General features: G+C 50.8%; 110 protein-coding genes and 2 pseudogenes (1 of these 112 cut by a window edge). 64 read left to right on the top strand and 48 right to left on the bottom strand.

What is annotated here, in order from left to right:
• Together P2G88_RS13540 and P2G88_RS13535 are read right to left on the bottom strand one after the other, a co-directional pair.
• Window positions 1-684: the beginning of a capsule assembly Wzi family protein gene (locus tag P2G88_RS13540; RefSeq protein WP_275796878.1), read on the bottom strand. It extends 717 nt beyond the left edge of the window; 684 of the gene's 1401 nt are visible here — the first part of the coding sequence; its start codon is at window positions 682-684; its stop codon lies off the left edge, out of view.
• Window positions 685-716: 32 nt separating this feature from the next.
• Window positions 717-1628, bottom strand: coding sequence for a DUF6492 family protein (locus P2G88_RS13535; RefSeq protein WP_275796815.1), 912 nt, complete (start codon window positions 1626-1628; stop codon window positions 717-719).
• 184 nt (window positions 1629-1812) lie between these two features.
• Between P2G88_RS13535 and P2G88_RS13530 the strand changes: the two genes are divergently transcribed.
• A complete protein-coding gene (locus P2G88_RS13530) occupies window positions 1813-2598 on the top strand; it encodes a glycosyltransferase family 2 protein (RefSeq protein WP_275796814.1) in 786 nt (261 codons plus the stop codon).
• Window positions 2591-3358 carry a glycosyltransferase family 2 protein gene (locus tag P2G88_RS13525; protein ID WP_275796813.1) on the top strand — a complete coding sequence of 256 codons (768 nt, stop codon included), beginning with the start codon at window positions 2591-2593 and terminating at the stop codon, window positions 3356-3358. The genes P2G88_RS13530 and P2G88_RS13525 overlap by 8 nt, the downstream gene beginning before the upstream one ends.
• Here P2G88_RS13525 and P2G88_RS13520 read toward each other — a convergent pair.
• Window positions 3355-4080 (bottom strand): 3-deoxy-D-manno-octulosonic acid kinase, encoded by a 726-nt coding sequence (locus tag P2G88_RS13520; protein ID WP_275796812.1) that lies wholly within the window; start codon window positions 4078-4080, stop codon window positions 3355-3357. The genes P2G88_RS13525 and P2G88_RS13520 overlap by 4 nt on opposite strands.
• A 69-nt stretch (window positions 4081-4149) precedes the next feature.
• Here P2G88_RS13520 and P2G88_RS13515 point away from each other — a divergent pair, with 69 nt between their 5' ends.
• Window positions 4150-5184, top strand: a complete 1035-nt coding sequence (locus P2G88_RS13515) for a glycosyltransferase family 9 protein (RefSeq protein ID WP_275796811.1) — start codon at window positions 4150-4152, stop codon at window positions 5182-5184.
• 15 nt (window positions 5185-5199) lie between these two features.
• On the opposite strand, the gene P2G88_RS13510 is transcribed toward P2G88_RS13515, so the two are convergent.
• Window positions 5200-6495 (bottom strand): 3-deoxy-D-manno-octulosonic acid transferase, encoded by a 1296-nt coding sequence (locus P2G88_RS13510; RefSeq protein WP_275796810.1) that lies wholly within the window; start codon window positions 6493-6495, stop codon window positions 5200-5202.
• A 160-nt stretch (window positions 6496-6655) separates the two neighbouring features.
• Between P2G88_RS13510 and P2G88_RS13505 the strand changes: the two genes are divergently transcribed.
• The 6 genes from P2G88_RS13505 to glpG all read left to right on the top strand — a co-directional run bounded on the left by P2G88_RS13505 (window position 6656) and on the right by glpG (window position 11880).
• On the top strand, window positions 6656-7162 hold the full coding sequence (locus tag P2G88_RS13505) for a hypothetical protein (protein WP_275796809.1): 507 nt from the start codon (window positions 6656-6658) through the stop codon (window positions 7160-7162).
• The gene (locus P2G88_RS13500) at window positions 7159-8340 is read left to right on the top strand and encodes a TonB-dependent receptor (protein WP_275796808.1); all 1182 of its coding nucleotides are present in this window, start codon (window positions 7159-7161) and stop codon (window positions 8338-8340) included. Before P2G88_RS13505 ends, P2G88_RS13500 begins: the two co-directional genes overlap by 4 nt.
• A gap of 154 nt (window positions 8341-8494) precedes the next feature.
• Window positions 8495-9691 carry a glycine C-acetyltransferase gene (locus P2G88_RS13495; RefSeq protein ID WP_275796807.1) on the top strand — a complete coding sequence of 399 codons (1197 nt, stop codon included), beginning with the start codon at window positions 8495-8497 and terminating at the stop codon, window positions 9689-9691.
• Complete coding sequence (gene tdh, locus P2G88_RS13490) at window positions 9688-10713, top strand: L-threonine 3-dehydrogenase (protein ID WP_275796806.1); 1026 nt, start codon at window positions 9688-9690, stop codon at window positions 10711-10713. Before P2G88_RS13495 ends, tdh begins: the two co-directional genes overlap by 4 nt.
• Window positions 10714-10721: 8 nt before the next feature.
• Window positions 10722-11045: a thiosulfate sulfurtransferase GlpE gene (gene glpE / locus P2G88_RS13485; protein ID WP_275796805.1), complete on the top strand. Its 324-nt coding sequence runs from the start codon at window positions 10722-10724 to the stop codon at window positions 11043-11045.
• Window positions 11038-11880, top strand: a complete 843-nt coding sequence (gene glpG, locus P2G88_RS13480; RefSeq protein WP_275796804.1) for a rhomboid family intramembrane serine protease GlpG — start codon at window positions 11038-11040, stop codon at window positions 11878-11880. Before glpE ends, glpG begins: the two co-directional genes overlap by 8 nt.
• A 282-nt stretch (window positions 11881-12162) precedes the next feature.
• On the opposite strand, the gene P2G88_RS13475 is transcribed toward glpG, so the two are convergent.
• The gene (locus P2G88_RS13475) at window positions 12163-12552 is read right to left on the bottom strand and encodes a flagellar basal body-associated protein FliL (protein WP_275796803.1); all 390 of its coding nucleotides are present in this window, start codon (window positions 12550-12552) and stop codon (window positions 12163-12165) included.
• Between the two features lie 103 nt (window positions 12553-12655).
• Here P2G88_RS13475 and P2G88_RS13470 point away from each other — a divergent pair, with 103 nt between their 5' ends.
• Together P2G88_RS13470 and ubiA are read left to right on the top strand one after the other, a co-directional pair.
• On the top strand, window positions 12656-13270 hold the full coding sequence (locus P2G88_RS13470; RefSeq protein WP_275796802.1) for a chorismate lyase: 615 nt from the start codon (window positions 12656-12658) through the stop codon (window positions 13268-13270).
• Window positions 13254-14111 carry a 4-hydroxybenzoate octaprenyltransferase gene (gene ubiA, locus P2G88_RS13465; protein WP_275796801.1) on the top strand — a complete coding sequence of 286 codons (858 nt, stop codon included), beginning with the start codon at window positions 13254-13256 and terminating at the stop codon, window positions 14109-14111. The genes P2G88_RS13470 and ubiA overlap by 17 nt, the downstream gene beginning before the upstream one ends.
• A gap of 12 nt (window positions 14112-14123) precedes the next feature.
• Here ubiA and plsB read toward each other — a convergent pair whose 3' ends face one another.
• Window positions 14124-16565 (bottom strand): glycerol-3-phosphate 1-O-acyltransferase PlsB, encoded by a 2442-nt coding sequence (plsB, locus tag P2G88_RS13460; RefSeq protein ID WP_275796800.1) that lies wholly within the window; start codon window positions 16563-16565, stop codon window positions 14124-14126.
• Window positions 16566-16718: 153 nt separating this feature from the next.
• Here plsB and lexA point away from each other — a divergent pair, with 153 nt between their 5' ends.
• From lexA to P2G88_RS13435, 5 genes are all read left to right on the top strand, one after another.
• Window positions 16719-17345 carry a transcriptional repressor LexA gene (gene lexA / locus P2G88_RS13455; protein ID WP_275796799.1) on the top strand — a complete coding sequence of 209 codons (627 nt, stop codon included), beginning with the start codon at window positions 16719-16721 and terminating at the stop codon, window positions 17343-17345.
• Between the two features lie 354 nt (window positions 17346-17699).
• Window positions 17700-18818, top strand: coding sequence for a cytochrome c oxidase subunit II (coxB, locus tag P2G88_RS13450; protein ID WP_275796876.1), 1119 nt, complete (start codon window positions 17700-17702; stop codon window positions 18816-18818).
• 10 nt (window positions 18819-18828) lie between these two features.
• On the top strand, window positions 18829-20418 hold the full coding sequence (gene ctaD / locus P2G88_RS13445) for a cytochrome c oxidase subunit I (RefSeq protein ID WP_275796798.1): 1590 nt from the start codon (window positions 18829-18831) through the stop codon (window positions 20416-20418).
• A 4-nt stretch (window positions 20419-20422) separates the two neighbouring features.
• On the top strand, window positions 20423-20980 hold the full coding sequence (locus P2G88_RS13440; protein ID WP_275796797.1) for a cytochrome c oxidase assembly protein: 558 nt from the start codon (window positions 20423-20425) through the stop codon (window positions 20978-20980).
• A 47-nt stretch (window positions 20981-21027) separates the two neighbouring features.
• On the top strand, window positions 21028-21909 hold the full coding sequence (locus tag P2G88_RS13435; RefSeq protein ID WP_275796796.1) for a cytochrome c oxidase subunit 3: 882 nt from the start codon (window positions 21028-21030) through the stop codon (window positions 21907-21909).
• Between the two features lie 22 nt (window positions 21910-21931).
• On the opposite strand, the gene P2G88_RS13430 is transcribed toward P2G88_RS13435, so the two are convergent.
• Entirely contained in the window at window positions 21932-22141 is a 210-nt protein-coding gene (locus P2G88_RS13430; protein WP_275796795.1) for a DUF2909 domain-containing protein, read from the bottom strand.
• 20 nt (window positions 22142-22161) lie between these two features.
• Between P2G88_RS13430 and P2G88_RS13425 the strand changes: the two genes are divergently transcribed.
• From P2G88_RS13425 to P2G88_RS13405, 5 genes are read left to right on the top strand one after another with little or no spacing between them, the layout of a single operon-like run.
• Window positions 22162-22875 carry an SURF1 family protein gene (locus P2G88_RS13425; protein WP_275796794.1) on the top strand — a complete coding sequence of 238 codons (714 nt, stop codon included), beginning with the start codon at window positions 22162-22164 and terminating at the stop codon, window positions 22873-22875.
• A gap of 1 nt (window position 22876) precedes the next feature.
• Complete coding sequence (locus tag P2G88_RS13420) at window positions 22877-23434, top strand: hypothetical protein (protein ID WP_275796793.1); 558 nt, start codon at window positions 22877-22879, stop codon at window positions 23432-23434.
• A 10-nt stretch (window positions 23435-23444) separates the two neighbouring features.
• Complete coding sequence (locus P2G88_RS13415; RefSeq protein ID WP_275796792.1) at window positions 23445-24422, top strand: COX15/CtaA family protein; 978 nt, start codon at window positions 23445-23447, stop codon at window positions 24420-24422.
• 8 nt (window positions 24423-24430) lie between these two features.
• Entirely contained in the window at window positions 24431-25345 is a 915-nt protein-coding gene (gene cyoE, locus P2G88_RS13410) for a heme o synthase (RefSeq protein ID WP_275796791.1), read from the top strand.
• On the top strand, window positions 25342-25980 hold the full coding sequence (locus P2G88_RS13405) for an SCO family protein (protein WP_275796789.1): 639 nt from the start codon (window positions 25342-25344) through the stop codon (window positions 25978-25980). The genes cyoE and P2G88_RS13405 overlap by 4 nt, the downstream gene beginning before the upstream one ends.
• Here P2G88_RS13405 and P2G88_RS13400 read toward each other — a convergent pair.
• Window positions 25977-27083 (bottom strand): polysaccharide deacetylase family protein, encoded by a 1107-nt coding sequence (locus P2G88_RS13400; RefSeq protein ID WP_275796788.1) that lies wholly within the window; start codon window positions 27081-27083, stop codon window positions 25977-25979. The two genes, P2G88_RS13405 and P2G88_RS13400, sit on opposite strands and share 4 nt — an antisense overlap.
• Here P2G88_RS13400 and P2G88_RS13395 point away from each other — a divergent pair.
• Window positions 27076-28422, top strand: coding sequence for an MATE family efflux transporter (locus tag P2G88_RS13395; protein WP_275796786.1), 1347 nt, complete (start codon window positions 27076-27078; stop codon window positions 28420-28422). The two genes, P2G88_RS13400 and P2G88_RS13395, sit on opposite strands and share 8 nt — an antisense overlap.
• 19 nt (window positions 28423-28441) lie before the next feature.
• Here P2G88_RS13395 and nfuA read toward each other — a convergent pair whose 3' ends face one another.
• The gene (gene nfuA / locus P2G88_RS13390; RefSeq protein WP_275796875.1) at window positions 28442-29017 is read right to left on the bottom strand and encodes a Fe-S biogenesis protein NfuA; all 576 of its coding nucleotides are present in this window, start codon (window positions 29015-29017) and stop codon (window positions 28442-28444) included.
• A 184-nt stretch (window positions 29018-29201) separates the two neighbouring features.
• On the opposite strand from nfuA, the gene P2G88_RS13385 reads away from it, so the two are divergent.
• Window positions 29202-31760: a M14 metallopeptidase family protein gene (locus P2G88_RS13385; protein WP_275796783.1), complete on the top strand. Its 2559-nt coding sequence runs from the start codon at window positions 29202-29204 to the stop codon at window positions 31758-31760.
• A gap of 4 nt (window positions 31761-31764) precedes the next feature.
• Here the strand turns inward: P2G88_RS13385 and P2G88_RS13380 are convergent, their stop codons facing one another.
• The gene (locus tag P2G88_RS13380) at window positions 31765-32454 is read right to left on the bottom strand and encodes a ComF family protein (protein WP_275796781.1); all 690 of its coding nucleotides are present in this window, start codon (window positions 32452-32454) and stop codon (window positions 31765-31767) included.
• 45 nt (window positions 32455-32499) lie between these two features.
• Here P2G88_RS13380 and bioH point away from each other — a divergent pair, with 45 nt between their 5' ends.
• The 3 genes from bioH to P2G88_RS13365 all read left to right on the top strand — a co-directional run bounded on the left by bioH (window position 32500) and on the right by P2G88_RS13365 (window position 34603).
• Entirely contained in the window at window positions 32500-33282 is a 783-nt protein-coding gene (gene bioH / locus P2G88_RS13375; protein ID WP_275796779.1) for a pimeloyl-ACP methyl ester esterase BioH, read from the top strand.
• Window positions 33283-33361: 79 nt separating this feature from the next.
• Window positions 33362-33637 (top strand): hypothetical protein, encoded by a 276-nt coding sequence (locus P2G88_RS13370; RefSeq protein ID WP_275796778.1) that lies wholly within the window; start codon window positions 33362-33364, stop codon window positions 33635-33637.
• Between the two features lie 18 nt (window positions 33638-33655).
• Entirely contained in the window at window positions 33656-34603 is a 948-nt protein-coding gene (locus P2G88_RS13365; RefSeq protein ID WP_275796873.1) for a putative metalloprotease CJM1_0395 family protein, read from the top strand.
• Between the two features lie 45 nt (window positions 34604-34648).
• On the opposite strand, the gene P2G88_RS13360 is transcribed toward P2G88_RS13365, so the two are convergent.
• The 3 genes from P2G88_RS13360 to fkpA form a co-directional block, all read right to left on the bottom strand.
• Window positions 34649-36976 carry a Tex family protein gene (locus P2G88_RS13360; protein ID WP_275796777.1) on the bottom strand — a complete coding sequence of 776 codons (2328 nt, stop codon included), beginning with the start codon at window positions 36974-36976 and terminating at the stop codon, window positions 34649-34651.
• 150 nt (window positions 36977-37126) lie between these two features.
• A complete protein-coding gene (gene greB / locus P2G88_RS13355; protein WP_275796775.1) occupies window positions 37127-37600 on the bottom strand; it encodes a transcription elongation factor GreB in 474 nt (157 codons plus the stop codon).
• Window positions 37601-38115: 515 nt separating this feature from the next.
• Window positions 38116-38853, bottom strand: coding sequence for an FKBP-type peptidyl-prolyl cis-trans isomerase (fkpA, locus tag P2G88_RS13350; RefSeq protein ID WP_275796773.1), 738 nt, complete (start codon window positions 38851-38853; stop codon window positions 38116-38118).
• 289 nt (window positions 38854-39142) lie between these two features.
• Between fkpA and P2G88_RS13345 the strand changes: the two genes are divergently transcribed.
• From P2G88_RS13345 to P2G88_RS13335, 3 genes are read left to right on the top strand one after another with little or no spacing between them, the layout of a single operon-like run.
• Complete coding sequence (locus tag P2G88_RS13345; RefSeq protein WP_275796871.1) at window positions 39143-40072, top strand: hypothetical protein; 930 nt, start codon at window positions 39143-39145, stop codon at window positions 40070-40072.
• A gap of 29 nt (window positions 40073-40101) precedes the next feature.
• Entirely contained in the window at window positions 40102-40332 is a 231-nt protein-coding gene (locus P2G88_RS13340) for a SlyX family protein (protein WP_275796771.1), read from the top strand.
• A gap of 26 nt (window positions 40333-40358) precedes the next feature.
• Window positions 40359-41276 (top strand): formate/nitrite transporter family protein, encoded by a 918-nt coding sequence (locus tag P2G88_RS13335; RefSeq protein ID WP_275796769.1) that lies wholly within the window; start codon window positions 40359-40361, stop codon window positions 41274-41276.
• On the opposite strand, the gene P2G88_RS13330 is transcribed toward P2G88_RS13335, so the two are convergent.
• Complete coding sequence (locus P2G88_RS13330) at window positions 41273-41476, bottom strand: YheV family putative zinc ribbon protein (protein ID WP_275796767.1); 204 nt, start codon at window positions 41474-41476, stop codon at window positions 41273-41275. The two genes, P2G88_RS13335 and P2G88_RS13330, sit on opposite strands and share 4 nt — an antisense overlap.
• Window positions 41477-41537: 61 nt before the next feature.
• Between P2G88_RS13330 and P2G88_RS13325 the strand changes: the two genes are divergently transcribed.
• The 5 genes from P2G88_RS13325 (at window position 41538) to P2G88_RS13305 (ending at window position 45422) form a co-directional block, all read left to right on the top strand.
• A complete protein-coding gene (locus P2G88_RS13325) occupies window positions 41538-43445 on the top strand; it encodes an ABC transporter ATP-binding protein (protein ID WP_275796765.1) in 1908 nt (635 codons plus the stop codon).
• Entirely contained in the window at window positions 43438-43899 is a 462-nt protein-coding gene (locus P2G88_RS13320; protein WP_275796763.1) for a TIGR02444 family protein, read from the top strand. The genes P2G88_RS13325 and P2G88_RS13320 overlap by 8 nt, the downstream gene beginning before the upstream one ends.
• 56 nt (window positions 43900-43955) lie before the next feature.
• Complete coding sequence (locus P2G88_RS13315) at window positions 43956-44087, top strand: DUF3149 domain-containing protein (RefSeq protein ID WP_275796762.1); 132 nt, start codon at window positions 43956-43958, stop codon at window positions 44085-44087.
• Window positions 44088-44167: 80 nt separating this feature from the next.
• On the top strand, window positions 44168-45166 hold the full coding sequence (locus P2G88_RS13310) for a hydrolase (RefSeq protein ID WP_275796761.1): 999 nt from the start codon (window positions 44168-44170) through the stop codon (window positions 45164-45166).
• A gap of 28 nt (window positions 45167-45194) precedes the next feature.
• Window positions 45195-45422 (top strand): YheU family protein, encoded by a 228-nt coding sequence (locus tag P2G88_RS13305; protein ID WP_275796760.1) that lies wholly within the window; start codon window positions 45195-45197, stop codon window positions 45420-45422.
• On the opposite strand, the gene P2G88_RS13300 is transcribed toward P2G88_RS13305, so the two are convergent.
• Genes P2G88_RS13300 through nudE form a run of 3 tightly spaced genes read right to left on the bottom strand, consistent with a single transcriptional unit; the run spans window position 45423 to window position 47384 of the window.
• Window positions 45423-45980, bottom strand: a complete 558-nt coding sequence (locus P2G88_RS13300; protein ID WP_275796758.1) for a YceI family protein — start codon at window positions 45978-45980, stop codon at window positions 45423-45425. It lies immediately after the preceding gene.
• A complete protein-coding gene (gene cysQ / locus P2G88_RS13295; RefSeq protein ID WP_275796755.1) occupies window positions 45967-46821 on the bottom strand; it encodes a 3'(2'),5'-bisphosphate nucleotidase CysQ in 855 nt (284 codons plus the stop codon). Before cysQ ends, P2G88_RS13300 begins: the two co-directional genes overlap by 14 nt.
• On the bottom strand, window positions 46821-47384 hold the full coding sequence (nudE, locus tag P2G88_RS13290) for an ADP compounds hydrolase NudE (protein ID WP_275796753.1): 564 nt from the start codon (window positions 47382-47384) through the stop codon (window positions 46821-46823). Before nudE ends, cysQ begins: the two co-directional genes overlap by 1 nt.
• Before the next feature lie 101 nt (window positions 47385-47485).
• On the opposite strand from nudE, the gene yrfG reads away from it, so the two are divergent.
• Entirely contained in the window at window positions 47486-48163 is a 678-nt protein-coding gene (gene yrfG, locus P2G88_RS13285; RefSeq protein WP_275796751.1) for a GMP/IMP nucleotidase, read from the top strand.
• A 31-nt stretch (window positions 48164-48194) separates the two neighbouring features.
• On the opposite strand, the gene P2G88_RS13280 is transcribed toward yrfG, so the two are convergent.
• The 13 genes from P2G88_RS13280 to gspC all read right to left on the bottom strand — a co-directional run bounded on the left by P2G88_RS13280 (window position 48195) and on the right by gspC (window position 61377).
• Complete coding sequence (locus tag P2G88_RS13280) at window positions 48195-49979, bottom strand: acyl-CoA dehydrogenase C-terminal domain-containing protein (protein WP_275796749.1); 1785 nt, start codon at window positions 49977-49979, stop codon at window positions 48195-48197.
• A gap of 139 nt (window positions 49980-50118) precedes the next feature.
• A complete protein-coding gene (locus P2G88_RS13275; protein WP_275796747.1) occupies window positions 50119-50865 on the bottom strand; it encodes a type II secretion system protein N in 747 nt (248 codons plus the stop codon).
• The gene (locus tag P2G88_RS13270) at window positions 50865-51344 is read right to left on the bottom strand and encodes a type II secretion system protein M (RefSeq protein WP_275796745.1); all 480 of its coding nucleotides are present in this window, start codon (window positions 51342-51344) and stop codon (window positions 50865-50867) included. The genes P2G88_RS13275 and P2G88_RS13270 overlap by 1 nt, the downstream gene beginning before the upstream one ends.
• Window position 51345: 1 nt before the next feature.
• Window positions 51346-52542, bottom strand: coding sequence for a type II secretion system protein GspL (gene gspL, locus P2G88_RS13265; RefSeq protein WP_275796744.1), 1197 nt, complete (start codon window positions 52540-52542; stop codon window positions 51346-51348).
• Window positions 52539-53507, bottom strand: coding sequence for a type II secretion system minor pseudopilin GspK (gspK, locus tag P2G88_RS13260; protein ID WP_275796742.1), 969 nt, complete (start codon window positions 53505-53507; stop codon window positions 52539-52541). Before gspK ends, gspL begins: the two co-directional genes overlap by 4 nt.
• Before the next feature lies 1 nt (window position 53508).
• Window positions 53509-54189, bottom strand: a complete 681-nt coding sequence (gspJ, locus tag P2G88_RS13255; protein WP_275796740.1) for a type II secretion system minor pseudopilin GspJ — start codon at window positions 54187-54189, stop codon at window positions 53509-53511.
• Window positions 54189-54575, bottom strand: a complete 387-nt coding sequence (gene gspI / locus P2G88_RS13250; RefSeq protein ID WP_275796738.1) for a type II secretion system minor pseudopilin GspI — start codon at window positions 54573-54575, stop codon at window positions 54189-54191. Before gspI ends, gspJ begins: the two co-directional genes overlap by 1 nt.
• Window positions 54572-55183 (bottom strand): type II secretion system minor pseudopilin GspH, encoded by a 612-nt coding sequence (gene gspH, locus P2G88_RS13245; RefSeq protein WP_275796736.1) that lies wholly within the window; start codon window positions 55181-55183, stop codon window positions 54572-54574. Before gspH ends, gspI begins: the two co-directional genes overlap by 4 nt.
• A gap of 5 nt (window positions 55184-55188) precedes the next feature.
• Window positions 55189-55641, bottom strand: a complete 453-nt coding sequence (gspG, locus tag P2G88_RS13240) for a type II secretion system major pseudopilin GspG (protein WP_275796734.1) — start codon at window positions 55639-55641, stop codon at window positions 55189-55191.
• Window positions 55641-56861 carry a type II secretion system inner membrane protein GspF gene (gene gspF / locus P2G88_RS13235; RefSeq protein WP_275796732.1) on the bottom strand — a complete coding sequence of 407 codons (1221 nt, stop codon included), beginning with the start codon at window positions 56859-56861 and terminating at the stop codon, window positions 55641-55643. The genes gspG and gspF overlap by 1 nt, the downstream gene beginning before the upstream one ends.
• Window positions 56862-58364, bottom strand: a complete 1503-nt coding sequence (gene gspE / locus P2G88_RS13230; RefSeq protein ID WP_275796869.1) for a type II secretion system ATPase GspE — start codon at window positions 58362-58364, stop codon at window positions 56862-56864.
• A 29-nt stretch (window positions 58365-58393) separates the two neighbouring features.
• Window positions 58394-60445 carry a type II secretion system secretin GspD gene (gene gspD / locus P2G88_RS13225; protein ID WP_275796730.1) on the bottom strand — a complete coding sequence of 684 codons (2052 nt, stop codon included), beginning with the start codon at window positions 60443-60445 and terminating at the stop codon, window positions 58394-58396.
• A gap of 2 nt (window positions 60446-60447) precedes the next feature.
• On the bottom strand, window positions 60448-61377 hold the full coding sequence (gspC, locus tag P2G88_RS13220) for a type II secretion system protein GspC (RefSeq protein WP_275796867.1): 930 nt from the start codon (window positions 61375-61377) through the stop codon (window positions 60448-60450).
• A 202-nt stretch (window positions 61378-61579) separates the two neighbouring features.
• On the opposite strand from gspC, the gene hslR reads away from it, so the two are divergent.
• From hslR to P2G88_RS13200, 4 genes are all read left to right on the top strand, one after another.
• Window positions 61580-61972, top strand: coding sequence for a ribosome-associated heat shock protein Hsp15 (gene hslR, locus P2G88_RS13215; protein ID WP_275796729.1), 393 nt, complete (start codon window positions 61580-61582; stop codon window positions 61970-61972).
• 20 nt (window positions 61973-61992) lie between these two features.
• Window positions 61993-62868, top strand: coding sequence for an Hsp33 family molecular chaperone HslO (gene hslO, locus P2G88_RS13210; RefSeq protein ID WP_275796727.1), 876 nt, complete (start codon window positions 61993-61995; stop codon window positions 62866-62868).
• A 237-nt stretch (window positions 62869-63105) separates the two neighbouring features.
• A complete protein-coding gene (locus tag P2G88_RS13205) occupies window positions 63106-64650 on the top strand; it encodes a phosphoenolpyruvate carboxykinase (RefSeq protein ID WP_275796725.1) in 1545 nt (514 codons plus the stop codon).
• Window positions 64651-64784: 134 nt separating this feature from the next.
• Window positions 64785-65279 (top strand): nuclear transport factor 2 family protein, encoded by a 495-nt coding sequence (locus tag P2G88_RS13200; protein ID WP_275796723.1) that lies wholly within the window; start codon window positions 64785-64787, stop codon window positions 65277-65279.
• 41 nt (window positions 65280-65320) lie between these two features.
• Here P2G88_RS13200 and P2G88_RS13195 read toward each other — a convergent pair whose 3' ends face one another.
• The 4 genes from P2G88_RS13195 to ompR form a co-directional block, all read right to left on the bottom strand.
• Entirely contained in the window at window positions 65321-66703 is a 1383-nt protein-coding gene (locus P2G88_RS13195; protein ID WP_275796721.1) for a pitrilysin family protein, read from the bottom strand.
• A complete protein-coding gene (locus tag P2G88_RS13190; protein WP_275796719.1) occupies window positions 66700-68169 on the bottom strand; it encodes a pitrilysin family protein in 1470 nt (489 codons plus the stop codon). The genes P2G88_RS13195 and P2G88_RS13190 overlap by 4 nt, the downstream gene beginning before the upstream one ends.
• Before the next feature lie 119 nt (window positions 68170-68288).
• Complete coding sequence (envZ, locus tag P2G88_RS13185) at window positions 68289-69590, bottom strand: two-component system sensor histidine kinase EnvZ (protein ID WP_275796717.1); 1302 nt, start codon at window positions 69588-69590, stop codon at window positions 68289-68291.
• A gap of 15 nt (window positions 69591-69605) precedes the next feature.
• A complete protein-coding gene (ompR, locus tag P2G88_RS13180; RefSeq protein ID WP_275796715.1) occupies window positions 69606-70328 on the bottom strand; it encodes a two-component system response regulator OmpR in 723 nt (240 codons plus the stop codon).
• Between the two features lie 155 nt (window positions 70329-70483).
• On the opposite strand from ompR, the gene P2G88_RS13175 reads away from it, so the two are divergent.
• Complete coding sequence (locus tag P2G88_RS13175) at window positions 70484-70885, top strand: OsmC family protein (protein WP_275796713.1); 402 nt, start codon at window positions 70484-70486, stop codon at window positions 70883-70885.
• A gap of 11 nt (window positions 70886-70896) precedes the next feature.
• On the opposite strand, the gene P2G88_RS13170 is transcribed toward P2G88_RS13175, so the two are convergent.
• Window positions 70897-71799, bottom strand: a complete 903-nt coding sequence (locus tag P2G88_RS13170; protein ID WP_275796711.1) for a phosphoribulokinase — start codon at window positions 71797-71799, stop codon at window positions 70897-70899.
• A gap of 186 nt (window positions 71800-71985) precedes the next feature.
• Here P2G88_RS13170 and hslV point away from each other — a divergent pair, with 186 nt between their 5' ends.
• Together hslV and hslU are read left to right on the top strand one after the other, a co-directional pair.
• The gene (gene hslV, locus P2G88_RS13165) at window positions 71986-72510 is read left to right on the top strand and encodes an ATP-dependent protease subunit HslV (protein ID WP_275796709.1); all 525 of its coding nucleotides are present in this window, start codon (window positions 71986-71988) and stop codon (window positions 72508-72510) included.
• An 82-nt stretch (window positions 72511-72592) separates the two neighbouring features.
• Window positions 72593-73921 (top strand): HslU--HslV peptidase ATPase subunit, encoded by a 1329-nt coding sequence (hslU, locus tag P2G88_RS13160; protein WP_275796707.1) that lies wholly within the window; start codon window positions 72593-72595, stop codon window positions 73919-73921.
• A 67-nt stretch (window positions 73922-73988) separates the two neighbouring features.
• Here hslU and P2G88_RS13155 read toward each other — a convergent pair whose 3' ends face one another.
• Window positions 73989-75218, bottom strand: coding sequence for a diguanylate cyclase (locus tag P2G88_RS13155; RefSeq protein WP_275796705.1), 1230 nt, complete (start codon window positions 75216-75218; stop codon window positions 73989-73991).
• A gap of 382 nt (window positions 75219-75600) precedes the next feature.
• Between P2G88_RS13155 and P2G88_RS13150 the strand changes: the two genes are divergently transcribed.
• The 3 genes from P2G88_RS13150 to P2G88_RS13140 all read left to right on the top strand — a co-directional run bounded on the left by P2G88_RS13150 (window position 75601) and on the right by P2G88_RS13140 (window position 78130).
• Entirely contained in the window at window positions 75601-76026 is a 426-nt protein-coding gene (locus tag P2G88_RS13150; RefSeq protein WP_275796703.1) for an ATP-dependent zinc protease, read from the top strand.
• A 170-nt stretch (window positions 76027-76196) separates the two neighbouring features.
• Window positions 76197-77102 (top strand): 30S ribosomal protein S6--L-glutamate ligase, encoded by a 906-nt coding sequence (gene rimK / locus P2G88_RS13145; protein WP_275796701.1) that lies wholly within the window; start codon window positions 76197-76199, stop codon window positions 77100-77102.
• Window positions 77102-78130, top strand: coding sequence for a succinylglutamate desuccinylase/aspartoacylase family protein (locus P2G88_RS13140; protein WP_275796699.1), 1029 nt, complete (start codon window positions 77102-77104; stop codon window positions 78128-78130). The genes rimK and P2G88_RS13140 overlap by 1 nt, the downstream gene beginning before the upstream one ends.
• A 39-nt stretch (window positions 78131-78169) precedes the next feature.
• Here the strand turns inward: P2G88_RS13140 and P2G88_RS13135 are convergent, their stop codons facing one another.
• On the bottom strand, window positions 78170-79243 hold the full coding sequence (locus P2G88_RS13135) for an MJ1255/VC2487 family glycosyltransferase (RefSeq protein ID WP_275796697.1): 1074 nt from the start codon (window positions 79241-79243) through the stop codon (window positions 78170-78172).
• A gap of 94 nt (window positions 79244-79337) precedes the next feature.
• The gene (locus tag P2G88_RS13130; RefSeq protein ID WP_275796695.1) at window positions 79338-79850 is read right to left on the bottom strand and encodes a phosphatase PAP2 family protein; all 513 of its coding nucleotides are present in this window, start codon (window positions 79848-79850) and stop codon (window positions 79338-79340) included.
• Between the two features lie 235 nt (window positions 79851-80085).
• Here P2G88_RS13130 and rraA point away from each other — a divergent pair, with 235 nt between their 5' ends.
• The 3 genes from rraA (at window position 80086) to P2G88_RS13115 (ending at window position 84044) form a co-directional block, all read left to right on the top strand.
• On the top strand, window positions 80086-80571 hold the full coding sequence (gene rraA, locus P2G88_RS13125) for a ribonuclease E activity regulator RraA (protein WP_275796693.1): 486 nt from the start codon (window positions 80086-80088) through the stop codon (window positions 80569-80571).
• Complete coding sequence (locus P2G88_RS13120) at window positions 80568-81578, top strand: formimidoylglutamase (RefSeq protein ID WP_275796691.1); 1011 nt, start codon at window positions 80568-80570, stop codon at window positions 81576-81578. The genes rraA and P2G88_RS13120 overlap by 4 nt, the downstream gene beginning before the upstream one ends.
• A 240-nt stretch (window positions 81579-81818) precedes the next feature.
• Entirely contained in the window at window positions 81819-84044 is a 2226-nt protein-coding gene (locus P2G88_RS13115) for a PAS domain S-box protein (protein WP_275796689.1), read from the top strand.
• A 66-nt stretch (window positions 84045-84110) separates the two neighbouring features.
• Here the strand turns inward: P2G88_RS13115 and typA are convergent, their stop codons facing one another.
• Window positions 84111-85946, bottom strand: coding sequence for a translational GTPase TypA (typA, locus tag P2G88_RS13110; protein ID WP_275796687.1), 1836 nt, complete (start codon window positions 85944-85946; stop codon window positions 84111-84113).
• Window positions 85947-86405: 459 nt separating this feature from the next.
• Between typA and glnA the strand changes: the two genes are divergently transcribed.
• The 6 genes and pseudogenes from glnA to P2G88_RS13080 all read left to right on the top strand — a co-directional run bounded on the left by glnA (window position 86406) and on the right by P2G88_RS13080 (window position 92304).
• Window positions 86406-87815: a glutamate--ammonia ligase gene (gene glnA, locus P2G88_RS13105; protein WP_275796685.1), complete on the top strand. Its 1410-nt coding sequence runs from the start codon at window positions 86406-86408 to the stop codon at window positions 87813-87815.
• An 89-nt stretch (window positions 87816-87904) separates the two neighbouring features.
• Window positions 87905-88414, top strand: a complete 510-nt coding sequence (locus tag P2G88_RS13100) for a DUF4124 domain-containing protein (protein WP_275796683.1) — start codon at window positions 87905-87907, stop codon at window positions 88412-88414.
• A 134-nt stretch (window positions 88415-88548) separates the two neighbouring features.
• Window positions 88549-89613 (top strand): nitrogen regulation protein NR(II), encoded by a 1065-nt coding sequence (gene glnL, locus P2G88_RS13095; RefSeq protein ID WP_275796681.1) that lies wholly within the window; start codon window positions 88549-88551, stop codon window positions 89611-89613.
• Entirely contained in the window at window positions 89610-91022 is a 1413-nt protein-coding gene (glnG, locus tag P2G88_RS13090; protein ID WP_275796679.1) for a nitrogen regulation protein NR(I), read from the top strand. Before glnL ends, glnG begins: the two co-directional genes overlap by 4 nt.
• Window positions 91023-91113: 91 nt before the next feature.
• Window positions 91114-91971: pseudogene (locus P2G88_RS13085) on the top strand (RimK family alpha-L-glutamate ligase); the annotation flags it as partial.
• On the top strand, window positions 91957-92304 hold the full coding sequence (locus tag P2G88_RS13080; protein ID WP_275796865.1) for a TrkA C-terminal domain-containing protein: 348 nt from the start codon (window positions 91957-91959) through the stop codon (window positions 92302-92304). The pseudogene P2G88_RS13085 and the gene P2G88_RS13080, both read left to right, overlap by 15 nt.
• A gap of 6 nt (window positions 92305-92310) precedes the next feature.
• Here P2G88_RS13080 and hutI read toward each other — a convergent pair whose 3' ends face one another.
• Complete coding sequence (gene hutI, locus P2G88_RS13075; RefSeq protein ID WP_275796677.1) at window positions 92311-93558, bottom strand: imidazolonepropionase; 1248 nt, start codon at window positions 93556-93558, stop codon at window positions 92311-92313.
• Window positions 93559-93654: 96 nt separating this feature from the next.
• Here hutI and hutC point away from each other — a divergent pair, with 96 nt between their 5' ends.
• The 3 genes from hutC to hutH are packed head-to-tail and all read left to right on the top strand — an operon-like array spanning window position 93655 to window position 97570.
• Entirely contained in the window at window positions 93655-94380 is a 726-nt protein-coding gene (gene hutC, locus P2G88_RS13070; protein ID WP_275796675.1) for a histidine utilization repressor, read from the top strand.
• Window positions 94377-96041, top strand: a complete 1665-nt coding sequence (gene hutU, locus P2G88_RS13065) for a urocanate hydratase (RefSeq protein ID WP_275796673.1) — start codon at window positions 94377-94379, stop codon at window positions 96039-96041. Before hutC ends, hutU begins: the two co-directional genes overlap by 4 nt.
• Entirely contained in the window at window positions 96041-97570 is a 1530-nt protein-coding gene (gene hutH, locus P2G88_RS13060; RefSeq protein ID WP_275796671.1) for a histidine ammonia-lyase, read from the top strand. Before hutU ends, hutH begins: the two co-directional genes overlap by 1 nt.
• A 230-nt stretch (window positions 97571-97800) precedes the next feature.
• On the opposite strand, the gene P2G88_RS13055 is transcribed toward hutH, so the two are convergent.
• From P2G88_RS13055 to P2G88_RS13040, 4 genes are all read right to left on the bottom strand, one after another.
• Complete coding sequence (locus tag P2G88_RS13055; RefSeq protein ID WP_275796669.1) at window positions 97801-98421, bottom strand: FKBP-type peptidyl-prolyl cis-trans isomerase; 621 nt, start codon at window positions 98419-98421, stop codon at window positions 97801-97803.
• Between the two features lie 358 nt (window positions 98422-98779).
• On the bottom strand, window positions 98780-99949 hold the full coding sequence (locus P2G88_RS13050; RefSeq protein WP_275796863.1) for a dipeptidase: 1170 nt from the start codon (window positions 99947-99949) through the stop codon (window positions 98780-98782).
• 29 nt (window positions 99950-99978) lie between these two features.
• Window positions 99979-101298 carry a Xaa-Pro dipeptidase gene (pepQ, locus tag P2G88_RS13045; RefSeq protein ID WP_275796667.1) on the bottom strand — a complete coding sequence of 440 codons (1320 nt, stop codon included), beginning with the start codon at window positions 101296-101298 and terminating at the stop codon, window positions 99979-99981.
• Between the two features lie 93 nt (window positions 101299-101391).
• Window positions 101392-103326 carry a transglycosylase SLT domain-containing protein gene (locus tag P2G88_RS13040; RefSeq protein ID WP_275796665.1) on the bottom strand — a complete coding sequence of 645 codons (1935 nt, stop codon included), beginning with the start codon at window positions 103324-103326 and terminating at the stop codon, window positions 101392-101394.
• 353 nt (window positions 103327-103679) lie between these two features.
• Here P2G88_RS13040 and fadB point away from each other — a divergent pair, with 353 nt between their 5' ends.
• The 3 genes from fadB (at window position 103680) to P2G88_RS13025 (ending at window position 108508) form a co-directional block, all read left to right on the top strand.
• Window positions 103680-105824 (top strand): fatty acid oxidation complex subunit alpha FadB, encoded by a 2145-nt coding sequence (fadB, locus tag P2G88_RS13035; RefSeq protein ID WP_275796663.1) that lies wholly within the window; start codon window positions 103680-103682, stop codon window positions 105822-105824.
• Window positions 105825-105836: 12 nt separating this feature from the next.
• Window positions 105837-107000, top strand: coding sequence for an acetyl-CoA C-acyltransferase FadA (gene fadA / locus P2G88_RS13030; protein ID WP_275796661.1), 1164 nt, complete (start codon window positions 105837-105839; stop codon window positions 106998-107000).
• A 296-nt stretch (window positions 107001-107296) separates the two neighbouring features.
• Complete coding sequence (locus tag P2G88_RS13025) at window positions 107297-108508, top strand: cation:proton antiporter (protein ID WP_275796659.1); 1212 nt, start codon at window positions 107297-107299, stop codon at window positions 108506-108508.
• Between the two features lie 37 nt (window positions 108509-108545).
• On the opposite strand, the gene P2G88_RS13020 is transcribed toward P2G88_RS13025, so the two are convergent.
• Window positions 108546-109310, bottom strand: coding sequence for a hypothetical protein (locus P2G88_RS13020; RefSeq protein ID WP_275796657.1), 765 nt, complete (start codon window positions 109308-109310; stop codon window positions 108546-108548).
• 519 nt (window positions 109311-109829) lie between these two features.
• Between P2G88_RS13020 and P2G88_RS13015 the strand changes: the two genes are divergently transcribed.
• The 3 genes from P2G88_RS13015 to P2G88_RS13005 all read left to right on the top strand — a co-directional run bounded on the left by P2G88_RS13015 (window position 109830) and on the right by P2G88_RS13005 (window position 111397).
• Window positions 109830-110489, top strand: coding sequence for a hypothetical protein (locus P2G88_RS13015; protein ID WP_275796655.1), 660 nt, complete (start codon window positions 109830-109832; stop codon window positions 110487-110489).
• Between the two features lie 291 nt (window positions 110490-110780).
• Window positions 110781-111074 (top strand): hypothetical protein, encoded by a 294-nt coding sequence (locus P2G88_RS13010; RefSeq protein ID WP_275796653.1) that lies wholly within the window; start codon window positions 110781-110783, stop codon window positions 111072-111074.
• Window positions 111071-111397 (top strand): HigA family addiction module antitoxin, encoded by a 327-nt coding sequence (locus tag P2G88_RS13005; RefSeq protein ID WP_275796651.1) that lies wholly within the window; start codon window positions 111071-111073, stop codon window positions 111395-111397. Before P2G88_RS13010 ends, P2G88_RS13005 begins: the two co-directional genes overlap by 4 nt.
• A 114-nt stretch (window positions 111398-111511) precedes the next feature.
• Here the strand turns inward: P2G88_RS13005 and P2G88_RS13000 are convergent, their stop codons facing one another.
• From P2G88_RS13000 to P2G88_RS12990, 3 genes are all read right to left on the bottom strand, one after another.
• Complete coding sequence (locus P2G88_RS13000) at window positions 111512-112033, bottom strand: hypothetical protein (RefSeq protein ID WP_275796649.1); 522 nt, start codon at window positions 112031-112033, stop codon at window positions 111512-111514.
• A gap of 221 nt (window positions 112034-112254) precedes the next feature.
• On the bottom strand, window positions 112255-112674 hold the full coding sequence (locus tag P2G88_RS12995) for a VOC family protein (protein WP_275796647.1): 420 nt from the start codon (window positions 112672-112674) through the stop codon (window positions 112255-112257).
• Window position 112675: 1 nt separating this feature from the next.
• On the bottom strand, window positions 112676-114079 hold the full coding sequence (locus P2G88_RS12990; RefSeq protein ID WP_275796645.1) for an aldehyde dehydrogenase family protein: 1404 nt from the start codon (window positions 114077-114079) through the stop codon (window positions 112676-112678).
• A 182-nt stretch (window positions 114080-114261) separates the two neighbouring features.
• Between P2G88_RS12990 and P2G88_RS12985 the strand changes: the two are divergent.
• Window positions 114262-114400 (top strand): annotated as a pseudogene (locus P2G88_RS12985) (IS5/IS1182 family transposase); the annotation flags it as partial.

The raw sequence follows: 114400 nt of genomic DNA, 5'->3' as shown, positions 1-114400 counted from the left end.
ATGGCGAGGGCGTCCGGGAAAGAGCTCATCACCAAGACGAATGCCTTGCACTTCTTCCAATTGTGAATAGAAAACTTCGTAGCGAATATTCCAATCACTGATGGGATTGCTGTTACTAATGGTAATAGACGGCGAAGCTTCGGCATTGCTACTGACCAGCATGGCCGAATCCTGAAACGGGGAAAACCAATGCTCACGATAGCCGATTTCTACCTGTGCGTATTCATACCCCAACGCCAGATACGTAGTGTTGTGGGCCATATCCTGACCATCCGTGACCATTGTTCCGGCAGATAAGAGTACATAGGGATTGGCTTGATAAAAGCCATTGGCAGACACTCGGTAAGTGGCTTCGCTAAGAGCGCCGCGTTGATTGGGTAGAGCCCTTGCGGTGCCGCCGGAGGCAGCAAGCTCTGCACTTCTATGGGTGATGGCAGCTGTTTTTTTGTAGCGCTTCAGGTAGTTCTGGATGCGCTGATACAGCAATGGATGGCTGTCTTTAAGTTGTTCTGCCCTGACCTGCAGATCACTTGCCTTGTAGGGCTTGGTCAATGGCGCACCATCGGTAAGCGCCATTACCTTTTCAATCTGGTTTTCGATCTCCGGGGATAACTGCAAAGGCAGCAGAGGTGACAGTCCTTTAGCCTCGACCTGCATAGCGGTGGTCGATAAAAAAAATAACATCAAAACAGGAAGTATTCTGTTTCTGGATATCACTATCTGGCCTCCTGCCAACCGATGAAATGACCCACTCTGGTTAATACGGTTTGTGGTGACAGCCCCGACTTGCTGCCAACCACACAAAACAAACCGGGACATCTATTACTGAAGCTGTAGGCGGGATCCCACTGCTCGTAGGGGTGGGATTCATGTACCAAAAGTCGTTGGGGTATCTCTTTGGTGCCGGCGATAACATGGAACTTGTCCAGCATGGCATGTTTCAAAGCACACAGGTAATAGAGTGAATACTCTGTCCACTTAAGCATCAGGAAACGGCTGATACGCCAATTTCGCGGATTCTTGGGTTGATGCAGCGAGCACAGTTCATCCACCCAATGCTGTCCATCCTTGCCCGTTAATTCGAGCATTACCTTGTTGCATATATCCACCGCAAGGATGGCCGGCGTTACCGTCATACCGACGTCCGGATCGCCAATGACGGGGCTCATACTAAGTAACCGGGCTGATGATTTCCACCACTTGGGGTGTTGGGCGCGTTGCTCATACTGCAGCAGCGCTTTGCCATCTATCACTAACTTGTCGAAACTCAATGGCTTAAGGCAGATAACATCGGCGTCGAAGGTCAGATAAAAGCGAGTCGGCATCAATTTCGCGATGGCCAGCTTGATGATCTGCTGTTTGCGCCAGCCGCGCATCTCAGGGTAATTGGATAGCTGCGGGACGACCGTGCATTCACTAACAACGCGGATGTCGAATTGAGTCCATTTGGCCAGCTTGTCATTGACCAGCTGCACTTCATCTTTTGGCACAACAACAAAAAAGGGGCCAAGAAACCCGGTTGCACCGAAGTGAGCGAGGGATGTAAACAAAATATCTGTGCGATTCAGATCATCTACATCGTAACTGCCACGCGCTTTCAGCGGTAATACAGCGCCTATTTTTTCCATTCGTTGATATACCAAATCAGGATGTCTTACAAAGCCACTGCGGGCTGGAGGATGCATAGCTTAACATTCTTTTTTATGGCTATTCTCCTGTCTTCAGTTAATTTTCGTTATATTAGGCATCAAGTTTTGCCACTTTCATAAACCTCGGCCTTGCCGATGAAAAATACCTTTGGATCCCGCCTTTATGACCAGAAGACCCATTTCTTGTTTTGTTATCGCCTGTAACGAGGCGGACCGTATAGAAAAGTGCCTTGCGCCTCTGGCCGGCTGGGTAGACCAGTTGATTGTGCTGGACTCCGGCAGTAAGGACGACACTGTGGCATTGGCAAAGAAATATGCCGACGAGGTCCATGAAACTGATTGGCCCGGGTATGGTCCCCAACGAAACCGCGCTTTGGCCCTATGCAAACATGAGTGGGTACTTAATATCGACGCTGACGAAATCATCACCGATGCGTTAAAAAAGGAAATCGATCAGGTGCTCTCAAGCCCTCGTCTTGATGCCACCATTATCAGCTTTCCCTGGCACACTTTTTTATTCGGAAAGCCTCTGAAACATGGCCGTTACGCCTCTCCTCAAGGAAAGCTGTTTTTTAAGCAAGGCGCCCAGTTTAAGGATAGGCAAGTGCACGAAACCTTGCTGATGCCGGTATACAAAGAGAAGATCTTAAAGGCACCGCTTATTCACCATAGCTGGCGCAATTACCACCATGTGCTGGAGAAACACCTTAAATACGCCACCCTGATTGCAGAAGAAAAGGCGGCAAAGGGCAAACGATCTTCCATGGCGTATGCTACCTTGCGTTTTTTTACCGACTTTTTACAACAGTTCATTCTACGCGGTGGCTTTCTTGATGGTTGGCGTGGCTACATGATGGCGGTGATCCTTGGCCAGTATGCCTATCACAAGTATGCAGCGCTGGTGGCACTGCAAGCTGACGCCAAGTACAAGGCGAAATCTCATGACTAATGCCAAGGTGCCTATCAGTGTCTTTCTGGTCACCTGTAATGAGGCGAAGCATATCCGTGCAGTGTTAGCGCCGCTGAAGCGCTTTGATGAAGTGATCTTGGTGGACTCCGGCAGCACCGATGGCACAGTCGATATTGCCAGGGAAATGGGAGCCAAAGTGGTGCATCAGGACTGGTTAGGCTTCGCTAAGCAGAAAGAGTTTGCCCAGTCTTTGTGTAAAAACGAATGGGTCATGAACCTGGATGGTGATGAAATCCTGCCGGAGCAGGTGGCCGACAGCATTCAGGATCTGGTTGATAGTCAAAAGGCTGATGCGCTTAGATTGTACTTTGAAGATGTTTTTTGGGGGCGGGCCATGCATCCTTCTTCGGGTAAACGCTCTATCATCCGCGTATTCAAGCAAGGCCGTGCTGATTACCCTACAGATCGTCTGGTGCATGAAAATCTGGTACTTAAAAAAGATGCTACAGAGGCCGATGTGCCCGGTTTGGTGATCCACTTTGGCTATGGCAGCACGGCCTTAATGATGGAGAAACAAAACAAGTATTCCTCTTTAAAAGCCAAGGAGAAATATCAAAAAGGCAAGCGTCCTTCTTTGCTAAAACTGACGCTAATTTTTCCCATCACTTTTGTTAAGTCCTATTTGTTCAGGCGTATGTTTTTATCCGGCAAGCGAGGTTTAGTGCAAGCGCACATTGAGGCCATGTATGCGTTTTTGAAGGAAGCCAAATTATTTGAACATCATGAACGCCGGGACTAACACCCGGTTTGTTCATTGTAACCGGCCATCAGACTGGACCATTGTTGTGCTTGCCAATGATAATCAGGCATGCGTCCCTGCTCTTTCTCTAGAGAACGTTTAAGACGGGCAAGATTATCTTTTTTCCATCCCTGTCCTTGTCGTTTTTCGCAGCGGTCAAAGTCAATCAGCCAAATTTTGCCACTGTCATCAAGCATCAGGTTATGAATATTGAGATCGCTGTGACACACCTGCAGGGCATGCATTTTGGCAATCACTCGTCCCACCTCTTGCCAGATATCTTCGCCGACGGCACCTTCACAAAGACAGCGATGCAGATCGTGGCTGTTCGGGATCATCGACAGCAAAATATCACCGCGATAGATGAGGCCGCTTCGATGCACATGGGCCGCCACCGGGGTGGGAACAGGTAACCCTTGGGACTGCATCCAGCTTAACAGCTTCAGTTCGCGCCAGGGACGGGTGTGTTCAAGGCCTGGGTAGAGGTACTGGTCGGTCAGTAGCTTGCCGGGTATGCCGCCACGACGATAGTGGCGCAGCACCAGATTACCTTTGTCATAACGCACGAAATAGGTGGTGCCGCGACCCTGGGCCTGGCCAAGTACGGCACCTTGTTCAAGCCAGTAAGATGGCGCAAAGTGCCTTGCTTCAATCTTTGTAAACCAGCTTGGATCAAATAAGAAATGATGATCGTCCTGGTAGCCGTAAGTCAGGGCAGACATGAAAACCCGTATTTGTGATAAATTGCCATAGTTCGCTCTATTCTACCTTTTTCAACAACGGACAGTCCCTTGAAAAGTATCTGTATTTTGCGCCTGTCGGCGATAGGTGATGTTTGCCATGCAGTAGCCATGGTCCAGCGAGTGCGTGATCAATGGCCGGAGACTGCCATTACCTGGGTCATCGGCAAGGTAGAGCATCAATTAATAGGGGATATGCCTGGTATTCGATTTGTGGTGTTCGATAAAAAGCGCGGTCGGCAGGCATACCGGGATCTGAAAGCAGAGTTGGCGCAGGATTATTTCGATGCGCTGTTGGTCATGCAAGTGGCGCTACGTGCCAATCTGGCGGCTAAGCAGATCAGAGCAAAGCACAAGATTGGTTTCGATTGGCAGCGTAGCAAAGAGTTTCACTGGCTGTTTACCGACAAGCGCATTGCCCCACAGCGCCACGCCCATGTACTGGATGGTTTTATGGCCTTTGCCGATGCCATCGGTGTACCGAAAGTGGACAAGCCTAGGTGGGACATTCCGATCTCTGAGGCGGATATGGCCTGGGCCCAAGCCAAACGCAAAGAGCTTGGCCCCTTTATAATAATCAGTCCCGCCGCCAGTAAGGCCGAGCGCAACTGGTTGCCCGAGCGCTATGCTGCAGTAGCCAATTACTTAAGCGAAAAAGGCTTTGCCGTGGTACTTTGCGGCGGTCCAGCCAAGCTGGATAGGGACAGCGCAGACGGGATTTTGCAGCATACCGTGGCTATTCGCGAAGATTTAGTGGGTAAAACCAACTTAAAGCAACTGCTTGCCTTGTTGGGGCAAGCAGAGCTGGTCATTGCGCCGGACACCGGTCCTGCGCATATGGCAACGGCAGTGAATACCCCCGTCATTGGTCTCTATGCCCACAGTAATCCAAGGCGCACCGGGCCCTATTTAAGCCAAGCGTTAGTGGCTTCCGTTTATGATGAGATTATTGCCGAGCAAAAAGACAAGCCTTGGGATGCATTACCCTGGGGAACCAGAGCAAAAGGACCTGATCTTATGGCCAGGCTACCTGTGGCATTGGTCAAACAACGTATTGACCAGTGGTTGGATACGGGCAAGCAATAAAGGCTTATCCGTTATTTATTGAGCAAAGATCCTTTCCAGTGTCGCATCTATTGCACCGGTGCTGGAGAGGATCATTTGCCGTCCGGCGTTGCCCGCTTCATGGGCTTTGTGGCCATCTGCCAGCCAGCGCCCGGCCTTTTCCACCAGATGTTGTTCGTTTTCGACCAGTTGCAAAGCGCCGGTCTCGGCCAGCAACTGACAAATCTGCGGGTTGTTATGCCTGGATGGGCCCATTAATACCGGGACACCAAAAACTGCGGGTTCGAGGGCATTATGACCACCCCGCTCGGCCAGGCTGCCGCCGACAAAGGCAATATCGGCAGTGGCATAGAGTTGATTCAGCAGCCCCATCTGATCGGCCAACAAGACGTCAGTGTTTTCAGCACAAGGTTGGTTCTCACTCACCTTAATTAGCCTCAGGCTTTCAGATTCGACCAGTTTGCCTACGGTTTCGAAGCGCTGCGGATGTCGGGGTACCAGAATCAGCAATAAGGTTGGGAATTTTGCTTTCAGACGCTTAAACGCCTGAAGCAGAATTTTTTCTTCCGGATCGTGGGTGCTTCCTGCAATTAGGACCTGGCGCCCATTCATATCAAACTTGGTTCGGAATTCTCGGTATAGCGGCTCTCGCGGCACTTTAGGCAAGTCAAACTTGATATTATTGGTCAGAAAGAGCCTGTCAGTTGGTGCACCAAGTGCCAGGTAATTATCAAAGTCCCGTTGTCCTTGTGCGCAGATGCCACTGAGATGGTTCAGTATAGGGCTGACCAACGTATTTAGTTTACGGTAGCGCAACATGGATTTGGTGGTCATACGGGCATTGATGACAAATATCGGGATATGTCGCTCCCAACAGGTATGCACAAGATTAGGCCAAAGCTCCACTTCCATAATCAGGACTTTTTGAGGATCTACCTGGCGCATCAGACGACGCATCAAAAAGGGAAGGTCAAAAGGCAGGTAGAGATGCTGAACGCTGTTACCAAATAACTCCTGCACTCGCTCAGCGCCGGTCTTCGTCGTAGTGGTAATAGTGATGGGGAGCTCGCTACGCTCCAGCATTATCCTCTTAATCAGTGGAGTGGCCGCAACCACTTCCCCTACCGAGACACAGTGCAGTAGCAAGCCGCCTTTTCGTTCAATGGATAACCAAAGTCCGAGCCGCTGGGCGTCGCGTAAACTTTGCTGCTTTCCCCTGAATAATCGTTTTCCTACGAACAGCATAAACGCCAACGTATAGGGTAACAGCAGCAATAATGTGAAAAGGGCGCGGGATAGCTGCTCTCTTGGGGTGGGCTTAACGTCCTGCATTGACTAACAAAAAAATGAAATCTGTGGCTACTTTAACAAAGTTTTTCTTGAGCTCGTATTTAATCTGCTTGGCTAATGGTTTGTTTGCAATTTTAAGCCTTACAGGCGCTTTTCTGATTACAAAACCGGCATTTTGCATGGTTGTGCTTGCAAAACGCAGATGCTTGTTCTTGAATTGGCGCTCTTTTATCGTTCTTGGTTATTAAGATTGGTTCAGTCCGTTAAGCAGGGGATGCTCGCTTTTGTCTTAGGTCTGCTTTTGTGGACGTCAGTGATCCCTACCGTGACAGCTGACTCGGTGCAAGTGATCATAAATGCCGAGCAAAGCACCAATACGCTCTCTGCGGCGCAACTGCGTCGCATTTTTACTATGCGTCAACGACAGTGGCCGGATGGCAGCCTTATCCATGTCTACGTGATGCCAAACAATGATCCTTTACACCAACATTTTGCTAAGTCCCAGTTACAGCTCTATCCATATCAGCTGGAACGGGTTTGGAATAAGTTGGTGTATTCGGGAATGGGAGAAAGGCCAACCGAAGTCTATTCTCAGGCTAAGATGCTGGAAAAGGTGGCATCGACGCCAGGGGCCATCGGCTACATTTCCGTTACAGAACAGGGCATAGATGGCTTGATAAATGTGTCAATTGAGGAAGGGAACCCATGAGACAGCTTATCGTTTTGCTAGCGACACTTTTATCAGTCAGTTCATCGGTTTGGGCCGAATCTGAGAAAACGCCGGTGGTGCATGGTTTTATTTCCCAAGGCGTCGCCCGCGCCAGCCATAGCAACTTTATTAACGATTCCGGCAATATTTCGGCGGCATTGACCGAAGCTGGAATTAATATGTCATACCAATTCTCGCCCAGTTTGCGTCTGGCCACCCAAGCGGTATATCTGGATGGCGGCAACCGCTATCCCGATGGGGCCAGGTTAGATTATTTGTTCCTCGACTGGACGGCCTGGCAAACTGAACAATGGCAGTTCAATGTGCACCTTGGGCGGTTTAAAAATTATCATTGGTTGCACTCTGCAACGCGTGATGTGCCCCATACAAGACCCAGTATTGTCTTGCCGCAATCTGTCTATTTTGATGGTTTCAGGGATTTTTCTAAGGGAAATGATGGCATTGCATTGGTGGCCAAAGGTGAGTCGGCTGCATTGGAATGGGATATTCATTGGAGTTACGGGCGCACAGAGGTAAACAGGTCACTTACCCGTTCGTTATTGAGCGCACAAGCGCAAGGTGAATTGGAGCAGGTATTTGATCACCAGTTCAGCGTGTTTGTAAGACCACAGGATGGAAATTCACAGTTCGGTTTGTCTTTGGTAGACTCTGATTTCCGTTATGAACCGTCGTCGCTTGATATCTTTTTCAAAGGGGGCGCAGTCACACAGAGGGCCATTCTAAGCTATCGCTACAGTATGGCCGATTGGGAATTTTCCAGCGAGGCACTGTATGACCGGACCTACTTTAAAGATCTGCTGTTTCCCGGGTTTGAACGTGATACCAGGGGGCAAGGTATCTATTTTCAAGGACGCTGGTTTGTTGATGATAAACTGACTTTACTGGCAAGGCTGGATCTTTTTGACACCGACAAAGATGATCGTAACGGCAGTATAATTTTTGAACAAAGCGGGGGCCAGATCCCCAACTACTTTGCCTACATGGATGATTTCACATTCGGCGCCAGTTACGATTTTGCTAACCACTGGCAAGTAAAAGCCGAATTGCATCGGTTCAGGGGTATTGCCAGGCTAACGCCGGTGTTTATTCCCAATACTCAGGTCAATGACAGGGAATACTGGAACCTCTGGGCTGTGCAGCTAATCCATTGGTTCTGAGCATAAGCAACTTAGATTCACGAATGTAATCAATCTATTACAGGTTGCTTAACAACTCCTCCGAGGTCATCGCCGAGATCTCCTGTCGGCTATTACCTTTGCCTTGTAACTCCACTAGAATAAGGGGCATCAGATATGTCCACGGGATTCATCAATGAATAAAGGCGTTATCCAACATCTGCAAGCACAGTTAGCCGATGTGCGGGAGCAAGGGCTTTACAAAGCCGAGCGTGTTATCACCTCTTCACAGCAAGCCAGCATCAAGATTGACAGTGGTGCCCAGGTGCTTAACTTTTGTGCCAATAACTATCTTGGACTGGCTAATCATCCCGAGTTGATTGAAGCTGCCAAAGAGGGCTTGGACAGTCATGGCTTCGGTATGGCATCGGTGCGCTTTATCTGCGGTACCCAGGATATTCACAAGCAATTGGAGCGCAGCATCAGTAACTTCCTGGGTATGGAAGATACCATTCTGTATTCCTCTTGTTTTGACGCCAACGCTGGTCTTTTTGAGACCCTGCTTGATGCCGAAGACGCCATCATCTCCGATGCGCTGAACCATGCCAGTATTATCGATGGCGTACGTCTGTGTAAGGCCAAACGCTATCGTTATTCCAATAACGATATGGCTGAGTTGGAAAAGCAACTGCAGCAAGCCCAAGCCGATGGTGCGCGCTTCAAATTGATTGCCACTGACGGGGTGTTTTCGATGGATGGTGTGATTGCCAACCTGCGTACCATTTGCGATCTGGCGGATAAGTACGATGCCATGGTGATGGTCGATGACTCTCATGCTGTCGGGTTTGTCGGCGAACAAGGTCGTGGCAGCCACGAATATTGTGATGTGATGGGGCGGGTGGACATTATCACTGGTACATTGGGCAAAGCTTTGGGTGGCGCTTCTGGTGGCTATACCTCGGCTAACAAGATCATCATTGAATGGTTACGCCAACGTTCACGTCCTTATCTGTTCTCGAATTCTCTGGCGCCGGCCATTGTTTCGGCTTCCATCAAGGTCATCGACATGTTGTCTCAAGGCAGTGAATTGCGCCGCAAACTGCGCGACAACAGCCAGTACTTCCGCCGTCGTATGACTGAAGCAGGTTTTACCCTAGCCGGTGCCGATCACGCTATCATCCCGGTGATGCTGGGGGATGCCCGTCTTGCAAGCCAGATGGCAGAAAAGATGCTGGCGCGTGGCATCTATGTTGTTGGTTTTTCTTTTCCGGTAGTGCCAAAAGGGCAAGCCCGTATCCGCACGCAAATGTCTGCCGCCCATAGCCAGGCGCAACTGGATCAGGCTATCGATGCCTTTATCGAAGTAGGTAAAGAACTGGGAGTAATCAAATGAAGGCCCTGTCTAAACTGCATGCCGAACCCGGTATCTGGTTAACCGAAGCGGATAAGCCGGAAGTCGGGCATAACGACCTGCTGATCAAAATTCGCAAAACCGCTATTTGCGGTACCGACATGCATATTTTTCACTGGGACGAATGGTCACAAAAAACCATTCCGGTGCCCATGGTGGTGGGGCATGAGTATGTTGGTGAAGTGGCAGCGATGGGCCAGGAGGTCACCGGCTTTAAAATCGGTGATCGGGTCTCCGGTGAAGGCCATATCACTTGTGGTCATTGCCGTAACTGCCGTGCCGGGCGCCGTCATCTGTGTCGCAATACCACCGGCGTGGGGGTTAATCGCCCGGGGGCCTTTGCCGAGTACCTGGTGATCCCGGCATTTAACGCCTTCAAGATCCCGGATAATATTTCCGATGACTTGGCCTCTATTTTCGATCCTTTCGGCAATGCGGTGCACACCGCCTTGTCTTTCGACTTAGTCGGTGAAGATGTGCTGATTACCGGTGCAGGTCCTATTGGTATTATGGCGGCGGCTGTGGCTCGTCACGTAGGCGCGCGCCATGTGGTGATCACCGATTTGAACGACTACCGTCTCGATTTAGCCCGCAAGATGGGCGCTACCCGCGCCGTTAACGTGGGTCGTGAAAGCCTGGCTGATGTAATGAAAGACCTTGGGATGACCGAAGGCTTCGATGTGGGACTGGAGATGTCCGGTGTGCCGGCTGCCTTCAGAGATATGCTGGCGAAGATGAATCATGGCGGCAAGATTGCCATGCTCGGTATCCCCTCAGGGGAAACCGCCATCGACTGGAATCAGGTTATCTTTAAGGGCCTTATCATCAAAGGCATTTATGGTCGTGAGATGTTTGAAACCTGGTACAAAATGACCAGCTTGCTGCAAAGCGGCTTGGATTTAAGTCCCATCATTACCCATAGATTCAATGTGGAACAGTTCCAGAAGGGCTTTGACACAATGGCGTCGGGACAATCCGGCAAAGTCGTGTTGAGTTGGGATTAAGACCGTCCATGCAAAACTTTAAGCATATCAATGCCGCAGAGGCAAAAGAGCGTCTGGAAAGCGGCAGTGCCGTTGTTGCCGACATCCGCGATGGCCAGTCGTTTCTGAATGGCCATATTGCCGGATCGGTTCATCTTACCAACGACAATCTTTCGCAGTTTATGCAGGATACGCCACAAGATAAGGCAGTTATCGTTTGTTGTTATCATGGGATCAGCAGCCAACAGGCCGCACAGTTCCTTGTACAACAGGGTTACCAACAGGTGTATAGCCTGGACGGTGGGTTTGAAGGCTGGCGTTTGGGTTTCCCATTTGTGACAGGGAATGACTGACGTTCAATCTATAGCAGGCTTTGCCCGGGAGGCGGATGCCCGCCTCTTGCTCGACTACCTTCACCAGCAAGGGATAGCAGTGCGATATCAGCTCGGTGACGATAGCTATCCGCATCGTATACTGTTGCTTGACTCTTCCCAGCAGGAGAAAGCCAGGTCTTTGGTGGCCGAGTTTGTTCACAACCCCCATGCCGATAAATATCAACAGGCAGCTTGGGCCCATGGTCAAGCCATGCAGGGTGAGTCCGAAAGTGCTTGGAGCGGTCTAAACCTTTCAGCCCGGGGCTTGCCCTTCACCCTTAGCGTTCTTTTGGCTTGTATCCTGGTTTATGTGGCGAGTTTGCTGGGGTGGTTTGTTCCGCTGCTAAAACTGCTGCATTTTCAAGACCTGGATACTTTAGTGGCGCACCATCAGTGGTGGCGCTTAATAGGACCTGCCTTTGTCCACTTTTCTGCCCTTCATATTGTCTTTAACTTGCTCTGGTGGTGGGTGCTGGGAGGGCAGGTGGAAAGACAGTTAGGCACCAGTCACCTGCTGTTGGTTTTTCTGGTCACGGCCATCGCCTCCAATACCGGACAATTTATGGTATCCGGTCCCAATTTTGGTGGGCTTTCAGGCGTGGTTTACGGACTAATGGGCTTTGTCTGGTGGTGTGGTTGGCTAAGACCCGCCTGGGGACTAAGTCTCTCTAAGCCACTGGTGGGTTTTATGTTGGTATGGCTGGTATTAGGCTATGCCGATATTTTATGGGTGTCGATGGCCAATACTGCTCATACTTTAGGATTGGTCAGTGGGTGTGTACTGGCTTGGCTTTATTGCCGGGTTTGGCGTTAAGTCGCTTAGGCTAGCAAGCTTTAAGGGGCCGTACGAAGCTACACATCCTGTGGCTGGGGTCCAACCGCGCCTTTTCCCTCGCATCCTGCTCCGTAAAAAGCCCAGCTCGGCCATCCACGGCCGGCCGTTCATCGCTTGTCGAGTGATGTCTAGCGCTTCGGAATGATGCTAGTGCGGGTGACACGTCCTGTGGCTTGGTCCCAGCTCGGCCATCCACGGCCTCGCGTTCAGCCCTCTTGAAGTGACGTTAAGTCACTTCAAGTTCGCAGGACGAACCGGGCTTCACCCCTGATACAGGTATTTGGTGAAAATAACGTCTTTGACCACGTCCTTGCCGGTTTCTTTTTTCATAAATTCCCTTAGCTTTTGTAAGCAGACCTGGCGAATTTCTTCGCGACCGGTAAGGGATTTCACTTTCTCTTCAGGTTGTCGGCCAAGAATATCAATGATGGTGGAACGCAGTAGTGGCTCATGATGTTCGGCCAGTGGAATCAATGAGGCATCTTCAAGCATCAGTTCAATGGTCAGCCGAACGTAGCCCAGCTTCTGGCTGCTGGTTCCTATGTAATTGGTTACGATATCTGGCTCAAGGCCATAGTAGGCGTAGGCCGCTTGGGCTTTACCGCAAGCCATCAGGCTCACCATCAGTATCACTTTTAACAGCTTTTGCATCGCCTTCTACTCTTCTTAACCTTTAGGAGTTACTCCAAGCCTTTATTTTATCAGTAAAATAGACGAAAGCGACCAGCATTTGCTGGTGCCAACAGCTGTTGCTATGATGCCAGCTTTCAAGCAGACGCCATACAGTTCATTGACTACTATTCCCCCTTTTCCCTTAGCCCCAAAAACGCAATGGCAGGCCGCCGACTGTCTGACGGTGCCCGATTTTCACCTCAAGAATTGGCTACTGGATACCAGCTCACTGACGGAGCGTCTGCAGTCCCACTGTCGACAGTTTCGGGTGCAAGTGTTGGGACAAGCCACGGCGCCTTTGATGGCGGATGAATTGCTGAAGATGGGGGCAGAGCCTTATCTGGTGCGAGAGGTGATCCTGTGGGGCGATGATATGCCATGGGTTTTTGCGCGTTCGCTTTTACCCTCAACCCTGTGTGAGCAGGAGCATGGCAAACTGGCCAATCTTGGCGACAGGCCCCTGGGTAGCATTTTGTTCAATGATCCTCTGTTTACCCGTCTGCCTTTTGAAATCACCTGTTTGCCTGAAGAGCATCCATTGTTGGGTAGCTTGGAATTGTCCGAGCGTCGATCGTTGTGGGGCAGACGCTCGCGTTTTCAGTATCAACAGTGGCAGATGATGGTGGCAGAGATCTTTCTGCCACAAAGCCCGGCCTATAAAAATATGGGAAATATCAGCGATGTGGCAAAGGGATAAGTTGGGCGCCTATGCGCGTCTGATGCGCCTTGATAAGCCTGTTGGCATCTATCTGCTGCTTTGGCCAACCCTGTGGGCCCTTTGGCTGGCGGCAGGCGGTCTGCCACCTTGGCATATTCTAGTGGTGTTTGTACTGGGCACAGTGGTAATGCGCTCGGCAGGCTGTGTTATCAATGATTATGCCGATCGCCATGTGGATGGTGCCGTCAAACGCACTAAGGCGAGACCTATCGTAAGTGGTGAGGTAAGCGAAAAAGAGGCCTTGGGCCTGTTCGCTGTGCTGGTGGCTGTGGCATTTCTCTTAGTTTTACAGCTTAACCTCAATACCATATTACTGTCCTTTGGCGCTTTGTTCCTTGCGTCCCTTTACCCCTTTACGAAACGCTTTACCTATTTGCCACAGTTTTTTCTGGGGGCGGCTTTTAGCTGGGGTATTCCGATGGCCTTTATGGCAATCCACGATAGTTTGCCTTGGTGGGCTTGGTTACTGTATTTAGCCAACCTGCTGTGGACAGTGGCCTATGACACGCAATACGCCATGGTCGACAGAGATGATGATCTGAAAATCGGGATCAAATCCACGGCAATCCTGTTTGGCCGTTTTGACCGGGCCATCATTGGCATGCTGCAGGTTGCCGCTATTAGCTTGTTAGCCTTTTTGGGTTGGTATCTGCAGTTGGATTGGATGTATTTCGTCGCGCTAATAATCGCCGGCTGCTTGTGTCTTTATCAGCAATGGCTGATTGCTGGGCGTGACCGGGAGCGTTGCTTCAAAGCGTTTTTAAATAACCACCACCTGGGATGGGTGGTGGCCTTGGGAATTGCGGCGGCCTTGCTATGACCGCCACATAGCTTATTGTAATAACTGTTGGAGTTTCTGGGCTACGCTGGGGGTGACAAGAGATAGCACCAGTGCTTTAAGCTCAGCGCTCTTGTCACTGTGTTTTAGCGCGCCATCATCATCGGTTTCCACCCAACCATTGTCCTTAAGGGCATTCACAAAGGTTGAAAACAAATTTTTGTCGTAGAACTCCGGTGCACTTATGCCATTGACGGCCGATAAGTGCTCTGCCAATTCCTTGCCTTGCTTTTCCAAAGCGGCTCTGGCTAAACAACCTTCCCGTTCCAGTATGGTAAGGACAATGGCATAACGTTGTAAGGTTTGCTGAATCGTCTGACCCAGTAATTCAAGCGTACCGGCCTGTTGACTGGCGCGCTGCGGTGCGAAAAGCTTTTTGCCACGTTGCTCCAATAGGCCAAGCTGTTTCATGGCGTCTATTTGCGCATCGGTATAGGTTTTGGCTTCCTCACAGCTGAAATGCATAGAGAGTTCACGGCGAAGCAGTGGGTAAAAATGGGCAACAGTGTCTTCTAATTGACTGCGTTCAGTACCCTGGCCAGCGATTACTGTGGCCGCCAGAATGCCAGCAATGGCGTACAAATGCTGAATATTGTTGCGGTAGTAGGTTTGGATAATAGCGCCAAATCCATCTAGGGAAACAATGCGTCCATAGGTATCTTGCTGAATATGAAATTTATTCAGCGCCAACGTTTGCTTCAACAGGGCGTGACCATCCACTGAGGGTACATTGACCAATTCTGAGTAGGGGGCCAGGCGCTGCAAAGAGAGCAAATGATCGAGACTTTGGCCCAGGCATTCCTCATCCAGCGCATGGTTCTCTGCTGCCAGAAGACAAAGAGAGCAAAGTGACATCCCATTGATCGCGGCAGCCTGATTGATACGAACCATAATTTGGTTGGCTAATTGGTTGACTGTGGGAGTTAGCCAACTGGGTTTTTTGTCCGCTTCCAGTTTTATGTCGGCGCGCCAGTCTGGCACCCGGTTGTCCAAAAATGGCCCTAAGGTAATCGGTTCACCGAAGCTAAGGTAACCATGGCCAAAATTCTTCAATTTTTTGATGGCAGAGAAAATATGCCAGAAACTTTCTTTTTCTTTACTGCTGCCTTTAAGTTCTTTGACATAGCTACCCAACTCCATCACGTTCTCATAGCCCACATACACGGGGACCATGCTGATGGGACGCTGTATCCCTTTGAGCATGGCTTGTAAGGTCATGGCTAGCATGCCGGTCTTAGGGGGTAGCAAACGCCCGGTGCGACTGCGACCGCCTTCCGGATAATATTTAACCGGGTAGCCACGGCTAAACAGCAACTCCAGATATTCTCTGAATACCGCGGTATATAACTTATTGCCTGCAAAGCTGCGGCGCAGGAAAAAGGCCCCGCCACGACGGAATATGGCACCTACCGGCCAGAAATTGAGGTTAATGCCAGCGGCGATATGGGGAACAGCCAGGCCCTCATGGTAGATCACATAGGTCAGCAGAAGGTAATCCATATGGCTTCGATGACAGGGTACATATACTATTTCGTGGCCGTTTTGCGCCAACTCACGGACCTTGGCCGCGTTTCTGACTTCGATACCGTTATAGATCTTGTTCCACACGCGTGTGAGCAGCCTGTCCGCCAGGCGAATGGTTCTCTCACGGTAATCAGCAGCAATTTCAGTGAGATAGCCTTCGGCCACTTCGCGTGCCTTTTCCTGACTGATTTTGCGTGACTTTTGTTCTTCGGCAATGGCTTGCTTCACTGCGGCTGAACCCATGATGGCATTACTTAGCTGCCGGCGGTCAATCAGGCTGGGGCCTGTTATAGACTGCGACTTCCTATAGAAGTGAGTACGTGCTACACGAATAAGTTTGTGGGCAATTTGTTCATCGGTACCGTGCTCCTTGGCGACCCGCTGTGAAGATACCGCGCGGCTATAGCTAACAAAGTTATCGCGACCTAAGAACAGCACGATAATCAGCTTGCGCAGCCAACTGGGCGAGGCCCGATCGGTTAACAATTCAGCCCAGCTGGGCTTACCTTTATCTGGTGCCCGTCCCCAAAATACGGATACCGGCACTATCTGCACATCTAAGTCTGGGATGTCACGTTGGATCTTCAATATCCGTATAAAATTCTGGGCAATATCGATGCTACGAATTTTGCTGCTAAACACGCCCTGCGGTTTTTCCAAAAACAAACAGGCCGGATGCTCCTCATTGCCCAGCCTCACAGGTGTAAGGGGATCCGGTAAGCCCAGCTGCTTGCAAGATTGCTGCAGTGCCAACTGATCAGAAGCGGAATGGGTGTGCAACAGATAGATGATAGGTTTGTGCTGGACAATACCCAGTTCTTGCTGGGTGTCGGCAGGAATACTTTTGGCCTTCACCAGAAGGCGGGTCGGTAAGGAGAGTGTGCTAAGCAGCAGATTGTGCAGCCAATGCATGTCATTATGATCTATAGGAAAATTGCGCGAAGCATAGCACGAGCCCATTAATTTGTCCCAAGCACGGCGTGTTGCAGTAATTTTTGTGACAGAGGTTGAGATCGCCACACAACTGGATATACTAACAGTTAAACTGTATGGAAAAACAGGCTTATGCGTCCACTTACTCCCAGGCAAGAAGAAGTATTGAAACTGATCAAAGACACTATGTCTGAGACAGGTATGCCACCCACCCGAGCCGAAATTGCACAACGCCTTGGCTTTCGTTCAGCAAACGCTGCTGAAGAACATTTGAAGGCGCTGGCCCGCAAAGGTGTAATTGAAATATTGCCAGGTACTTCCCGAGGCATAAAGCTCAATACGCCACTGGATGATCATGAGGACGAATATGGATTACCTCTGATCGGTAAGGTCGCTGCGGGAGAGCCTATCCTGGCCCAGGAAAATGTCGAAGCCCACTACCAGGTCGATCCGAATTTGTTTCATCCCAAGGCCGATTTTTTATTGCGTGTAAGTGGTATGAGCATGAAAGACATCGGCATATTGGATGGCGACTTGCTGGCTGTACACCGGACAGTGGATGTACAGAATGGCCAGGTGGTGGTGGCCCGTGTAGAAGATGATGTGACGGTAAAGCGTATCGAGCGCCGTGGCCGTCGCGAAATTTTGCTGCATGCCGAAAATGAATCTTTTGCCCCAATCAAGGTTGATTTGGCCACTCAAGCATTTGCCGTTGAAGGGATCGCTGTTGGCGTGATCCGAAACGCTGACTGGATGTAAGTTAAAAAGGATGGTAGTCAAATTCAGCCAATGACTGCCATTTTCCCTCCGATATGCTGCTCAAACCCGCACTCCCACAGTAATTTCAAGCTAAATTAATAAGTTAGCTTTCTATTCTTTATCACATACCTTCGCTCAAATCTTGAGCAGTCGATGTTTTTTGTGTCAGAAAAGGCTGGACTCGCCCCTTTTGATTGGGTAATTCTTATACAGTCATTAACAGAAATATAACAAAAACATGTCATTCTCACTTCCTGAGAGCCATGTCGTTGTTCGGCAGACCATCTCTGCCGCACGTGCCAATCTTTCTGACAGAGGAGACGTCAAGTGGGCAAAGCTGCTTTATCCGCACTCATAGCACTGTTTAGCAGTGCTGGTGTATTGGCCGAAAGCGCCGGCGCAGATCCTTATCAGCTGAATCTAACCAAAGGTGTTACGGACATCAGCGCCCAGGTATATGACCTGCATATGACCATCTTCTACATTTGTGTGGCGATTGGTGTTGTGGTGTTCGGTGCCATGCTCTACGCCATGGTGTTTCACCGCAAATCCAAAGGGGTAAAACCCGCGCATTTCCACGAGAGCGTTAAAGTGGAAGTGGCCTGGACAATCATCCCTTTTATTATCCTGATTTTTATGGCGGTTCCTGCTGCCAAGACATTGATCGCCATGGAAGATACCAGTGAAGCTGACGTTACTATCCTGGTGACAGGCTCCCAATGGAAATGGCACTACAAGTACATGGACAATGACCTCGAGTATTATTCACTGCTGGCCACCCGTCCGGAGCAGATCGGGGGAAAGTATGAAAAAGGCCGCAATTATCTTCTCGAAGTTGACCGCCCATTGGTGATTCCCACCGACAAGAAAGTCCGTTTCCTGATCACCTCTGATGATGTGATTCACTCCTGGTGGGTTCCGGATTTTGCAGTGAAGAAAGATGCGAACCCCGGCTTTATTAACGAAGCCTGGACTAAGGTTAACGAACCTGGAATCTACCGTGGTCAATGTGCAGAGTTGTGCGGTAAAGACCATGGCTTTATGCCGGTGGTGGTCATTGCCAAGGAGCCTGCAGAATACAATGCCTGGGTGGCAGATCAAGCTGCGGCTCAGCGTAGAGCGAAGGAAGAAGAGCAGAAGCTGTTAGCCATGAACATGGATATGGGAGAGTTGATGAGCGTGGGCGAAAAAGTCTATCAGTCTGCTTGCGCCGCCTGCCATATGCCCAATGGCGAAGGCCTGCCTGGTGTCTTCCCGGCGCTCAAGGGCAGCAAGATTGCGTTGACGGATATGCCCAAACATATCGACATTGTGGTCAATGGCGTTTCCGGCACGGCCATGCAAGCTTTTGGTAAGCAGCTAAGTCTTAAAGAACTGGCCGCGGTGATCACTTACGAAAGAAATGCTTGGGGTAACAACACGGGCGAGACAGTACAGGCCAAAGACGTTAACGCTGTCATGACGGGTAAATAGGAGAATTGCGATGAGTACAGTTGCTGACGATTTGCATCATGATGACCATCATGACCACAAACCATCGGGTATTAAGCGTTGGCTTTATACCACCAACCATAAGGACATAGGCACCCTCTACCTGTGGTTCGCCTTCATCATGTTCCTGATTGGTGGCGCCATGGCCATGGTTATTCGCGCAGAGTTGTTCCAGCCCGGCCTGCAGATTGTGGACCCAAACTTCTTTAACCAGATGACCACAGTGCATGGTTTGATAATGGTATTTGGTGCCGTAATGCCGGCCTTTACCGGCCTGGCCAACTGGATGGTGCCGCTGATGATAGGTGCTCCGGATATGGCTCTGCCGCGCATGAACAACTGGAGTTTCTGGATCCTACCCTTTGCCTTTCTGATTCTGCTGTCTTCATTGTTCCTGGAAGGCGGTGGCCCTAACTTTGGCTGGACCTTCTATGCACCCCTGTCCACCACTTACAGCAATGACAGCACGGCCCTGTTTGTTTTCTCTGTGCATATCATGGGTGCGTCGTCCATCATGGGCGCCATCAACGTGATAGTGACCATTTTCAATATGCGTGCGCCTGGTATGACCTGGATGAAAATGCCGCTGTTCGTATGGACTTGGTTGATTACAGCTTTTCTGCTAATCGCTGTGATGCCTGTGCTAGCGGGCGCAGTCACCATGGTATTGACCGATAAGTTTTTCGGCACCAGTTTCTTTGATGCGGCCGGTGGCGGAGATCCGGTGATGTTCCAGCATATTTTCTGGTTCTTCGGTCATCCCGAGGTTTACATCATGATCCTGCCCGCTTTTGGCATCATTTCGCAGATCGTTCCGACTTTTTCCAGAAAGCCGCTGTTCGGCTATTCGTCCATGGTCTATGCCACAACCTCTATTGCCCTGCTGTCCTTCATCGTATGGGCGCACCATATGTTTACCACTGGCATGCCCTTGTTCGCTGAAATGTTCTTTATGTTTGCGACCATGCTGATTTCTGTACCCACAGGGGTAAAGGTCTTTAACTGGGTAGCTACCATGTGGCGGGGGGCTATCAGCTTTGAAGTACCTATGCTGTTTGCCCTGGCCTTTATTGTACTTTTCACCTTAGGCGGCTTCTCTGGCCTGATGCTGGCTATCACACCGGTGGACTTCCAATATCATGACACCTACTTTGTGGTGGCTCACTTTCACTACGTGCTGGTGACTGGTGCCGTATTCTCCATCATGGCGGCGGTGTACTACTGGCTGCCCAAGTGGACCGGCAAAATGTATGACGAAACGCTGGCCAAGTGGCATTTCTGGTGCTCACTGATTTCCGTCAACGTACTGTTTTTCCCTATGCACTTTGTCGGCCTGGCCGGTATGCCAAGACGAATACCCGACTACTCTTTGCAGTTTGCTGATTTTAACCAATGGATCAGTATTGGCGGATTTGCCTTTGGTTTGTCACAGTTCATCTTCCTCGCACTGCTGTTAAAGGCTTGTCGCAAAGAAGGCGAGCCAGTGTCAGACAAGGTCTGGGATGGGGCAGAAGGTCTGGAGTGGGAGATCCCTTCACCAGCTCCTTATCACACTTTTGAAACGCCTCCGGTAGTGAAGTAACGCCATGAACGGGCAGACCAAGAACAACAAAGCCCTGGTGCTTCGCCTTGCTGCGATAGTGGTAGGCATGTTTGGCTTTGGTTTTGCCCTGGTGCCGCTATATGACGTGTTTTGCGATATCACCGGCATTAATGGCAAAACACGGAATACTGCGGCCTCGTATGACTTTGTGACGGTGGATGAAAGTCGCCTGGTGACGGTGGAATTTATCACCCGCACCAATTCGGGAATGCCCTGGGAGTTTGAGGCCCAAACCAAGCGGGTCAAAGTACACCCTGGTGAAATGGCACAGGTAGATTTTTATGTCCGTAACCCTAGTAGCCGCGACATTATTGGTCAGGCCATTCCATCGGTATCACCCGGTACGGCTGCCCTTTACCTGAACAAGACGGAGTGCTTCTGTTTCAACCAGCAACCTTTGCTGGCGGGGCAGGAGGCACTGATGCCGATGAAGTTTTACGTCGATCCTCAGCTACCAGAGGATATCCACTTTTTCACTCTGTCCTACACCTTGTATGACGTAACAGCCACCTCCAGCGAAGTGGCGATGAACAATAAGTAATAGTGCCCGCCCAAGGCGGTGTTGGAAGCATTCAAACGGAGAGCGACATGTCAGAGCAACAGTATCAAAAATACTATGTACCGGCGCAAAGTCCCTGGCCTTTCGTGGGGGCGGTGGCCTTGTTTCTGATTGCGGTGGGCGCAGGCAACTTTGTCATAGAAACGACCAAGGGCAAGGAAGGGTTCGGCGGCTGGATACTGCTGGCAGGACTTGTAGTGCTGTTCTACATGCTAATTGGCTGGTTTAAAAACCAAATAGATGAATCTATGTCTGGCATGCACAGTGAGCAGTTAGGTCGTTCGTATCGCCAGGGGATGAGCTGGTTTATCTTCTCCGAAGTGATGTTCTTCGCAGCCTTTTTCGGTGCGCTGTTTTACGCGCGTGTTATCGCCGTGCCGTGGTTAGGTGGAGCGTCTAATAATGCCATGACCGCAGAAGTTTTGTGGCCTGGTTTTGAGGCAATCTGGCCACTGGTAAAAACACCTGATGGCACCACCACCACAGCCATGGGCTGGTTTGGTTTACCGCTGGCGAACACCATTATACTTCTGACGTCCTCGGTTACCGCACATTTTGCGCATGTCGCTCTTGAAGAAAACAAGCGTGGCAGACTGAAACTTATGCTTGGACTGACGATCTTGCTGGGTTTGTGCTTCTTAGGATTGCAGGTGGAAGAATACGTACATGCTTATCGTGAGATGGGTTTAACCCTGCAGTCGGGCGTTTATGGTAATACCTTCTTTATGCTGACAGGGTTCCACGGACTGCATGTCACCCTAGGAACATTGCTATTGATCATCATGTTTTTCAGGGTGTTGAAGGGGCACTTCAGTCCACAGAACCAGTTTGCCTTCCAGGCTGCCAGCTGGTACTGGCACTTTGTGGATGTGGTCTGGGTGCTGTTGTTTGTTTTTGTCTACATACTTTAAGCGGATATCCCGTCCCTATTGATTAATAGGGGCGGGGATTTGGCGTGATCCAGCCCAGTGCCATGGCCACTAACAGTAGCAAGATAATCAATGCAGAGGTAAAAACACGTCGACCGATATAGCGAGTCATAGAGGGTTGCCCAGGCTTGTTCTGAATCATAATGACCATGGCGCGGAACAAGTTAAAAATCATAAAAAACAGCAGGGCGACAATAATAATCTTGAAAATCACCGGTAGTACTCCCGTTTAAAATGCAATCAATCCACAACAGGTATCCACTTCTACCCACGCTGATCGTCATCTTCGCAGTAGGGGTATTGTTGCGTCTGGGGTGGTGGCAGCTTGAACGTGCCGAGCAAAAGCAGCTACGAGCCGAGCAACTGGCAGCAAGACAAGGACAGCCCGCCCTGGATTTACAAGATATTAACAGAATGCAAGGCGATGTCCGGGATTTTCCACTGCAGGTCACAGGTAGTATCGATACAGACCGTCCCTTACTTTGGGACAACCGGATCATGAATGGTCAGGTAGGTTATGAAGTGTTAGCCCTGCTGCGGACCGAGCAGGGGAATTTGGCGGTAAATCTAGGCTGGGTGCCTGCAGAGTCGCGTCGAGAATTGCTGCCTCAGATAGTTCTTCCAGCGGAAAAAAAAGTATTTGAAGGTGTGGTGACTATCCCAAGCGATAATCCATTGGTGCGGGAAATGCTGGACAATAACCAGAGTTGGCCTCTGCGCCTGCAACAGCCGGATATTGCTTTGATGGAAAAGCTATGGAACGAGCCTTTGATGCCTTTTATGATGCAGTTGGGTGACACACAAAGCCTGGGGCTTGAGAACAACTGGCGGCCGGTGGTGATGCCGGCGCAAAAGCATTTGGCTTACGCTTTACAGTGGTTTGGTTTGGCAGTTGCCTGCCTGCTGATTTATGTGCTGGCACTACGCAAACGAAATGGAGAGAAATAATATGTCTGCCATCGCCAATAAACGAACATTGATAGTGTTACTGGTGGTTTTTGTTGTGCCGGTACTGCTGGCCAAACTAGCCCTGGAAATGGAATGGTTTAACCGCGGTGCAACCAATAAAGGTCAATTACTCGACCCAGCTCTCTCGTTGGCAAGTTTGGGATTGCCTACACCACCAAAATGGCGCTTACTCTATGTGGTGCCAGTTAACTGTGGTAGTGATTGTGAAAACGCCCTATTTAGCATTCATCAGGTCTGGCAGGCTCTAGGCAAGGAGCAGGACAGGGCTGAAGCTGTGGCTGTTGTTACTGCAGAGAGTGATACGACTATTCAGTCTAAGCTTGCGCAACTGCCTCACGTTCATATTCAGAAGTCCGATACCCAGAATGTTAATGAAGTGTTTAAAGATGCTGGCGCTAATGGTATTTTTCTATCCGATACTTTGGGAAATGTGATCTTGCGTTATCCCCTCGAACAAGAACAACAAAATGCGGTGCTTGGCAGCAGAGACATACTGGCCGACTTAAGGAAATTGTTAAAGCTGTCGCGTATCGGTTAAGGGAAAGGCTATGAGAAAGTTGGTGCTTTCGGCGCTGGTGTTGGCGTTAGTCGTCATTATGTTGGGAGCATATACCAGGCTGACCGATGCCGGATTAGGGTGTCCTGATTGGCCCGGTTGCTATGGGTTTTTATCTGTGCCCAAGCAGGATCATCATATTGCTCAGGCGCAAGAAGCCTTTCCCGAGCGTCCCTTGGAAGCGCATAAAGCCTGGAACGAAATGATCCACCGCTATTTCGCCGGCACATTGGGTTTGGTCATTCTGGTAATTGCCCTTCTGAGCCTGAAAAAAACGGTAGCCCCACGGCCACTCAAACTACCGCTATTCTTATTGTTGCTGGTCATCTTTCAGGCCGCTCTCGGCATGTGGACCGTCACTATGAATCTGATGCCGCTGGTGGTCATGGGCCACTTGTTAGGTGGCTTTAGTATCCTTGCCTGCTTATTTTTGCTCTACCTGCGACTTACCCCTTACCGCATCCCCGGAGGGGATATCAGATTGCGTCGCTTCTGTCGCTTTGCGCTGGTTGGCGTCTTTATATTGGTGGGGCAAATTGCCCTCGGAGGATGGGTTTCTGCTAACTATGCCGCGCTGGCCTGCACAGAGTTGCCGTTATGTCAGACGGGCTGGTCAGATAGATTGGATTTTGCCGGTGCGTTTAGCTTAGTAGAAGCCAACAGTTATGAGTTTGGCACCCACGACTACGACGAGCGAATGACCATGCATATTGTGCATCGTATTGGGGCACTCATTACTTTTGCTTATCTTGCTTGGCTCGCCTTGCGACTGTATAGCACCGCTGCAGCCCCATTACTGCGTAATCTCTCGGTACTACTGCTGGTGGTGTTAACCACCCAGGTTTCTTTGGGCGTGGCCAATGTACTATTTAGCCTGCCGCTGGCCGTTGCAGTGGCACACAATGCCGTTGCAGCTCTCTTATTACTGGTATTGGTCATGATCAATTACAGTCTGTTCAGGAAAATTTAGGAGTCCCTATGAACAAATCCATCAGTGCGACTCATCCCAAAGAAATGCCCGTTTCTGCTGGTTGGCGTGACTATTACGAAATGACCAAGCCTAATGTGGTCTTATTGTTGCTCCTGACGGCCCTGGTCGGTATGTGTTTGTCAGTGCCGGGCGCAATGCCTTGGGTACCTGTGATGGCTGGGCTGTTTGGTATCGGTGCGCTGTCTTCATCGGCTGCCGTAATTAACCATGTGCTGGATAGAAGAATCGACGCACAGATGGCCCGGACCTTTAATCGTCCCTTACCCAAAGGCAAGGTAAGTCCGCAGCGAGCGCTTACTTTTGCTTTTTTACTCGCGTTGGTGGGCTTTGTGGTCCTGTTGCTGGCAGTGAATCAGCTTACCGCTTTATTAACTTTGGCAAGCTTAGTGGGCTATGCGGTTATCTATACGCTGTATCTGAAACGGGCGACACCACAAAACATCGTTATTGGTGGGCTGGCAGGGGCCGCGCCGCCGTTGCTTGGTTGGACCGCCATTACCGGAGAAGTGCATCCCCATGCGCTGTTATTGGTGCTGATTATCTATACCTGGACGCCTCCACATTTCTGGGCGCTGGCCATTCACAGGGAAAAGGACTATGCCAAAGCCAAAATCCCGATGTTGCCGGTAACCCATGGTGTTGAGTACACCAAGGTGTCTGTTCTGCTGTATACCTTGATGTTGGGCGTGGTTTGCCTGTTGCCTTATTTGGTTGGTATGACCGGCATCATCTATCTGCTGGGCTCTTCGTTGTTGAATGCGGTATTCCTCTACTTTGCCTTGAAACTCAAGTATGCGCCTAAACCGGATACCGCCATGCAAACGTTCAAATTTTCTATCCTGCACTTAATGCTGCTGTTTGTATTCTTACTGGTCGATCACTACTTCAAGGTTATGCCATGAGTAGTCGATTTTTATGGGGCGTTTTGGTGGCCTTGGCGCTGCTCGGAGGAATAGGTCTCTCGCTGCTGATTGCGCCCCCAAAAACACCACAGCATGCTCAGCTTTACCCGCAGGCGCGAGACATTCCGCCTTTTGAGTTGGTTGACCAACATGGCAAGGCGGTAACCTTGGAAGCGCTGAAAGGACATTGGACGCTGGCCTTTACCGGCTATACCTATTGCCCCGATATCTGCCCTACCACCCTGGCGGAGCTTAAACGTGTCTATCCTGAGCTGAAGGCTTTGCCGACGGACTCTCCACTGCAGATATTATTTTTATCGGTCGACCCCAACCGTGATACCCCAGCGCGCCTGAATGAGTATGTGCAGTTTTTCAATCCTGATTTTATTGCTGCCACTGGTGAGCATGTCCAGTTATTTCCCTTTGTGCGTAGCCTGGGCATGATGTATGCCATTGCCGGAAGCACAGAGACCCCTGATTACCTGGTGGATCACAGTTCTTCAGTGGTGATAATCGACCCCGAAGCCAGGGTCTTGGGGCGTTTTAAACCTGAGCTGATACCAGGACAGATGGCGATAGTCGATGCCGACCATATTCTGGCCGATATGCCCATTGTGATGAGAATGGCTGATTAATCGAGCCACTTTCCTTCTGCCGTTGGTACAAAAAACGCCTGTGAATACCAGTAATAGCGGCTGGGATCCTGACGGTTTGGGGCGGTACAGTTAAACCTTGCCCTACCGGGGTTAAGCGGCTTGTCTGCCTTAAGGCTGAACACGTCGGCCGTTTCCCACCGTAACGCTATGGGTTCTCCTTTAAAATAACACTGCAGCTGCTTAGGATTGATATCGGTGGTATCGATTTTGGTGGTCCATTGTGGCTGTCGGTTGGCATAACTTAGTTCAGGATTTAAAGGGGCATAAAGTACCGGCATGGCAAGGGTATTGAGCTTCACCTTAAGGCTGCTCAAATTGGCGTAAATGCCGGCAGCAGGATAGCGGGGCAGGGCACCAAAATCGCTATGTGGGGCGACGGCACCAGAATGTTGGCCAAACGCCACGTAACCGTGTTCTGTAAGACTTTTCGCCAGCGTCTGATTATATTCGCCAAAGGGATAGGCCAGATATTTAAGACTGTAGCCTAATTCTTGTTCAAGTCGGGTTTCGGCACTTTGTATATCTTGGATCACCGCTTCCAGCCAGGCTTTGTCACTTTGTCCGGGGTGACGGGTAAGCAAGTGATCGTGCTTGTCGCTATGATTAGCAAACCACACGCCTTCTTTTGCCATGGCTTTTACCTGATCCCAGGTCAACTGCTGTGGCTGCTTGCCGATCAGCGCCGGGTTAATAAAGACGGTGTAGTTAAAGCCGTAGCGCTTAAGAATTGGATGTGCATTTTCGAAAATATTGTCGAAGCCATCGTCAAAAGTGATGGCAATGGCTTTATCGCCCAATGGTTGGTCTTTCTGCAATTTAGAGACCATGTCGGGTAAGGGGATCACCTGATGATGCTTGGCCACATAGGCCATATGTTCCTCAAATTGCGCCACGCTTACTGAGGTGGATGCCGGTGTGCTGCTACTGACATGATGATACATCAGGATGACACCATGCCTGTCCAATGCTGTAGCGCTTGCTGTCGATACCAAAAACAAGCAAAGCAACAGTTGAATTTTAAGCCTGAGCATAAGAGCCTTGCGCATAGAGAAATCAAAGACCACAGAGAGTAGCTTGTCCATTAAACCACGCAACTCCTTTTTCAGTGCATTGCTGGAGCGCCATGAAAACAAGCGCATTTTGGCTATCGCATTCCCTATGGTGTTAAGCAATCTTAGTAACCCGTTATTGGGCATGGTTGATACCGCCATTGTGGGTCATATGCAGGGTGTGCATTTTCTGGCAGGCACGGCTGTGGCATCCATGCTGGTCAGTCAATTGTATTGGCTTTGCGGATTTCTGCGTATGTCGGCGACCGGTTTGAGCGCGCAGGCGCTGGGCAGAGGCGATAAGCAGGCAGCGGCCAAAAGCATGTATCAGCTGTTAGCGCCTGCGCTACTGCTAGGAATGTTACTGATAGTGGCGGCCCCCTTGTTAATCATTACCGCCATCGCCTTTTCCGATGCTACCGCGCAAAGCGCCCCCGTGATCGACGACTACCTCAGTGTAAGGCTGTGGGGGGCGCCAGCAGCCCTGGCAAATCTAATGTTGATGGGCTGGCTGATTGGTCAGCAGGCCGCACGTACGGTGATGACCATTCAGATCCTGGCCAATCTACTAAATGCGGGATTAAGTTTGCTGTTGGTGTTGGGTCTGGGATGGGGCGTAAAAGGCGTTGCAGCAGCCACCGTTTGTGCTGAATGGGGTATTTTTATAGCCGGGCTGTGGCTAACCCTGCGAAGACTAAATGGGCAAAAGCCCCAACGCGCCTGGTTTAGAATTAAGAATTACCGCAGCGTACTGGCGCTTAATGTCGATATTTTGATGCGCAACCTGGCACTGCAAATCACGCTGGCCTTCATGGTGTTTCAAGGTGCAAGGCTGGGCGAAGAGACTGTTGCTTTGAATGCAGTACTGATGCAGTTCTTTGTGATTTTGGCTCTGGGACTGGATGGTATCGCTTACGCTGTGGAAGCACTTTGTGGTGAGAGCAAGGGGCGGGGCGATGGGACGCTACTGGTCATGCGTATTTCGCGGGGGCTTTTTTGGTCTCTGGTCTTGGCCATGCTCTACTGCCTGATATTTATACTCTTCGGCAAACAGATTATCACTCTTCTTACCGATCTTGAGTCGCTAAGGCGACTCGCTGATGCATACCTGCCTTATATTTGGATATTGCCGCTAATTGCACATTGGTGCTTTTTACTGGATGGCGTCTACATTGGCTTAACTCAGGGCAAGGCTATGCGAAATAGCATGTTAATCAGTAGCTTGGGAGTATTCTTCCCTGTCTGGTGGAGCCTGTCTGGCTGGGGAAATCATGGCTTATGGCTGGCGTTTCTGGGCTTCTTACTGAGTCGTGGTGTAACCCTGGGAGCCGATCTTTTCAGGAGAGTGAGGCAGCAGCGCCTGCTGGTATAGAAGGCACTGCTTGTTAAAATTAGTAGTAGGAGTGTTCTCCGGCTTGGTGCTCTGTCGCATCCTTGACGCCGGTTAGCTCTGGAAATTGCTCCATCATCTGCTTTTCAATACCCTCTTTAAGGGTCACGTCCACCATAGAGCAGCCGTTACAACCACCGCCAAACTGCAGTATGGCTTTGCCCTCTTCGGTGATCTCAACCAGCATCACTTTACCGCCATGATTGGCCAATTGAGGATTAATTTCAGACTCAATCATATAGTTCACCCTTTCCACCAAAGGAGCATCGTCTGATACTTTTTTTACTTTGGCATTGGGAGCCTTTAGGGTCAGCTGGGAGCCCATTTGATCAGTAACGAAATCAATCACCGCCTCTGCTAAATAGGGAGCGCTCTCTTGATCGACGATGGCATTGAATCCGTCGAAATCTAGACTGATATCTGAATCTTCCACTGCGTCGGCTGGGCAGTAAGAAACGCCACACTCAGCGGTGGAGGTGCCAGGATTCACCACGAATACCCGAATATTGGTTTGTGGCGCTTGTTTTTCCAATAGCTTTTTAAAGTGCGCTTGTGCAGGTTCAGTAATAACGATCATGGATGCTCTCATGCATTATGCCTTAGCTGTTATGATAACAAATATTACTTGAGTAAAACACTCGGGTAAGTGATTTGAGTCCGCATTCGTTCATTCTGAAGAGGAAATCCCGTGGGCTTGGCTGGTATGGTTATCCTTAACCTGTTAATTTCTGCAAATCATCAAGTAAAACAAGGGTCTGAAGATGAAGCTTTGGCATCAGTTAGTCATATTTTGCCTTTTCTGCAGCATGCTTGCTCAAGGCCAGCCCAGCAAAGCCAGTGATTATCTGCCAAAGGGTTTAACCTTTGATGCTACTGTCCCTACGCCTGAGTCGGTGCTGGGTTACCCGGTTGGCCAATGGCATGTGCGCCATGACCAGCTGGTGCACTATATGACCCTTTTGGCAAAAAGCTCACCTCGTGTATCTATCGACGAAATTGGCAGAACCCATGAGCAACGGCCTTTGTTGATGCTGAAGTTTACCAGCAAAGCCAACCAACAGCGCCTGGATGGGTTGAAAGAAAAGCATCTGCAGGGTCTGGTGGAAGGTGATGTTGAAGATGCTCCGTTAGTCATCTGGTTAGGTTACAGCGTACATGGCGATGAGCCTTCAGGTGCTAATGCATCCATGTTGGTGGCTTATTATTTGGCCGCCGCCCAAGGCAAGGAAGTGGAAGCTTTATTGGAGAAGGCAATTGTTCTGATAGATCCCTCACTGAATCCAGACGGACTCTCACGTTTTGCCCAATGGGCCAATATGCATAAAGGGCAAAATCTGGTTGCCGACAAGGTCCATCGCGAGCATGTACAGGCTTGGCCTGGTGCGCGTACCAATCACTATTGGTTCGATCTGAATCGCGATTGGCTGTTACTGACACACCCGGAATCAAGGGCCAGAATTGCTCAATTTCACCAATGGCGCCCCAACGTCATGGCCGACTTTCACGAGATGGGCACTGACAGCACCTACTTCTTCCAGCCCGGCGTGCCGTCGCGTAAAAATCCCTGGACCCCTGATGCTAATGTGACCTTGACCAACAGCCTGGCCAAATTCCATGCGGCGGCCTTCGATAAAACCGGTCAGCTGTATTTTACCGAGGAAGGCTTTGATGATTTTTATTACGGTAAAGGTTCTACCTATCCTGATGCCCTCGGCAGTGTCGGCATCCTGTTTGAGCAGGCCAGTAGTCGTGGGCATTTGCAGGATTCGGTGCATGGTCCTCTGGCCTTTCCTGACACTGTTCAAAATCAGGTGCTTACATCCTTGTCCACCCTGGAAGGCGCACTGGAAAATGCATCGGCTTTAAAGCGCTATCAGCAGGAATTTGCTCAAGATACCTTGAAACTGGCCCGGGAAGACGAGGTGGCGGGATATCTTTTGACTGAAGCAGAGGATATGAGCCGCATGCGGGCGCTGCTGGCTATCCTCAAACAGCATCAAATCGAAATAAAGGGGCTAAGTAAAGATATGGAGCGCGAGGGTAAAACTTTCCTGGCGCAAAACAGTATTTTTATTCCTCTCGAGCAGCCCAACTACCGGCTGATCAAGTCCATTTTCTCGACCCGCACCAGTTTTGAAGACAATACCTTCTACGATGTTTCCAACTGGAATTTACCCTTGGCATTTAATATTGATTATGCGCCTGTTGAGCGCCGGTTTTGGCGCAAGCTGCCACTAACCGACACTGTACCTGGCTTCATGCAAACGCCATTAACCCTGCAGCAAAATGCTTATGCTTATGTGTTTTCCTGGCAGGACAGCCAAGCGCCGCGGTTGCTCAAAGCCCTGTTGGATGAGGGGGTTCAGGCAAAGATAGCGTCCACAGGATTCTCTGCCCAGACTACTCAAGGCAATGTCAGCCTTAAGCCTGGCGCTATCATACTGCCTAAAGGGTTAAAGCAGCCTGGAGATTGGGTAGAGATAATAGACAGACAAGCCCGAACACTAGGGATCCCTGTTTGGTCTGTGGTGACTGGATTGACTGAGCAAGGCAGTGACTTGGGCAGCCGAAAGATGCTGATGGCCAAGGCCCCTAAAGTACTGTTGGTTGGTGGCGAAAGTACTTCTCAATATGAATTGGGAGAAGTGTGGCATGCCTTGGATTTACGATTGGGTATTGCGGCCAGCTTGGTGGAAGTGGAGCGGCTCGCTAAGATCGATCTCAGCCAATATAGCCATGTGATTATGGTTGATGGCAACTATAAAAGTATATCTGAGCAGATCAGCAAAAGCCTGGAACAATGGATAAACGCTGGCGGTGTGCTGATTGCCCAAAAACGCGCCGCCAAATTTGCCGCAGACAAAGACTGGCTTAAAGCCAACTTCCTGTCCAAAGAGGATATCAACAGCGCATTTGACTTCAACAACCTTATTTATGCTGATAAGGAAAATCTCAAATCCAGGCAAGATGTGGCCGGAGCAGTCTTTGAGGCAGAATTGGACCTAAGTCATCCTCTGTTCTTTGGCTACCGCGAGCCCACACTCAGTTATTTGCGGGATAGTAACCTGATTATGCGTATGCCCAACCGGCCCTTTGTTGCACCGTCCCGTTATACCAGGGCCCCCTTAAAGGCGGGCTATGCCAGTGAGGAAATACAGCGACTGATTGCCAGCAGCGCCAATGTGGTGGCGCACAATGTGGGCAAAGGCAAAGTGATCGCTGTGGTCGACAATCTTAATTTCCGTGGTTATTGGTATGGCACCAGTAGAGTGTTAAGCAACGCCTTGTATCTGGCATCCTTTATCGACGCTGAAGGCTAGTCGCTCAGAGACTGAGGGCGATGCACCATACCTCAACAGATAAGTCAGGATTGGCCTTTTTCAGTGTCCTGCAAAGACTGTTAACAGTGGCCCCGGTGGTAACAATATCGTCGAAAATAGCAATCCGCTTATGCTCTGGTGGGCGGGATGCTTCAAAGGCATTCTTTAGATTCTGGCGTCTTTGCGGGCCACTTAACTCTGTTTGCGCCACAGTGGCCAATCGACGTCTGCAAATACCCGTTTCCAGAGATACACTGCTCAATGCAGCGATATACTTCGCCATTTCCGCGGCCTGATTATATTTGCGTTGTTGATAACGCGTACTATGCAGGGGCACGGGGACTATTATCTCGGGAAGCTCTGTTCTGTCGGCCAGACAATGCTGGTAAAACAACCCGGCCAGTGCTTTAGCGTTAGTCAGGCGTTGTGAAAATTTAAGGCCGGTAAGTAAATGGTCCATCGGCCATTGATAGAAGCTGCAGGTAAGGAGACTATCAAACTGGACCTTGCCAAGCGCCTTGGTGGCCTTGGGCCAGTTCAGCAGATTTCTTGGGTGGGTATGCCAATCCAGCAGTGGCAAATCGGCTTGGCATGTTTCACATAGTAAGGTGTTGCTGTTTAGCCCACAGAGCAGGCAACTTTGCCAGGGAAGCAGCGCTTGTATTCCCGTCAGCCATCGAGTTGCACTTGTCATAAATGCCTCTACACTGTGCGTCCTTGTTATCTAACTCTAGATGAAATGCGCACAGAACTGATATCCGAATACATCGGCACAGGCCCCGATATCCTTTTTTTGCATGGCTGGGGCATGAATAGCGGAATCTGGAAGGATATCGCCGAAGCACTTAGTCACTCTTACCGTGTAACAACATTAGATTTGCCAGGATTTGGACAAAATTACCGGCATTTCCCTGAGCCCTATGACCTAGAGAGCGTCACCGAACTGGTAGCATCATCCATGCACAAACCGGCAGCAGTAATCGGATGGTCGTTGGGAGGATTGGTGGCACAGTCCCTGGCCTTAAATTTTCCCGAAAAGGTCGCTGCGCTGGTGTGTGTCACCAGTTCACCAAAGTTTCAGTCGGAACAAGACTGGCCGGGTATTAAGGCGGACGTATTAAAGGCTTTTGCCGGTCAGCTACGGGGTGACACCGCAAAAACCATAGACAGATTTTTGGCCATCCAGGCCATGGGGGCCGAACGTCCCAAAGAGCAAATCATGGCTATCCGCGCCTTAATCAATGCGAGGCCTGCGCCTGCTGCTGAGGCTCTTGCCGGAGGGCTGGCGATCCTGGAGCAAGCTGACTTACGAGAGCAATTAGAGAAAATTCAGTGCCCAAATTTGTGGATATATGGACGGCTGGACAGTCTGGTGCCGGTGGCCAGTCTTGAGCTGGTGGAACGGCTGTTGCCTACCAGCCGTTCTGCGCTTTTCCCTAATGCGTCTCATGCGCCTTTTTTGTCTCACGGTCAGGCGTTTACCAATATGCTCAGCGGTTTCCTGTCAGAAGTGGTGGGGTAGAGAAAAAACCGCTCTGTGCACTATTTCAAATTACCTGGAAATGGTTAATAATTAGCCAAGTAATATAGGGGAGTTGTCCATGCCGATCCAGTTAGATGCCAGTATGAGTTCAGCCGTGTATTCAGGTGTTCAGGGACTGAATAAAGCCTCGCAAGGGATCGCGCAAAACAGTGCTAATATCGCTCAGCAACCACTGAGTGCTTCGGCATCAAGTGAAGGCACACCATCCAACGCTGCTAATTTGACCACTGAAGTAGTAGGTTTGAGTACCAACCTGACTTACGCTCAGGCTAACGCCAGGGTTGTTGAAGTGGCAAATGAGATGGTGGGGCGTTTAATTAACGAGACAGCCTAAAAACGGTTACCCGAAATGATGAATATTGTCTCACCGGCTCTTACTGCTATTCCACTCAACACGGCAAACGTGAACACGGAATCGGTTCGCCGTGACAATATTATTCGGGAAACGGTTCCTAAGCCCGCCAACTCAGACAAATCTGCAGGTGAGTCCGGATTGGGCTCTGAATCTGATCGCGTAAAAACACCCGGTCAGCCTCCCCAGCCAACCACCTATGAAAAACCCTCTCCTAACGGTGCACAGCAGGATGGTCAGCTAGCCAATAACAAAGACAATGGCGAAGATCCCAGTGCTGGTAAGCAAGATGCTGAGAGCCGCCAGCAAGAACAGCAGCAGGCCGCCGACAAGAAAGAAATCGAACAGTTAAAACGCCGCGATGCCGAAGTCAGAGCCCACGAGCAAGCCCATGCCTCTGTTGGTGGTCAGTATGCAGGCTCGCCTCAGTATGAGTTCGAGTTGGGGCCCGATGGCAAGCAATATGCGGTTGGCGGCGAAGTTTCCATCGATATCTCTGAGGAAAAAACGCCTGAACAGACCCTGCGCAAGATGGAGCAGGTCAGGGCGGCAGCACTCGCTCCTGCCGAGCCTTCTGGCCAGGATTTAAGGGTTGCCGCCGAAGCTCAGCAACAATCCAATGAAGCTCGCCAGGAAATCAGTGCAGAGCGTCAGGAGGCTAGCCGGGAAGTGGTTGGCCGTTTGACTGGCGATGAGGAGCAGCAAGAACAAGGTAACGGCATTGAAGCGCCGTCGCTTAATGATATTGTTGACGGTGGTGTAAGGCCACCCAACCGCAGCCTGAAAGAAGAAGAGGATCCTGTTGCTCAGGCCGCAGGCCTTGAAACTCCTGCAACGGAATTCAGACGTCAAGTGGACAGTGAGGTTGCTGCACGCTCTTTACGTATTGCGGCATTTTATTCTCAGGTATCTCAGCCGACAGAGCCGTCATTCAGACAAAATGCTTAAGTCAGTTTTAAAAAAAGAGGCCCCTTTACAGGGGCCTCATGCTTTTCAGGACTTCTTGGCTTTTGCAAAGGCTTCGGCCAGCGCATTGCCCATGGCGGCATTGGCAGGTTGCGTCTGAGGACGAGGCTTTGGTGCTTGTCCTTTGGGAGCTTGCTGCTTAGCTTTTGCCGGTCTGTCTTGCTGAGCAGATTGGGCTTGGCGATTAGGTTCATCGCTCATGCGCATGCTGAAGGAGATGCGCTTTCGCGCTACATCCACTTCCATCACCTTTACTTTGACGATATCACCGGCCTTGACCACTTCCCTGGGGTCAGAAATATATTTGTCGGTCATTGCCGAGATATGCACTAAACCATCTTGATGCACGCCCACATCCACGAAGGCGCCAAAGGCGGCCACATTGCTGACCACGCCCTCCAGGATCATGCCGGGCTTGAGATCTGAAATGCTCTCCACGCCATCTTTAAACGTAGCGGTTTTAAACTCCGGACGGGGGTCGCGACCGGGTTTATCGAGTTCTGACAGGATATCTTTGATAGTGGGAATACCAAAACTTTCGGTGGCATAGTCAGCGGGTTTCAATTTACGGAGCAGTTCAGAATTACCAATAAGTTCTTTAACGCTGGCGCTGGCACTTTGACTGATATGTTCCACCAGTTTGTATGCTTCCGGGTGCACCGCGGATGCATCCAAAGGGTTTTCCCCGTTCATAACGCGCAGGAAGCCGGCGGATTGTTCAAATGCTTTGGGACCTAAGCGCTCCACTTCCATCAGTGCTTTACGAGTTTTAAAAGCCCCATGCTGGTTACGAAAATTGACGATGTTATTGGCCAAGGTTTTGTTGAGACCGGAAACATAGCTTAGCAGCGCTGGCGAAGCGGTATTTACGTCCACGCCAACGGCGTTAACACAATCCTCCACCACACCATCTAATGATTTGCCCAACAGGCTTTGGCTAACATCATGTTGATATTGGCCGACGCCAATTGCCTTGGGTTCGATTTTCACCAACTCAGCTAATGGGTCCTGCAAGCGTCTGGCAATAGACACTGCGCCTCGCAGGGATACGTCCATTTCCGGCAATTCCTGAGAGGCCAACTCTGATGCTGAATAGACGGATGCACCAGCCTCACTGACCATGATTTTGGCGATTTTCATATCGCCCAAGGCTTTGACTACTTCACCTGCCAGCTTATCGGACTCTCTTGAGGCGGTGCCGTTACCGATGGCAATCAGCTCTACCTTGTGTTGCTGGCACATGTTTACCAAGGTGCGCATCGCCTTGTCCCAGTGATTTTGCGGGGCATGGGGAAAGACCGTATTGGTAGCAAGTACTTTGCCGGTGCTGTCAACCACCGCCACCTTTACACCGGTGCGCAGGCCCGGATCCAGGCCCATGGTGGTCTTAGTTCCTGCTGGTGCGGCCATTAACAGATCTTTGAGGTTCTTGGCGAATACGTTGATCGCTTCCAACTCTGCACGCTCACGCAACATGCCAAACAGTTCGTTTTCCATGTGCAGCAGGATTTTTACCCGCCAGGTCCACTGCACCACACCTTTAAGCCAGGCGTCGGCTGGTCTCCCCTGATCACGAATCCCGAAATGGCTGGCAATAATGCCTTCACAATGGGAGCTACGATCACCCTCTTCATTGGCGGGATCCGAAACTAAAGAGACCTGGAGCAGACCCTCATTGCGTCCCCTGAACATAGCTAATGCACGGTGTGATGGGGCTTTGTTCAACAATTCAGAGTGGTCAAAGTAGTCAGTGAATTTAGCTGCTTCTTTTTCCTTTCCTGCAACTACCTTGGCTTGAATATGTGCTTGCTGTAACAGGGATTGACGGATTTTCTGTAACAGATCAGCATCTTCAGCAAAGCGCTCCATTAAAATATAACGGGCACCTTCTAGTGCGGCTTTGCTATCCGCGACCCCCTTATCAACATCAATATACTGGGTAGCCAATGTTTCCGGATCTTGAATGGGGTCTCCAAACAACTGATTCGCTAAAGGCTCCAATCCGGCCTCAATAGCTATCTGCCCTTTGGTTCTGCGCTTGGGTTTGTAGGGCAGGTAAAGGTCTTCCAGTTCTGTCTTGTTGTCAGCGGCAAGGATTTTCTGCTCTAACTCAGCGCTGAGCTTTTCCTGTTCGGCGATACTTTTAAGAATGACTTGTCGCCTGTCTTCCAGCTCTCTTAAATAACCTAAACGCTGTTCCAGGGTGCGTAATTGGGTGTCGTCCAAGCCATTGGTGGCTTCTTTGCGGTAGCGGGCGATAAAGGGCACCGTGGCACCTTCATCCAGCAACTGGACTGCAGCCTGAATTTGCTGGGGAGAAACGGATAACTCAGAGGCAATTTTTTCAATGATCATCTTGTGCCCTAATGGCTGTTGGGAATGTTAGGTGATTTCCTGAATGTGGCCCTTTATAAGGGCTGAGCAGCAAAAATACCAGCGCCTGCAGTCAGAATGCTTGTATTTCCTGCAACAGTTTGCCCTGCATACCGCAGGGCTACATGAGTTTTACTTTGGGTAACATATGCTTACTACAAACCATTGTTTTCGTCCGGTCGGCGTTGCCACCCAAGCATCTTCGTCCACTTGTTTTTTCAAAAGCGCCCTCGCCATGGGGGAGTCGATGGAAATGTAATCTTTGCGGCCGTAGATCTCATCAGGGCCGACAATGCGAAACTTGAGCATTTCCCCTGCATCATTCTCTACTTCTACCCAGGCGCCAAAGAAAACCTTACCCTCCTGCTGGGGGGAGTAATCCACTACTTGCAGGTCTTCCAGGCGTTTTCTTAAAAACCGGACACGCCTATCAATTTCCCGAAGACGTTTTTTGTTGTATTGGTAGTCAGCATTTTCACTTCTGTCACCCAGACTCGCTGCCCAAGCTACCTTGGCCGTCACTTCCGGGCGCTCTTTTCGCCATAGGTGATCCAATTCATGCTTTAAGGCTTCAAAGCCTTCACGGGTAATCAGGTTAGTTTTCAATACAGGATCCTTTTTGCCTGAACAGACAAGGTATTACTCCATATCCACTTCAGCGCTAGTCTGTTTCTATTGCTGGTGCTGTCAAGTTTATGCTTGGAATAAATCAGAATTTCCACCCACTTGTTTATGACAAAATTATTTCAAAAGGCGAAGGCGAAAGGGCCAGTCTTCTTCTAGACTTAAACTAAGGTAACGGCATATAGGAGGGATTTCGAATCTCGATAGTTTCCGCTTACCAAGGTGGTTTCAGGTTTGGCTACTGGGCCTGGTTTCCATCGAACCTGTCTGAGCAAATGGCCACTTTCTTGCCAAGCGTTATCAGACATAACTCCAGAAGAGTGAAGACAGCTAGCAGTCAATTTGGTTATCGATATACCGGAGAAATCCGGCCAATTACACCCGTATAACGGGTAATGTAAAGAGGGACCCTAGGTTCGGCAGGGAAAATAGGCCGATTATCCATATAAAAAAGCCGGGCGCTTAAAGCGCCCGGCTTTTTTCATCTGCGAATCGAGTTACTTATTTGTACTTTCGATACCCAACAACTCTACATCGAACACCAGAGTAGAGTTAGCCGTGATCAGACCGGTAGAGCGTTTGCCATAAGCCAAATCAGCAGGGATGTAGAATTTAAACTTGGAGCCAACGTTCATTAGCTGAACCCCTTCGGTCCAACCGGCAATCACGCGATGCAGTGGGAATACTGCAGGTTCGTTGCGGTCGTATGAAGAGTCAAACTTAGTGCCATCCAGTAAAGTGCCGGTGTAGTGTACTTTTACCGTATCTTCGGCACTGGGCTTGGGTCCGTCGCCTTGCTGCACCACTTCATATTGCAGACCAGACTCAGTAACGGTTACGCCTTCGCGCTTAGCGTTTTCTTCCAGGAAAGCCTGGCCAGCGGCTAGGTTAGCTTCACTTACCTGTGCTTCTTTGTTTTGCTGTTTTTCTTTTACTTCACCATCCAGTGCCGTCAACACTTCCTGGATCTGTTGTTGGTTCAACTTAGACTCAGCGGTCAGGGTATCGATAAAACCTTGAATAACCAGCTGTCTGTCTAGGTTCACTTCTACACTTTCCTGCATATCCAGTTTCTGATCGATAAACTGACCCAAAGAGGCACCCAAGCCATAAGCCTGCTGCTGTGAGGTGGTTTCCAGTTTTACTTCAGGTGCCTTTTGTACGGCTTCTTCTTTCTGGCATGCTGCCAAACCCAGGCTGGAAATAACCAGCGCGGCGATAGCGGTATTCTTCATCTACGTCTCCAAATCCTATTCGATATAAAAGATTGAGTATTTAGCTTGGGCATCAATAATTCGTTGGTTGCCGGGGAAACCCTGCTAGGCAAGTTTGTACCTGATGTCGTGAGCCACCATTTGATCTATAAAGGATCGTTTTTTTATGTTTCTCACGAATAAAAGCGGGAATCTTATCCTTTTCCGGACTATAAAAACCGGAGACAGTATACTAAACCGTCTTTTTGCAAAGTGATAGTCCGGGAAGTACACCTTGAGGTATTCGATCATCCTTTCCATTTTCCTCTGTCTGGCAGCCTGTTCATTGCCGGGTAGTGAGGCTTTGGAATCCCATATTCACGCCGAGGGCGGCTCCCTTGCGGCAGCTATTTCTCAGGATGGCACGTTGTCAATTGTATCCAGCATCGAGCAGGGGTTAAAAGTCTGGGATCTGAAGAATAACAAGATAAAGTTTGAATGGCGTCACCAAGGCGAAGGGGACAACTTGGTCGCCAACATTCATATTGCTTTTGATAAGGCTTTCGCGGTGACCGCGGACAGGGAAGCGTTTGCCTTGTGGAATCTCTCCACTGGCGATCCCGAGGGCTTTTGGCGTATCGATGAGTCAAGCGTGCGGGCAGTGGCAGTTGCTGATGGTGGACAGGCCCTCCTGGTGGGCAGAAGTAACGGTAAGGTCTTATTTTTCGAGCCTGCTACGGGGCGTCGGTTGGAATTCCTTGGTCACCAGGAAAGGATAAACAGCCTGGACCTTTCACCTAATGGCTTTTATGCCCTTACCGGCAGCAATGACTACGTAGCCTATCTTTGGGATACGCGCAGCGGACAGGTTATTTTCAGCTTCCAGCATCCCAGCAGGGTGACAAAGGTAGCCCTGGATCCTTGGGGACGCTATGCCTTCACGGCGGACAGCAAGGATAACGCTCGCATTTGGGATTTGCGAAATGGTCAGCAAGTCAGCCAATTGCACTTCCTGGAGCGACAAAAGATTTTTACGGCCGCCAAGTTTTCTGAGGATGGCAAGTACTTGCTAACTGGCTCGCCAGCAAGGGGGCTGAATTTGTGGCAAGTGGCGACCGGCAATGAAGAAAAAGGATGGCGAGTGGCTCCCAGAGAAGGTAGCAAGCCGCAAAGCGCTGTAGTGTATGATGTGGGGTTTTTAACCAGCAGGCGCGTGCTGTCTGAAAGCAGCAGTGGCCTGGCAGAAGTCTGGGCGTATTAACACCTGGAATTAAAGATTGAGAGAGATAAATGCAGGAACAGATGCAGTCTGATCAGACAAGGTCCGATATTGAAGTGTTGCAAACCAAGGTGGCTTTTCAGGAGCACACCATTGAGATGTTAAGCCAGGCGTTGGCAGACCAGCAAAAGCAGCTGGAGAAACTGAGTTTTCAGATGAAGCATGTGGTAGATCGCCTCAAACATATGCAAGGTTCCAATATCGCCAACGAATCGGAAGAGGCGCCACCGCCTCATTACTAAAAAGCGAAGTCCGGGGAGGAAGCAGGGTGCAGGATAAAAAGCAGCAGTTGGTCTCAAGCAGCGGTGAGCCTCTTGGCCGTGAGCAAGATACGGGGAGAGGCAAGGAGCGGGCACAGGAAAACACCGAGTTTGTTTCCGTTATTGTCAAACGCACCGACGAGACTTTCCGCCATCCTGATGACATCCTGGAAAAAGCCATCGGTGAAGGTCTGGAGCAGATTAGCCGACCGGGTTTCTCGTTGCTGTTATCCTCAATGGCCGCCGGCATGATCCTTTGCTTTACTGTGCTTGCGGTGGCGATCATGGCCACCTTGGTGCCCGAGCAGAATCATGGATTTGGACGTGTGGTCCTAGCCGCAGCCTATCCCCTTGGTTTCGTACTTTGTATCTTGAGTCGTACCCAACTTTTTACCGAGCACACGGCCACCGCTGTCTACCCGGTGTTGGATAGACGAGCCAGTCCCAAAGGATTATTCAAGTTGTGGGGAATAGTAATCGCCGGCAACCTTATTGGCGGTGCGGCGTCAAGTGGACTGCTTATCATGGCGGAGCCCGTGATCCACGCTAAAGCTGGCTATCTGTTGTTGGCCGAGCATTTGCTGGGGTTTCCCGTCCAAACTCTGTTTATCAGCGCCATTCTGGCAGGTTGGTTGATGGCACTGGGCGCCTGGATAGTGCTGGCGACCTATTCCACCCTGAGCCAGATTGTTTGTATTTATATTGTGACCTTTCTGATCGGCTTGGGGGGCTTTCACCACAGCATTGCCGGTTCCATTGAGTTATTTGCCGCATATTTTTCAACAAATGTACTGCAATTCAGTCAGTTACCACCGGTAATTATCACAGTGTTGGCCGGTAATCTGGTTGGAGGTAGTATCTTTGTGGCCGTTTTGAACTACGGTCATATCCGCCATTCTCAGCGGCAGGAAACCAAGAGGCGTTAAGGTTTAAAGACGCCAATCACACTTTCCTGCACACGGGTTGAGGCAGAAACCTTTTCATCCGGCTGGGTTTGTTTGTGTCCGCACTGCACACACTCCACGTGCTCCACATTGTTCTCCAAGTAAAGCATCAGGGTATCCATGGCTTTGCAACTTGGACAGGTAGCGCCGGCAATAAATCGTTTGCGGGTTTTTTGTGACATCTTGAACTGGCTCTGCAAGGGAAGATGGTATGATACTGCAATTTCTTTATACGAGCGAAAGATGATACAGATCGCCAATCTGGGCTTGATCCGTGGCAACAAGATGTTGCTTAAATCTGCCAGTGCCACCATTTACCCAGGCCATAAAGTGGGCTTGGTGGGTGCAAATGGCTGCGGAAAATCGAGCCTATTTGCCTTATTCCGCAATGAATTACATGCCGATGAGGGGCATTTTGAGTTGCCCTCGCAATGGCAAATTTCCTGGGTAGCCCAGGAGACCCCTGCCTCAGACAAAAGTGCACTGGAATACGTGATTGACGGGGATCAGCGTTTGCGTCAAATCCAGCAACAGTTGGCCGATGCCCAGGAGCAACATCTGGGTGAACGCATTGCAGAGTTACATGCGCTACTGGAACAGGCCGGTGGCTATGATGTGGAAGCGCGTGCCGCCATTATTCTGGATGGCTTGGGATTTTCGCAGGAGGCCTGTCAACGGCCAGTGCGCACCTTCTCAGGTGGCTGGCGTATGCGCTTGAACCTCGCTCAGGCACTGCTTTGTCATTCAGACTTGTTGTTGCTGGACGAACCCACCAACCACCTGGATTTAGATGCGGTGATCTGGCTGGAGCGTTTTCTGCAGCGTTATCCCGGTACTTTGGTACTGATTTCCCACGATAAGGCCTTTTTGGATGCGGTGGTGACGGAAATTATCAGTGTCGAGCAACAGCAGCTTCATAGTTACAAAGGCAACTACAGTGCCTTTGAAGAGCAGCGCGCCGAGCGCATGCGCTTGCAAGATCTGGCTTTTCAGAAGCAGCAACAGCAAGTGGCGCATTTACAGTCCTTTATTAACAGATTTAAAGCTAAGGCATCTAAAGCCAAACAGGCCCAGAGTCGCATTAAGCAGTTGGAAAAGATGGAGAAACTGGCGCCTGCTCATTATAAAAGCGGCTTCTCATTTTCTTTCTTTACCCCGCCGAAGTTACCAAACCCACTTGTCAGCATGGAGCAAGTACAGGCAGGTTACGGTGACAAGGTGATACTGGAAAAGCTGCAACTCAATCTGGTACCGGGCAGTCGCATAGGTTTGCTGGGGCGAAACGGTGCCGGCAAGTCCACCTTGATCAAGATGCTGGCTGGCGAAAACCCACCGCTGGCCGGGCATTACCATCAATCAGCAGGACTGCAAATAGGCTATTTCGCCCAGCATCAATTGGAATATCTGCGACCAGATGATTCGCCACTACAACATATACTGCGACTGGATCCTAAGGCGACAGAGCAATCCTTACGGGACTTCCTCGGCGGTTTTGGTTTTCATGGCGATGAGGCATTGGCGAAGGTCGCACCTATGTCTGGTGGTGAAAAAGCGCGTTTGGTGTTGGCCCTTGTTGTTTACCAAAAGCCTAACTTGTTGCTATTGGACGAGCCTACCAACCACTTGGATCTTGATATGCGTCATGCCCTGAACCTTGCTTTGCAGGCCTTTGAAGGTGCATTGGTGCTGGTATCACACGACCGCTTTTTACTCAGCACAGTGTGTGAGGATTTTTATCTGGTAGATAGTGGCCGGGTGGAGCCTTTTAACGGTGACCTGGATGACTATAAAAACTGGTTGATGCAAACCGCTGCACCCGTTGTCACCAATGACACAGCATCCCCAAAAGTGGATCGCAAGGCGCAAAAACGCCAGGAAGCAGAGTTTCGTCAGGCCACACAACCGCTACGCAAGCAGATTACCGAGCAGGAAAAAAAGATGGACAAGCTTCAGCAAGAACTGGCTGCCATTGAAAACGAAATGCTGGACACCAGTCTGTATGAGGAGCGCAACAAGGCCAGACTCAAATCTCTTTTAGAGCAGCAAAGTAAGCAAAAACAGGCTTTGGAAGAATTGGAGATGGACTGGCTGGATAGTCAGGAACAATTGGAACAGATGCAAAAAGCCTTTGAGGCCATGGCGGATGCCTAAGCCCAGCGCAGAGGCGCTCTGGGCCTACAGCCTGGAGTGCTATTCGCAGCATCGAGATAACTTCCTGCATTTGCAGGACAGATACGGCTTAAACGTCAACCTATTACTGCTGTGTCTCTATCTGCAAGAGCAGGGCTACTACCTGGATAAAATTATGTTGGCATCGCTTTGTCAGGCTTTAGTGCCCACAGAGTCTGTGCTCACTTCACTTCGTCAGGTGCGAAAGCATACCAAAGCATTGGATGCGCAAGCATACGCCAGTCTAAAACAAGCGGAACTTGCGCTTGAGGCCCGCCAACAGTGTGATTTATTGGATGCTTTGCAAAGCCTTCCCCTGCAGGCATCCGGCAAAGGCAATTTACTTAGTTACTGTAAAACCATCGGAGTAGAAGTGGATAACGCATTACTCCATCAGCTCAATACCATCCATAGCAAGATTGACCCTGGTCAATAATCGCTCCCTCATTTGTTGAGATGCTTGTCCCATCAACTCGTCGAAGGAGACAAGCCATGTTAAACCTTATTTTCAGCGATCCGGTAGCCTGGGGCTCATTGTTGGGCATTGGTGTGGTGGTAGGGATTTGTGCCTACTACGTTTATCTCTTTATCCATAATGTTAACGAGGCGGACCACAGAAAATAGGCTGAACATAACGCTATTGCCTTCAGCATCAGGCTGTAGTCCAATGCCGACTTCAGGTTTTGGTTTGAGGGTGATAACGGGTGTTGGGTGGTTTTGGTCAAATAGTTGAAAGCGATTTTCGTGCGCCTTGGTGGGCCAAAAATCGGCATATACAAACCATTTGGCCCAGATTTTTTCAGTCCAGACAACAAGTGATCCTTGAGTGGGAGCAATTGGCGCTACCCGATGGTGATTTTGTGGAACTGGCCTGGACGCCAGAGGTGCCAGAGAGCAAAGGCCTGGTCGTCTGTTTTCATGGATTGGAAGGCTCAGCACGTTCGCACTATGCCAACGATATGTTGGCAATGCTGCATCAGCATGGCTGGCGCGGTGTGATGATGCACTTCAGGGGCTGTGGCAACGGTCCCAATAAACAGCATCGCGCCTATCACTCAGGTGACACCGAAGATGCCCTGTATTTGCTGGATTGGCTGCAGCAACGCTTACCCAAACTTCGAAAGGTTGGCCTGGGATTCTCCCTCGGTGCCAATATGTTGTTAAAGCTGTTAGGTGAGCATTCCCGTCAACGTTTTCTGGAAGCGGCCATTGCCGTCTCACCTCCTTTTCGCCTGTCGAGTTGTGCCGAAAGCATCGGTAAGGGATTCTCTAACTTCTATCAACGCTATCTGCTTAAGAGCATGCGAGAGCGGCTGGTGCAAAAGATGGGGCTGATGGATTTCAGCGAAAAGCTGGGATTAAACGCTGAGCAAGTACAATCCATACAGAGCTTTCGGGAGTTTGACCAGAAAGTCACGGCGCCATTGCATGGTTTTCGTGATGCTGACCATTACTACGAGCAATGCAGTGCCGTGCGCTATATGCGTAACATACAAACACCCACGCTGGTGCTACATGCCCTGGATGATCCTTTTATGAGCCCTTCGGTGGTGCCCATGGCCGATGAGATTTCTCCCTGGATCAGGCTGGAACTCAGTCGCCGTGGTGGGCATGTGGGTTTTATGCAGGGCTCACCGCTCAATCCCCGAATCTGGTTGCATGAACGTATTCGCCGTTTTCTCGGTGACGAACTGCCAAAGTAGCGGCAGACCTTTAACTTCGGGCTTTTAAATGCTTATTCCCATCGACCAATTAGAAAAAGACACCCTGCATGCGGTGATTGAATCTTTCGTGCTGCGTGAAGGGACAGATTATGGTGATAGTGAATGTTCACTATCTGACAAGGTGGAGCAAGTTCATCGCCAACTGGTGGCTGGCGATGCACTATTGGTCTATTCCGAATTGCATGAAACGGTCAATATTGTGGCCAGAGAAGACTGGTCACCCGATGTCGATTAGTTACTTAAATCGCACATTAAAGGTCACCGGCACCATTCTGTCGATGCTGCTGAGTCCGGCGATTTCCTGTAGTTTTTGAATGCCATCACTGAGTGAGAACTGGATAGTGTTCAAGACTATCGGCTGGATGGTAGTCGCCTGAAAGCTGCCGTCGGCCAATTTGGTTACTTGGAGCTGCATTGGCACTGTTTGCGTATGGGTATTTAAGGTTAATGCCCCGTGTAGCTCCAGCACTTTTGCATCCCCGGCTCCCAAGGACATTACCTCCTGTGGCAAGGAGGCTTTGAACAATGCTTTGGGGAACAGCTTGAACAGATGTTCCTGCATGCGTTCATTACGAATCGGAATATTCGTCTCCAGGGAACCCAGGTCGATAGTGACCTGCAGTTCACCGCTATCGCTGATGCTACCTTCTAAATGTTTAAAATGATGGGTTTCAGTGACCAGATTGTTTTTGGTAGACAGGAAATGCAGGCTGGATGCGTTGTTGTCCAATTGCCAGTCAGCCAGGCAAAGGCTGGGTAACAAACACAAAGCCAAAGCGCTAATTTTTCTCATGGGGATCCTCTTGTCGGTGTTGAACCACATCAGGCCAGTTAACTTCGGGGTCACCCAGCACGACAAAGTCCGGGTTAACTAATGAATTACGACGGTTGTAGGTTAAAGGCTCAAAATTGGCCGCCAGTACCTTGCCACCTGCTTCGCTGACAATACATTGTGATGCACCGGTGTCCCACTCACCTGTGGTGCCAATCCTCAGAAAAACATCCGCCTTGCCTTCGGCAATATGGCAGGCTTTGAGGGAACAGCTGCCTAAGGGCAGCACGTCATAGTGGCGATGGCTGCTCATTTTCGACAGCACTTTTTCCTGAGCCTGGCGGCGGCTGACGGCGATAATCACCCGGCTTTGACTGGGATCGTCCAGTTTGCGCACAAAGATGCGTTTGTCCTCTTTGGCCGATTCCTTGTAAGCACCGTGATTTTTGCTGGCGTAGTAAAGCACGTCCCCGGCCGGCCAGTAGATCACGCCGATTACCGGTTGGTTGTCCTCTATCAGGGCAATGTTCACGGCGAAGTCGCCGCTGCGGGCGACAAATTCCTGGGTGCCGTCGATGGGATCGATCAGCCAGTAGCGCTTCCAGTGCTGTCTGTCCGCAAGCATACCGTTGTTTTGCTCTTCTGACATAATGGGGATGTCAGGCGTATGCTCCTGTAAGAAGGTATTTATAATCTGATTGGCTTTGTAGTCGGCGCTGGTAACGGGGGAGTCATCGTCTTTGGCATAACTGTCGTAGTCTCCACTGTCATAGATGGACAATACAACTCTGCCGGCTTTGCGTGCCGCTTGTTTGGCGATCTCTAATAAACGCGCGATGTCGGAGTCAGTTATATCAGACATTATCTATTTCTTAGCCATCTCTCCACTAACAACAAGGCGGCAATACTGCGTGCCTCGGTGAAATCTTGTCTATGCAACAGGGCATCGAGTTCGGTAACGGACCAAGGCACGACTTCCAGCGGTTCAGGTTCGTCGCCCGGCAACCGCTGTTCATACAGATCTTCAGCCACCAAAATGTCCATGCTGGCATTGAAAAATGCAGGTGCCATGCTGACGCTGTGTAATCGATGCAGGCGTTTGGCGCCAAACCCCACCTCTTCCATCAGTTCGCGGTTGCCAGCCTGGAAAGAATCTTCGCCGGTATCCACCAGGCCTTTGGGAAAGCCTAGCTGATAAGAATGGGTTCCGGCAGCGTATTCACGTACCAACAGCATGGTGCTGTCGTCTAAAAAGGGCACCAGCATCACCGCCCCGCGGCCCGATCCACGCATACGCTCAAATTCACGGCGCGCACCGTTGGAAAATTCCAGATCCAGCTTTTCGATATGAAACAACCTGCTTTTGGCCACCACTTCGGTGTCGTGAATGCGTGGCAATGGCCTGTCTGGATCTACTTTACTCATCGTCCTGGCAAGTTAGAATAATTCTTCATAACTATAACCCAATACCTAAGCGCTTGAACATCATATCGCAATAAGGATTGGGGCAAATTTACGGCTCATTCATGCTTAATTGGAAAAATATCGACACCGTGCTGCTGGATATGGACGGCACCCTGCTGGATTTGCACTTCGACAACCATTTCTGGCTGGAGTTTATTCCCCAGCGCCTGGCCGAGCGTGATGGTCTGACATTGGCTGAAGCCAAAGCCTGTATGCAGGTGGAATATGACAAGGTGATGGGCACCTTGAATTGGTACTGCCTGGACTATTGGGCGCAAAAGTTGAAGATGGATTTGGTCAGTGCCAAGCGTGAAATCCAACACCTGATCAGTATCCGCGAGGATACCTTGCCGTTTTTGGATGCGCTGCACGATAGTGGCAGAGAAGTGGTATTGGTGACCAATGCCCACCCGGGTAGCTTGTCCCTGAAGGTAGAGCGCACGGCGCTCGACCAGCACATTGATACCCTGATCTCCACCCATGAATTCGGGGTAACCAAGGAATCTCAGTCACTATGGCAGCAGTTACAGGCCAGACTGGGTTTTGATCCGGCGAGAACTCTGTTTGTGGATGACAGTTTGATTATTCTCAAGGCAGCGCAGGAGTTTGGTATCGCCCATCTGCTGGCGGTCAGTAATCCCGATTCCAAACAGCCGGTGAGGGACATTCAGGACTTCAATGCGATTCAGGATTACCGCTACTTGCTGGATGATATCCGTGCCAATCCGGTGAGGCGATAGAAAGAGGGGCGACTATCGCCCCTGTATTCTTTTAGAACTGCTCGTCGCTATGCCCGTACAGCAATGCGCTACCAGACTGAATGCCAGCTTGCAGACTGTAGATGCGTGGCAGCAGGCGACCGAAATAGTAGCGTGCGGTGGCCAGTTTAGCTTGATAGAAATCCTGATCATCTGTCTTGGCCTCAAGGGCGGCTTTGGCCATCAGCGCCCACATGTAGGCATAGCTGACATAGCCAAGCAGATGCAGATAATCCACCGAGGCCGCACCGATTTCATTGGCATCTTTGGCGCTTTGTGCCAATACCCATTGGGTTACCTCGTTCAGGGTTCCCAGTGCCTTTGTCAGCGGCTGGATAAACTCTTGCATCGCATCATCTGATTGGGCGTCGGTAAAGGCTTGGATCTCATCGGTGAAGAGTTTTATATACTCGCCGCCATTGGCGGCCACCTTGCGGCCCATTAAATCCAGGGCCTGAATGCCGTTGGTGCCTTCATAAATTTGGGCAATACGCACATCTCTGACCAACTGCTCCTGGCCCCATTCGCGGATATAACCATGGCCACCAAAAATCTGCTGTCCAAGCACGGTAATATCCAAACCCATATCGGTTAAGAAGGCTTTTGCCACTGGCGTTAGCAGGGCCACCATCTTATCGGCTTGCTGGCGAACCTCCGCATCATCGGCGTATTTAGCCAGATCCAACTGTTTAGCGACATAGGTGGAGAAAGCGCGCCCACCTTCGGTCAGGGCTTTCATATTCAGCAGCATGCGGCGCACGTCTGCATGCACCAGAATGGGGTCGGCGGCTTTATCCGGATTAACAGGGCCAGTCGCCGCTCGGCTTTGCAGCCTCTCTTTGGCGTAGGCCAAAGCATTTTGATAGGAACGTTCGGAGCAGCCTAAGCCCTGAATACCCACGCCCAGACGCTCGTAATTCATCATTACGAACATGGCGGCCAGACCTTTGTTAATGTCGCCGACCAGATAACCTTTGGCGTTGTCGAAATTCATCACGCAAGTCGCCGAACCATGGATGCCCATCTTGTGCTCCACAGAACCGCAAGAAACGCCATTGGGACCCCCTAGTTCGCCATTTTCCAACACCTCAATTTTGGGTACCAGGAACATGGATATGCCTTTGGAGCCGGCCGGGGCATCGGGCAGCTTGGCCAATACCAGATGGATAATATTGTCGGTTAGATCCTGCTCGCCACCGGTGATAAACATCTTGGTGCCACTGATGCTATAGCTGCCATCGCCGTTGTCGACAGCTTTAGTGCGGATTATGCCAAGATCGGTACCGGCATGGGGTTCGGTCAAACACATGCTGCCGGCCCACTCACCCGAGTACATTTTTGGAAGATACGTTTGCTTCAGCTCATCACTACCATGAGCCAAAATAGCCATGGTCGCGCCATAAGTCAGGCCTGGGTAAAGGGAGAAGGAAACATCCCCGGCACACAAAAGCTCTTCGTACTGGGCCGAGAGCATCTTGGGCATACCCATGCCGCCTAATTCGGGATCGCCGCTTAAGCCAATCCAGCCGCCGTTGGCGATGGCCTGGAACGACTCCTTGTAGCCATCGGGGGTAGTGACTTTACCGGCATCCCAGCTAACACCTTGCTCATCGGCGTTTCTTGCCCGGGGTGCGACTTCCTTTTCCACCAACTTGGCCGCTTCTTCCAGGATAGCCTGAGCGGTATCGGCGTCGATTACCTGGGCGAGGGCTTCACAGCTTTGCCACAAAGCGGGAGCATCGAACACGTCGTTAAGTACAAACTGGATGTCTTTTAAAGGAGCGCGGTAATCGGCCATAAAGCCTCCGTCAGTTGGATGATCTCTAAACGCTTAATTTAAACATGCGTTTTAATGTTCGGCAATAGCTTCGCCTTATCAAGTTTGAAAGGGCACAAACAGGCGCCAAAGGGCGCCTGTTTGTCTGGGATTTGATGTGTTAAAAGCGTATCTGGTAATAGCCCTGACTATCGGGCTGACCAAAGAGTTTCGCGGCATTATGCACTTCTTGGGGCAGGCTGGGATCGGGTTTGAATTTGCCGCTAATCTTCACCTTAAAGTTGGCAGGTATGCGTGCCTCGGCGCTAAGCCCAAAGCGATTGGGCTCTTTCACATTGAGGGTGATATCACCTTCCACACAGCCAAGGTCGGCATCGAAATTACCCAGGTCGATAAAGCCCTGAGTACCGGCCACCTGTGCATTGAGCCACTGTCCTTTGCCCAGCAGTGCCTGACAATCAGGGCCATATTCCAGCTCATCCAGGGTGACTTTAAATCGACCCTTGGCATTTACCGGCAGTGGCAGAGGTAGTTGTGAAATCACCAGGTCTGTGGGCAGGTAGAGCGTCAGGCCGTCACTGGCAATGCTTGATGCGCTGGCACCCACTTGCCCCTCTAGTGCGATCTGCTCGGCGTCGCGGCTATTTCCAGCTTTGACGGTGATATTGGCTTTGCCCAGTAATAATCCCCACGGACTTAGTTGCCAGCTCAGATTCTCAATTGGTAGGCCCTGATAGCTCAGGCGCAGGGCATTGCCCTGCCATACGGTGCCCGAGACGCCTTGCAGGCTTAATTGCGATGGCAATGGCAGGCGCGGTAACACCTGCACCGCTGGCAGATACGCCACCAGAAATATCAGATAACCGAACAGAACCAGCGCAGCCAGCTTTAGCACGCGTAGGCTCATTATGATGTTCCTAATTGCAAACGGCGGATCTTAATTTGGCCAGGCGTGCTGGTTTCACTGAAATCGGCATCCAGAATCTGGATCCCTTGCTGTTCCATGGCTTGCAGCCAGGCCAGCACCTGGTTAAAAGGTGCTTCGTCTACCCACACCAGTAGTTCTTCGCCCTGCGGCTGCATACGCGCAATGCTGATGCCACTGCGTCCTGCATGTTGATTGACCGCTTGGGTTAAAGAGCCACTAAAGCGCTGGCTTTGCTTGCCGCTTCCCTTTAGCTGGATAGCCTTATTGGCATTTTTCTGCACCCAGGCCAGCAGTTCTTGCTGGCTTTGTACCGCCACCTTGTTGCGCTCGATAGACTGATTCATCGGTGACCAAATAAGGAAGTAAAACAGGCCGATGATCATGAAAAGCGCGGCGACTATTACCAGGCGTTGTTCGCGCTCACTGAGGGCGCGGAATTTCTCCACTAACTGCTTCACCTCAACTCCTTATGGACAATGTGCCAATCACCTGATTATCGGTGTTGTTAATCGCGCCTTGCTGCACGGTAAAACCCTGACTTTCGGCCAAGCGGCGGAATTGCTCCAAGGCCTCGAAGTTCTTACCTGCCGCCTGCATACGCAGTTCGGCGCGTTTTACATCAAACTTCAGGGTCTGTGGCTTAATTTGGCTTTTCTCGAAGGCATCAGACAACTGCGACAGCATCACCAGCATGGATACACCGCCGCTGCCCTGCTGCAATTCATTCAGTTTTTGGGTCATCTGCGATTTAACGTTAACAACACGCTTCACCTCGGGGAAAGCCCGCTGAAACTCCTGCAGTATCTGCAACTGCAAATTGTTGCGCTCATTGGCCAGGTGATTGGCTTGCACCGCTTTATCCACCAGGCTGGTGGTCAGGGCGATACCGGCCAGTACAGCCACCAGGCGCCACTTGCTGCCTTGCTGAGTGCGCTGTTTCTTGGGCTTGAATTCGCCCTGCAGCAGGTTGAAAGTGGCCCCAAGAGCGCCCTGGGCAAGCACTTTCATGGGCATTTCCAATTGCTCAGGTTGCTCTTCCAGGCTGGGCAGTGCGGGTAACTGAATATCGCTGTAGTTGGCCAGTGTCAGTGGGCTGACCTGCTGTTTAGCCACATGTTCAATGGCGGCCAACATCCAGCTTTGTTCGCCCTGCATGCCGCGCCATTCGTCCTGGCGCAGCATGATCTGATTGCCTAGTTTAAGCAGAGACCAACCATTTTCGTGTAGTGGCAGGGCCAGAACATCGGGAAGCACCTTATTGCAGACCAGGCCGCCTTCGGCTAACCAGTCGAGCCATTCCTGCAATCTGCGCTTATCAACGATAGCCACGGCCTGGCGAAGCCCTTGTCTGGGGCCTAAGGCAAAGAGTTGGTTATCGATATCGGTGCTCAGCTCATCTTCCAGCATAAAGGGGATAGCGGCCAACGCTTTGCGTCCTGCCTTAGCCGGCAGGCTAACCCATTGCATGCGGATTTCGCTGGTGGGCGCTAGTGCGGTGACCGGACGACCGCCGGCTCTGTCTTTCAGGCTATGCAAATGACTGGCATCGGGCAATTCGCCGGATGCGATAATGTCTTGCTCCTGTGCAGACCAGACCAGCCACTGAATGGGGTCGAGGCTGCTTGAGCCCAACCTGATGATCAGCTGTTCTGTCATTCAAATCCTCCAAATTCCCGGCGAAGCACATCCACCTTCATATTATCCTGTATATGCAGGAGCGATGACATGGCGAAACTGGCGTTATTGTAACGGGTTCGTGTTTGTAAAAGGAAATACGACGTGGTCACGTCAAACCAGGCCTTTTGTTCGGCGCTCAGATTAAGCGCCTGCACATCGGGCTGATTCAGAAAGTCATCCACATTGCGATAACCATCCGGCTTGCGGGATGTGATCAGGCTCTTGGCTTCCTGCTCACCAATATTGCCTAATAACGATTGCAGCAGCGGACTCATGCTTTCATCCAAGGTGTTGATATTGATCTTCAGTTCGTTACCCGGCAATACACACACCAAAGGCAATAGCTTTTTGAGCCATTTAGGATCTGCTCCCTTTATCATGCGCAGCTCGCTGGCGGTGGCAAAATTTGCATTGGCCGGTAAGTAAGGAGGCAACATGGATTCATATTCGCTGTCCTCGGCACCATAGTCACGGATATTGCCATCGGCATCCAGCCAATCCAGCACCGCATCGGCAAAGACATCGGCATCGAAACTGGGGATTTCCAGACTGCTGTGCTGCAAAAGTCGTTTAAAGGCGTCCCCGGCCGGACTGCGCCCCTGGTTATTTGCATCTGCCGAACGCAGGGCATTGAGATTAAAGCAGCTCTGCATATCCCTAAGCTTGGCCTGCAGACCGCCGCCTTCCAGTGGAAAGGTAATATCGGCTGCTGCCCAAGGTTGGTTTAAGTGGATCACCTCGCCGTCCTGCCTTTTCAAATCGGCCAGGGCCTTAGTGGCATATTGTTCGGCCCCCATGGCATACCAGTAAGCCTGGTTGTTGTCTTTGATATTGCTGACCCGTTTAACCTGATATTGCAAGCGGGCACCCATTTCGGTGGCGATCACACTCACCAGAGCCACGATCATCAATACCAATACCAATGCTACGCCCCGTTGTTGCATATCAGTTCTCCTCTGCTGCAGCCGGGGCGGCAACAGCGCCGGAAGCCAGCAGGAACTCGCGACGTATCAGGCCGAAATCCTTGCTCTGGATCTCGATGGCAATTGCCTTGGGCAAGGTACTGCCCACGTACGATTCAGACCAGTTATTTTGACTGTTTTGCTCGGTGGAAGGTGCCAGAAATTGCACCTGGAAATCTTCGATATCCTCCAGCAACACTTTTACCTTAGGCTCATAGCCAATCACGTTGTCCGGGTAATTGGTATAGACCCGTTCCAATTTGCCCTGCACTAACCGATACGCCACCGGTTGCAGGGTGCTTCTTGGAAGCATGAGTTGTGGGTTGTGCCAGCCGGCGCGGACCAGCAACAGTCCATCGGCTTCGCTGCCCACCTGATTGCTGCCACCGCTGATGACCTTGTCGTTATTCTCGCCCTCTATACGCACTGCTCTTGGTACGGCCTGGAGCAAATCCCGTTCGATAAACAGCATGGCCCGTTGCAATGCTTCCAACTTCTGCGTGCGGGCAGAGGAGATATCGTCACTGTTCAACACAGTGGTCAGCACCGAATGGGAAGCCAGACCGATCATGGTGAATATGGCCATGGCAATCAGAATCTCCAGTAAGGTAAAACCTTTGGAGCCGACGCTATAAGTTGATGGGGAGGAGCCTGATGCCGCCATTATTGACGGTCTCCGGGCTTGGCGATGAAAGTACTGACTGAGGTCAGCACCCTGTCCGTGTTTTCTTCGCTTTTGATCTGCACTTCCACCATGCGCAGGCCGCTGTCCTGCGTTTCCAGCACTTTTTGTTGCCAGTACCAGGTGCGGTCGGCCATTTCCTGACTGCCTTTCTGATTATTCAGTGGCGGCCATTTTCCTTCCAGCTGAATTTGCGTCAGGCGGTTATTCGCCACCCAAGTGGCAAAGATCACTTCTTCCAACGAGCTTATATTATTCAAATTCTCACTGGCGGCTTTCATAATGGCAGTGCCGGTGATGGCAAATATCAGTAACGCCACCATCACTTCCAGCAAGGTCATTCCTTTTTGCAAGGCAGGCCATTTCATTGACTATCCAACGCCTCACTCAGTGCCAGCGGTGGCATGTCCTCACCATCGATGCGGAAAAACACCGGCTCTTCGTCGCCTAAACGTGGTTCAAACTTAAACCACAGTTGAAATGGGGTGAATTCGCCACTGGAGAGCACCAGTACTTGCGGGGGCGGAATGGGTTTATCTTCTTCATTACCAATCTCTACGCCCTCTTCGCTCACCGACAGGCCCTCGTCAAATAGCTCGTCACTGAACAGACTGTCTTCCTCCTGCCAGGGCAAATCCTCAAGCTGCAATTCCAGGGAGAAATCCTCGGGTAATTCGTGGGCGGTGAAGATTTTATCGGCGGTGAAGTACTGCCATTTTTGCTCGTCGTCCAATACCAGAAACTGGTACTGGTTTTCGTCGATGCGCAAACCCAGTTCAAGCTGGTTGAGCACGGCGAAATCGGATGCCATATCAAATACCACCTGAAAGCGCCTGGCCTGTTCTTCCAGTTTGTCCTGCTGACTGCTGCTAAAGGCAGTCAGACTGACTGTCCCCACAATCAAGCCCATCAGTAGCAGCACCAGCATGACCTCGAGTAGGGTAAAGCCGCGGGCTTGGCGGTGGAAAGACTGCATAGAAGTTAGTTCAGGAACTCTTCCAGATTCCAGTTGCCGATATCATCCTCGGTACCTGGCTGCATATCTGGTCCTGCTGAGAAAATATCGAAGCTACCCATTTCGCCGGGGCTCAACAGGTAGTAGTCATTTTGCCAGGGATCTTTGGGCAGACGCTGGATAAAACCTTCCGCAGGGTAGTTACGCGGTACCGGATCGATGGTTGGTGCATTAACCAGTGCATCCAGGCCTTGTTCGGTGGTGGGTAGCAGGTTAGTGCGCACTTTGTACATCTGTACTGCACTCTCCAGCTGCTGAATATCAATGGCGGCTTTTTTCAGCTGCGCGGTTTCCTGATTGCCAAGGATGGCAGGCGCTACCAAGGCGGCCATCATGCCGATAATCAGTAATACCACCATGACTTCGATAAGGCTGAAGCCGGCCTGAGGTTTCACCTGGGGTTTCATTTGCACTTTCATCAGATATTCACCATTTGGTTTAGAGCCAGAATAGGTTGCAGTATGGCCATGACGATAAACATGACTATGCCTGCCATGCCTACGATTAAAAGGGGTTCGAAGACTTTCAGTGAGACATTGATCAAGGCTTCGAATTCCCGGTCCTGATTGTCAGCAGCACGCCCGAGCATCTGCTGTAGTTCGCCGCTGCGTTCCCCTGAGGCAATCATATGCATCATCATAGGCGGGAACATTTTGGTTTTTTCCAGGGCGGCGCGCAGGCTGGAGCCTTCTTTTACCCGCTCGGCAGCATCGGCCAAAGCGTTTTTAATATGTAGGTTTTCCAACACGCCGCCGGCGATACGCATACTTTCCAACAGCGGCACGGCGCTTGACGTCAGAATACTCAAGGTGCGGGCGAAGCGGGCTGTATTAAGACCACGTGAGACCTTACCTATCAACGGTAAACGCAGTAACAACCGGTGATACTTAAGGCGTAACGCCGGATGCTGCAACAGGCGTTGAATAACGATAATCAGCAATACAATGGCGGCAAACAGAAACAGCACATAGTCACGTAACCAGTCGCTGATGGCGATCATGACCTTGGTTATCATGGGTAAATCCTGACCCATGGTATCGAACTGACCGACTATTTTTGGCACCACTTGGGTTAAAAGAGCGATCACCACCAACATAGCGATGGTCAGCATCAAAGAAGGATAAATCAGTGCCTGGATAATCTGACTGCGGGTCTGATCACGCTTTTCGGTGTAGTCGGCCAGGCGGTTCAGCACTGTGTCAAGGTGTCCGGATTTTTCACCGGCGGCCACCATGGCGCGGTACAGATTGTCAAAAATGGTGGGGAATTCGGCCATGGCGTCGGCCAGGCTATGACCTTCAACCACTTTGCTGCGCACGGCCATCATCATATTTTTCAGACGGGCCTTTTCACATTGTTCAGCTACCGCCAGCAGTGCTTCTTCGATAGGCAGGGCGGATTCCACCAAGGTGGCCATCTGCCGGGTAAGCAGCGCCAGCTCAGAAGAAGAAATTTTCGGTCGAAACAGATTAAAGCCTGAGGAGGGGCGCTTATCGCGCTCTGCTACCTGCTCTACTTCAAGCGGGATCAGGCCTTGCTCACGAAGTTGCTGACGTACCTGTCGGGCATTGTCAGCTTCGAGCACGCCGGATTTATTATTTCCCTTTCCATCCAGGGCCTTAAAGGAAAACGCGCCCATTTAGTCCTCCCGAGTGACGCGTAACACCTCTTCTAATGAGGTAAAGCCTTTTAAGACCTTGGAACACCCGTCATCACGAATGCTCGGCGTTGACTTACGAATGTACTTTTCGATTGCCTGCTCGCCATGGCCGTTGTGGATCATATCTCTGGCCTGCTCATCCACAATCAATAGTTCATGGATACCGGTACGGCCGCGATAGCCGGTCTGATTGCAAGCGGCGCAGCCTTTGGGCCCGTAAATGGGATGTGCATCGGCTTGCGCTCTGCTGATGCCGAGGATGTCACATTCGCGATCCGAGGGCACGTGCAACTGACGGCACTCCACACATAACGTACGTACCAGGCGCTGTGACAACACCGCCAGTAAGCTGGATGACAGCAGGAACGGTTCAATGCCCATGTCTTCCAAACGAGTAATGGCACCGGCAGCGGTATTGGTGTGCAGAGTGGAAAGCACCAAGTGACCGGTCAAACTGGCCTGTACCGCAATTTGCGCGGTTTCCAGATCACGAATTTCGCCCACCATGACCACGTCTGGGTCCTGACGCAGTATGGCACGCAGGCCACGGGCAAAGGTCATATCTACCCTGGGATTAACCTGAGTCTGGCCGATGCCTTCGAGATCGTATTCGATGGGGTCTTCGACCGTGAGGATATTACGATCCTTGGTGTTGATTTCGGTCAGGCCCGCATACAAGGTGGTACTTTTACCCGAACCCGTGGGGCCGGTGACCAGGATAATGCCGTGGGGCTTTCTGATCAGTTCAGAGAAATGCAGGCGAATCTTTTCGGTCATGCCTAAATCTTCAAGATCCAGATGGGCGGTATTCTTATCCAGCAGACGCAGCACCACCCGCTCACCATGGCTGGAGGGCATAGTACTGACCCGCACATCCACCGCGCGCCCGGCAATACGCAGGGTAATACGGCCATCCTGGGGGACCCGTTTCTCGGCAATATCCAGCTTGGCCATAACCTTAATACGGGATACCAGCATGGAAGACATCTTGCGGTTGGGACGCAGAATTTCCCTTAGCACGCCATCCACACGAAAACGCACCACCAGTTGCTTTTCGAAGGTTTCGATATGGATATCTGAGGCACCTTCCTTGATGGCTTCGCCGAGCATTGCGTTAATCAGTTTAATGATGGGCGCGTCGTCTTCGCTTTCCAGCAGATCTTCGGTTTCCGGCAATTCTTCGGCCAGGGCAAACAGGTCGCCCTCGTTACCAATATCTTCCATCAACTGTTTGGCTTCGCTGGAGTCGCGCTGAAAGGCTTTGGTCAGCAGACTTTCAAATTTCTCGGCGCTGATATCCACCAATCGAAATTCACGACCAAGGAAACGTCTTACCTCAGCGAAGACCTCAAAAGGTGTCTCCGCTGTGTGATACAGAATCGCCGGCTGTTCAGCTGTATCCAGCAGCACTTTATGGCGCTTAGCAAAGCCAAAGCCCAGTTGCCGGTGAGCTACAGCCTGCTCGTCGACTACTGCCGGCATTTGCTCTGGCGTGATGCTCTGCTGTGCCATCAGTCCTGACCTTCCTCTTTCTGCTTCCGCTCCATGTACTCATAGAAGCTTGGTGGGAGACTTAAGGCATCGTCCCATTCGGGTAACACTGGCGTGTCAGTAAAGGGCATCAATGGCACACCCTCGGCCTGACGCTTCAATTGCTCGGCGCGGATGAAATTGTACTTACGATGACTGATGGTATTCATGGTTACACCGTCTTTGACGATCACCGGGCGCAGGAACACCATCAGGTTACGCTTGCGCTTGGAGGTAGAGGTCGACTTAAACAGTGCGCCCAGTATGGGGATATCGCCCAGTAGCGGCACCTTGGAGACACTCTCCTGCACGTCTTCATCAATCAGGCCGCCCAGCACGACTGTACCGCCATCATCCACCAATACGGTGGTTTTCAACTCACGCTTGTTGATGGAGATATCCACACCGGTGGTGCCACTGACGCTGGAGACTTCCTGCTCAATGGTGAGCTGCACGGCTGTGCCTTCGTTGATCTGCGGCGTCACCTTAAGCTTGATACCGACTTCTTTGCGGTCCACGGTCTGGAACGGGTTGGCATTGTTAGAACCGGTGGTAGAGCCGGTGATAATCGGCACTTCCTGGCCCACAATAAAGAAGGCTTCTTCGTTGTCCATGGTAGTGATATGCGGCGTTGCCAGCACGTTGGAGTTGGTGTCGGTACTCACCGCCTGGATCACTGCACCCCAGCCGTCTTTGACCACCCCATACATGGCTCCGTTAACACCGCCCAATAGACTAGCCAGCGCGGTCAAATCGCCCTGTACGGTATCGGTGCTGGTGACCACCTCACCATTAGCGGTGATATTGGTTTTGTTTACTGTCCTGTCTTCGGCCTGGCGGATCGCCACGCCCAACGCACCGATAGGCACAGTACCGTTATTAAACTGCTGGCCGCCACCGGATTCGCTGGCCCACTGCACGCCAAGCTGCGTGCCGTCACCCTCGAAGACTTCGACGATAATGGCTTCCACCTGCACCTGGGCACGACGGATATCCAACTGACGGATAACTTCTTCCAACGAGCGCATCATATCCGGCTCGGCAGTGATCACCAGTGCATTGGAGTCGGTATGGGCATCGATGCTGACATCACGCTTCTGGGTGCGTCTGGCCTGGGCGTTGCCGGCCTGTTCCTCGGCCTGAATACTGGCGCTCACGCCTTGCAGTACTTTCACCAAGTCTTCGGCTTTGGCGTACTTGAGATAGATAACCCGGGTATTGCCGTTGGTTTCCAGTTCTTTATCTAATCGCTCAATCAAGCTAATCAGGCGCTGACGGGCCTTGGTGTCGCCGCTGACGATCACACTGTTGGTTCTATCGTCGGCCACTACCCGTGGTTCGAGGATATCCGGGGTTTGTTTGGCACCCTGGGATTTATTGATGCTGTCTACGATACGCACCATTTCAGAGGCGGACGCATATTTAAGCTTAACGATGTCCACTTCCTGGTCACCGGCTTTGTCCACCCGTTCAATGATTTCCACCAAACGGTTTACTACGGCGGCACGGCCGGTCAGCATCATGACGTTGGAAGGATCGTAGCTGACCACGTTACCGCCACCGGCCTGATCGTTGAGTTGGCGCAGTAGTGGTGCCAGTTCACGCACCGAGACGTTGTATACCGGCACAACGCGGGTGATCATCTCGTCACCATCAAAAGGCGTGCCTTCAACGACGGGGATGTTGGATGTCTTGGCGTCCTTGTCACGCACCACCTTAAGCACGCCGCTGGGCATCTGCACCACGGCAAAACCATACACTTGCAGCACGTTTAAGAAAAACTGGTAATACTGTTCTTCGCTTAGCAGGTCATAGCTGCGCACCGTGATCTTGCCCCTTACATTGGGGTCCACGATGATGGTTTTCTTCAGGTTCTTACCCACGATATTGATAAATTCATCGATATCGGTGCCCTTGAAATTGGGCGAGTATTCGGCCGCAGACAAGGCGGTGGCGGCAGAGAGTAGGGCCGCACAGGCCGACAGGGTTAGGGTTTTGAGAAAATGACGACTCACTCGCCTCATACTAGGCATCCTTATAATTCGCTTTCTTCGGATGGTAAATCCAGGAACAAGGTAACCAGCTCGCCTTCCCGTTCAATGGTGAGCTGCAGGCTATTCGCTTCGCGCAGAAGCGACATGGCTTCTACTGACTGTTGAATATCGGTTAGATCCAACCCGTTGATTTCGGTCACAATATCGTTGGCTTTCAAACCCGCGGACTGGAACAGGGTCGGGGACTTACCGGGACTGACCCGATAGCCCTTTAGTTCACCATCGGCCATGTGTTGGCTGATGGAGATGTAATCGGTGAAGTTAGACGGTTGTGCTTGCAAGGCATGAGTGGCTTCCAGTGCATCGCTACTGAGAGTACGACGGCTGGTGGCTTGGCTTTGCGGTTTTGCCGGCGTGGCGGTGGGGCGGGCTTGCTGCTGCTTGGCGCCGCTGTTGTAATCCATGCCATCGAGCATCAGGGTTTCCATCCTGGGGCCGTTTTTAATAATAATGCGATCGGCATATATCTCGTTGACTGTAGCATTGGTGCCATCGACTTTGTCGCCCACGCCATAGGTATTCTGTTTGCCTTGATGTTCGACAATGGCTGCGCCACGCTCTGTTACATCACTGGCGACTACGCCGGTCAGGGTAAGGTTTAAGTTGGTTTGCGGAGCTGACTCTACCGCCTCTTGTTTGGGCTGAGCGGCATCCACTTGGCCAAACAGATTAAGGCGTTGCAGCTTGGCAATGTCGGCTCGGGGATTATTGCTGTTATTCGCTTGGGTTGTATCCGTCACGGTGGTCAGCGTTGGGCTTTGCGGCGATGGCAGTAATCGCCAGGTCAAGTCAGCGGCATAGGCAATCAAATACAGACAAAGCAGCAATGTCAGCAGTCGAATAATTTTGGGCTGATGTTCGCTCATCTTCAGCCAAAGCTGCTGAACTTGTTGATTATCTGTCGCTATCATACTTGGCAATACTGTCTCTGAAGCTGGTCAAGATTGTCTGTTTCACTTGACGGGGGATGAGTGGCTACGTCATCAGATTTAAAAAGAAACTTGACCTGTAATCTTTTGTTAAAATATCCGCCCATCATAGCCAGTCGCTAGTGGGGCCACAACTCTAATCCCTGTTAATGACTAAAAAATTACATTTGATACTTTGTATAACATGAAATCTGCCGAACAAGATGCGGTGCGCCTGGATAAATGGCTCTGGGCCGCACGATTTTATAAAACCCGGGCCCTGGCCAGAGAGATGGTGCAGGGCGGCCGGGTGCAATACAATGGTCAGCGTTGCAAACCGAGCAAGACTATTGAGCTGGGTGCAGTGCTGAAAGTTCCACAAGGTAGTGATATGAAAGAGGTGGTGGTAAAAGCCATCAGTGAGCAACGGCGTTCCGCAGTGCTGGCGCAGGAATTGTACGAAGAAACGGCGGACAGTCTCAAACGCCGGGAAGCCAATGCCGAGGCAAGAAAAGCCGGTGCTTTGCTTAGCCCAAGGCCAGAGCATAAGCCGGATAAAAAACAGCGGCGCGATATCATTAAGTTAAAACATCAGTAATTTCAAAGCAGGACCTTTGCATGACCAATGCCTATGACCACCTCTACCGATACCTGTTCAGTAAAGCCCACGTGCGCGGTGAACTGGTCAGGCTGGATGCCAGTTACAAAGCGATTTTGAGTGCGCAGCAATATCCAGAACCTGTGCAGCGGCTGCTGGGCGAATTGATGGCAGCCACCTCGCTATTGACCGCCACGCTCAAATTTGAAGGTGACATCGCCGTTCAACTGCAAAGCGAGGGGCCGGTTAAATATGCAGTGATCAACGGTACCCATCAGCAGGCTTTACGCGGCGTTGCCCGCTGGGATGGCGATGTGCCTGAGGATTTCAGCCAGATGTTTAAGAAAGGGCTGTTGGCCATCACCATTACGCCTAAAGAGGGCGAACGTTACCAGGGCATGGTGGCACTGGATAAACCCAGTCTGGCCGAGTGTCTGGAAGCCTATTTCGCCCAATCAGAGCAGTTGGCAACGCGCGTGATCTTGCGCACGCAATTGGCCCAGGGCGAATCCAAGGCCGCTGGTATGCTGCTGCAAATTCTGCCCATGGTGGAATCGGCTAAAGAAGAATTTGAGCATCTGGTGCAGATTACCGACACCATCAGCGATGATGAGCTGTTTAATCTGCCGGTTAACGACATTCTGTACCGTCTCTACCATCAGGAAGAAGTGGAGATGTTCACGCCGCAACCTGTGCTGTTTAAATGCAGCTGCAGCAAAGAACGCAGTGCCTCGGCTCTGGCATCGGTGGACAAGCAGGATTTACTGGAACTGGTGCGTCAGGACGGTTGTGTTGTGCTTAACTGCCAGTATTGCCATGCCGAGTACAAATTCGACGCTATTGATATAGAAGCCATCCACGCCGGCCAGTTTAAAGAGCCACGTCTGCACAATTAGCCTGTCTTAGGCCGGTGCAATTTGCCACCGGCCGAATAAAACTTTCAAAAAAGGCCGTCAAACACCTTATTAAGTTGTGAATTCTGAAAGTTTCCCTTCAAAAAACTGAAAGTTACGTCAAAAAGTGCACTTTTTGACCTTTGGTAGTACCTCTATAGGGCTTATTTCGGTTAGAATCGCCGGCCTCTGAGAATATTGAAAACCTGGCTGAAAGTTTTAATCTGGAGTAACCGTTTGATGACCTCTGTGCCCCCCAATGTGTTTATCGACCTGACCCATGCCGAACTGATTGAACAGGCTATTCGTCGTGGTGAAGGTGAGTTGGCTGCCAATGGCGCCCTGGTAGTAAGAACCGGAGAGCGCACTGGTCGTTCGCCGAAAGACCGTTTTATCGTTAAGGAGCCTGGCACTGAGGCGCAAATTGAATGGGGCAATGTTAACCGTCCTTTCGATGCTGCCAAGTTCGACGCCCTGTGGGACAGAGTGGAAGCCTATCTGTCAGACAAAACCCAGTTTATCTCTCATCTGGAAGTAGGTGCTGACTCTCAGCACTATCTGCCGCTGACCGTGCGCACTGAAACCGCCTGGCATCAGCTGTTTGCCCGCAACCTGTTTATTCGTCCGAGCAAGTGGAACCACGCCAACAAACCCAATTGGCAAATTCTGAACGCCCCAGGTTTTGTGTGTGAACCAGAGCGCGACGGCACTAACAGTGAAGGTACGGTAATCATCAACTTCGCCCAGCGCAAAGTACTGTTGGCCGGTATGCGTTATGCCGGTGAAATGAAGAAATCCATGTTCTCAGTACAAAACTTCCTGTTACCAGCAGAAGATGTGCTGCCCATGCACTGCTCCGCCAACGTTGGTGAGAAAGGTGATGTAACCCTGTTCTTCGGTCTGTCAGGTACTGGCAAAACCACATTGTCTGCGGATCCAACCCGCTTCCTGATTGGTGACGACGAGCATGGCTGGGCGCCAGGCGCGGTCTTCAATATCGAAGGTGGTTGCTATGCCAAGTGTATCGATCTGTCGGCCAAGAACGAGCCGGTAATTTGGAACGCTATTCGCTTTGGGACAGTGTTGGAAAACGTGATGTTGGATGAGCGTAAGGTGCCTAACTATCACGACAGCAGCCTGACCCAGAACAGCCGCGCAGCCTACCCTCTTGAGCATGTGGAAAAGCGTGAAGTGGCAAACCGTGCCGGCGAACCGGGCGCAGTGGTATTTTTGACCTGTGACGTTAGCGGTGTGTTGCCGCCGGTGTCTATCCTCTCTGAGCAGGCGGCTGCCTATCACTTCCTGTCGGGGTACACCGCTAAAGTGGGTTCCACCGAAATTGGCTCTACCGCTGCCATTGAATCGACTTTCTCAACTTGCTTCGGTGCGCCTTTCTTCCCGCGCCCGGCCGGTGTGTATGCCGAGCTGTTGATGAAGCGCGTACGTGAGTATGGCGCCAAGGTGTACCTGGTGAACACCGGCTGGACCGGCGGTCCTTACGGTGTGGGTAAGCGTTTCGATATCCCCACTACCCGTGCTGTTGTTGACGCTATCGTGAACAACAAACTGGAAAATGTGGATACCGTACATATCGATGTACTCAATCTGGATGTGCCTGTGGCTGTGCCTGGCGTCGACAGCAAGTTGCTGGATCCGCGTGATACCTGGGCTGATGGTGCAGAGTATGACAAGTACGCACGCAAGTTGGCGGCTGAATTTGCCAACAACTTCGCCAAGTACGATGTACCTGCCGAGATCCGTGAAGCCGGCCCAAGGGCTGAATAGTCAATCGGACATCGAAAAACGCCGGCGAATGCCGGCGTTTTTCATTTGCGACAAGCACTTGGCTAAGCGAGACCAATGCCCAGACAATCATTCACAATAGTTCCATACTCCATTTTTTTATTTAGGGACGTGACATGATTTCCGCTTTTTTAATATCGTTGGCGGCCACCGTTGGGACAGAAGGGGAGATCCCCCCTGCGCAGGCCATTAGTGCAAAATTTTGGCAAGCACTATCCCATGAGCCTGATGCAGCAGCCGATGTAAAAACCCTACGTCAGCTTTTTCATCCACAGGCTCAGGTTTTTGGCTCTACTCCTGACCCAAAAGCAATGTCAGTCAGGGCAGTGGAGGAGTTTTTGCAGGCTGTGGCCAAACCCAAAGAGAAAGGTTTTTATGAATGTGAAATAGCCAGGGAAGTCAGGCAGTACGGACCCTTTGCGACACTGTACAGCCTGGTTGAGTCTCGTAGAGAGAGCGACCAGCGAGAAGCCGAATTTGTGGGTATCAACAGTTTGCAATTGCGCTGGCTGGACGGGCGATGGCAGATTCTGTCTTTGCATTACCAGCTGGAACTGCCGGATATGCCGCTGACCTTTGCAGGCGCGGTCAGCGGACAATGCCTGCCATAAAAAACCGCGGCCACATGGCCGCGGACTGCTTACATCTTAAGTCAAAGCTGGAACAGGGCTTTCAGCTCGGGCACTGCAGCTAACTGGGGTTTGACACCATCATCGCCTACTACCACTAAAGTCATCTTATCCAGGGTAAGATACTTCTTGGCCACCGCGGAAATATCCTCCGGCGTCAGGGCATTGACCTGCTGCACATAAGTCTCCAGGCGGGATAACGGCAGGCCATGGCTTTTCAGAAACCATAGCTGGTTGATAATGGCAGTGCGCGAAGAGTTCTGCAGCACATAGATGCCAGAGATGTAATTCTTAAATCCCTGTAATTCTTCTGCACTTGGGGTTTCGTTTTGCAGGCGTTTAATCTCTTTGATGATCTCTGACAGGGCGGGGCCAGTGGCCTCAGCCGTCACATCAGCCTGTTCATACCACAGCGTGGATTTCACTCTGTCACTTAACAGGCTGCGCGGTGAATAGGTATAGCCTTTATCTTCGCGGATATTGGAGGTGATACGGCTGGAAAAGGAGCCGCCGAGCAGGGTATTCATGGTGGTCAGGGCAATGTAGTCAGGATGGGAAGGATCGACCACAGGTAGTCCCAAACGCAAAGTCGACTGCGGGGCGTTTTCACGGGGAATAAATACCAAATTGGCTTTCGGCTCAAGCTTAGGTTCCGGCAGAGCCCTCGCTTCCCCTGGCTTCATCGCTGAAAAGGCATTACGTATAGCCTTTTCGGTGGCTGCCTGATCAAATTTTCCGGAAACGAATAAGTGACTGCGCTTAGCCACCAGATTGTTGCCAAGAAAGGCATTTACATCGTCCAGGCTGAGGCTTTCGACACGTTTTTCATCGGCGAAGACTTTTCCATAGGGGTGTGCACCATAAATTTCCTTATACAGGGCTTCGGTAGCTTGGCCCTGCGCCTGAGATTTTTGTACCTTGAGATCACGGACAAAGTTATTGATGGTGCGACTCAGATCCTGTTGATTGAATTGGTGATTGATGGCTAGGTCAGCCAGCAGCGCTGCGGCATCGCCACTAAATTCACTTAGCACGTCCAGTTGCAAATAGCTGGCGTTGGGGCTGACTGAGGTATTCACCTGTCCGCCCATGTTGGCTGCCGCTTCGGCAATTTCCTTGGCAGAGCGGGTTTTGGTGCCTTCGGTTAGCAGGGTATAGGCGATATCACTGACGGCATCCTTATCGCCATCGTCTACATTGCCGGTGTCGGTGATCAGGCGCAATGTGGCTTTAGGTGTTTTGCCATATTGGATGAAGGTCACAGTCAAACCATTATCCAACTGAATATCCTGAGTTTGGGTCAATTTGAAGTCTGCCGGCTCACCGCCAGCTGGTGGGGTTTCAGCGGCCAATAAGGGGAAGCTCGCGAGTACGGCCGTCAGTAATGTGGTCATTAAACGTTTCATTGTGCTTCTCCTTTGCTGGCATCGGCTGGACTTTCAGCTGTGGTTTCTCCTGGGGCTTCACCTGGAGTCAGGGTCAGGATGGTGCGGTTTCCGGGGCGCAAATACTCCTTCACTGTGGCTTTGATGAGTTCAGGTGTGACGGCGTTAAAGTTGGTTTCCAGTTCGTTGATTCGCGCCGGGTCGTCGTCAAATAAGGCGAAGCTGGCTAACAAATCCAATTTACCGAAGCCGTAAAAGCTGTCGATGTTGTCGTAAAGACTGGAGCGCAGCTTTACCAAGGCTCTGTCGATATCTTTCTGCGCAATAGGTTGCTCTGCCAGTTGGGCTATCACCGAATCGATGGCAGCCGTCAGATCTGCCTCAGAATGCTGCTCATCGTGGGTAAAGGAGCTCATCCACAGCATGGGCCCGTTATAGTTAAACATATTGCCGAGCAGGTAGTTGATGCCGCCATTTACATCACCGGTATATTGACGCTCTTTTACCAGCTCCTGATGCAGCAAGCTGTCATCACCCTGTACCAATAACTGGTCGATAATACCCATGGCGTAATATTCAGGTGTGTTGCGAGGCGGCATCTTGTAGGCGAACGCCAATGCGGGCTTGGGCGCCAGCTTGTCAAACTTGTTAAAGCGCTTTTCCTGTTCCTGACGCAACTCGGTCAAATCCGGCTGCGCGGCTAGGTTGCTGGCAGGAAGGGGGCCGAAGTATTGTTTGATCATGGCTTCGGTTTTTTCCACATCCACATCGCCGACAACTACCACAACCGCATTATTGGGTGCGTAGTACATATCGAAGAAGGCCTGCACATCTTCCAAGGTGGCGGCGTCTAAGTCCGCTAAATCACCATAGAAATTGTGCGCGTTGTACCAATTATTGAAAGCATATTGCGGCATATCCAGCCAGGGAAAGCCGCCATAAGGCTGGTTCAGCACATTCACTTTGACTTCGTTTTTAACCACGCCTTGCTGGTTGGTCAGATTTTCCTGGGTGATGGCCAGGCCCTTCATGCGATCTGCTTCTGCCCACAGCATGGTTTCCACTTTGTGAGCCGGCACAATTTCGAAGTAGTTGGTGAAATCAAAGCGGGTAGAGCCGTTAAGCACACCACCGTTGCTTTGTACCAGATTGATAAATTCCATTTTTCCCAGGTTTTCTGAGCCCTGGAACATCATGTGCTCGAACAAATGGGCGAAGCCGGTGCGGTCTTTGGGCTCAATACGAAAGCCGATATTGTAATAAACCCCTACCGCAGCAATAGGCGCAGTGTCATCGGGCGAAATGACCACCCGCAGCCCGTTGTCCAGCTTGCTGTAGTGAACGGGCACATTGAAGGAGGGCATTTTCTCTTTGGCTGACGTCACGGCAGCCGTATCGGGCGTCGGAGCGGAGGTTGTCTCTGCTGGCTTGGGACTGCAGCCCAGTATAACCAAAGCGGTTGTAACGGCCAGGGTGACTCTTAACATAATGATTCCTTGCTGTTTTTTTGTTCAAGCATTGAGCAATATAACCAGGCCGGTGAGCTATCGCAACGGCCCATCTGGCTGATATCCAGAACAAAAATGTAAAAGGAGATTACCTGGTATTAAAAAAACGTCTTGGCGGGTAGGCACACCTTGGCGATGAGTCCGCCGTCGGGGTGGTTTGAGAGTTTGATACTGCCAAGGTGCATATCGACAATGCGTTTGATAATGGCCAAACCCAGGCCGGATCCCAGACTGCCTCTGGCCTTATCCCCCTGGGTAAAGGGCTGAAACAGATTTTCTACCTGGTCGTCAGGAATACCGGGACCATGATCTCTCACGTTAAAGCATACCTGACGAGTCTTGCGGTCATATTCGGTGCTGATCTCGACCTTGTCGCCGCCGTAGCGGAAGGCATTTTCAATCAGGTTATCCAGCACCCGCTTCATTGCCACCTTACGCAGCATTAAATCCGGTAGCTCAACCAAATGCAGGCTGATTTGACGGCTTTCTTCCAAACGCCAGGCTCGCACCACGTCATCGATCAGGCTGTTGAGGTTAACGGTTTCCAGCTTTTCCTGACGATCCTGGCGTACGTAGTTAATAAACTGGTCAATGATATCGTTCATATCCTCGATATCATGATTAATGCCTTCTTTTATCCAGTCTTGTTCGTCTGGCAGCATCTCGGCAGCAATGCGTATGCGGGTCAACGGGGTGCGTAGATCGTGGGAAATGCCGGCGGTGAGCAGGGCGCGGTCATCTTCCAGTTGTTTGATGCCCCGGGACATCTGATTGAATGCCAGGGTTACGGCGATAATTTCACTGGAACCTTCTTCTTTGAGTGGGGCGGGAAATTGTCCTCTGGCTACTTCCATGGCCGCTTGCTGTAAGGCTTTTAGCGGACGATTGAGTCGACGCACGAATAACCAGCCACCGGCTACACTCAGCACGCCAATGACCATCAGGTAGATGGTCAACGGGGAAATATCGGAATCACCGATGCCTTGCATGGGAACGACAATCCAAAGATCCTGATCTTGCGGTGGGTTTACCCAGAACAGATAGGGATCACCAGGGGTAATGCGCACCTGTGCTTCACCGCCGAGTTGGTTGGACATTTGCCGGGACAGAAATTGGTAATAGATAGCATTATCCAGGCCTTGTTTGCGCGCTTCCTCCTGCTTAACAATCTGAATGCCGGTAGCCTCAAAAAACTCCTTATGCAGGTCAGGATCCTGATGATCCAATCCTTCCAGAAAAATCACCTTTATCTGGGTTGCTAATAAGTTATTGATCTGTTGATAACTGGGGCGAATAAAGTAATAGGTCACCGACAGATAGGATACCACCTGGTTAATCAACAGCAGCACACCAATGAGGAGTACGGTTTGCCCAAAGGCGCTGATAGGAAGCAGGCGCATGGTTAGGAATAGTCCTTAGCTTTTCTCTCCGTCAGGCACAAATACATAACCTAATCCCCACACCGTTTGTATGTAACGGGGATTGGCCGGGTCTTCTTCCAGCATGCGGCGTAGTCGGGATACCTGCACATCAATGCTGCGCTCCAGGGCACTGTAGTCACGTCCTCTGGCCAGATTCATCAGTTTGTCCCGCGACAATGGCGTTCTAGGATGTGTTACCAGGGATTTAAGCACGGCAAATTCGCCGCTGGTCAGCGACAACGGGCTGCCGTCGGCTGTCATTTCACGGGTGGCCAGGTTCAGCCGATAACGGCCAAACTCAACAATCTGCTCTTCCTGTGATGGGGCACCAGGCGCCTCGCTGGTACGACGGCGCATAACGGCTTTGATGCGGGCCAACAGTTCACGGGGATTAAAGGGCTTTGGCAAATAATCATCGGCACCCATTTCCAGGCCGATAATACGATCCACTTCATCGCCTTTGGCGGTTAGCATGATAATCGGGATTTCATTCTCTTTTTGGCGCAGACGACGACAAATAGACAAGCCATCTTCGCCTGGCAGCATCAGGTCCAACACCATCAAATGAAAGTTTTCACGCTCCAGCAAACGTTCCATTTGCTCGGCATTAGCTGCGGCACGTACCTGATAACCTTGTTCCACCAGATAGCGCTCCAGCAAGCTACGCAGGCGCATATCATCATCGACAACCAGTACTTTTGGTGTTTCCTGTCCCATCTGAGCATCTCGTTGTTATTACTTTTTTCACTATAAGGGAAAGCCTGGCGAAAAAGAAACGGCACTGCAAGCGTCGATGTTACAAATTGTGTGGCTCTGGCATACCGAATTGTCATTAGGCAGAATAGCGCCACAGTTAATAAGGGGAGAAAACAATGCAGGCATCGGTTAAGTGGGTAGATGGACTGAGATTTATGGGCACATCTGACAGCGGTCACGCGGTGGTGATGGATGGCGATAAGGCCAGTGCAGCCAGTCCCATGGAAATGGTGCTGATGGCGGCGGGTAGCTGTTCATCGGTGGATGTGGTGAATATTCTGCAGAAGGCCAAGCAGCAGGTTAGTGGCGTCGAGGTCAAACTTAGCGGTGAGCGTGCCGACGCCGTCCCCGCCGTGTTTACCAAAATTCACCTGCACTTCGTGGTCAGCGGTCAAGGTATCAGCGACAAACATGTTGAGCGGGCGGTAAATCTGTCAGCCGACAAATATTGCTCGGTTTCCATTATGCTCGGCAAGTCTGTGGAAGTGACGCACAGCTTCGAAGTGGTTGAAGTTTAGTTTGTAGGTACTTACTTTTCCGAAACCCAATCCATTTGCAGGCTGGCGCGGCGGCGTTTATCCATTAACTCCTCAATGAGCGGGGATAGGATAAGCTCCATCGCCAGCCCCATCTTACCGCCCGGCACCACCAGGGTATTAATCCGGGACATAAATGCGCCGTCTATCATTTGCAGTAAATAAGGGTAATTCACGTTACGCATTTCCCGTCTGAAGCGCACCACTACAAAACTTTCGTCATGGGTAGGGATTTCACGGGCACTGATGGGATTGGAGGTGTCCACTGTAGGCACGCGCTGAAAGTTCACATGAGTGCGGGAAAACTGTGGGGTAAGATACTGGAAATAGTCATCCATGCTGCGCACGATACTGCTCATCACCGCTTCACGTGAGTGACCGCGATCAGTGGTGTCACGAACAATCTTCTGGATCCACTCTAAATTTACTATAGGCACCATGCCGACCAACAAATCCACGTGCTTGGCCACATCGGCATCGTCGGTGACCACGCCGCCGTGTAATCCCTCATAAAAAAGCAGATCGGTCTTGGCCGGCAGATCCTGCCAAGGGGTAAAGGTGCCTGGCATCTGATTAAAAGGCACCGCATCATCAAAGGTATGCAAATAGTGACGGTATTTGCCCTGGCCGGTTTCGCCATATTCTTTAAACAGACTCTCCAGCAACTGGAAATCATTGGCCTTGGGGCCGAAATAACTGATGTGGCGACCTTGTTCCTGCGCCTTGCGTATTTCAACTTCCATTTCCGGACGGGTATAGCGATGAAAGCTGTCGCCTTCCACGAACGCGGCATTGATCCCCAGATTCCTGAAAATATGGCGAATGGCGTTAGTGGTAGTCGTTGTTCCTGCGCCAGAGGAACCGGTGATGGCGATAACGGGATGCTTGACGGACATAGGCGCACTTTGCAAAAACACGAAGGCTATTTATATGCAAGGGCCATGGGTGGGTCAAGCACTCAGTGCAAAGCCTTTGTTCCCATGAACCTTGAAATCTTGCTCAGCTACCCATAAATAGCGAGTAATCTGATTACTGTCCCGTTCGGGGCGCCTGGCAGCGGCCGGGTTAGACAAGGAAATAATGTGACTACCATCGTATCTATCAGACGCAACAACCAGGTGGTGATAGCCGGAGATGGCCAGGTCTCCCTTGGCAACACTGTAATGAAGGGCAACGCCAGAAAGGTGCGCCGTCTATATCACAATAAGGTGTTGGCGGGTTTTGCTGGCGGCACAGCGGACGCCTTCACTCTATTTGAGCGATTTGAAGCCAAGCTGGAAAAGCATCAGGGGCATTTAATGCGCTCAGCAGTGGAATTGGCCAAAGACTGGCGCACCGACAGAATGCTGCGGCGGCTGGAAGCGCTGTTGGCGGTGGCCGATGAAACGGCATCCTTGATTATCACCGGTAATGGCGATGTGGTGCAGCCTGAAATGGATTTAATTGCAATCGGCTCGGGCGGACCGTTTGCGCAGGCGGCGGCAACTGCACTGCTGCAAAATACCGAGCTTAGCGCCAAAGAGATTGCCGAAAAGAGCCTTAATATTGCCGGTGATATCTGCGTCTTTACCAATCATCAGCACACTATCGAACAATTGGATTACTAACATGCTTTTCTGCCAGCAGGCCGGGCTTTAGATGCATAGCTGTGGCCGCTGGATAGCATGTTGATTGAGAAAAGGTTTAATCATGTCTGAAATGACCCCAAGAGAAATCGTCCACGAATTGGATCGCCACATCATCGGCCAGCAGGCGGCCAAGCGCGCTGTTGCTATTGCCTTGCGTAACCGCTGGCGACGTATGCAACTGAACGAGGAGTTGCGTCATGAAGTGACGCCCAAGAATATCCTGATGATTGGTCCAACCGGGGTCGGCAAGACCGAGATTGCCCGTCGCCTGGCCAAGCTGGCCAATGCCCCGTTCATCAAGGTGGAAGCCACTAAATTCACAGAAGTGGGCTATGTGGGTAAAGAGGTGGAAGCCATTATCCGCGACCTGGCCGATATCGCTGTAAAGATGACCAAAGAGCAGGAAATGACCAAGGTGCGTTATCGTGCCGAGGAAGCCGCGGAAGAACGCGTATTGGATGCCTTGTTGCCACAGCCTGAAAATGCCTGGGGCGAAAAAGAGCAGGGGCAGGATAAAGGCACCCGTCAGGCGTTTCGCAAGAAGCTGCGCGAAGGCCAGTTGGACGACAAAGAAATAGAAATTGATATTGCCCTGCCTCAGGTCGGCGTAGAAATTATGGCGCCGCCGGGTATGGAGGAGATGACCAACCAGCTGCAGAGCATGTTCCAGAACCTCTCTGGCACCCACAAGAAAAAGAAGAAACTGAAGATCAAAGAAGCCCTGAAGCTGTTAGTGGAAGAGGAGGCCGCCAGACTGGTTAACCAGGAAGATCTGAAGGAAAAAGCGCTTTACGCTTTGGAGCAAAACGGCATCGTCTTTATCGATGAGATAGATAAAATTTGTAAGCGCGACAACGTGGCTGGTGGCGACGTATCGCGGGAAGGCGTGCAACGTGACTTGCTACCATTGGTAGAAGGTTCAACGGTTAGCACCAAGCATGGTGTGGTGAAAACGGACCATATTCTGTTTATTGCCTCCGGTGCTTTCCAGATGTCTAAACCTTCGGATCTGATCCCCGAATTGCAGGGTCGCTTACCGATTCGGGTGGAGTTAGACGCGCTGACGGCTAATGATTTTGTACGTATTCTGACGGAGCCCAACGCCTCGCTAACGGAGCAATACCGCGAGTTGATGCGTACAGAAGGTGTGGAAGTGGAGTTCACCGAAGACGGTATTGAACGCATTGCTCAGGCTGCTTGGCAGGTCAACGAGCGTACTGAAAATATTGGTGCCAGACGCCTGCACACCGTGATTGAGAAGTTGATGGAAGAGATTTCCTTTGAAGCCTCTGAGTATCACGGGCAGAAGCTGGTGATTGATGCCGCATATGTAGATGGTCATCTGCAAGCACTGGTAGAGGACGAAGATTTAAGCCGCTTTATACTCTAATGCAATAGGACTGATGGGGCTGATAGCTCCATCAGTCAGGTTTGCGAGCGTATCCTGATAGAGAGTGTCAGGCGCAAACTCTGTTACGGCCAGCTCCCTTCGCTTGGTAGAGTTTGGCATCTGCCTCCATTAGCATGCTGTGGCCCACATCCGTGCCAAGCTGATCGCAAATTCCAAAACTTATGGTCACACTCAGCTCTGGATGGAGTTGTTGCCAGTTCCAGGTTTCAATTTTTTGCCTGATCCGTTCTACCACTTCTTGTGCTTGAAGCTTGTTCGTATGTGCAAGTAGCAGAATAAACTCTTCGCCCCCAAAGCGGGCTACCACGTCAGCCTCTCTAACCTGCTCGCGCATAATGCGGGCTACCTGCTTGAGCACGGCATCGCCCACCTGATGGGAATAGCGATCATTTATCTGCTTGAAATTATCAATATCACCCAGCGCCAGCGTCAGATCATCGCCATAGCGGCTGGCTTGCAAATGCAATTGGCGGAATTGTTGATTGAAGTAGCGGCGATTGTGCAGGCCGGTGAGCTCATCACGTAATGATAACTCCTGCATAGCCTCAGCCTGTGCCTTGATGGTTTCATTTGAGGCGCGCAGTTCGTCATAGGTACGTTGCAGTTCTTCACTCATGCGGTTAAAGGTTTTAGCCAGCAGAGCCACCTCGTCATTGCTTTGTACAGGCACTTCCTGTTTGATGTTGCCACGACCCATTTCCTGCACGGCGGCGGTTAGGGAACGCAACTGCTTGACCAGTTGCCGGCCGACCGTGAGGCTGAACAACAGGGTTAATATGAATCCGCAAAGTGCACCAATCAGCATACTGCTGCGTTCAACCCGCAAATATTGATTTTGCAGCAGATAGCGGTGTTCTGAGCTGTCACTGCTAATGACAAACCCAACAACGTGGCCCTGACTGCGAAGCGGGATGGCGTCAGCGAGCATAGCGGTTGGCACTTTTTCGCCAGTTGCATATTCATTAGTGGGGAAAATCACATAGCCTTGATGATTTAACAGCAGGTAGGCCTGCTGAGTCTCTATGCTGTTGGAAAGCTTTTCATTTGCTGACAGGGCGGCGTATTGTTGTTGCGCCAAGGCAGCGCCATCCTCAGCATCGATTGTGCTGTTGATTGCTTCCAACTGGGCTTCCAAAGGCTGCCATTCAATTTGTGCAGCAAGCTCGCTGGTCTGTGACTCAAGTAAATAGTAAGACACGACCATGGCAACCAATAAAGCAAGGCTGCTGGTTAATAGCATCGATAGTGTTAGCTTTGTGCGTAGTGAGGTAAACACCCCAGTTATCCTTTTTCTTATACTAGCGTTATTTCCGAAGGGCCTTAACGTTTAACTCCAAGAGCAAGCATCAACCGCTTAGTATGGTACATCGCGGCTAAAATGGCGCATTTTTATACTAAAACCAAGTCCTTTAGACAAAGGCTTATCACAGAAATCGTCAGAAAAGCGCAAATCAAGATGCTGCTTTCAAGTGTTTGGCAAACCACATTACCAAGTTAACTTTTGCCAACTCTCTGTCCATCTGCGCATTTTGCTACTCGCTGTGCGAACAGGAATTTAATAGACTTGGTTTACACTAATGCCAGATATAACGCCCGGTCCAATTTGTTGTGTATCGGTGGTATGCCGCAAAAGGTTTAGGGCAAGCATGGATAAAAATATGAAAAAACTCGGCTGGCGGGAGTGGGGTGCACTTCCGGAACTAGGCATCGACAGAATCAAAATGAAAATAGATACGGGTGCCAAGACCTCCTGTTTGCACGCCTTTGAACTCCACCCTTTCAAACGCAAGGGACAGTCCTGGGTCCGTATCCATATGCATCCTGTTCAAGACGATGAGAGTGAGATACATATTTGTGAGGCCAGGGTTGTGGACAGGCGGCCTGTAAGGGATTCTGGCGGTCACGAGGAAGTGCGCTATGTGGTCGAAACAGAGCTTTTCCTTGCCGGCGAACGTTACCCTATAGAGTTAACGCTTACTAACAGGGACTCAATGCGTTTTCGAATGCTGCTGGGTCGCCAGGCCATGTGTGGAAAATTCTTGGTCGATCCAGAAAAATCCTATTGTCAGGGCGTTCCAAAATGATATCCAGATTGAATTTGTGAGGCGCCACTGCCAAACTATGCCAGCCTGCCAAGTCTAGTATTCTGGTCTCCACTGGTTGCTGCCGAATTCTTTCGCATCCTTCGCGTGTCCGCGACGCCATGATGCGAAAGTATTTAGTCCCCAAATTTGATTAATTAAGGTTTTTCACAATGAGAATTGCCGTCCTGTCACGTAACAGCAATCTTTATTCTACCAGGCGCTTGAGAGAGGCTGGCGAGGCCAGAGGGCACGAAGTCCATGTCATCGATCCCCTGAAATGCTATATGAACATCAATATGCAGAGTTCATCTGTGCATATTAAGGGCAAAGAGTTACCGGAATTCGATGCCATTATTCCCAGGATAGGGGCCTCCATTACTTTTTATGGCACAGCGGTACTGCGTCAGTTTGAAATGATGGGCGTCTATCCGTTGAATGAGTCCGTTGCCATCAGCCGCAGCCGAGACAAGCTAAGATCATTACAGCTTTTGTCCCGTAAGGGGATTGGTCTGCCCATCACCGGCTTCGCTAACCAAGCCAGCAACATTCCCGATTTGATTGAGATGGTGGGAGGAGCGCCTTTGGTGATCAAGTTGCTGGAAGGAACTCAGGGCATCGGTGTGGTACTGGCCGAGACCCGCCAGGCCGCGGAAAGTGTGATTGAAGCCTTTATGGGGCTTCGCGCCAACATCATGGTGCAGGAATACATTCGCGAAGCGGGCGGTGCAGATATCCGTTGTTTTGTCATCGGCGATAAGGTAATTGCCGCTATGAAGCGTCAGGCCAAAGCTGGCGAGTTCCGCTCTAATTTGCATCGGGGCGGTAGCGCTTCCCTTATTCGGTTGACCCCGGAAGAGCGCAGTACGGCTGTGCGCGCCGCGCGCACCATGGGCCTGAATGTAGCGGGGGTAGATATTCTACGTTCCAACCATGGACCAGTCGTGATGGAAGTGAATTCAAGCCCGGGTCTGGAGGGTATTGAAGCCGCTACCGGCAAAAATATCGCTGATCACATCATTGAGTTTATTGAGAAAAGCGCGAAGAGCCATAAAACCCGCACGCGAGGAAAAGGTTGATGGCTAGGCGTCGCGAAGCATTTGAAATCGCCGAAACCAAAGTCACCGCAGGCACAGTTAAATCCATTAAGTTACCCGCCGCCAGGCTCTACACCGACACCCCCATGGATTTGCATGTTGAAGTATTCCATGGCCTGAAGGAAGGACCCACTTTGCTGGTTTGTGCTGCTTTGCATGGTGACGAACTCAATGGCATCGACATCTGCCGTCGCCTGATCAAGAAGATGAATCCCAAGCGCCTGACCGGCACCCTGATCGTGGTGCCTATCGTCAATATGTTTGGTTTTATTCAGCACACTCGTTACTTACCCGACCGGCGTGATCTCAACCGTTGCTTTCCGGGATCGCAACGTGGTGCGTTGGGAAGCCGCCTGGCCAATTTGTTCTACCGCGAGCTGATGCAGCGTGCCACCCATATTATCGATCTGCATACCGGCGCTATTAACCGAGGCAATCTGCCCCAGGTGCGCACCGATGTGCAGGATGAAATCGCTCTGAAGATGGCTGAAGAGTTTCATGCGCCAGTGATATTGCATGCCAAGGAGCGCGATGGGTCTTTGCGTGCAGCAGCCTCAGATCTGGGTATTCCCAGTATTTTGTATGAAGCGGGTGAGGCTTTGCGATTCGATGAGACCTCTATTCGCACCGGCCTCAATGGTGTGCTGAATGTGATGAAGTATCTGGGGATGGTGCAAAAGCGGGGTAGTCGCAGGAAATTTGAACCCATGGTCGCTAACAGCAGCCAATGGGTACGTAATGAATTTGACGGCCTTATCATCAATAAGGTGCGCTTGGGTGATTTGGTCAGTAAAAATCAGATCCTGGCCTACTCTGCCAGCCCACACGGCGATATGGAGGAGCCGATACGCTCTCCGTTTGATGGCATTGTGATTGGTATGTCACATATCCCCATTGCCAATGAAGGGGAAGCCCTTTTTCATATCGCCAAATTCGATTCGGAGCTCATCGATCAAGCGGGTGAAATTGTGGATGCCTTTATCGAAGACTTTGAACCACGGGTTCTGTAGTTAGTAGATTTTTGAGAGTGAATGCTCACTTTCTAATTTTTATTCTAAATCCGGATACTCACTCAGGCGTCGTTTAAGCTTTTCGGGAAAGCTCACTTGCTGCCACAGGCTGTGGCAGATGCTTTTCACATCTTGCCAGTTGCCATGCAGCAACCAGTCCACTAAGAGCTGAGGATCATTGGGAAAATGAATGGGCTCCGCCCCAGGTAGTTCCAGCCAGCCTTCAACCTCCTCTGTGTCCAAGGTTGTCATGCTCTTACAGAGATCCAACTGTTCTAAGGTGATCACATTGGAAAGCTGTTCAAATTGACCATGCAGGGGCTTTATGAGCAATTTTTTGCCCAACTTTAAGCATTCGCTGGACAATTCAAAGCCGCCATTTGCGATCACCCCTTTGGCGTGGTGTAGGTCCTGATGAAAGCCTTTTTTGCAGGGAACACGCCAGTGAATATTAGCCTGCACATGGTCATTTATTATGTCGGGATGGTAGACGAGGAAGTTTTCCTCACTCAGGGGTTCCAGTAACTGCGCAATGTCCTCAAGAGCTTCAAAGGGCAGGTAAACCAACACATGCTTTTCGTCCAGACCCTCAACATACTCATCCTCGATAAAAGGCGGCATGATGGGGTGCCCGAAGTGGTACCAATGCACTCCCAACTGTATGTCTGACGGGGCGAAATAGTCGAGCAGTAAGCGGTTGCCTATATTGTCGCCTGATTTTGGTACCGGGTGACGGAAGGAAGCTTGATGACTGATGGATAAGCAAGGAACACCCTGACGTCTCGCAGCCCAGGCGCTGACCGGTTCAAAATCATTGATAATCAGATCATAGCCAGACAGGTCCAAGGCTTTGACATCACGAATGAATTGCAGGGGGCGGATGGCTTTAGCGGTTCCCCACTTATCGATGGCACCCTGCTGATGGACAAACGTCAGTCCGCCTCGCACCTGATAATCGGCAAAAATATCCATATCGAAGTATTTATCCGGATCGCGCCCAGAAAAAAGGTAATCCACTTTGGCATCCGCACGCTGGCTGAAAGCTTTGGCCATTACCCTGGCCCTGGTGGTGTGTCCATTTCCCGTGCCTTGCACGCCATACAAAATCTTCATGAATGCGCTTTACTCCAATATAAAAAAGGACAAGTCCCAGATACTCGAGTTGTGGGACATGCGAGGATGGGAAGGTCAATAGTTTGCAAAGACACTAAGGCAGAATGGCAATGCTACATACTGACATGGTGAGTCCGAGGACGGCGCCAGCAGCAATATCGCTTGGGTAGTGCACGCCAAGTAACACTCTGGATAAACCAACAGTGGTGGCCCATCCATAAACCAGTAAGCTAAAGCCTGGATAAAAATGGGCAATAAGTGATGCCATTAAAAAGGCCGCCGCGGTGTGGCCAGAGGGCAAGCTGAACTTATCTGAAGGTGAAATATGCGCACTGAAATTATTGAATAAATCGCAGGGGCGCTGACGTTTAAAAGATTTCTTCAGGATCACATACAGCGGTAGTTCGAGTGCGTAGGCTAACAGGCCGGTGTACAAAAACAGCGCACCATGTTCGGGCTCGAAAGCCCAAAGTAACAACCCGATGAGTAAATACAAGTGTCCGTCACCGGTGCGGGAAACCCATCGAATTAGGCGACAATTCTTACCGGCTGTCTTATTAAACAACCAATAAAATAACTGTGTGTCGGCACGCGCAAATAGCTTCATGACTGGATAAATCTTGCTCAATTACCAGCCAATCCTAAAAAGCCTCTGTGAATAACAGGTGACATTAATAAGAAAGCTTTATGACATTCCTGCCTTTACTTAAAGGTGCTGTGTAACTGCCTAGTAAATATAACTATTTTTGAAAGGGACAAATGTCCCAAGGTACGTGGACACTGCTTGGAAAGAAGCATTATACTGCCTCCACACACCAGCCTAATACCGGGGCACCACGACAATGGACTACAACACTTCAGAACTTTGCGACCTTTTTGCTGATAGCGTAGATGTGGTTGAACCCATGTTCGTTAGCTATGGCGGCCGCTCCTCCTATGGTGGTGAGATCACCACGGTCAAATGTTTCGAAGACAAGGGGCTGATCGACAAAGTGCTGCAAGAGCCAGGCAAGGGCAAGGTCTTGCTGGTGGACGGTGGCGGTTCGTTGCGCCGTGCCCTGATTGATGCCAATACCGCCCAACTGGCGGTGGACAATGGTTGGGAAGGCATAGTCTGTTATGGCAGTGTGCGCGAGGTGGATGCGCTGGAAGACTTCGATCTCGGCATTCATGCTCTGGCATCGATTCCGGTCTCAGCGGAATATGAGCAAATTGGAGAAGTGGATATCGCCGTGAATTTCGGTGGTGTCACCTTTCTGCCTGAAGACCATCTGTATGCCGATAGCACCGGCATTATTCTCTCTCCTGAGCCTCTGGATATCGAATGACACAACAGTGGCTGCAGCCGCTGGATGCCAAAGCCCTGCAAGGCTGCTTTAGTGCAAGGGAAGGGGAAACCAAGCTTGGCGATAAGATTCGCCTGGTTACCCAATTCCCTGATTATGAGCAGGCCAGGCTAGCCGGTTGCCGATTTGCCCTGTTGGGTGTGCCTGAACAAATAGGTCCGCTGGCCAACCTGGGTAAAGGTGGCGCCAACGAGGGATGGACAGCCTTTCTCAGTTATTTTTGTAATCTGCAGGCCAATCGCTTCATGGACGGCGAAGACATATTGCTGCTTGGTGAACTGGATTGCCGGGATCTGCCTGATGGCGGTGACACAGAGCAATTGCGTGACAGTTGCCAGCAATTAGATAAGCGTCTTCTGACGGTACTTCGCCCCATCTTTGATGCCGGTCTTATCCCTATTGTGATCGGTGGTGGCCACAATAACGCTTATCCCCTTATCCGCGCCTGTAGCGAGAGTCTTGGGCAACCTTTGGCTGTTGCCAACCTCGATCCACATGGTGATTTTCGTCGCCTCGAAGGAAGGCATAGCGGCAATCCATTTCGTTATGCCCATCACGAGGGTTATCTGAAACGCTATACAGTGCTTGGCTTGCACGAGCAGAAAAATAACCAGGAAGCCTTACAGGCCCTGGAATGGGCAGGATTTCCCTATATCACTATTCAGCAGCTGTGGTGGCGACGTGAGAAGACCATTGAGCAGGTGCTGGACGAGGTCAGTCATTACCTGCTCGATGAACGCCTTCCTATCGGCGTAGAGATTGACCTCGATGCGATCAGCGAAATGCCAACCAGCGCCATGACCTTTGCAGGGGTGTCACTCAATGATGCCCTTTACTATCTTCACAGACTGGCCAATCTGCCGGGCGTGCAATATCTGCACCTGGCAGAGCCAGCGCCGGTCAGGCATCCCAGTGGTATGGAGGCGGGTAAGCGGGTAGTGGGCCAGGCGTTGGCCGAAATGGTCTGCGCCTTTATTAAAAGCCGCTGATAACCTGGCGCCCGCTTCTAAGAAAAGGCCCAGTAGTACAACCAGGGTTGAAATGGTGCCTATCCCCATCCCAAAAACAATCACCGAGGCCATAGCGTAAATAAGGGCTCCTTGCCAATGCTCTGCGGCAACCTGCCCACTTTTTGCGAATGCGGCAATTATTTTGTTTTTTTAAGTGCTTACTTTTTCTAGCCTGTCTCCTAAGCTCAGAAAATAAATAATGCCCCTACAGATGCCGCCATGGTTAACGAGTATCACAGCATTCTGGCAACGCTAAATATCTTAGTGTGTAAAGTAACAACGGAAGGACGCTTTACTTACCTTAATGATCGCTGGGTCGAGGTCTTGGGCTGGTCCTTGGACAAGCTCTACAGTAGTCCTTTTTTTGACTTTATTCATCCCGCCGATCTCTATGACTCGCAGTTAACCTTTTCCCAATTTATCGAAAAAAATCAGAACGTTTTCGGTTATCGCAACCGTTATTTAAAGGCCGATGGAGGCTATGTCTGGCTGGAATGGACATCCAGAATAGACGAAATGGGAAATATCGTTGCTTCTGCTATTCCGGTGGATGAAAAGGTTGCGCTGGAGGAGCATGATCACCGCACCAGCGTCTTGTTACGACAGGCTGAAAAAATGGCCCGTGTAGGTCATTGGAGCGTGGACTTAAAAACCCAATCCTTGTTCTGGTCTGATGAAATTTACAATATCCATGGCGTCAGCAAAGACAGCTTTCAGCCCACTTTGGAAAGTGCCATTAAGTTTTATCATCCGGATGATGAAAAAGCAGTCAGACAGTACGTGGAAGATGCCTTAGAAAATCACAATGAGTGGACCTTTAATCTGCGGATTATCAGAACAGACGGTGAAGTTCGTCATGTTAAAAGCCAAGCCAAAATATACCGCAACAGCATAGGTGAACCGCAGGCCATTTTTGGTGTTTTTCAAGATATAACTGACAGCGTGTTACTCAACCAGCAGGTCAGCCTGTTATCAAAAGTGGCAGAAACGCCGGCCTCAGGGGTAGTAATTTGTGATGTGAACCGAAATGTTGAATGGGTGAATGATGCATTCATCGCTATGACGGGCTTTTCGCTGGAAGAAATAAAAGGGCAGAACCTCAGTCAATTTCTGCATGGAGAACATACCAGCAAGGAGACAGTCAATGACATGCGGCGAATTCTGAACGCCGGAGGAAATGTCGATACAGAAATCCTGAACTACGCAAAAAATGGCAAAGCCTATTGGAGCCACTTGATCATATCCCCGGTGATGGAAAAGAGTTCGATTACCCATTTTGTCGGCTTTCAACAGGACATTACCGAGAAAAAGAATCAGGAAGCGCAACTCCTTAATGCACAAAAGGTCGCGTTGGTTGGGGAGTTTTCAGCCGGCATCTGTCATGAATTGAATAACGTACTGTCGATTATTGGCACTAGTGCAGAATCTTTGAGTGCCACATGCGATGAACAAATCCGCATGGCGCAAATAGACAAAATTACCCATGGCGTGCGACGGGGCAGAAGAATCACCGAGAAACTGTTAAAAACGGTAAAAGGGAAAAACGACGAAAAAACCATAATTGATGTAGACGAGTTTATTGCAGAAGAGGTCAATTTTTACCGTGATATTGTGCCAAGCAATATTGAGGTAATTAAAAGACTAGCTGCAGCAAGACTTTGCAGATTGAACAAAGGGGCTCTTGGTGACGCGCTGCTGAACCTGGTGATAAATGCCCAAAAAGCTATTGAGGGAACGGGTAAAATCACTATTGCAACATCTCTCTCTGCTGCATTCAATGTTGCTGACGGCTTCGTACAGACGCTACCAGACGGGGCGGGAAACTATATAGTGCTGTCCATATCCGATACCGGTGTGGGCATGGAAAAGAACATCATCGATCAAATTTTCACCCCGTTTTTCAGTGCCAGAGAGGATGGCAGTGGCACTGGACTGGGGCTCAGTTCTGTTGCGGCTTTTGCCGTAAATAACGGTTGTGGTCTGGTCGTTGAGTCAACGCCTGGCAAAGGCAGCACCTTTTCCTTGTGGCTCCCTGAAACAGATTTGAAACGCAACGGAAAAGTGCCCCAGAGCCCTGTTAAACCCAAGGTGCTTGCCGGTTTACATATTGTTTTGGTAGATGATGAGAAGGACTTACTGGAGGTCACCAAGATGTTATTGGTCGCCGATGGTGCAAAAGTGGTCACGTTTGAAAATGGGAATGAGGCACTCGATTACATCAATGCCTGTGAGGAAAAAATCGATATTCTGATTTCCGACCAGACCATGCGAGGGCAGCTACAGGGGCACCAATTGATTGCTTTGGTCAGGGAAAAGCATCCACACATCCGCTGCACTATTATGACCGGTTATTCATCACACCTGAATCTCGATATGATCGATGTAAAGGTGTTGCAGAAGCCGCTGTCGTATAAAGAGCTAAGAAATGAGTTATTGGCGCTGTAGCCTGGCTTTATAGCGAAAATCTGGAGAGCAAATAAAAAAGCCGGGTATCAAACCCGGCCTTTTTAATTAGTCAGCGCTTCTTGAAGCGCGCTTACGGTCATTTTCCGTCAGCAGCTTCTTACGCAGACGGATATGGTTGGGCGTCACTTCTACCAACTCATCGTCATCGATAAACTCCAGAGCGCGTTCCAGCGTCATGCGGATAGGTGGCGTCAGGGTCAGCGCTTCATCGGTACCAGCGGCACGGATGTTGGTCAGCTGCTTACCTTTCAGGCAGTTTACGGTCAGATCGTTGTCACGGCTATGGATGCCGATGATCTGGCCTTCGTATACTTCCGCACCATGGCCCAGGAACAAGCGTCCACGCTCCTGCAGGTTAAACAGGGCGTAAGCCAGGGCCTTACCTTTACCATTGGAAATCAGTACACCGTTGTTACGCTGGCCAATACGACCTCCGGCATGAGGACCGTACTCCAGGAAGGTGTGGTACATCAAACCGGTGCCTGAGGTTAGGGTCAAAAAGTCGGTTTGGAACCCAATCAGTCCACGGCTGGGTACCACAAAGTCCATGCGCACACGACCTTTGCCGTCAGGGTTCATATCGCGCATTTCGGCTTTACGCAGACCTAATTGCTCCATGATGGCGCCCTGGTGCTCTTCCTCGATATCCACGGTCAGGCTTTCATAAGGTTCAAGCAGCTGTTCGCCGTCCTTCTTAAGGATTACCTCTGGACGGGATACGGCCAACTCGTAACCTTCACGACGCATGTTTTCAATCAGTACGCCCAAGTGCAGTTCACCACGGCCAGAAACACGGAATTTATCCGGGTCAGCGGTTTCTTCCACACGCAGAGCCACGTTGTGCTTCAGCTCGGTGTTCAAACGCTCAAGGATCTGACGAGAGGTTACAAACTTACCGTCCTGACCGGAGAAGGGCGATGTGTTCACCTGGAAGGTCATGGTCACGGTGGGTTCATCCACCGTCAGCGCTGGCAGGGCTTCTGGCTGTTCTACCGCACAGACAGTGTCGGAAATTTTCAGCTCGCCCAAACCCGAGATAGCAACGATGTCACCGGCACTGGCCGACTGGGTTTCATAACGATCCAGGCCCAGATAACCGAATACCTGGCCCACTTTACCGTTACGCTTCTTGCCGTCGGCACCAATCACGCTAACTTGTTGGTTAACCTTGATCGAACCGCGCTTGATGCGGCCGATACCGATAATGCCCAGGTAGCTGGAGTAATCCAGCTGAGAAATCTGCATTTGCAGGAAACCTTCAGGATCGGCATTGGGAGGAGACACTTTGTCTATGATGGCTTGGAACAAGGGAGTCATGTCGCCACCTTGTGTGCCTTCATCCAGGCTGGCCCAGCCTTGCAGGGCAGAGGCATAAACAACAGGGAAGTCCAACTGCTGATCGTTGGCACCCAGATTGTCAAACAGGTCAAATACCTGATCCATTACCCAATCAGGGCGCGCACCTGGGCGGTCAATCTTGTTAATTACCACGATCGGATTCAGGCCATGGGCGAAGGCCTTCTGGGTAACGAAACGGGTTTGTGGCATTGGGCCGTCTACCGCGTCAACCAACAGCAGTACAGAGTCAGCCATAGACAATACCCGTTCTACTTCACCACCAAAGTCGGCGTGTCCGGGGGTATCCAGAATGTTAATGCGGTAATCATTCCAGTTAATGGCCGTGTTCTTGGCCAATATGGTAATACCACGTTCTTTTTCCAGGGCATTGGAGTCCATGACCCGCTCATCGGTGCCCTTTCGGCTGTCTAACGTGCCTGACTGCTGCAGCAGTTTATCAACCAGGGTAGTCTTACCGTGGTCAACGTGGGCGATAATGGCGATGTTCCTCAATTTTTCCAGTGAGGTATGTTGTGCACTCATGGTATCTCTCTCGGTGGCTGGCATGGAGGGTCGTTGGCTATGAAAATTCGGTTCAAGGGTGCCTATTTTTTAACCCAATGCCCTTGATAGGCGGCGGATTGTACAGTTTTCTCGCCTTTTCCAAAAGGAATAAATATTTATCCTTTAATGCCATAGACTTACAGCACGGCTGTGACCCTATGATGACAATATCGGTCAGATTGTCATCGCCCTGACATATCGTTGCACCAAATTGGAAATAGTCTAACTTTAGGTGTGCTCTGAAATTGCTATTTCACCTTATTGGTGCGTCAATGCATCATTGTGGTGCGTTATTGGTTTTTCCAAAGAATACCGACTACGGAAAATTGAGGCCTGGCGGGGTGACTTGCAGTTGGCATGATTATCGCTTCTACGGTCGCTATACCAGTCACATCTGTGACTTAGTGGGCCGCTCTTGCATATTAACTGGAGGACATAATGTCTGTAGAAAAGGCACTAGACCTGATTAAAGAAAGTGAAGCTAAGTTCGTCGATCTGCGTTTTACCGATTCCAAGGGTAAAGAGCAGCACGTTACTATCCCCGCTGCTTTGGTTGACGAAGAGTTCTTCGAAGAAGGCAAGATGTTTGACGGCTCCTCCATCACTGGTTGGAAGGGTATCAACGAATCTGACATGATCCTGATGCCTGATGCCAGCACTGCTGTATTGGATCCGTTCGCCGAAGAGACTCAGGTCAATATTACCTGTGACATCGTTGAGCCTTCTACCATGCAAGGTTACGAGCGTGACCCGCGTTCTTTGGCCAAGCGCGCTGAAGAATATCTGAAGTCTACCGGCATTGGTGACACCGTATTGATTGGCCCCGAGCCAGAATTCTTCATGTTCGACGACATCCGTTTCCACACCGATATGGCCGGTTCTTTCTATGAAATCGACTCCATGGAAGCCAAGTGGAACTCAGGCGTTGAATTCGAAGGCGGTAACAAGGGTCACCGTCCTGGCGTAAAAGGCGGTTACTTCCCTGTTCCACCAGTCGATTCCGCGCACGATATCCGTGGTGCCATGTGTTTGGTCATGGAAGAAATGGGTTTGCATATTGAAGCTCACCACCATGAAGTGGCCACTGCAGGTCAGAACGAAATTGCCTGTCGCTTCAACACCCTGGTGAAGAAGGCTGACGAAGTGCAAATCTACAAGTATGTAGTGCACAACGTTGCCCACGCTTACGGTAAGACAGCGACCTTTATGCCGAAGCCTCTGGTTGGCGACAACGGCTCTGGTATGCACGTACACCAGTCTATTGCCAAAGACGGCGTGAACATCTTCGCCGGTGACAAGTATGCTGGTTTGTCTGAAGAAGCCCTGTATTACATCGGCGGTATCATTAAGCATGCCCGCGCTATCAACGCTTTCACCAACCCGACCACCAACTCCTACAAGCGTTTGGTGCCCGGCTTCGAAGCGCCGGTAATGTTGGCTTACTCAGCCCGTAACCGCAGTGCCTCTATCCGTATCCCACACGTATCCAGCGCCAAGGCTCGTCGTATCGAAGTTCGCTTCCCTGACCCGGCTGCCAACCCTTACCTGGGCTTTGCTGCAATGCTGATGGCTGGTATTGACGGCATCAAGAACAAGATCCACCCTGGCGATGCCATGGACAAGGACCTGTACGACCTGCCACCAGAAGAAGCCAAAGATATCCCAACAGTGTCGCACAGCCTGGAAATGGCACTGGACGCACTGGACGCCGACCGCGACTTCCTGAAGGAAGGCGGCGTATTCTCCGACGACATGATCGATGCCTATATCAGCATCAAGCGTCTGGAAGTGGAAAAGCTGGCGATGACCACCCATCCGGTGGAATTCGATATGTACTACAGCGTATAAGACTGTTTTGTCATACCAAGCCCGCCTCGCGCGGGCTTTTTTTATGCCTTACACTGTCAGCATCGGTTTGTCAGGACGATATTAAACATATGCTTTCCAGGCTTTTACTGCTCACCATATTGTTGGCGTTGCCATGTGCAGCGCAAACCCTTTATAAGCTGGTCAAGGCTGACGGCACTGTGGTGTTTTCTGACCAACCTCTGCCCGGTGCGCAACCGGTCAACCTGCCAAGGGTCAATACTGCTGTGCCTTTGGCCAAGCCCACACCACCGCCACCCCCGCAGGTACAAAAACCGGTTCAACCGGATTACCGGTTAAGCATTCTTAGCCCTGCCCCAGAAGCAACGCTCCGGAATAATGCCGGCAACTTGCAAGTGAGTTTGTCCTTACAGCCTCAGGGCGCAGGTCAATTTCGTTTATGGCTGGATGAGGAGCCCACTGAATTACAGTCCACTCCTGTCTTCAACTTAGAAGGTGTGGATCGCGGTGAGCACCATATCCGTGCTGAATTTCTTGACCAATCGGGCAAGGTCCTTGCATTCACTCCATCACAGGTATTCTACCTGCATCAGGCTTCGGTGCTGATCCAGAGAAACTAAGGGCTGGACAGCTGCTTTAGCCATATGGCACCAATCTGACAAATTAACATGCACCAAAATGGTGCGAGTTTTGAGTTCGGTGGATATACTGGTGCCATAACGGTGCGTTGTGTAAATCCAGCTGGAAACAGGTAGTGGCAGAGCATTTCTCAGACATCTTAATGGCAAATTTGTCGGTCGGCGTGTTAGTGCTGGATGACAAGCTTTGTGTGCAATATGCCAATGCATCGGCTGAGCGTTTTTTCGAACAAAGCCGCAATCAGTTGATGGGACATGCTATCCATAAGCTGTTTGTGCAATCCAGCCTGGAAACCCAGCGCTTACGCGATGCGCTGCAGAATCACCTGGACTTCAGCGATGGCGAAGTGCAGCTGACCTTTGTGGATGGTCGCCACCTGTTGGCAGAGGTAACCGTTACCAGTTTGGTGCATCAGAACCATCCCTGTCTGTTGGTGGAGTTTAAGCAAATCGATAACCTGCGTCGCATCAGCCAGGAAAACCAACTATGGGCACAGCAGCAGGCTGCAAGGGACTTAGTGCGTGGCTTGGCCCATGAAATTAAAAACCCCCTTGGCGGTTTGCGGGGGGCTGCGCAGCTATTGGAGCGTCAGCTGGACGACCCCGAGCAAAAAGAATTTACTGGCTTGATTATCGAACAGGCCGATCGCCTGCGTAACTTGGTAGACAGGCTATTGGGGCCTAATAAGCCGCCCAATCTGCAATGGCATAATGTGCATAAAGTACTGGAGAAAATCCTCACTTTATTAAGCCTGGACTGTGGCAATAACATTGAATTTGTACGCGATTACGATCCTAGCATCCCAGATTTGTACATTGATGACGAAAAGATCCAGCAGGCGGTACTGAATATTGCCCGCAATGCGGTACAGGCAATGGAAGGCAGGGGGCGTATCCGTTTTATCACGCGGGTGGAACGGCAGGTGACCATTCATGGCAAACGTCATCCACTGTGCGCGCAGATAAAGATCATCGATAACGGCCCCGGCATTCCCGACCGGCTCAAAGATACGCTGTTTTACCCTATGGTGACCGGCAAGAAAGACGGCACCGGACTCGGCTTGTCCATTGCCCAACAGTTGGTGGACCACCACCGTGGCAAGATTGAAGTGGAAAGTTGGCCGGGACACACAGAATTTACCCTGTTCCTGCCCATAGATAAGAAGGAGGCTAAGCAATGACGGTAGCACCGGTATGGATTGTGGATGACGATGCCTCGATACGGTGGGTATTACAAAAGGCGCTGCAATCGGCGCAGATAGAATGCTTTAGTTTTGAAAACCCAGAAGATTTGCTGCGCCAATTAGGTGCAGGCCAACAGCCGGAAGTGATTGTTTCTGATATCCGCATGCCGCAGATGGACGGCACGCAACTGATGACACAAGTACATGAGGAATACCCGCACCTGCCGGTCATCATCATGACCGCCCATTCTGATTTGGACAGCGCAGTCAATGCTTATAAAAGCGGTGCCTTCGAATATTTGCCCAAGCCTTTTGATGTGGATGATGCGGTCAACCTGGTCAAGCGTGCTCTCGCCCATGCCCGGGAAAACCGGCGGCAGCAACAGAAACTGCCGCCTCGCATTGAAACCGAAATTATCGGTGAAGCACCGGCTATGCAAGAGGTGTTTAGGGCAATAGGTCGCCTGTCGCGCTCCAGTATCAGCGTTTTGATCAACGGCGAGTCGGGCACCGGCAAAGAGTTGGTCGCCCGAGCATTACACAAACACAGTCCTCGTAGTCGCGAGTCTTTTATCGCCCTGAATATGGCGGCGATTCCCACGGACCTGATTGAATCAGAGCTTTTCGGTCATGAAAAAGGCGCTTTCACCGGCGCGCAGAACGCCCGATTGGGACGTTTTGAACAGGCCAACGGCGGCACCCTGTTTCTAGATGAAATAGGCGACATGCCGCTGGATGTGCAAACCCGTCTGTTGCGGGTATTGGCTGATGGCCAGTTTTATCGAGTTGGGGGACACAACCCGGTGTCGGTGGATGTGCGCATTATTGCCGCTACCCACCAAAATCTTGAGCAACGGGTAGCAGAGGGCAAGTTCCGTGAGGACTTGTACCACCGCCTGAACGTCATCCGCATCCATATTCCCAGGCTCAGCGAGCGACGGGAAGATATCGCCCCACTGGCAGAATATTTCCTGGGTAAAGCCGCCAAAGAACTCGAGGTAGAGGCTAAGTCTTTGGGCAAGGAAACGGCCAAGATACTGAGTCAATTACCTTGGCCGGGTAACGTACGACAGTTGGAGAACCTGTGTCGATGGTTAACAGTCATGGCCAGCGGCCAGGAAGTTATTCCGTCAGATTTGCCGCCTGAATTACATACCCAGCAACTGCCTAAAATGACCGAAGGCCAGCGTGGCGATTGGCAAAGTCTGCTCGCCAGCTGGGCCGATCAAGCTTTGCAGTCGGGCCAACAGAATATACTGGGAGAAGCGGCTGTAACCTTTGAAAAGATATTGCTGGAAAGAGCGTTGGAATACACCCATGGTCACAAGCAGGAAGCGGCAAAGCGTCTGGGATGGGGACGCAATACACTGACCCGGAAACTTAAGGAATTGAATATTCAGGACTGACTGCCAAGGCAGCATTTTGGACTGCTGCCTTGTTAATTGCGCAGGTGACCATTACTTTTAAAGGCACCACGCCAAAAAAGGGACCTTCGCCATGAATCTTGCCATCCTTTCCTGTGAACCGGATAACTACAGTAGCAGGCGCCTGAAGGAATCAGCGTTACAAAAGGGTCATAAGGTAAAGATTCTCAACACCCTGAAATTTGCTATCGATCTTGAGCGTGGCAAACCTGGCTTGTTTTTCAGGCAAAAGCCTGTGGTGGAATATGACGCCGTGTTTCCCCGCATAGGCGCCTCAATTACCTACTTCGGTACTGCTGTGGTACGTCAGTTTCAGGAAATGGGCATATTTTGCGCCAATAGCGCCCATGGCATTGTCAATTCCCGTGACAAGTTACGTTCGCTGCAATATCTCAGTCGCCACTCCATTGGTATGCCCAAGACCACTTTTGTCAGAGACAAAAAGGATGTACTGCCTGCCATTGAGCGGGTCGGTGGGGCGCCGGTAATCATCAAGCTGATTGAGGGCACTCAGGGAATAGGCGTGCTGCTGGCAGAATCTACTAAAACTGCCGAAGCCATTATCGAATTGTTGCAGAGCCAGAAACAAAATGTGCTGATACAGAAATTTGTGGCCGAGAGCAAAGGCAAGGATATCCGTGCCATTGTGGTCGGTAACCGGGTTGTTGCGGCGATGCGGCGGGTGGCGCAGGGTCAGGAATTTCGCAGTAATGTGCATCGTGGCGGTATTGCCGAGCCGGTAGAATTGGATGAGCGTTATGTGGAAACGGCAATTCGGGCCACGCAAATCCTTGGCCTGCAAATTGCCGGCGTGGATATGCTGGAAAGCAGCGATGGGCCGCAAGTGATGGAAGTAAATTCCTCCCCAGGGCTGGAAGGCATAGAGCGTTGCACCAAATTGGATATCGCAGGGGCCATGATCGACTATATCGCTGCCCAGGTGGATTTTCCGGAGATTGATGTACGTCAGCGGCTGACGGTCAGCAAAGGATACGGTGTCAGCGAACTGATTGTTCCTGAAGGCTCTTATCTGGTGGGGAAAAGCTTCAGCGAATCTGGCCTAAGCGATCTGGATATCAACATACTGACCCTGTACCGGGGCAACAAGGTCATACCCAACCCAAAGTCGTCGCGCATATTTGAAGCCGCTGATAAGTTGCTTTGCTTTGGTAAGCTCGAGTCTATGCGTACCCTGATCCCGAAAAAGACTGTTGAAGAGCGCGCGCCCAAGGTTGAAAAGCTTAATGACATTAATACTCAGTGACAGCCTTTACAGCTTGATGGGTTGGCCAGCGCGCCACATAGCCTCGATATAGTCGATCCCAAATTCATAAGCCAGCTGGTTAGGATGGCTGATATCCATCAGCAGGATGTCGGCTTGCTTGCCTACCGTGATACTGCCTAATCGATCGGACAGTCCCAGAGCTCTGGCAGAGTTTAAGGTGACCCCTTGCAATGCCTCAAGCGGGGTTAACCCAAAAAGTGTGCAACCCATATTGAGCATCAGTGGCAGTTGGCAGATTGGTGAAGAGCCGGGGTTAAAATCCGTTGCAAGGGCCATGGGTACCTTATACTGGCGCAACAAAGCAATTGGTGGCTTTTGGGTTTCTTTAAGAAAATAGAAAGCGCCCGGCAACAGAGTTGCCACGGTGCCACTGGCCCCGATAGCCTTTACGCCGGCCTCATCAAGGAATTCAATATGGTCAACCGAGAGGGCGCCAAATTCAGCGGCCAGTTCACTGCCACCCAAATTGGAAAGTTGCTCTGCGTGTAGTTTAACGGGTAATCCAAGTGAGCGAGCTGTTTCAAAGACCCGACGGGTTTGTTCCAGGTTAAAGCCTATGCCTTCGCAGAATACATCCACGGCATCAACCAAACCTTCAGCGTGCGCTTGCGGTAACATCTCCTCACAGACCAAATCGATATAGCCATCGGCATTATCCTGAAATTCCGGGGGGAGGGCATGGGCACCCAGGAACGTGGTACGAATCGTAACAGGTAACTCTTTGCCAAGACGACGGGCCACACGTAACAGTTTTAATTCTGTTTCTGTATCCAAACCATAACCGGACTTCACTTCAATACAAGTGACACCTTGGCGAAGCAATGTCTTTGCACGTTTTTTGGCAAGCGCGAGCAACGTCTTTTCATTGGCCTCTCTTGTTGCAGTCATGGTGCGCCTGATGCCGCCACCTCGTTTTGCAATCTCAGCGTAACTGACGCCGGTCAGACGCTGCTCAAATTCATCGGCGCGGTTACCGGCAAAAACCAGGTGAGTGTGACAATCTATAAAGCCGGGGAGCAACCACTTTCCAGCACAATCCAGCGTTTGCTTGGCAACAATATGCGCAGGCAAATCAGTTGCCTTTCCCACCCACAAAATCTTTCCATCGGCGATAGCCAAGGCGCCATTCTCAATAATGCCATAGCCCGTAAGAGCAGAGCCCAGCGTCGCGATTTGTGCGCCACTTAAAATGAGATCTGCATTTTGAACCTGCTGCATGGTGAGCCTCCGCATTTACGCCAATGTAAAAGATTTGTGTCATGCCGATCTTGTATAGACAAGTTGTCTGTGTCAACTTATATAGCATGAACTGTTTTTGGAGGTGGTGCAGTGGCCACCAGTAAATATCAGCTGATTAAGCAGCATATTTTACAAGGCATTGAGTCAGGTCAGTGGGCTTCCGGTGATCCGGTACCATCCGAAAATCAGTTATCGCAGCTTTTTTCGGTAAGTCGTATGACTGCGCGTCGTGCGCTGCAGGAGCTGGGCGAACAAGGAGTATTAGTGCGCACCCAAGGTGCAGCGACTTGTGTTGCCAGTTTAAAAAGCCAGTCTTCGATACTGGAGATACGCAACATTGCCGATGAGATCAGGCAGCGTCATTGCCAGTACAGAGCGTTGGTGATTGAGCAAAAAAGTACACAATCAGACCTTGGTGTAGCGACTCTGCTGGGCTTGGCGCCGGGCGCAACGATATACAGCAGTCTGATTTGTCATTGGCAGGACAATCTGCCATTGCAGCTTGAACTGCGCTATGTGAATCCGCAGTTGGTACCGGATTACCTTGAGCAAGATTTTACTCAGATTACACCCCATGAATATCTCTCCCTGGTGGCACCGCTGACCGAGGCAGAGCATAGGGTGGAGGCCATTTTGGCTGATGGGCTCGCCAGAGAGCATCTTAAAGTCGCCGCTGGCAGTCCTTGCCTGCGATTGCACCGAACAACCTGGAGCCGGGATGGCATTGTCAGTCATGCATTGCTGACCCATCCGGGTGACAAATATCAGCTGGGCGGTCATTTGACCTTCCCATCAAGACAGGAGACAACAGCATGAATAACAGACATGATCCCAACAGAGTCATCCGCGCCCCTCATGGCTCTACCCTAAGCTGTAAGCATTGGCAGGCGGAAGCCGCGCTGCGTATGTTGATGAACAACCTGGACCCCGATGTGGCTGAGCGTCCCCAGGATTTGGTGGTTTATGGCGGTATCGGCCGGGCAGCAAGGGATTGGCAGTGTTTTGATAAGATTGTTGAAGTATTAAAACGCCTGGAACTGGATGAAACTCTTTTGGTGCAATCCGGTAAACCCGTCGGCGTATTCAAGACCCATGAAGACGCTCCTCGCGTGCTGATTGCCAATTCAAATTTGGTGCCTCATTGGGCTAACTGGGAGCACTTTAACCAGTTGGATAAGCAGGGGCTGATGATGTATGGCCAGATGACGGCCGGTAGCTGGATTTATATCGGTAGCCAGGGCATCGTTCAGGGCACTTATGAAACCTTTGGTGCAGTAGCCAGGCAGCATTTCAACGGTAACGCGAATGGAAAGTGGGTACTTACTGGCGGTCTAGGAGGCATGGGCGGTGCGCAGCCACTGGCCGCTACCATGGCGGGCTTTTCCATGCTGGCAGTAGAATGCGACCCTACTCGTATCGAATTCCGCTTGCGTACCGGTTACCTGGACCGCCAAGCTGCGGATCTCGATGAAGCCCTGAGCATCATGAATACCACTGACCGTCCGATTTCAGTGGGCCTGCTGGGCAATGCCGCAGATATCTTCGATGAGCTGGTCAAACGCAATGTCACACCAGATGTGGTTACCGATCAAACCTCGGCTCATGATCCGCTGAATGGATACTTGCCACAAGGTTGGACCATGGAATATGCGGCGAAGATGCGCTTGCAAGATGAAGCGGCAGTAGTGAAGGCAGCTAAACAGTCCATGGCAGTGCAGGTGCAGGCGATGCTTGCCCTGCAGGGACGCGGCGCCGCGACGTTGGACTACGGCAACAATATTCGTCAAATGGCCTTTGAAGAGGGCGTCAGCAATGCCTTTGACTTCCCAGGTTTCGTACCTGCTTATATTCGCCCGCTATTCTGTGAAGGAATCGGGCCTTTCCGCTGGGCAGCCTTGTCTGGCGACCCGGAAGATATCTATAAGACCGATCAAAAGGTTAAAGAGCTGATTCCAGATAATCCGCATTTGCACAACTGGCTGGATATGGCCCGCGAGCGGATTAAGTTCCAAGGATTGCCTGCCCGCATTTGTTGGATAGGCCTCAAAGACCGCGCCAGAGTAGCCTTGGCCTTCAACGAGATGGTGAAAAATGGTGAGTTAAGTGCGCCAGTGGTAATCGGTCGTGACCACTTGGACTCGGGCTCAGTAGCCAGTCCTAATCGCGAGACTGAAGCGATGCTGGATGGCTCAGATGCTGTCTCTGACTGGCCATTACTCAATGCACTGCTAAGTACTGCAGGTGGTGCGACTTGGGTGAGTCTGCACCACGGCGGTGGCGTGGGCATGGGCTTCAGTCAGCATGCCGGTGTGGTCATTTTGTGTGACGGCACCGAGGCGGCTGCGAAGCGCGTGGGGCGCGTGCTTTGGAATGATCCTGCCACTGGTGTAATGCGCCATGCGGATGCCGGTTATGACATTGCTAAGCGCTGTGCCAAAGAAAATGGATTAGACCTGCCTATGCTGGAGAATCAATAATGACTTTTGCTCTTGAACTAACCCCCGGCACCTTGACCCTTGCCCAGCTGCGCAAGGCCTCTCGTCAGCCGGTGAAATTGTCTCTCGCACAGTCAGCTGAAGCCGACATCGTTGCATCCGCCGCTACCGTGCAAAAGGTACTGGACGAGGGGCGTGTGGTCTACGGTATTAATACCGGTTTTGGGCTGCTGGCTAATACCCGCATCAAACCAGAAGAACTGGAATTGTTGCAGCGCTCAATTGTGCTCTCTCATGCCGCCGGCACCGGTGAGTTGATGAGTGATAATACGGTTCGCCTGATGATGCTGTTGAAGATCAATAGTCTCTCCCGCGGCTTTTCAGGTATCCGTCTGCAGGTAGTGGAGCACTTGATTGCTTTGCTTAATGCAGAAGTCTATCCCTGTGTGCCCAAGAAAGGATCGGTCGGTGCCAGCGGCGATCTAGCGCCTTTGGCGCATATGAGTATGCCCCTGATGGGTGAAGGCCATGTTCGCTACAAGGGTCAGATTATTTCTGGAGCAGAGGGGCTTGATGTTGCTGGTTTGCAAGCGCTCACATTTGCTCCAAAGGAAGGTCTCGCGTTACTTAATGGCACACAGGCCTCCACGGCCTTTGCATTGGAAGGTCTTTTCTATGCTGAAGATCTTCTGGCCGCTGCTACGGTTGGCGGTGCCATGTGCGTTGAAGCCGCCTTGGGTAGCCGAACTCCTTTTGACGCGCGTATTCATGAAGCCCGCGGTCAAAAAGGTCAAATCGACATGGCTGCTGCCTACCGGAATCTACTCGGGGGCCAATCTGAAATTGGTCAATCTCATGAAGATTGCGAAAAAGTACAAGACCCCTATTCTTTGCGTTGTCAGCCCCAGGTGATGGGCGCTTGCCTGACGCAGATGCGTCAAGCAGCGGAGGTATTGCTAGTGGAAGCCAATGGCGTCACCGATAACCCGCTGGTTTTCGGTGATGACATTATCTCCGGCGGTAACTTCCATGCAGAGCCCGTAGCCATGGCGGCAGACAATCTGGCCTTAGCCATTGCTGAAATCGGCGCGTTGTCAGAGCGTCGCTCGGCCCTGTTGATCGACAGCAATCTATCCAAGCTGCCACCATTCTTGGTAGAGAACGGAGGGGTTAACTCGGGCTTTATGCTGGCTCAGGTAACGGCAGCTGCGTTGGCGTCTGAGAACAAAACCTTTGCCCATCCAGCGTCGGTAGACAGTTTACCAACCTCCGCTAATCAGGAAGATCATGTGTCTATGGCCACCTTTGCCGGCCGTCGCCTGGCTGATATGGCTGAAAATACCCGAGGTATTCTGGCAGTGGAATTGCTGGGAGCGGCACAGGGTATGGATTTTCGTCGTCCGCTGAAATCCAGCCCTAAGCTAGAGCAAGCCTATAGTCTTGTCCGTGAAAAAGTCGGATTTTATGATCACGACCGCTACTTCTCACCGGATATCCAGCAGATTGCCGATCTGATCGCACACGGCCTGTTTAATGGACTGGTATCAGATTTATTGCCTAGCGATAACTAAAATATCTTATGGCCCGTCCTAATATGTGACGGGCTTGTTCTTGGCAAGGTCTGGATTCTCAATGCTAAATTGAGCATTTATATGCGCAAATTAGTTGGTTGGGAAGTAAAGTTGAATCAGGCTTTTAAGTTAAGAATGAGCAATAAAACACTCAAGATATAGAAAGATAAAGATTTAGCGGGATATGAGAATTAAAAAAAGCGGCCAGTGTGGCCGCTTTAATATCTTGATTAATCAAGAATTTCTAGCAATTCCACATCGAAAATCAAGGTGCTGTATGGTCCGATGGCCCCACCAGCGCCACGCTCACCGTAAGCTAGGTTGTGAGGCACATACAGACGCCATTTTGAACCTGGCTTCATCATTTGCAGAGCTTCGGTCCATCCCTTGATTACGCCACCCACTGGAAACTCAGCTGGCTCTCCGCGCTCATAGGAACTGTCGAATACAGTGCCATCTATTAGAGTTCCATGATAGTGAGTACGTACTGTTGATGAATGTACTGGTGAATCTCCTTCACCTTCTGCAATAATTTCATATTGCAAACCGGAATCGGTAACGGAAACACCTTCTTTCTTGGCATTTTCAGCGAGGAAAGATTCGCCTTGAGCAATATTTTGCTTAAATTGCTCGGCTTTGGCTGCTTCCATACGTTGATGAATTTCATTAAATGCATGGCGTAATTGTTCATTGGTAACGGCGCTGGCTTCGCCTTTGAATGCTGCCGCTAAGCCGTCTTGTACCGCTTCTATGTCGAGGCCTTCGAAAGGATTACCGGCTAATTGCTGGCCCATCTGCAAACCAATACCGTAGCTGGCTTGCGCCTCTACTGTAGAATATGTCTTTGACATGAAAAACCTTTATGGTTGTTACCAACAGCAAATGACCCGCTGGCTGCTGGTGGCAATTAGAATAAGTGCGGATTGGGAAAGGAGTCTAACATCCAGAGACTGGGAAATACAGGAAGGGCCGGTGGTTCAAGCCGGCTTATCCCATTTCTTGAGCTTCTTCAATAAGGCTGATGGCAGGTCAAATGCAGGGAGGCTAGATTCTACATCAGCAATACCAGGCAGCACCGGGACGTTATGCCAAAAAGTATTTGGGGTACTTTCAGGCTGTGAGACATTTTTTGAGGCTTGATTCATAACTCCCCCGGTCTTAAAGAACTTCTTAAGCTCGATAACTATATCGACCAGGGGGGATTTTGCTTTAAGCCTTTTTTGCCTTAGCGGCAATTTCTTCTACCTGACGCCATACACGCAGGAAGTTACCGGATAAAATTTTACCAATTTCGTCTTCCGTATAGCCTCTGTCCAGCAAGCCCTGAATCAGTTTCGGGTAAGCGGAAACGTCCTTAAGATCTCTCGGTAAAGAGTTACCGACCCCGTCAAAGTCAGAACCAATACCAACATGCTCAATGCCTACCAATGCTTTTACATAGTCAATATGGTCCAGCACCATGGTCAATGAAGCAAAGGGATAAGGATCTTTTTCGCGATAGGCCAATTCAAAATCTTCTCGTTTTTCATCGGCAACGCCTTCCTCTTTTAACTTTGCACTGAACCTTTCTCCCCAACTCCTGGCAGTGCTGGAGATAAAGCTGGAACCAAAGTTAATCATGATCACGCCGTCGTTTTCGGCCAGTGCTTTGACCATCTCATCGCTCATATTACGCTCGAACCCCGGAGTAAATTTGCGTAGCGAAGAGTGTGAAGCAATGGCTGGTGCTTTAGACAGTTCCATCACCTGATAAAACGCATCATCAGACACATGGCTGATATCGATCATGATACCCAGACGATTCATCTCTTTGACCAGATCTTTACCAAAAGGACTCAGGCCCTTCCAGGGGCGGCGCAGATCATAAGAGGAATCGGAGATATGGTTGGTCTGAGAGTGAGCCAGGGTGATATAGCGAATGCCCCGGTCATAGAAATGCTTTAGTTTTTCGAAACTACCACCAATAGGGGTGCCATTTTCCATACCCATGGGCAGGGCAATCAGGCCTTTATTGAAAGCGGCTTCCACGTCGGCGACGGAGTGTGCCAGTGCGAACTTATCCGGGGCGCGTCCGACTAAGGCTTCCATACTATCAATCAGCTTGTCTGCCAGAAGATCGCCGCCGCCACTCTTTTCATAGCTGGCGGGAATATAAATGGACATAAACGGCGCATTCAAGCCACCTTTTACGGCTCGGGGATAATCAAAGTCGCCCTTTTCGGTTGCCCTGGTCACATCTTCCCATTCTTCGGTAAGACGGTAAGGCACGTCGATATGGCTATCGACAATGATATTGTCTTTAGCCAGGCGCAGGGCCCGCTCAGACACTTCTGCACTATAACTGGCGCCAGAAACGACAGCCAGCGCCAACAAAGACATCAAGGCGTTTTTCACCACATTTTTCCTTCTTAATCCAGCGCCAGATCGCGGGTCATGTTTTCATTCTTCTCACGGTGCACAATCACGTTATCTTCGATACGGATGCCACCAAAGGGCCTGAAGCTGTCTACCTTATCCCAGTTTATGTACTTGGACTGCTCGCTGCCTTTAAGGTCGGCCAGCAAGCTATCAATGAAATATAAGCCTGGCTCAACGGTAAAGACTTGCCTGGCTTCTACTACACGGGTAGTGCGCAGGAAGGGATGTTCTGCCGGTGGTGGCTGTGGTGTGCCTCTGTCATCCGCCATCAGGCCACCCATATCATGCACTTGCAACCCCAGGTGGTGGCCGACGCCATGGGGGAAGAAGGTGCTACTGATGCCTTGGCTGACGACGTCTTCGGCATTGAGGTTAACCAGGCCGAAGACCTTCAACAATTGGGCAATCTTGTTGTGTGCGGCAAATTGCAGATCAGGATAGGGAATGCCGGGCTTAAGCATATCCACCAAATCCAATGTCACTTGATCCAGCGCCAGGATCAAATCGGCAAACTCATTCTTTTCCCTGGCATAGGTGCGGGTGATGTCAGCCGCATAACCATGAAAGTGGGCGCCGGCATCTATCAGGAAAGAACGAAATGCTGAGGGTTTTTCTACATCCACTGTCATATTGTGCAGAATGGCGGCATTTTCATTGAGTGCAATGATATTGTTGTAAGGCACTTCATTGGCACCCTGACCCACGGCCTGCAGGTACGCCAGATTAATCTCAAACTCGCTCTTTTCTTCCATAAATGCAGCTTTGGCAGCACGATGGCCAGCTACGGCAAGTTTGTTAGCTTCACGCATGCACGCCAGCTCGTAATCGGTCTTATAGGCGCGGTGATAATGAAGATAGTGCAGTACACGGTCGGGATTGATCAGTTCAAAGCCCAGGGCCCTGGCCACCTCAATATATTCGCCCACATAGGCATGGCGTGTTTTGTCATAAGGCAGGTGTTTTTCAACCTGATCAGCCTTGGCCAGCAGTACAATATCAAAATGCTCAGCCCAAAAAGCGGTCGGGGCTGGTGGTACTTTGTGCCAGAAGTCCTTGGGACGATAAAAAATCAGCTTGGGTTTGTCACTGCCGTTAACAATCAGCCAGCAATTGGGGTTGTCCAACACCGGCAACCAGGCTTTGAACTGCGGGTTAACATGAAATGGGTAATCCATGTCATCCAGAAACTGGCGCTTGGCTTGACCAGAATGGATAACCAGGCCATCTATGCCTTCGCGTTGAAGTGCTTCGTGCGTGCGTGACTGTAGTTCAGCCAGGTGTTGAGGATACAAAGAAGCGAGAGGTTGCATACGGGCTCCACGGCTTGTGAATTTGCCCAGTACACTACCATAGGCGCAGTCTTGCTGTTAAGCCGCTGAACCCTGTAAACCAGTGATTAACCGCTATTTAGCGACCATATCCGCTGAAATCTGCATGGTCGCCAGGTCCCGGAACATGTTTTGGTCTTCCCCTAAGCGCTGCTTATAAATCTGCTTATAGGCCAGCACTGCTTTTACATAGTTGCGTGTTTCTTTATAGGGGATGGTTTCCACCCACAGATCCAGCGGCATATCTTCTTTGGGCAGCCATTTCTTCACGCGACCCCATCCGGCATTGTAGGCCGCGGTGGCCAGAACCGGGTTGTCATGCATCTTTTCCATAAGATATTTCAGGTAGCGAGTACCCATTTCCACGTTCTGCCCAGGATCATACAGAATATCGTTGCTAACGCTTCGTTTGGCCAGATACTTGGCCGTATCAGGCATCAGTTGCATCAGACCCTTGGCACCCACGCTCGAATTGGCATCCACCATAAAGGAACTCTCGCGCCTTGCAATGGCAAAGGCCCAGGCCGGATCAATATGGTTTTTCTTGGCGCTGCCCACCAATTGCTGGTCGAAAGCCAAGGGGAAGCGACGTTTCACGTCATCCATATAGCCCAAGCGGCCAAAGGTAAAAATGGCTTGATCGTGCCAACCCCAGCTATCGGCCAGAACAGCCGATGCCAACCCCTGTTCCTGATTTAACCTGGATTGCATCTGCATCCATTCGCGTCGCGCTTCGGTAAGGCGTTCCAAGGCTAAAAATTCTTTTGCGCGCCTGGCCGCCGGCAAGTTGGCAACCGAGTCCAGCAGTTCCTTCGAGGCCTGCACCGGGTGGTCTTTCATGTTGGGGTCTTTGGCCAGCTTGCCACTGGCCATAAAGCCGTAGTAATGACGCGCGTCAGAGAGTTGATTGAAGTGCTTGCTAGCCAATTCCGGTGCTTTTAGCTGTTCATAGCTGCGAGCCAGCCAGTATTGGCTGGAGTGATCGGCCTCTAAATTAGGCTTGGCCATCTCGATCACATCCACTACTTGTTGCCAGTTGTTGTTACGCAGCACATGGGTTAAATGCCAGCGCAGTAACTCCTCATCGGCATTATGGCGAATGGCTTTTTCCAGCCAGAATTGCGCCTGTGGATGGTTGTCCGATGCCAGGGCGATAGCAAAGGTATGGGCTACGTCTTGTTCTTCATCATCGCGAAAGCGGAACTTGTTTGTGCTTTGTTGCCAGGTTTTGAGTGCCAGGGCATCGTCGCGCCACACCAGGCGTTTGAGCGCATAAACCAGTATCTGTTTTTCCCGCTGGGGATTTTTTAGCGGAAATTGTGAAAGCTTGCTAACACTTGCTGGATTACGACGGGCGTTCAACCACAAATCGCCCAAATATTGCTGTTTGGCAGGCAATAAAGACTTTAAGTACGGGACCAACGTATGGTCACCACCATCAGCTGCCAGGACCAGGCGCTGCCATACCATCTCTTCACTGCGTTGTCCGGCCGCTGTCCATTGTTTAAAGGCAGGATCACAGGCCTTGTGCTGGGACTTGCCTACCAGCCAAAGTTCACTGATTAGCTGATAAGTCGCTTCTTTGTGTTTGCCTTGGGCAAGGCGGTAATAAACGTAGGTACAGCGCAAATAGTCATCGTTGACATCTTTGTAGTAGTCCAGAAAACGATTCTGATCGCCACGCTTGGCTAGGTACTCCAACCATTGTTTGCGTAAGGGCTTTTCCAACGGACTAAAGGCGTGTTCATCCAAAAAGGCGGCAATGTCTTTTTCTTTTTTCAGTGACAAGGTGCTGAGCAGGGCGCGTTGCTGAAGATATGGCAGCAAGGGGTAGTTTTTAAGTTGCGCAACTGCCTGGCGATAATTTTGGCTGTCTGGATGATAGCTCCAACGTTCAGCATCCAAAAATACTTTTCGCTGTTCTTGTAAAGGCGCCTGAGACCAGGCAAACCCTGGCAGCAGCAGAACAACCAGCAAAAGATGCTTTCGAACGGAGACTCGCAAAAACACGATCACCTACCTGCGCAACGCGCTTACCAAACCAATCGTCTAAATACCCTCTTCCCAAAGCATTTTTTTGCAGGGAAGACTTTCAGTTTACTGCTCAATACTGCTGTAGAACAGGGGATCACCTCATTATATTTAACAGAGGTAATAGTGTGAGGTGTAAAAGAGAGCCCACGAACTTTGCTTATCTTATTGAATCATAGTGCTTTGTAATTAGACGTCAGGGTTATTTAAACGAACGTTTGAATTTGTGTTGAAATTTACCCCGCTATCAACAAGAATTGAGCGACCCTACAACCCGTCGGTTTGATCCGCGCAGCATTGTTAATGCGCGAAAACGGCCAAAGGAGAATAATATGATTTACCAAGGCAAGAGCCTGTTTGCCTCATTGATTGAGGACGGCATTGCGGAAGTGGTGTTCGACGCACCAGGCTCAGTCAACAAATTTGACCAGCAGACCGTGAACGAATTAGAAGAGCTTTGCCAGGCGCTGCGCGCGCACAGCGCGATTAAAGGTGCTGTGGTGCGCTCTGCCAAAGGCGCTTTTATCGTCGGTGCAGATATTACCGAATTCAACGCGCTGTTCGCCCTTGAGGACGCAGAAGTGCAGGCTTGGGTTGCCAAGACCTCTCAGGTCTTCGATCACTTCGAAGATCTGCCTTTCCCAACCGTCGCGGCCATTAACGGCTTTGCCTTAGGTGGCGGTTGTGAAATGACCCTGGCCTGTGACCTGCGTGTAGCAGATACCACTGCCCGCATCGGTTTGCCTGAAGTAAAACTGGGCCTGATGCCCGGCTTCGGCGGTACCGTACGTCTGCCTCGTGTGATTGGTGCCGACAACGCGCTGGAGTGGATGACCACAGGTCGTGACCGTAAAGCTCAACAAGCGCTGAATGAAGGTGCGATAGACGCTGTTGTTGCCCCGGAAAAATTGCGTGAAGCGGCCCTGGGCACCCTTAAACAAGCGATTGCCGGCAAGATTGACTGGCAAGGTCGCCGCCAGCAGAAGAAATCACCTCTGCATTTAAATGCCAACGAGTCGATGATGAGTTTTGCTACTGCCAAAGCCATGGTCGCCGCCCAGGCCGGCAAGCACTATCCGGCACCGCACATGATGGTAGACACTGTGGCCAAGGCCGCGTCTATGGATCGAGACGGTGCCCTGAAGCTCGAAAACCAGGGTTTTGTGAAACTGGCCAAGACCGATGCTGCCACTGCTCAAATCGGTATCTTTACTGCCGACCAACTGGTCAAAGGCAAGGGCAAAAAAGCCGCCAAAGCCGCCAGCAAAGAGATCAAACAAGCTGCCGTATTGGGAGCCGGCATTATGGGCGGTGGTATCGCCTATCAGTCAGCTGTGACCGGTACGCCCACTGTGATGAAGGATATTCGTCAGGAAGCGCTGGAACTGGGCCTGAATGAAGCGGCCAAGATCCTGGGTAAAGGCATGGAGCGCGGCAAGGTTGACGCTAAAACCCTGGCTAAGACGTTAAACAATATTGTCCCCAGCCTCGAGTACAGCGCCATTAAAGGTGCAGATATCGTGATTGAAGCCGTGGTGGAAAATCCCAAGGTCAAAGGCGCGGTACTTAAGGAAACCGAACAGGCAGTGGCCGCTGATGCCATTATTTGCTCTAACACCTCGACCATTTCGATCAATTCTCTGGCCGAGAGCCTTGAGCACCCTGAACGCTTCTGCGGTATGCACTTCTTTAACCCCGTGCATAAGATGCCATTGGTGGAAATTATCCGTGGTGAGAAAACCTCCGATGAAACCATCGCTAACGTGGTGGCTTACTCGCTGAAGATGGGTAAAACCCCGATTGTCGTGAATGACTGCCCCGGATTCCTGGTCAACCGTGTGTTGTTCCCTTACTTCGCCGGTTTCAGCCAGTTGCTGCTTGATGGCGCCGACTTTGTCGCCGTGGACAAGGTTATGGAGAAGATTTTCGGCTGGCCTATGGGCCCGGCGTACCTGCTTGATGTGGTGGGTATTGATACTGCCGATCACGCCGCCGATGTCATGGCCGCTGGTATTCCTGAGCGTATGCAGCGCATCGGTAACGACCCGATTCAGCATCTGTACAAAGCCGGTCGCCTGGGTCAGAAAAATGGCAAAGGCTTCTACAACTTTGGCGTGGACAAGCGTGGTAAGCCCATCAAGGAAGCCGCAGCCGAGGCCTATGAGCTGATCAATATTCCGCGCAAGGAGATGGAGTCTGAGGAAATCATCGCCCGTTTGATGATCCCAATGGTCAACGAGTCTGTGCGCTGTCTGGAAGAAGGCATTGTCGCCAGCGCTGCCGAAACCGATATGGCGCTGCTGTATGGATTGGGCTTCCCTCCGTTCCGCGGCGGTGTGTTCCGTTACCTGGAAACCATGGGTCTGGGCAATTTCGTGGCCCTGGCTGACAAGTACGCCCATTTGGGCCCCATTTATCAAGTCACCGACGGATTGCGCGAAATGGCCGCATCCGGTAACTCGTATTTCGGACAATAAGGAGCACGACCCATGAAAGACGTGGTAATAGTAGATTGCATCCGTACCCCCATGGGGCGTTCAAAGGGTGGCGTGTTCCGTAATGTGCGTGCCGAGACCCTGTCGGCTCATTTGATGACCACTTTGCTTAAGCGTAATCCTAATCTGGATCCCGCTGAGATTGATGACATCATCTGGGGCTGCGTGCAGCAAACCAAAGAGCAGGGCTTTAACATTGCCCGTAACGCGCAGTTGCTGACCAGCATTCCCCGCAGTGTGTCGGCAGTCACCGTCAACCGTTTGTGTGGTTCTTCCATGCAGGCACTGCATGATGCGGCCACCAATATCATGGCCGGTCAGGGTGATGTGTATATGATTGGCGGTGTGGAGCATATGGGTCACGTACCCATGGACTTCAATATCGACTTCCACCCAGGTTTGGCCAAATACACTGCGCGCGCCTCCGGTAGCATGGGTATGACCGCCGAACTGCTGGGTCGTCAAAACGGCATTACCCGTGAGATGCAGGATGCCTTTGGCGCCCGCTCTCACCAGCGTGCTTACAAGGCACAGATGGAAGGTCGCTGGGCCAATGAGATCGCCGCTATTGAAGGTCATGACGCCGACGGCGCTCTGACCCTGGTGGATTTTGACGAAGTGATCCGTCCGGAAACCACGGTTGAAACCCTCTCTGCCCTGCGTCCGGTATTCGATCCGGTGAATGGCACTGTGACCGCGGGTACGGCGTCTGCCATTTCCGACGGTGCTTCTGCCATGTTGGTAATGTCAGCCGAACGCGCCAAGGCTTTGGGCCTGACCCCGCGGGTGAAAATCCGTGCCATGGGCGTAGCTGGTTGTGATGCTGCCATCATGGGCTTTGGTCCGGTACCGGCCACGCAAAAGGCGCTGAAGAAAGCCGGCATGACCATGGACGATATCGAGATTGCCGAGTTTAATGAAGCCTTCGCTGCCCAGGCACTCTCCTGTATCAAACAGTTGGGCTGGCTTGACAGCTATGACGAGAAGGTCAACCTCAACGGCGGCGCAATCGCCTTGGGGCACCCGCTGGGCTGCTCCGGCGCACGTATCTCCGGTACCCTGATCAACCTGATGGAAGCCAACAACAAATCTGTTGGCCTGGCCACCATGTGTATCGGTCTGGGACAGGGGATCGCTACCATCTTTGAAAGGGTATAGGACATAGGCCCATTCGAAGTGAAGAGGCGCCTGCGGGCGCCTTTTCTTTGTACGCTATTTGAACCACAGAGACACCGAGAGCACAGAGAAAAGAAGACTGAATGCAGTCATACCCGCGTGTAGTAAGCGGGAACATTCCCTCATATCGCCAGAAAGAACATTTCCAGCAGATCCGGTCTCCGTCACTCCCACATGCCGTTAGTGGGAGTCCATAGCAAATAAAGACAGCATGGAGCAGTTATTGCTTTGAAGATAACTGCTAAACTGGTCACTACCTCCTTGCTAATCAATCGGTTATGCACGCCATCACCCTCACCGAAATCTTCCTGATTGCCATGCTGATTATCTTCAGCCTGCCATATCTGATATGGCGGTTGCTGAAAACCGACTATTGGATGCCGCTGGTGGTGGTGCAGATCATTACCGGTATCCTGCTGGGACCGGGTATTTTGGGCGCCGCTTACCCTGAGTATTACCAGTTTGTATTTAACCCGCAGGTGATCCAGGCCTTAAACGGTATTGCCTGGTGGGCAGTGATGATTTTCGTGTGGATTGCCGGCATTGAGCTGGATCTCAGCCAAGCCTGGAAGTACCGGCGGGAAAGCGGCATTGCCGCCGGCCTGGCCCTTGGCACACCATTGCTGCTGGGTAGTTTTGCGGGGCTGGTGTTATTGCAAATGGGCGATGGTTGGATGGGAGAAAAGGGTACATCCTGGCAATTTACCCTCGGTGTGGGCATGGCTTGTGCGGTAACCGCATTACCTATCCTGATCCTGCTAATGGAAAAGATGCAGATCCTGCGCGAACCCATTGGCCAGCGCATTTTGCGTTATGCCAGTTTGGATGATATCGCTATCTGGGCGGTGCTGGCGCTTATTCTGCTGGACTGGGAAAGGGTAGGACGACAGGGCCTGTTCTTAGTGGGCTTTGCCCTGTTCACCATTGCATTGCGGAAGCTGATGCAGTGTGTCACCGAAACCGATCGCTGGTATATCGGCTTTATTTGGCTGGCCCTTTGTGGCCTGGTCGCCGATTGGGCCGGTCTGCACTTTATGGTAGGGGCTTTTTTGGCAGGAGTGGTGATTGACAGCCATTGGTTTAAACAAGAGGACATGGATAAGCTGCGCTACTTTGTGCTGCTGATTGTGATGCCGGTATTTTTTCTAAGTACCGGGCTTCGCACCAACTGGGAAGTGGGTGGGGCAGCAGTCTTTCTCGCTGCCGGATTACTGCTTTTAGCTCAGGCAGTGGGTAAGCTCGCTGGTGTGCATATGGCCGGCAAGATCCTCAAATGGAAGAAAGGTGAAGCCAGCATTATTGGCTGGCTGTTGCAAACCAAGGCGTTGATTATGATTATCTTTGCCAATGTATTGTTGGATAAACAGATTATTACCAGCGAAACCTTTACCGCGCTGCTGATTATGGCGGTGGTCAGCACCATGTTGACGGTGCCTATGGTCACCCCGCGACTTAAACGTTTGCGTGAACTGGTGTCCCGCTCTTCGTAATATCCAGTTGGCTTATAGGCCTGTTCAAACAGCACCATTAGGCACGGTGGCGAGAAGCCTCTGTACCTGTATTTAGCCAGCTGTAAAGTTTGCGCAATCCTGCGCGAGATTGGCAAAGATCCATCGGAGAGCGTTGGAATTCGGCTAATGGTGTCACAAACCAATCGCGCAAAGCATTGGTATCATTGTCTAACTGACACAGCATTAGTCGCTCCAAAATAACCAGGTGCTGAATGGCCGCGATGGCCTCTTTTGACAGCATGCTTGTAGTACCCAGTAAGGCAGTGACGGGCAAACCGATTAGGCGCTCAATAGACGCCGGTGTAAAACCCAGCAAATTGGCAGAGGCGAGAAACTCTTCCAGCAAGTTTTCTCTATTATTGGGAGGCAAGAGGGGGAGTACCTTGAACTCGGCGTTTACCTGTTTTTCCTGCAACTTTTCTGCAAAAAATGCCAGCAACGCGTGTTCATCTTTCGAGACTTTAAAAGGTATTTTAATACTACCGTCTTTAGGCAATGCGAAGGCATTGACCAGCACGTTACTGTGCTTAACGCCGACAGCACAGCACCCCAACTGATCGAGCAATTGATATTTCTTAATTAGTGCGTGGATTGCATCAGGAGTAATGCCGGCATCCGTTGAAGGTTTTTGATACCAGCACCAATGCTTGAGTGCGCCAGCTTTAGCGACTACGTCTGCGACAATAGCTCTGATGCCGACAGCGGAAAAGGCACCAGTATATTCGCTGACGATAAGATGACCTTCAAGCCAGTTTTTGAACTTCCCATCTTTACCACTCATGCTCATCGTCTCCACAATCATGCCTTGTGGGCATGCTTTACATCTGCGGCCAATGTCATGGGCCTCGGCGGTTCAGCAACCCTTCGCTACACAGCAAAAAGACTTATTGAAGCTTAACCGGGGCCTTTGCATCTAAGCACAAATAATGACCTACTTTGTCTAACCACACTAGAGGAAAACAGGGGTTTTTTATTTAGAGCAGCAAAGTATACAAGTAGAAACCACCCTGTTCCGTAAGCTGGAGTCGGTCACCAATATCAGCGCCGGCGCCTGGCTGCATTATCAGACCGCCTATGACTTGTATAAAACCGCCAATATGAATCTGGAAAAGAAGCCTATTTACCGTTTTGGATAGTTGGGGATTAACCATGGAGACACAGAGAGTCGAATGCCGAATACATTGCCTGAAGCCATCGTTAGTGATACTTGATGGCTTGATTGAACCAGTCACAGCCGAACAGTTTTTTATTGCCTGTAATAGCGATAAAGTAGGCTAACGGATTCTTTTATAAAGTATTTATGCAGTTATACGAACCCAAAAGCCAACTTGGAGCGGTATTGGATTTTTGTCGGGGCAATCCTGGCTTCACGCTTTCCATTGCTTATGTATTGCTGACCCTTTGTGGCATTTTCTACAGCGATGGCTTTTATTCTGAGTTTTCTATCCCCTACCTTAAGCTTGCGGAAACCAGCGACCTGCTGATAGTGGGAATTGGCGAACCCGCTTCGCTACTTATGTTCGCTGGGGCGTTGTTGCTTGCGTTGGCCTTCGATTATATGTCGGTGTGGTCTTTCAATAAGCGAAAACAATGGGCACAACAGCCTGTAACCTGGCGCGTAAAAATGCACAAGGTGCTTTTCTATCTGCCTAAATACCGGGAGTCGGTGATTGCCTGGATTGTCCTTATCTTTGTTATCTACACCTTTTTATTCGTTGGTTTGTACGCCAATTGGCAGGCAAACCGTGTAAAAAGCGGCTTAGGTAACAGCGTGCTGGTTACTGCCAACGAAAACCAGGGCGAGCAATCCTTTATGCTGCTCGGCTCAACCGCCAACTATGTGTTTTTATATTCACAAGCACAGCAACAGGCTTCCATTCTGCCGGTGCAAAGCCTGTCTCTGATGAAACCGGCTGACAGCTTGAATACGCAACCTCAGCAACAGCAACGCTCTGAATAACCGGAATTCCTCGAAGTCTGCTGATGCTTCTGGATTGAACCACGGAGACACAGAGATCACAGAGGTGAGATAAAAGGGGGCCCCGTCTAATCGCTGATATGGCAGGCAGCTATCTTGCAAGGATTAGCAGGGACGACTCAACCTAAAACGACAATATTTCCCCTCTCGGTGCCCTCTGTGTCTCCGTGGTTCAAAAATCAACTAGCAGATAACGGGCGTCTTTAATCCCTTATTTTGAGAAAAATTACCTTTGAGGTAATATTACCTCTAAGGTAATTGCGGCAGGTAAGCATGGCAATTAAGACAATTCAAAGTGCAAAGTTACGACGGCTTTGGGAGTGGCACGATTTATCGGTGCTTCCCGGCACTTATCGGTTTGAGGTGGAAAATATCTTGTTTGACCTGGATGCGGCGCAGTGCATCGATGATCTAAGGGATATTGGTGCTATCCAATATGATCCCCAGCATGCCGATGCCTGGTCGGTGACTGTCACGGTCAACAATGTGGAGCCTTGTGCCGCTGTCACCTGCCACTTCTGGCAGGGCGATGTTTATAATCTTGACCTTCGGGAGTACAACCCATGATCCCCGCATTTGTCAGCCAATCTCCTGAGGCCAGCAGGCCAGAACATTTGTATCGCCCCCATCCCGGTGAGGTGTTTAAGCGTCGCTGCTTAAGTAAAACAGAACTGACTCAAAAAGAAGTGGCGGAGAAGATGGGTATTTCCCCCAAGCACCTGTCGCGTTTTATCAACGGCCATGTGCAGGTGGAAATCACCCTGGCCCGTAAGCTGGAGTCGGTCACCAATATCAGCGCCGGCGCCTGGCTGCATTACCAAACCGCCTATGACTTGTATAAAACTGCCAATATGAACCTGGAAAAGAAGCCTATTTACCGTTTTGGGTAGTTTGGGATTAACCACAGAGGCACAGAGAGCACGGAGCGGAGAAAAGGGTCGGCCATTTAGTTTGTTTCTTACCACTATTATTTGGCGGCTAAAATTAGCCGCTAACAATTCAGGTTATAAAACAGCCACATAAGTAATGCAGTAGCTTATCTCTGTAGGGGTTTCTTCATTTAAACGTAACGGGATATATTTAATTTCAACTTCTTTATTATTGAAACCTGTATATCCTAATAAATCTTGATAACAAGAGTCTGGAAGATACTTATCGTAGATAGGAACGATCCTCCAAATGGTGGTATTTCCTATCTCAATGGTTTCGTATAGCTGTCGTCCTCTTCTTGATCTTGCCGCAGTAACGTTCCCTTTCAGTACCTCAGCATCCTGGGACACCAGATACTCTTTATCCCACTTAGAGTTAAACATAACCTCGTCTAACCCAAGCAGGAGTGTCGAAATTATAAAAAAAATCGCAAGGGCACCTGTGAAAACAATACCTTTTTTAATACTGAAACGAAGCTTTACTGAAACTAAATAACCAACAGATCCAAATATTATTACGCCGGGGAGCATCCAAAGTAATTGAATATAACTTTGCCCCCCGTCTGTTTCTCCATACAAGTTAAATATTATTTCCAATGTTGCTTCTCAGTAAAATTCCGATAGCTATACCAGGTATAAAAAGTCTTGCCGAATAGACCAAAATTGATTGTAGTTTGGCTAAATTCCAGTGTCTACTGATGTAGACCACTGGAAATTAAACGGAATCAAATGGGGATAAATCCAAATAAAATGATAACCGTTTACATCTTTCCTCTGTGCCCTCTGTGCCCTCTGTGTCTCCGTGGTTCAAATCACAATCAACGGGCAAATAACTGCCCCATATCCTTAAACGCCTTAAACTCCAGGGCATTGCCGGCGGGATCGTGAAAGAACATGGTGGCTTGTTCGCCTACCTGACCCTTAAAGCGGATATAGGGCTCAATCACAAAAGCTGTGTTGGCGGCTTTTAGGCGCTCGGCCAGTTGTTCCAAGTCGTTCCAGGCTAGCACTACCCCAAAATGGGGCACCGGTACGGCGTGGCTATCCACTTCGTTGTGGGCGGGGGCGCTGGGCATTTGCGCGACCAGATGGGTGACCAACTGGTGGCCATAGAAATTCCAGTCAATCCACTGCTCGCTAAAGCGGCCCATTTCACAGCCCAGCAGTTCGCCATAGAAGGCTTTAGCTTGGCCAAGGTCATTGACCGGTATGGCCAGATGAAAAGGTTGTACGTTCATATCAGCCGACTCGCTTTAACCATTTGAGTTTATGGGCATTAAAGGGCGGGTAACGCCAGTTAATATCAAACCAGGTGCTGCGCTTCATCACTGCCTTGAGGTGACTAAAGGTATCAAAGCCCCATTGGCCATGATAAGCGCCCATACCGCTATTACCTACGCCGCCAAAGGGCAGCTCGGCATTGGTCATAAACATCATGGCATCGTTAATACAGACGCTACCGGCGCTGGTATTTTCCAGCACCTGCTGCTCTAACTGGGATGAGCCGGTAAAGAGATACAGCGCCAGCGGCTTATGGCGGGCATTAATAAAGGCCACGCTCTGTTCGATGGTTTCCAGCGGCACTATGGGCAATATAGGGCCGAAGATCTCTTCTTGCATCAAGGCACTGTCTTTGGGCGGGTTGAGTACTATGGTCGGGGCCATATAGCGGGCATCTCTATCCATCTGGCCGCCATAAGTCACATCCACCCCATTGAGATAGCCTGCGATGCGGTCAAAATGGCGCTGGTTGATAATGCGGCCATAGTCAGAACTTTTTGCCGGGTCGTCGCCGTAGAAGTCCTTTAGTTTGGCCTTAATGGCCTCAATCAACTTATCGGCAAAGGCTTTTTCCACCAACACATAGTCCGGGGCAATACAGGTTTGCCCCACATTCATCCATTTGGCCCAGGCAATACGCGATGCGGTGACCTCCAAATCACAGTCGCTTGCCACTATACAGGGGCTTTTTCCGCCTAATTCCAGGGTTACCGGAGTCAGGTGCTCGGCCGCGGCGCGCATCACGATTTTGCCTACCGCTTCGCCACCGGTATACAGAATATGGTCAAAGCGCTGCTTGAGGACCTCGGTGGTTTCCGGCACGCCGCCTTCAACCACGGCAAAGGCGTCGCGATCCAGGTATTTGGGGATAAGTTTGGCAATCAGCGCCGAAGTATTGGGGGCAAGCTCCGAGGGTTTAATGAGTGCACAGTTCCCCGCGGCGATGGCGGGGATCAGTGGCGCCAGGGTTAGCTGAAAAGGATAATTCCAGGCGCCGATAATCAGCACCACGCCTTTGGGATCGGGTTGGATATAGCTTTTGCCCGGCATCGCGATAATAGGGGTGGAAACACGACGCGGCTTGCTCCATTTGCCCAAATGGGAAATGGCATGATCGATTTCACTGATCAAAAAGCCCACTTCTGAGGTCCAGCTTTCCAACTGGCATTTCCCCAAATCGGCTTTAAGCGCCGCCATGATCTCTTCTTCGCGCTCACTGGCCAGACGCTTAAGCTGCTCCAACTGGGTCTTTCGCCAGGCTAAAGGCCGGGTGAGACCCGAGGCAAAACTGGTAGATAAATGCTTTACGGTGGAAGCAATAGCGGAGAGGGTTTGTTCGGCAGTTTGGGGCTGAGCTTGCATGCTGAATACACTTGATGAACCTGGCACTAACTTAAGTGATTAGACCAGAAGCTGCAAGGTCATAAGCGATTAGCTGTCAAAACAAAAAAGCCGCTGAAAGCGGCTTTCAGACTGTTGAAAAAGGCCTGGACGCAGATCCAGGCCTTTGATCTAATGAGCATAGTGAACAACATGGATTCACCATGCTTAGAGACAAACCCCCCCAACAATATGAACTAGAAATGGTCGCCATTGACCAGCTCGTACCGCAGGACCACTTGGTTCGCCTGATTGACCTAGCCATTGATTTTGAATTTATCCGCGACAAGGTAGCGCATTTGT

Origin of the sequence: Aliiglaciecola sp. CAU 1673, assembly GCF_029223185.1 — a bacterium.
GTDB lineage: Bacteria > Pseudomonadota > Gammaproteobacteria > Enterobacterales > Alteromonadaceae > Bowmanella.
The sequence above is the reverse complement of the archived record's forward strand: the minus strand, read 5'-3'. Positions and strand labels throughout refer to the sequence as shown.

What these genes read in the sequence shown, in the direction of transcription:
- P2G88_RS13135 (WP_275796697.1), bottom strand. Translation starts at nt 79,243, where the DNA reads ATGAAGATTTTGTATGGCGTGCAAGGCACGGGAAATGGACACACCACC.
- P2G88_RS13380 (WP_275796781.1), bottom strand. Translation starts at nt 32,454, where the DNA reads ATGACAAGTGCAACTCGATGGCTGACGGGAATACAAGCGCTGCTTCCC.
- P2G88_RS13500 (WP_275796808.1), top strand. Translation starts at nt 7,159, where the DNA reads ATGAGACAGCTTATCGTTTTGCTAGCGACACTTTTATCAGTCAGTTCA.
- fkpA (WP_275796773.1), bottom strand. Translation starts at nt 38,853, where the DNA reads ATGAAGAATACCGCTATCGCCGCGCTGGTTATTTCCAGCCTGGGTTTG.
- tdh (WP_275796806.1), top strand. Translation starts at nt 9,688, where the DNA reads ATGAAGGCCCTGTCTAAACTGCATGCCGAACCCGGTATCTGGTTAACC.
- P2G88_RS13530 (WP_275796814.1), top strand. Translation starts at nt 1,813, where the DNA reads ATGACCAGAAGACCCATTTCTTGTTTTGTTATCGCCTGTAACGAGGCG.
- P2G88_RS13370 (WP_275796778.1), top strand. Translation starts at nt 33,362, where the DNA reads ATGCCGATCCAGTTAGATGCCAGTATGAGTTCAGCCGTGTATTCAGGT.
- P2G88_RS13405 (WP_275796789.1), top strand. Translation starts at nt 25,342, where the DNA reads ATGAGTAGTCGATTTTTATGGGGCGTTTTGGTGGCCTTGGCGCTGCTC.
- P2G88_RS13130 (WP_275796695.1), bottom strand. Translation starts at nt 79,850, where the DNA reads ATGAAGCTATTTGCGCGTGCCGACACACAGTTATTTTATTGGTTGTTT.
- P2G88_RS13440 (WP_275796797.1), top strand. Translation starts at nt 20,423, where the DNA reads ATGAACGGGCAGACCAAGAACAACAAAGCCCTGGTGCTTCGCCTTGCT.
- fadA (WP_275796661.1), top strand. Translation starts at nt 105,837, where the DNA reads ATGAAAGACGTGGTAATAGTAGATTGCATCCGTACCCCCATGGGGCGT.
- glpG (WP_275796804.1), top strand. Translation starts at nt 11,038, where the DNA reads ATGACTGACGTTCAATCTATAGCAGGCTTTGCCCGGGAGGCGGATGCC.
- P2G88_RS13150 (WP_275796703.1), top strand. Translation starts at nt 75,601, where the DNA reads ATGAAAAAACTCGGCTGGCGGGAGTGGGGTGCACTTCCGGAACTAGGC.
- P2G88_RS13435 (WP_275796796.1), top strand. Translation starts at nt 21,028, where the DNA reads ATGTCAGAGCAACAGTATCAAAAATACTATGTACCGGCGCAAAGTCCC.
- P2G88_RS13420 (WP_275796793.1), top strand. Translation starts at nt 22,877, where the DNA reads ATGTCTGCCATCGCCAATAAACGAACATTGATAGTGTTACTGGTGGTT.
- P2G88_RS13025 (WP_275796659.1), top strand. Translation starts at nt 107,297, where the DNA reads ATGCACGCCATCACCCTCACCGAAATCTTCCTGATTGCCATGCTGATT.
- P2G88_RS13470 (WP_275796802.1), top strand. Translation starts at nt 12,656, where the DNA reads ATGATGCCAGCTTTCAAGCAGACGCCATACAGTTCATTGACTACTATT.
- lexA (WP_275796799.1), top strand. Translation starts at nt 16,719, where the DNA reads ATGCGTCCACTTACTCCCAGGCAAGAAGAAGTATTGAAACTGATCAAA.
- P2G88_RS13205 (WP_275796725.1), top strand. Translation starts at nt 63,106, where the DNA reads ATGACCTCTGTGCCCCCCAATGTGTTTATCGACCTGACCCATGCCGAA.
- nfuA (WP_275796875.1), bottom strand. Translation starts at nt 29,017, where the DNA reads ATGATCGTTATTACTGAACCTGCACAAGCGCACTTTAAAAAGCTATTG.
- gspD (WP_275796730.1), bottom strand. Translation starts at nt 60,445, where the DNA reads ATGCCTAGTATGAGGCGAGTGAGTCGTCATTTTCTCAAAACCCTAACC.
- bioH (WP_275796779.1), top strand. Translation starts at nt 32,500, where the DNA reads ATGCGCACAGAACTGATATCCGAATACATCGGCACAGGCCCCGATATC.
- hutI (WP_275796677.1), bottom strand. Translation starts at nt 93,558, where the DNA reads ATGCGGAGGCTCACCATGCAGCAGGTTCAAAATGCAGATCTCATTTTA.
- hutH (WP_275796671.1), top strand. Translation starts at nt 96,041, where the DNA reads ATGACTTTTGCTCTTGAACTAACCCCCGGCACCTTGACCCTTGCCCAG.
- gspJ (WP_275796740.1), bottom strand. Translation starts at nt 54,189, where the DNA reads ATGGCGGCATCAGGCTCCTCCCCATCAACTTATAGCGTCGGCTCCAAA.
- P2G88_RS13400 (WP_275796788.1), bottom strand. Translation starts at nt 27,083, where the DNA reads ATGGACAAGCTACTCTCTGTGGTCTTTGATTTCTCTATGCGCAAGGCT.
- pepQ (WP_275796667.1), bottom strand. Translation starts at nt 101,298, where the DNA reads ATGCAACCTCTCGCTTCTTTGTATCCTCAACACCTGGCTGAACTACAG.
- P2G88_RS13525 (WP_275796813.1), top strand. Translation starts at nt 2,591, where the DNA reads ATGACTAATGCCAAGGTGCCTATCAGTGTCTTTCTGGTCACCTGTAAT.
- cyoE (WP_275796791.1), top strand. Translation starts at nt 24,431, where the DNA reads ATGAACAAATCCATCAGTGCGACTCATCCCAAAGAAATGCCCGTTTCT.
- ctaD (WP_275796798.1), top strand. Translation starts at nt 18,829, where the DNA reads ATGAGTACAGTTGCTGACGATTTGCATCATGATGACCATCATGACCAC.
- rraA (WP_275796693.1), top strand. Translation starts at nt 80,086, where the DNA reads ATGGACTACAACACTTCAGAACTTTGCGACCTTTTTGCTGATAGCGTA.
- P2G88_RS13535 (WP_275796815.1), bottom strand. Translation starts at nt 1,628, where the DNA reads ATGGAAAAAATAGGCGCTGTATTACCGCTGAAAGCGCGTGGCAGTTAC.
- P2G88_RS13495 (WP_275796807.1), top strand. Translation starts at nt 8,495, where the DNA reads ATGAATAAAGGCGTTATCCAACATCTGCAAGCACAGTTAGCCGATGTG.
- P2G88_RS12995 (WP_275796647.1), bottom strand. Translation starts at nt 112,674, where the DNA reads ATGAACGTACAACCTTTTCATCTGGCCATACCGGTCAATGACCTTGGC.
- P2G88_RS13330 (WP_275796767.1), bottom strand. Translation starts at nt 41,476, where the DNA reads ATGTCACAAAAAACCCGCAAACGATTTATTGCCGGCGCTACCTGTCCA.
- P2G88_RS13315 (WP_275796762.1), top strand. Translation starts at nt 43,956, where the DNA reads ATGTTAAACCTTATTTTCAGCGATCCGGTAGCCTGGGGCTCATTGTTG.
- rimK (WP_275796701.1), top strand. Translation starts at nt 76,197, where the DNA reads ATGAGAATTGCCGTCCTGTCACGTAACAGCAATCTTTATTCTACCAGG.
- P2G88_RS13195 (WP_275796721.1), bottom strand. Translation starts at nt 66,703, where the DNA reads ATGAAACGTTTAATGACCACATTACTGACGGCCGTACTCGCGAGCTTC.
- P2G88_RS13365 (WP_275796873.1), top strand. Translation starts at nt 33,656, where the DNA reads ATGAATATTGTCTCACCGGCTCTTACTGCTATTCCACTCAACACGGCA.
- yrfG (WP_275796751.1), top strand. Translation starts at nt 47,486, where the DNA reads ATGCTTAATTGGAAAAATATCGACACCGTGCTGCTGGATATGGACGGC.
- gspE (WP_275796869.1), bottom strand. Translation starts at nt 58,364, where the DNA reads ATGCCGGCAGTAGTCGACGAGCAGGCTGTAGCTCACCGGCAACTGGGC.
- P2G88_RS13425 (WP_275796794.1), top strand. Translation starts at nt 22,162, where the DNA reads ATGCAATCAATCCACAACAGGTATCCACTTCTACCCACGCTGATCGTC.
- nudE (WP_275796753.1), bottom strand. Translation starts at nt 47,384, where the DNA reads ATGAGTAAAGTAGATCCAGACAGGCCATTGCCACGCATTCACGACACC.
- envZ (WP_275796717.1), bottom strand. Translation starts at nt 69,590, where the DNA reads ATGCGCCTGCTTCCTATCAGCGCCTTTGGGCAAACCGTACTCCTCATT.
- hslR (WP_275796729.1), top strand. Translation starts at nt 61,580, where the DNA reads ATGAAATCTGCCGAACAAGATGCGGTGCGCCTGGATAAATGGCTCTGG.
- P2G88_RS13475 (WP_275796803.1), bottom strand. Translation starts at nt 12,552, where the DNA reads ATGCAAAAGCTGTTAAAAGTGATACTGATGGTGAGCCTGATGGCTTGC.
- cysQ (WP_275796755.1), bottom strand. Translation starts at nt 46,821, where the DNA reads ATGTCTGATATAACTGACTCCGACATCGCGCGTTTATTAGAGATCGCC.
- P2G88_RS13020 (WP_275796657.1), bottom strand. Translation starts at nt 109,310, where the DNA reads ATGAGTGGTAAAGATGGGAAGTTCAAAAACTGGCTTGAAGGTCATCTT.
- fadB (WP_275796663.1), top strand. Translation starts at nt 103,680, where the DNA reads ATGATTTACCAAGGCAAGAGCCTGTTTGCCTCATTGATTGAGGACGGC.
- gspI (WP_275796738.1), bottom strand. Translation starts at nt 54,575, where the DNA reads ATGAAATGGCCTGCCTTGCAAAAAGGAATGACCTTGCTGGAAGTGATG.
- P2G88_RS13115 (WP_275796689.1), top strand. Translation starts at nt 81,819, where the DNA reads ATGGTTAACGAGTATCACAGCATTCTGGCAACGCTAAATATCTTAGTG.
- P2G88_RS13170 (WP_275796711.1), bottom strand. Translation starts at nt 71,799, where the DNA reads ATGTCCGTCAAGCATCCCGTTATCGCCATCACCGGTTCCTCTGGCGCA.
- P2G88_RS13320 (WP_275796763.1), top strand. Translation starts at nt 43,438, where the DNA reads ATGCCTAAGCCCAGCGCAGAGGCGCTCTGGGCCTACAGCCTGGAGTGC.
- gspC (WP_275796867.1), bottom strand. Translation starts at nt 61,377, where the DNA reads ATGATAGCGACAGATAATCAACAAGTTCAGCAGCTTTGGCTGAAGATG.
- P2G88_RS13010 (WP_275796653.1), top strand. Translation starts at nt 110,781, where the DNA reads ATGGCAATTAAGACAATTCAAAGTGCAAAGTTACGACGGCTTTGGGAG.
- P2G88_RS13055 (WP_275796669.1), bottom strand. Translation starts at nt 98,421, where the DNA reads ATGTCAAAGACATATTCTACAGTAGAGGCGCAAGCCAGCTACGGTATT.
- P2G88_RS13190 (WP_275796719.1), bottom strand. Translation starts at nt 68,169, where the DNA reads ATGTTAAGAGTCACCCTGGCCGTTACAACCGCTTTGGTTATACTGGGC.
- gspH (WP_275796736.1), bottom strand. Translation starts at nt 55,183, where the DNA reads ATGCAGTCTTTCCACCGCCAAGCCCGCGGCTTTACCCTACTCGAGGTC.
- P2G88_RS13305 (WP_275796760.1), top strand. Translation starts at nt 45,195, where the DNA reads ATGCTTATTCCCATCGACCAATTAGAAAAAGACACCCTGCATGCGGTG.
- P2G88_RS13360 (WP_275796777.1), bottom strand. Translation starts at nt 36,976, where the DNA reads ATGATCATTGAAAAAATTGCCTCTGAGTTATCCGTTTCTCCCCAGCAA.
- P2G88_RS13510 (WP_275796810.1), bottom strand. Translation starts at nt 6,495, where the DNA reads ATGCAGGACGTTAAGCCCACCCCAAGAGAGCAGCTATCCCGCGCCCTT.
- P2G88_RS13050 (WP_275796863.1), bottom strand. Translation starts at nt 99,949, where the DNA reads ATGTCTTTGTTGGCGCTGGCTGTCGTTTCTGGCGCCAGTTATAGTGCA.
- P2G88_RS13325 (WP_275796765.1), top strand. Translation starts at nt 41,538, where the DNA reads ATGATACAGATCGCCAATCTGGGCTTGATCCGTGGCAACAAGATGTTG.
- P2G88_RS13280 (WP_275796749.1), bottom strand. Translation starts at nt 49,979, where the DNA reads ATGGCCGATTACCGCGCTCCTTTAAAAGACATCCAGTTTGTACTTAAC.
- ubiA (WP_275796801.1), top strand. Translation starts at nt 13,254, where the DNA reads ATGTGGCAAAGGGATAAGTTGGGCGCCTATGCGCGTCTGATGCGCCTT.
- P2G88_RS13005 (WP_275796651.1), top strand. Translation starts at nt 111,071, where the DNA reads ATGATCCCCGCATTTGTCAGCCAATCTCCTGAGGCCAGCAGGCCAGAA.
- P2G88_RS13015 (WP_275796655.1), top strand. Translation starts at nt 109,830, where the DNA reads ATGCAGTTATACGAACCCAAAAGCCAACTTGGAGCGGTATTGGATTTT.
- P2G88_RS13080 (WP_275796865.1), top strand. Translation starts at nt 91,957, where the DNA reads ATGATCGACTATATCGCTGCCCAGGTGGATTTTCCGGAGATTGATGTA.
- P2G88_RS13300 (WP_275796758.1), bottom strand. Translation starts at nt 45,980, where the DNA reads ATGAGAAAAATTAGCGCTTTGGCTTTGTGTTTGTTACCCAGCCTTTGC.
- P2G88_RS13100 (WP_275796683.1), top strand. Translation starts at nt 87,905, where the DNA reads ATGCTTTCCAGGCTTTTACTGCTCACCATATTGTTGGCGTTGCCATGT.
- P2G88_RS13505 (WP_275796809.1), top strand. Translation starts at nt 6,656, where the DNA reads ATGCTTGTTCTTGAATTGGCGCTCTTTTATCGTTCTTGGTTATTAAGA.
- P2G88_RS13140 (WP_275796699.1), top strand. Translation starts at nt 77,102, where the DNA reads ATGGCTAGGCGTCGCGAAGCATTTGAAATCGCCGAAACCAAAGTCACC.
- P2G88_RS13415 (WP_275796792.1), top strand. Translation starts at nt 23,445, where the DNA reads ATGAGAAAGTTGGTGCTTTCGGCGCTGGTGTTGGCGTTAGTCGTCATT.
- glnG (WP_275796679.1), top strand. Translation starts at nt 89,610, where the DNA reads ATGACGGTAGCACCGGTATGGATTGTGGATGACGATGCCTCGATACGG.
- gspK (WP_275796742.1), bottom strand. Translation starts at nt 53,507, where the DNA reads ATGCAACAACGGGGCGTAGCATTGGTATTGGTATTGATGATCGTGGCT.
- P2G88_RS12990 (WP_275796645.1), bottom strand. Translation starts at nt 114,079, where the DNA reads ATGCAAGCTCAGCCCCAAACTGCCGAACAAACCCTCTCCGCTATTGCT.
- gspG (WP_275796734.1), bottom strand. Translation starts at nt 55,641, where the DNA reads ATGAAAGTGCAAATGAAACCCCAGGTGAAACCTCAGGCCGGCTTCAGC.
- gspL (WP_275796744.1), bottom strand. Translation starts at nt 52,542, where the DNA reads ATGACAGAACAGCTGATCATCAGGTTGGGCTCAAGCAGCCTCGACCCC.
- P2G88_RS13385 (WP_275796783.1), top strand. Translation starts at nt 29,202, where the DNA reads ATGAAGCTTTGGCATCAGTTAGTCATATTTTGCCTTTTCTGCAGCATG.
- typA (WP_275796687.1), bottom strand. Translation starts at nt 85,946, where the DNA reads ATGAGTGCACAACATACCTCACTGGAAAAATTGAGGAACATCGCCATT.
- gspF (WP_275796732.1), bottom strand. Translation starts at nt 56,861, where the DNA reads ATGGGCGCGTTTTCCTTTAAGGCCCTGGATGGAAAGGGAAATAATAAA.
- glnA (WP_275796685.1), top strand. Translation starts at nt 86,406, where the DNA reads ATGTCTGTAGAAAAGGCACTAGACCTGATTAAAGAAAGTGAAGCTAAG.
- P2G88_RS13340 (WP_275796771.1), top strand. Translation starts at nt 40,102, where the DNA reads ATGCAGGAACAGATGCAGTCTGATCAGACAAGGTCCGATATTGAAGTG.
- hutU (WP_275796673.1), top strand. Translation starts at nt 94,377, where the DNA reads ATGAATAACAGACATGATCCCAACAGAGTCATCCGCGCCCCTCATGGC.
- P2G88_RS13120 (WP_275796691.1), top strand. Translation starts at nt 80,568, where the DNA reads ATGACACAACAGTGGCTGCAGCCGCTGGATGCCAAAGCCCTGCAAGGC.
- hslO (WP_275796727.1), top strand. Translation starts at nt 61,993, where the DNA reads ATGACCAATGCCTATGACCACCTCTACCGATACCTGTTCAGTAAAGCC.
- P2G88_RS13275 (WP_275796747.1), bottom strand. Translation starts at nt 50,865, where the DNA reads ATGAGCCTACGCGTGCTAAAGCTGGCTGCGCTGGTTCTGTTCGGTTAT.
- P2G88_RS13200 (WP_275796723.1), top strand. Translation starts at nt 64,785, where the DNA reads ATGATTTCCGCTTTTTTAATATCGTTGGCGGCCACCGTTGGGACAGAA.
- plsB (WP_275796800.1), bottom strand. Translation starts at nt 16,565, where the DNA reads ATGCATTGGCTGCACAATCTGCTGCTTAGCACACTCTCCTTACCGACC.
- hslU (WP_275796707.1), top strand. Translation starts at nt 72,593, where the DNA reads ATGTCTGAAATGACCCCAAGAGAAATCGTCCACGAATTGGATCGCCAC.
- ompR (WP_275796715.1), bottom strand. Translation starts at nt 70,328, where the DNA reads ATGGGACAGGAAACACCAAAAGTACTGGTTGTCGATGATGATATGCGC.
- P2G88_RS13520 (WP_275796812.1), bottom strand. Translation starts at nt 4,080, where the DNA reads ATGTCTGCCCTGACTTACGGCTACCAGGACGATCATCATTTCTTATTT.
- P2G88_RS13175 (WP_275796713.1), top strand. Translation starts at nt 70,484, where the DNA reads ATGCAGGCATCGGTTAAGTGGGTAGATGGACTGAGATTTATGGGCACA.
- glpE (WP_275796805.1), top strand. Translation starts at nt 10,722, where the DNA reads ATGCAAAACTTTAAGCATATCAATGCCGCAGAGGCAAAAGAGCGTCTG.